This is a genomic window from Mycobacterium sp. 852002-51152_SCH6134967 (assembly GCF_001667105.1).
GTDB lineage: Bacteria > Actinomycetota > Actinomycetes > Mycobacteriales > Mycobacteriaceae > Mycobacterium > Mycobacterium neumannii_A.
The window spans coordinates 1-115,343 of record NZ_LZIK01000042.1 but is presented as its reverse complement, the minus strand read 5'-3'; the positions used below and the strand labels follow the sequence as shown (position 1 = coordinate 115,343).

The window sequence follows — 115,343 nt, the reverse complement described above, 5'->3', positions numbered from 1 at the left end:
ACGCAGGAAATTGGTGAGCTGGAACGCCTTTCCCAGTGCCGCCGCATACGGCGCGGCCTCCTCGCGTGGGCCGACGGTGCCGAGTACGGGAAGAAGCTGTAAACCGATCACCTCGGCCGAGCCGTACATGTAGCGATCGAGGGCGGCCCGGTCGGGATAGTCGGTGACGCTCAGATCCATGCGCATGGAGCCGAGGAAGTCGTCGAACAGCTCCCACGGGATGCCGTACCGCCGGGCGCAGTGCACCACCGCGGCCAGCGACGGATCCCCGTCGTCGCAGCTGCCCTGCGCGAGCCGGTTGAACAGCTGGGTGGCCAGGCGCTGCAGCTGATCGGCGCGCTCATTCATGCTGATGACGGGATCGAAGTCGTCGAGGATGTCGTCGGCGCGGCGGGCGAAGCCGTACAGCGCGTGCACGGCGGGACGCTGTTCGGGCGCCAGCAGCCGGGTGGCCAGAAAGAAGGTGCGGCCGTGTTCGGCGTTGATCGTGCGGCAACGGCGATAGGCGTCGCGCAGTGCCGGGTCGTGTACGCCCGCAGCGTCGAGTTCGGAACCGATCATGCTTGCACCACCTGGCTACGGGCCCGCCGGACTGGCAGGCCGGTGATTCGGTCGGCCGCCAGCCGCCCGGACAGCAGCGCGGTCGGCACGCCGACTCCCGGGACGGTCGACGACCCCGCCAACACCACGTTGGTGACGCCGCGAACGGTGTTGGCGGGACGGAAGGGGCCGGTCTGGCCAAACGTGTGGGCCAACGCGAACGGAGTTCCCGCGGCCATTCCCTGACGCGCCCAGTCCGCGGGATCCACGACGTGCAGCACCTCGGGGTCGACCCCCACCTGCGGGAGCCGTGAGCTCACCACGTCCATCATCTGGCGCACGTAATCGTCGCGCGTCGATGCCCAATCGATGTGTCCCACTGCCAGATTGGGCGCGGGGGCGAGGACGTACAGCAGGTCCCGGCCTGCCGGCGCCAGCGACGGGTCCCCGGCGGTGGGGCGGGTCACCAACAGCGACGGATTCGACATCACGCGCCCGTCGTCGATGATGTCGGTGAACGTCTTGCGCCACTCCTCGCCGAAAACGATCGTGTGGTGTCCGACGTCCGGGCCCACGGTGCGGCAGCCGACGTGGGCCACCACCGCCGACGGGGCGGGCCGCAGCGGCAGCGCACGCCGCGGCGTGTGACCGAGCAGCCGGTACGTGTCGGGCAGTTCGGTGGTCAGCACCACCGCGTCGGCGGTGATCCGGTCACCGCCCTCGGTATGCACCGCGACCACCCGGTCGCCCGTGCGCTCCAACGCCGAAACCGCCGAATCGTAACGGAACTCGACGCCGGCATCGGTCGCGGCCGCGGCCAGCGCGTCGGGCAACGCGCGCACACCGCCGCGGGGGAAGTACACGCCGGAGATCGTGTCCATGTAGGCGATCACGGCGTACACCGCCAGCGCCCGGTGCGGCGGCACACCGGCGTACAACGCCTGAAAGGTGAACACCCGCTGCAGTCGCTCATCGCTGATGAAGCGGCGCACCATCCTGTCCCAGCGCCGGAAGCCGCCGATGGCGGTCAGCCGGGCGAGCTGCGGTGTCAGCAGCGACAGCGGTGAGTCGAAGTTCGCGGCGATGAACCCGTCGAACTCGACGCGGTACAGCTTGGCCAGCCAATCGCGAAGGCGCAGATAGCCGTCCGCCTGGTCGCGGCCTGCGAAGCCCTCGATCTCGGCGGCCATCGCGTCGGCTTCGGCGCGCACGTGCAGCGAGCTGCCGTCGGCGAACGACGCGCGGTAGGCGGGATCGACGTTGATCAGGTCCAGTCGGTCCGCGGTGTTCTCGCCGACGGCGGCGAACGCGTCGTCGATGATGTCGGGCATCGTCAGCACGGTCGGCCCGGTGTCGAGGCGGTAGCCGCCGATGTCGGCGCGACCGACGCGCCCACCCGGATGGCGTCCGCGTTCGAGGACCGTGACGGTGCGGCCGCGCCCGGCGAGCTGTAGCGCCGCCGACAGTCCCGACAGTCCTGCGCCGACCACGACGACGTGGTCGGTGCGGCCCGCGACGGTGCGCATCACGCGGCCCGTTCGGTGCAGGCGGCGGCCATGTCGGCCAGCGCGGTGCGGATCAACGGGTCCAGTTGCCTCGTGTCGATCAGCTCGAGCGCTCGGTTGAGCCGCGAATCGATCAGCTGTTCAACCCATTCCAGTGCGCCGGTCGCGACGATCAGCTCGCGCCACCGGCGGATGTCTTCGTGATCCAGATCGGAGGCACTCATCAGGTGGGTGAGCTCGCGGCGATGGTTCGCGTCGGCGAGGCCGTAGGCGGCCACCACGACGCTGGTCGCCTTGTGCTCGAAGAGGTCACTGCCTGCCGGCTTACCGGTGATCTCGGGAGACCCGAAGATGCCGAGGACGTCGTCGCGCAACTGGAAGGCCTCACCGACCGCTTCGCCGTACTGGCCGAGCAACATCAGCACACCGGGCGCGCATCCGGCCATGTCGGCGCCGATCTCGAGCGGTCTGCGCACGGTGTAGTTGCCGGACTTGCGCCGCATCACGTCGAGAACCCGTTCCCACTCGGGGAATTCGGCGGCGTCGTTGACCAGGTCGGCGAATTGGCCGACGGCGAGTTCGGTGCGCATCGCGTCGTATCTGTGCCAGCCACGCGCCAGCGCAGCCTCCCCGACGCCGCTTTCCCGCAGCATCTGTGCAGCCCACACCAGACACAGATCACCGAGAAGGACGGCCGCGGCCTCGCCGAAACGTTCGGGTGAACCCGACATCGCCCGCTCGCGGTGCCACTGCGCGAACCTGACATGAGCAGAGGGTCGCCCGCGGCGCAGCGCGGAGCCGTCCATCACGTCGTCCTGGAGCAGGGCGAACGCATGCAGCAACTCGAAGCTCGCCGCCGCCCGCAGCGCACCGGGATCGTCGTCGGCGTTGGACAACCAGCCCAGGTAGACGAAAGTCGAGCGGACGCACTTTCCGCCGTCGACGAAATCCTGCAGGACGTCGGCGGCGATATCGACTCCGGCCGACTTGAGGTCGTCGGCGCAGCGCGTCTCGACGAAATCGGCCAGTGACCGAAGCACCTCACTGCGTACGGCGTCGCGCCATACCGGAAATGCCGTGGTCATCAGCCCTCTGGGGGGAGCAGTGAGGGCTGACACCGACAGGAGCGGGGTCTGCGTGTTTCCGTTGATCCCGCTCAAGCAGCGTCCCCTTCACTCGATGCGATGACAGGTACCCGAATCGGTCGAACTCAACCGGGGTACCCCTTCTCACCGCACCTACGCATCGAATTTGCATCGATACGTTCCGGGTTCCGGGCTCAGGGAGACAGCGCAGGCATCGTCTTGATGCCGAACTCGCGCCGCAGCACCGTGCGCGCGGCGAAATAACCGGCCATGCCGTGCACCCCGCCCCCGGGCGGCGTGGCCGACGAGCACAGGTACGCCTTGGGGATGGGTGTGGTCCAGGGGTTGAGTCGAGGGGTCGGACCCGCCAGCGCATGAATAAGGGTGTTACCGCCGACGCCGATGTCGCCGCCGACCAGGTTGGCGTTGTGGTCGGCCAGGCGTGCGGCGGGAACGGATCGCACGGCCACCACGATGTCGCGGAAGCCGGGCGCGAAGCGCTCGAAGATGTCGGTGACCCGCTCGGCCTGGTCGACGGTCGATCCGTTCGGGACATGCGCGTAGCTCCACAACGGCCGGCGGCCCTGGGCGTCGATGCGGCCGGGATCCTCCAGGTGTGGCTGCGCGGCGAGCACCATCGGCCACTGGGGGTGCCGCCCTGCGGCGATCTCGCGTTCGGCGTGAGCCATCTGGTCGCGGGTGCCACCCATGTGCAGCGTGGGCGCCTGTCGTAACCGCTCGTCGGTGAACGGCACATCCTCGGAGAGCACGAAGTCGACCTTGGCCACGCCGGGGCCGAATCGATATCGCTGCAAGGCTTTTGCATAGCGGCGGGGCAGCTTGTCGCCGTAGATGCGGGCCAGCGCGGTGGGTGCGGTGTCGAAGAGTGCGACACCCTCGGGTGGTTCGGTGACCTCCTGGCCGGCCGTGATCACACCACCGTGAGCACGGAGGTCCGAGATCAGCGCATCGACGATTGCCTGGCTTCCGCCGAGGGGGATGGGCCAGCCGACGGTGTGTGCGAGCGTGGCCAACATGAGGCCCCCGCCCGCCGACACCAACGACGGCATTTGCGAAATCACATGTGCGGCAACGCCGCTGAACAATGCGCGCGCATCGTCACCCTTGAGTGCGCCCCACGCGGGCGTGCCCTGTTCGAGCAGCCGGCTCGCCACCTGGACCGCGGCGATCGGGTTGCTCGGCAGCGAGCGTTTGTCGCCGAGCAGCAGATCGAGAACGGCGTCGTCGCGTTCGACCATGGGGCCGAAGAACCTGCGCCATGAGTGCCCGTGCTCGAGCTCCGCGACGGTCCGGTCGAGGTCGTGGTAACCGATCGCGGCGCGCGCCCCGGGAAGTGGATTGGCGTAGGAGACCTCGGGTACCCGCAGGCTCACGCCCCGAGCGGGCAGGTCGAATTCGGCCAGGAACGGCGATGCCAGCGCGAGCGGGTGGACGGCCGAACAGATGTCGTGGGAGACGCCGGGAAACTCCGGGTCGGCAAGTGTGCGGGCGCCACCTCCGAGGGTCGGCTGCGCCTCGCACACCTGCACCGACAACCCGGCCCTGGCGCAGACGACGGCTGCCGCCAAACCGTTGGGTCCGCTGCCGACGACGGTGACATCCACGCCTGCGGTTCTCCCACCCACCACGCCTGCGGTTCTCCCACCCACCACCCCAACATTCAAGCCCATTAGGCTGACCGCGTGAGTCTGCCCGTTGTATTGATCGCCGACAAATTGGCCGAATCGACGGTCGCCGCCCTCGGTGACCAGGTGGAAGTCCGCTGGGTCGACGGTCCGGACCGGCCGAAGCTGCTGGCCGCGGTGGCCGATGCCGACGCACTGTTGGTGCGCTCCGCGACGACCGTCGACGCCGAGGTGCTTGCCGCCGCGCCCAAGCTCAAGATCGTCGCCCGTGCCGGAGTCGGCCTAGACAACGTCGACGTGGACGCCGCCACCGCCCGAGGCGTGCTGGTCGTCAACGCACCGACCTCGAATATCCACAGCGCGGCCGAGCACGCCATGGCCCTGCTGCTGTCCGCGGCACGCGAGATCCCGGCCGCCGATGCGTCGCTGCGCGCGCGCACGTGGAAACGCTCGTCGTTCTCGGGCACCGAGATCTACGGCAAGACCGTCGGCGTCGTCGGCCTTGGCCGCATCGGTCAGCTGGTGGCCCAGCGCCTGGCCGCGTTTGGCACCCACGTCGTCGCCTACGACCCGTATGTCTCGGCGGCCCGCGCCGCACAGCTCGGCATCGAGCTGCTGAGCCTCGACGACCTGTTGGAGCGCGCGGACTTCATCTCGGTGCACCTGCCGAAGACACCGGAGACCGCGGGACTGATCGGCAAGGAGGCGCTGGCCAAGACGAAGCCCGGCGTGATCATCGTCAACGCCGCCCGCGGCGGCCTGATCGACGAAGACGCGCTGGCCGAAGCGGTGCGCTCAGGGCATGTGCGCGCGGCGGGCATCGACGTGTTCGCCAGCGAGCCCACGACCGAAAGCCCGCTGTTCGACCTGCCGCAGGTGGTGGTGACCCCGCATCTGGGCGCGTCCACCGCTGAGGCGCAGGACCGGGCGGGCACCGACGTCGCGGCCAGCGTGAAGCTTGCCCTGGCCGGGGAGTTCGTTCCCGACGCGGTCAACGTCGGCGGGGGAGTCGTCGGCGAGGAGGTTGCGCCGTGGCTGGACCTCGTCCGCAAGCTCGGCCTGCTGGTCGGAGTGTTGTGCGACGAGCTTCCGGTGTCGCTGGCGGTGCAGGTCAAGGGTGAGCTCGCCGCCGAAGACGTTGAGGTGCTTCGCCTTTCGGCGTTGCGCGGGCTGTTCTCGGCGATCATCGAAGACCCCGTCACGTTCGTCAACGCCCCCGCGCTCGCCGCCGAGCGGGGGGTGCAGGCCGAGATCAGCACCGCGAGCGAGAGTCCCAACCACCGCAGCGTGGTGGACGTGCGGGCCGTCTACGCCGACGGGACGACCGCCAATGTCGCAGGCACGCTGACCGGTACCCAACTGGTCGAGAAGATCGTCCAGATCAATGGGCGCAACTTCGATCTGCGGGCCGAGGGCGTCTACCTGATCATCAACTACGTCGACCAGCCGGGCACGCTCGGCAAGATCGGCACCATCCTCGGATCAGCGGGCATCAACATCCACGCCGCCCAGTTGAGCGAGGACGCCGAAGGTCCCGGCGCGACCATCCTGCTGCGCATCGACCGTGACGTCCCCTCCGAGGTCCGGTCCACCATCGCCGAAGAAGTCGGCGCGATGATGCTGGAAGTGGTTGATCTGTCGTGACTTCGGCCATGAAGCTGGCGATCATCGCCGGTGACGGGATCGGCCCGGAGGTCGTCGGGGAGGCCGTCAAGGTACTCGACGCGGTGCTTCCCGGCGTGCACAAGACGCCTTACGACCTCGGCGCGCGCCGCTACCACGCCACCGGTGAGGTGCTGCCCGACTCCGTGCTCGACGAACTGCGCGGGCACGACGCGATCCTGCTCGGCGCGATCGGGGACCCGTCAGTACCCAGCGGCGTGCTCGAACGCGGTCTGCTGCTACGGATCCGGTTCGCGCTCGACCACCACATCAACCTTCGGCCCGGCCGGCTGTACCCCGGCGTGAACAGCCCCCTGGCCGGCAACCCCGACATCGACTTCGTCGTCGTGCGGGAAGGCACCGAGGGTCCCTACACCGGAACCGGCGGTGCGATCCGCGTCGGCACACCGCACGAGATCGCCACCGAGGTCAGCGTCAACACCGCCTTCGGTGTGCGTCGCGTCGTGACGGACGCGTTCGTCCGCGCCCAGCAGCGTCGCAAGCACCTGACCTTGGTGCACAAGAACAACGTCCTGACCTTCGCGGGCGCGTTGTGGTGGCGCACCGTTCAGGAGGTCGCCGCCGACTTCAGTGACGTCGAGATCGCCTACCAGCACGTGGACGCGGCGACCATCCACCTCGTCACCGATCCCGGCCGTTTCGATGTGATCGTCACCGACAATTTGTTCGGCGATATCGTCACCGATCTCGCCGCCGCGGTGTGTGGCGGAATCGGCCTCGCGGCCAGCGGCAACATCGATGCCACCCGCACCAACCCGTCGATGTTCGAACCTGTGCACGGCAGCGCCCCCGATATCGCGGGCCAGGGAATCGCGGACCCGACCGCTGCGATCATGTCGGTCGCACTGCTGCTGGCCCATGTCGGCGAGACGGATGCGGCCGCGCGCGTCGACAAGGCCGTCGAGCAGCATCTGGCCACGCGCGGCGACGAGAAGCTTTCGACCACCGCGGTCGGCGACCGGATCGCGGGGTATCTGTAGCTTGACACCGATATCGCCGGTCGCGGCCGCCTGACCCTCGGGCGCTCAGATCCCCACGCTCTCAGATAGCCCCGGGGACTGCCTCCTGTACTGCCCAGCTCTGAGCGAATAATTCGCTGCCAGCGAGTTATTCGCTCGTTGGTGGGCAACGGCAGGAGTGGTTCCGGCAGAGGTTGACGACGCGCTGGTGTGAACAGCCCTGTGCGGAGCTCACGTTGAGCGAATCACAGTCCCGGCGCAGGGTTCGGCGAACCTGAGGGGTCAGGGGGTACGAGTGGAATCGCCGCCAGCGGGAGCAACGCGCTCACCGCGAATGCGGCCGGATAGCCGGCAACCCCGATCAACCCACCGAACAGCGGTGCGGCGGCCGCCGACGCCAGATGTTGGCTGGTGTTCTGGGTGCCCAGGGCGCGGCCGCTCCAGAACGGCCCCGCGATCTCAGCGATGGCGGTGAACGCCAAACCGTTGTCGGACACCGTGATCACCGAGGCGACCACCATCGCCGCCACCGCGACCGGAGAGCTCAGCCAGTCCGACAGCGCGAGGGCCCCCATGGACAGCGCCGCGGCGGCGGCGATCGCACGGATCGGACGAAGCCGTTGACCCAACCGGTCCGACCAGTACCCCGCCGCGATGCGTCCGGCGGCGCCGAGCAATTGGGCCGCCATGACGATGAGGCCCGCCGAGCCTGCCGACCAGCCGTGCTCCGACATCAACCACACCAGCGTGAAAGTCCACACCACCGCCTGCGGCACGACGAGCAACACCGAGACGGCGTGAATTCGCCACAGCACCGACGATCCCCGATAGGGGTTCGTGAGATGTTCGATCGGCGCCTCGGAACGCGGCGGTCGTGGCGGGTCGATCACCGCGACCAGGCACACCAACGCCGACACCGCGCACACCGCCGCGGGAAACAGTAACGCGCCAGTCACACCGTGGCTTTCAGCCAGCCGCGGGATCACCAGCGCGCCCAACCCGACGCCCAACGGGGTGGCCGTCTGCCGGATCCCCATGGCCAGACCGCGTCGTTCGACCGGGAACCAGCCGACCACCAACCGCCCGCTGGCCGAATTGCTGCTCGCGGCCGCCATGCCGCCGAGAAAGAGGAAAGCGCCGACGGCGATTAGGGATTCGGAGAAGGCGGCCGCGAACGCGGCCGCCGATATCAGCACAGACCCGACCGTCAGCACAAGGCGCTCGCCGTAGCGGTCGACGACATAACCCCACGCGATCAGCGTGATCACCAGCCCGAAGCCCGGCATCGCGGAAAGCAGGCCGGCCGCCGCGAGGTCGAGGCCCCGCTCGCTGTGCAGTGTCGGGATGAGAAACGCCACGCCGTTGATGAACACGTTGGCGCTCGTCGTCGCTGCCAGCGCGATACACAGCAACGACCAACGCCGGGCGGTGCTGAGCGACTCGGCGGACATCGGTCCATCGTGGCATAGCGATCTCACTATGCTGAATCTGTATCTCAAATACCGAGACGAAGCTGTCGTGGGAGCGGTCGGCCGCCGCTTCTTGGCCGACTACTAGGCTGAACGCCATGCGCCTTGGCCGAATCGCCAGCCCTGATGGTGTCGCCTTCGTCAGCGTCGAGGGTCCACTCGACGATCCCGCCCAGGCGATCGCGAGGGAGATCGCCGAGCACCCGTTCGGTAATCCACAGTTCACGGGCAGACAGTGGCCGCTGGCCGACGTGCGCCTGCTCGCCCCGATCCTTGCGACCAAGGTGGTGTGCGTGGGTAAGAACTACGCCGCCCACATCGCCGAGATGGCCGCAACCGCCGGGGACGGCTCGGAACCCCCCACGTTCGACGACCCGATCATCTTCATGAAACCCAACACGGCGATCGTCGGACCGAACGTGCCGATTCAGTTACCCGCCGACGCCGATCCCGTGCACTTCGAGGGTGAGTTGGCGGCGGTCATCGGCAGACCGTGCAAGGACGTGTCGGCCGCGCGCGCCGCGGAGAACATCCTGGGATACACGATCGCCAACGATGTCTCGGCCCGCGATCAGCAGCGCAAGGACGGCCAATGGACCCGCGCGAAGGGGCATGACACGTTCTGCCCCGTCGGGCCGTGGATCGTCACCGACGTCGATCCTGCGGACCTGGAGATCCGCACCGAGGTCAACGGCGTCGTCAAGCAGAACAGCAGGACGTCGATGATGATCCACGACGTCGGCGCGATCGTGGAATGGATCTCCCGGGTGATGACCTTGCTGCCGGGCGATCTGATCCTGACCGGGACACCGGAGGGTGTCGGCCCGATCCAACACTCCGACACCGTGAGCATCACCGTCGAAGGTATCGGAACGTTGACGAATCCGGTTGTGCGCAAAGGGAAGTGATGACAAGTGATGTCCGGGTGCGGTTCTGTCCGTCACCCACGGGTACGCCGCACGTCGGCCTGATCCGCACCGCGCTGTTCAACTGGGCGTACGCGCGCCATACCGGCGGCACCTTCGTGTTCCGCATCGAGGACACCGACTCGGCACGCGATTCCGAGGAGAGCTACCGCGCGATACTCGACGCGCTGCGCTGGCTCGGACTCGACTGGGACGAAGGCCCCGAAGTCGGTGGGCCCTACGGGCCGTACCGCCAATCGCAGCGGCTCGATCTCTACCGCGATGTGATCGACCGGCTCCTACAGGCCGGTGACGCCTACGAGTCATTCTCCACGCCTGAAGAAGTCGAAGCGCGTCATCTGGCCGCGGGGCGCAATCCGAAATTGGGCTACGACAACTACGACCGCGACCTGAGCGAGGAACAGAAGGCGGAGTTCCGCGCCCAGGGCCGGCGCGCCGTAGTGCGGTTGAAGATGCCCGACGAGGACATCGGCTGGCGCGATCTCGTGCGCGGTGAAACGACGTTCCCGGCCGGATCGGTACCCGATTTCGCGTTGACACGCGGCAACGGGGAGCCGTTGTACACGTTGGTGAATCCGGTCGACGACGCGCTGATGAAGATCAGCCACGTGCTGCGCGGTGAGGACCTGCTGTCGTCGACCCCGCGCCAGATCGCGCTCTACCAGGCGCTGATGCGGATCGGCGTGGCCGACCGGATTCCCGAGTTCGCGCATCTGCCAAGCGTTCTGGGAGACGGGAACAAGAAGCTGTCCAAGCGCGATCCCCAGTCGAACCTGTTTCTGCATCGCGAGCGCGGTTTCATCCCGGAAGGCCTGCTGAACTATCTGGCCCTGCTGGGGTGGGGAATCGCCGAGGACCGGGACGTTTTCAGCCTCGACGAGATGGTGGCCGCCTTCGACGTCGCCGACGTCAACTCGAATCCGGCGCGGTTCGACCAGAAGAAGGCCGACGCGCTGAACGCAGAACACATCCGGATGCTGAGCGAAGAGGAGTTCAGCGCCCGTCTGAGCGCGTACTTCGCCGAGCACGGTCACGACACCGGCCTCGACGACGACCGGTTCGCCGAAGCCGCCGCGCTCGTGCAGACCCGCATCGTGGTGCTCGGCGACGCGTGGGACCTGTTGCGGTTCCTCAACGACGCGGAGTTCACGCTCGACGAGAAGTCGGCGGCCAAGGAGTTGAAGCCCGAGGCGGTCGCGGTGCTCGGCGCCGCACTGGGCGCACTGGAGAACGTCGGCGACTGGACCACTCCGGCGATCGAGGCGGCCCTCAAGGAGGCGCTGCTCGACGGCCTCGGACTGAAGCCGCGCAAGGCGTTCGGCCCGATCCGCGTCGCCGCCACGGGCGCTTCGGTCAGCCCGCCGCTATTCGAATCGCTTGACCTGCTGGGGCGCGAACGCAGCTTGGACCGGCTACGGGCCGGCCGCGAACGAGCCGCCGCGGAAGCCGAGGCGTGAAAAGCGCGTTGAAAATCTTTGGTAGTCTGCACGTCGGTCCGATACCGCGCGCGATGGGTTCCGCCCGCCGCGCAAGGGGGCCGAAATAAGCCCGTGACCTGCGGTTACGGACTGCCGATGGGGTATGGTGTAATTGGCAACACAGCTGATTCTGGTTCAGCCATTCTAGGTTCGAGTCCTGGTACCCCAGCCAACCACCGTGATTAGGCCGACAAATCTCGCTGAGATATGCTGGCGATCCGGAAACCAGTTCTAGCCCCCGTCGTCTAGCGGCCTAGGACGCCGCCCTCTCACGGCGGTAGCGTGGGTTCGAATCCCATCGGGGGTACAGATTTCGCGGTCTGCGAAACTGCGTCACATCTCACAGGCGCCGGGTCAGGGCGTCGGCAGCGGCCAACAGATCGGCGGCCCACCGCGCACCCGGCCGCCGGCCCATCCGGTCGATCGGTCCGGACACCGATACCGCGGCGATGACCACGCCGCGTCCGTCACGCACCGGAGCCGAGACACTGGCCACACCCGGTTCGCGTTCGGCGGCGCTCTGCGCCCAGCCGCGCTTGCGCACCTCGGCCAGAGTGCGATCGGTGAACTTGGCGTTCGGGAGGACGGCCTGCTGGGTGGCCGCGTCGGCATACGCCAACAGGACCTTGGCGCCCGAGCCCGCCGTCATCGGGAGCGTGCTGCCGACCGGCACGGTATCCCGCAGCCCGGCAGGCGGTTCCAGCGCCGCGACGCAGATCCGCGAGGTGCCTTCGCGGCGGTAGAGCTGCACGCTCTCGCCGGTGATCTCGCGCAACCGGGGCAGCACGACCGCTCCTGCGGCCACGAGCGGATCGTTGACCTGTCCGGCCAACTCGGTCAGACCGGGACCGAGCCGCCAGCGGCCGTCACCGTTGCGTGCCAGCAAGCGGTGGGTTTCCAGGCCCGCGGCAAGACGATGCGCTGTGGCACGCGGTAAACCCGTGCGCTCGCACAGTTCAGCCAGCCCGCAGGGCGAATCGGCGACCGCGTGCAGCACACCCACGGCTTTGTCCAATACGCCGATGCCGCTATCCTGTCTCACAAGGAGATACTAACGTCCCAGATTGTGAGATAGTCAAGATGTCCACCGATGTTTCCAGTGCCGCCCGCGGCCGCGGTGACACACCGCGCACGTTGGCCGAAAAGGTGTGGGCCGACCACGTCGTCGTCGAAGGTGGCGGCGAGGGCGCTGCGCGCGAACCCGATCTGATCTACATCGACCTCCATCTCGTCCACGAGGTGACAAGCCCGCAAGCATTCGACGGGCTGCGGTTGGCGGGGCGCCCGGTACGCAGACCGGATCTGACCATCGCCACCGAGGACCACAACGTGCCGACGGTCGACATCGACAAGCCGATCGCCGACCCCGTCTCGCGCACACAAGTGGAGACCCTTCGGCGCAACTGCGAAGAGTTCGGTATCCGGCTTCATCCGATGGGTGATGCCGAGCAGGGCATCGTGCACATCATCGGACCGCAGCTCGGATTGACGCAGCCCGGGATGACGGTGGTGTGTGGCGATAGCCATACCTCCACGCACGGCGCGTTCGGCGCGCTGGCGATGGGGATCGGTACCTCGGAAGTCGAGCACGTACTCGCGACGCAGACTCTTCCCTTGCGCCCGTTCAGGACCATGGCGGTCAACGTCGACGGTGAACTTCCCGACGGAGTGAGCGCCAAGGACATCATTCTCGCGGTGATCGCCAAGATCGGCACCGGCGGAGGACAGGGTCACGTCATCGAATACCGCGGCAGCGCCATCGAATCGCTGTCGATGGAGGGCCGGATGACAATCTGCAACATGAGCATCGAGGCCGGTGCGCGCGCCGGCATGGTGGCACCGGACGACACGACGTTCGAATTTCTGCGCGGGCGTCCGCACGCCCCACAGGGCCGACAGTGGGACGGAGCAGTCGCCGCATGGCGCAACCTTCGCACCGACGAGGGTGCCGAATTCGACACCGAGGTCTACATCGACGCCTCGACCCTGAGCCCGTTCGTCACGTGGGGCACCAACCCGGGCCAGGGGGTGCCGCTGTCCGGTTCGGTGCCCGACCCGGAATTGATGTTCGACGAGGGGCAGCGCCAAGCGGCCGAAAAGGCGTTGGCCTACATGGACCTTCGACCCGGCACCGCGATGCGTGACATCACGGTCGACACCGTCTTCGTCGGTTCGTGCACCAACGGTCGTATCGAGGATCTGCGGGTGACCGCCGACGTGCTGCGCGGACGCAAGGTCGCTGACGGGGTGCGCATGTTGATCGTGCCCGGGTCCATGCGCGTGCGGATGCAGGCCGAATCCGAAGGGCTCGGAGACATCTTCACCGCTGCGGGAGCGGAGTGGCGTCAGGCGGGCTGCTCGATGTGTCTGGGCATGAATCCCGACCAGCTGTCACCAGGTCAACGTTGTGCGTCGACCTCCAACCGGAATTTCGAGGGCAGGCAAGGCAAGGGCGGCCGCACACATCTGGTGTCTCCCGCGGTCGCGGCGGCCACCGCGGTGCGTGGCACGTTGTCCTCGCCCGCAGACCTGACCGACTGATAGGAGCAGATCCCGTGCAGGCTTTCCATTCCCACACCGGCATCGGCGTCCCCCTGCGTCGGTCGAATGTCGACACCGATCAGATCATCCCGGCGGTCTACCTGAAGCGAGTTACACGAACGGGTTTCGAGGACGGCTTGTTCGCCGCCTGGCGCAACGACCCGTCGTTCGTATTGAACCTCCCCCCGTTCGACAAAGGTTCGGTATTGGTCGCCGGCCCCGATTTCGGCACCGGTTCGTCACGCGAACATGCCGTGTGGGCGCTGATGGATTACGGCTTCCGGGTCGTCATCTCGTCCCGCTTCGCCGACATCTTTCGGGGCAATGCGGGCAAGGCCGGGCTTCTGGCGGCCGAAATTCCGCAAGATGATGTGGAAATTTTATGGAAGCTCATCGAGCAGCAGCCAGGCCTGGAAATCACTGTGAATCTTCAAGATCGAACCATCGCCGCAGGAACGGTCATGGTGCCGTTCAGAATTGACGACTATACGGCTTGGCGATTGCTCTCCGGACTCGACGATATAGGTCTTACGCTGCGCAAATGCGATGATATCGCGGCTTATGAATCGCGCAGGCCGGACTGGAAACCGCGGACTCTGCCGGCCGGATAACGGCGCTCGGTAAGCCGAAATCACCGTCACTGGACCCGGTTCTCCGGGGCCCCTTTGGAGGTCAAGGGGGGCAAGAAAGTTCGCTGGCTTCGCCTGAAACTGCGCGTGGCTCTTGGAAATCAATGGGGAATGGGTTTACCGTGTCCTCTAGTCGGTCCAAAGAGGACCACTGGTTTCCGGAGGTTATGCATGAACAAAGCAGAGCTCATCGACGTACTCACGGAGAAAATGGGCTCGGATCGTCGGTCGGCCACCGACGCGGTGGAGAATGTCGTCGACACCATCGTGCGTGCGGTGCACAAGGGTGACAGCGTCACCATTACCGGCTTCGGCGTTTTCGAACAGCGGCGCCGCGCCGCCCGCGTTGCGCGTAATCCGCGCACCGGCGAGACCGTGAAAGTCAAGCCCACGTCCGTGCCGGCCTTCCGGCCCGGCGCTCAGTTCAAAGCCGTTGTCTCTGGCGCACAGCGCCTCCCCGCGGAAGGACCAGCAGTGAAGAGAGGCGCAACGGCGGGAAGTGCCCGCAAGGCGGCCAAGAAGTCGGCCGCCAAGAAGAGTGCCGCCAAGAAGTCACCGGCCAAGAAGGCCGCGACGAAGCGGACGGCAGCCAAGAAGACCGCCGCTAAGAAGTCACCGGCCAAGAAGGCCGCGACGAAGCGGACGGCAGCCAAGAAGACCGCCGCCAAGAAGTCACCGGCCAAGAAGTCGGCGGCGAAGAAGGCACCGGCCAAGAAGTCGGCGGCCAAGAAGGCACCGGCCAAGAAGACCGCAGCCAAGAAGTCGGCCGCCAAGAAGGCACCGGCCAAGCGCGGGCGCAAGTAGTTTCGACCGGACACGCCGTGGGTCTGCGCGACCCACGGCGTGTTCGCGTTTCATGCCCACCAAAACATCTACGGCTCAATCTTTCCGAGCGGGAGTCCGCCGGAATTTGCATTCAACGTGTGGGCGTCATTTCACGGCCAGCGGGCTGCCCATGTGGTCCGCCGCAATCAACCGACCGTTGTGAAGCGACATCACCCAGGTGCTGCCCTTGCGATTGCGCGACTTGTCGGGCCGCACGCCGTCGCGCTCGCACCACCATTCGATGAGGTCCGGAATGACCTTGCCCTGAGTGCAGATCACCGGGGTGCCAGCGGTGTCGGCGATCTCGAGGAAGCGCTGCCGGGCGGCCTTGCGGTTCTCCGCGTAAGCCTCCTCGGTCAGCAGCCCGTCACTTCGGATCGACGTCCCGAGTTCTTGTGCCAGTGGTTCCAATGTCGATACACAGCGCACTCGGTCCGCCGCGAACAGCCGGTCGGCACCGAAGGCGAGCAGCATCCCGACCAGTGACTCCGCCTGCGCGCGACCGTTCTTGTCCAAGGGCCGTTTGCGGTCGTCGCCCTTGAACCGGGACTTGCTGCCCGCGGTGGCGTGGCGGACGATCAGCACGGTCTTGGTGTCGGCCGGATACTTCGCGAAGCGGCGCAGCACCTTTCGGTCGTGCGGATAATCGAGCTGTTTGATCGCCGCCGGGACGGGTAGCCATTTGAGCTCGTCGACCTCGTCATTCGGGCGGAACTCCCCGCGGACCATGCGCGCCGCCCAGTAACGCACCTTCTTCTTACCGCCCTCGACGGGATAGCTGACCGAACTGAGTCGCCGACCCAGATGTGCGGTGTACCCGGTCTCTTCGCATACCTCGCGGACGGCGGTCACGGGCTCGGTCTCGCCGGGGTCCACCTTGCCCTTCGGCAGCGACCAGTCGTCGTACCGAGGGCGGTGAATCAGCGCGACTTCCGGCGCATCGGGATTTCCGTTGGGCCGCCACAGCACCGCCCCGGCGGCCAGGATCGTCTCCGCATCGGAGCCGGTCTCGGATGTCCGCTTCGGCACCTCAACTCCTGCAGATCATTCTGGGTACCCGCGGCCCACGACGACAGCGCTGAAAGTCCCTGACGTTGAGGAGGTCCGTCATGGTTGCCGGTGGCGTTCCATCAACGAGACCTGGTGGTCGCGGACCGTGTGGCCCTCCTGCGGTGACGCCGTCCACTTACCGTCGACGCCCAACTCCCAACACCGGGTCGAGGGATCCATCGCCGATTCGAAGATGTCGTGCAGTTGCGCCTTGAGCCGCGGATCCTTGACTTCGGCCATCACTTCGACGCGCCGGTCCAGATTGCGGTGCATCATGTCGGCGCTGCCGATCCAGAACTCGTCGATCGCGCGGAAGTGAATGATCCGCGAGTGTTCGAGGAACCGGCCGAGGATCGAGCGGACGGCGATGTTGTCCGAATACCCAGGGGCATGCGGTCGTAGCGCGCAGATACCCCGAACCACCACCTCGACCCGCACACCGGCCTGCGACGCGCGGTACAGCGCATCGATGACCTGCTCGTCCACCAACGCGTTGGCTTTCAGCCTGATCCGCCCCTCGGCACCGTCGCGGGTGGCGACGATCTCCCGTTCGATGCGCTCGATGATGCCCCTTCGGACTCCCTGAGGCGCGACAAGAAGGTTGCGGTAGGAGTCCTTGCGCGAGTAGCCCGTCAGCGAGTTGAACAGATCGGTGAGATCGGCGCCGATGTCGGGCGCGGCGGTCAGCAGCCCGATGTCCTCATACAGCCGCGCGGTTTTGGGGTTGTAGTTACCGGTGCCGATGTGGCAGTAGCGCCGGATCAGCGAGCCCTCCCTGCGCACCACCAGACACGTCTTGCAGTGAGTCTTGAGTCCGATGAGCCCGTACACGACGTGCACGCCCGCACGCTCGAGCGCACGTGCCCACTTGATGTTGGCCTGCTCGTCGAACCGGGCCTTGATCTCGACGAGCGCGACGACCTGCTTACCCGCAGCCGCAGCGTCGATGAGCGCGTTGACGATTGGCGAGTCGCCGGAGGTGCGGTACAGGGTCTGCTTGATTGCCAACACGTTGGGGTCTGCCGCGGCCTGCTCGATGAACCGCTGCACGGTGGTGGAGAAGGAGTCGTACGGGTGGTGCACAAGCACGTCGCCGTCGCGCAGCGTCGAGAAGATGCTCTTGGGAGTCTCGCGCTCGCCGAACGCCGGTGGGGTGGCAGGCACGAACGGCGGGTCTTTGAGTGCAGGGCGATCGAGGCCGTAGATCTGCCACAGCGAGGACAGGTCGAGCAACCCGGGCACCTCGATGACATCGCCCGGCGCGACGTCGAGTTCGCGCAACAGCAACTCGAGCATGCTCTCGGTCATGTCGTCGGAGACTTCCAACCGGACCGGGGAACCGAATCGGCGCCGCGCAAGTTCCCGTTCGAGGGCCTGCAGCAGGTCCTCGTCGCGGTCCTCCTCGACCTCGAAATCGGCGTTGCGCGTGATGCGGAACGCGTGGTGCTCGACGATCTCCAGCCCGGGGAACAGGACATGAAGGAACGCCGCGATCAGTTCCTCCATCGGCAGGAAGCGGACGATGCTGGCATCGCTTTCGCGGGCGGCCAGTTCGACGAACCGTTCTACGTTGTCGGGCACTTTGACTCGGGCGAAGTGCTGCCCACCGTCGTCGGGATGTTTGACGGTGATCGCCAAGTTCAGGCTCAGGCCACTCACGAAAGGGAACGGGTGGGCCGGATCGACGGCGAGCGGCGTCAGCACCGGGAACACCTGCTCGTGGAAGTAGGTGGACAACCGTGCGCGTTCGGCCTCGTCGAGTTCGGCCCACGTGACGATCACGATGCCTTCGTCGGCCAGCGCGGGGCGCACCGAATCGAGGAACACGTGCGCGTGCCGGTCGGCGAGGTGCTGGGTTCGCTCGTTGATGCGACGCAACTGTTCGCGGGGTGAGAGCCCGTCGGCGGAGCGCACCGACAAGCCCATTTCGTCGCGGCGTTTCAGTCCGGCGACCCGGACCATGTAGAACTCATCGAGATTCGAGGCGAAGATCGCAAGGAACTTCGCACGCTCCAGCAGCGGCAGCGACGTATCGGCGGCCAATGCCAGTACCCGGGAGTTGAAGTCGAGCCAACTGAGCTCGCGGTTCAGGTAGCGATCTTCGGGCAGCGCGTTCTCGACGGCGGGGGCGGTCGCCGCGGGAGGGGCTTCGGGCGCCGAGTTACCGGAGTCCGACGGCAACCCTCGGATGCTCGGCGACGGCGGCTCGCCGTCGCTGTCGCGAACCTCGATCCCGGCTTTCGTCATGCCTGCGATGATCCCCTATCCAACGGTCTTCGTGCCAGCGCGCAGTTGAACGGTTCATCTCGAGTCGGTGATGGCCGCCGTCGTCGCCGCGCCGACGCCGAGTCGGCGCGCCACCAGCAGGTCGTCGGGCGTGTCGATGTCGCAGCGCAGTCCCGGCCACGCACCGGTGAGCTCGAGCGCGCCGGAACGCCGGTGGCGTTGAGCGGAGTCGGCACCGAACTGCGGGTTCAGGGCGACCCCGAACGCGAACAGCGCCGACGTGCCGGTGCCGTGCCGGTCGCCGACGAAACTGCGTGGGTGCCTTCGGGACGCCGCGACGGCCGCGGCCAGCTCGTGGGCTTGCAATGCGGGCAGATCACCTTGCAACACAGCGACGTTCGATGTCTCATGACGGACTTCGGCTTCGGCTGCGGCGATCGCGTTGTTCAGCGGGTCGGGGTGGCTGTCGGGGGTCGGGTCGGTGAGCACCCGCGCGCCGAGTCGACCCGCGGCCTCGGCGGCGACTTCGTCCGGTGTGACCACCGTGATCGAGCCGATCGCCGAAACCGCCGATGCGGCGGTGATCGTGTCGATAAGCATCGCCAGAACGACCTTCTCGCGAGTCGGTGCCGAAAAGACGGGGGCTAACCGGGTCTTGGCCGCGGCCAGGCGCTTTACGGCGATCACCAATGCGATCTCGGCATCCGGTGACCCGCTCATGTGCGTCATCCTGCCAGCAGTCCGGCGGGGGTTACGCTGAAGGCGTGGTCGAGGCGGCGGTGATGGGGGCCGGTGCGTGGGGCAGTGCACTGGCGAAGGTCCTTGCCGATGCGGGCAACGAGGTGGCGCTGTGGGCACGTCACCAAGAAGTCGCCGATGAGATCAACGACACCCATCGCAACTCCGGATATCTCGGTGACACCGAACTGCCCAAGACCATCAGGGCGACCAGCGATGCGGCCGAGGCGCTGAACGGCGCATGCACGGTGCTGTTCGCGGTGCCCGCCCAGACGCTTCGGGCCAATCTGGAACGGTGGTCGGGGTTGATCGACGACGAAGTCACGTTGGTGAGCCTGGCCAAGGGCATCGAACTCGACACGCTCATGCGCATGAGCCAGGTGATCATCCAAGTGACAGGTGCCGATCCGGCACGCGTCGCGGTGGTCTCCGGTCCGAACCTCGCCAGCGAGATCGCCGACGAGCAACCGGCGGCCACCGTGGTCGCCTGCAGTGACTCCGGACGGGCGGTCGCATTGCAACGGGCGCTTTCGACGGCCTACTTCCGGCCTTACACCAATGCCGACGTCATCGGCGCCGAAGTCGGTGGTGCATGCAAGAACGTCATCGCGCTCGCATCCGGTATGGCCGCCGGGGTCGGACTGGGGGAGAACACCGCCGCGGCGATCATCACCCGTGGGCTGGCCGAGATCATGCGGTTGGGAATCGCGTTGGGCGCCAAGCCCGCGACCCTCGCGGGCTTGGCCGGGGTGGGTGACCTCGTCGCGACGTGCACGTCCGGGCAGTCGCGTAACCGCACATTCGGGCTGCGCCTGGGCCAGGGCGGCACAATGGAATCGGCGATGCTCGCCACCGGTGGCCACGTCGCCGAAGGCGTCGCGTCGTGCCAATCGGTGCTGGCGCTGGCCGAAAGTTACGACGTCGAGATGCCGCTGACCGATGCCGTATTCCGGGTATGCCACAGGGGTCTGTCGGTCGACGAGGCCGTCGTCCTGTTGCTCGGGCGCAGCACCAAACCGGAGTGACCGGTGGACGGTCAGTACGGCGACTCCACCCGCAGCGTCAAATCCGTTGCCTCGGAAGCTGTCCCAGGTCAGGCCGTGGCGCCGTCACCGGTTCCTGCGTCCACCTTCCACCTGTCGTCCGATCCGTCGGACGTGCCGGATTCCTATGGACGGAGCTCGAATCCGACCTGGCGCCACCTGGAGTCGGCACTCGCGCAACTGGAGGGCGCCCCGTCCGCGCTGGCCTTCGGATCGGGGATGGCCGCGATCACGTCCGTCCTGCGGGTGCTCGCCAAGCCGGGACATAAGCTCGTCGTGCCCGCCGACGGCTACTATCAAGTCCGCCGGTATGCCTCCGAATACCTTGCCGAGCAAGGGGTTACGGTGGTGCAGGCGCCCACCGAGGAAATGTGTGCGGCATCGGCGGACGCGGATGTCGTGCTCGCCGAGAGCCCGGCCAATCCGGGCCTGGATGTGGTGGATCTGCACCGGCTCGCGCTGCAGTGCCGTAGCCGCGGCGCCACGTTCGTCGTCGACAACACCACCGCCACCCCCTTCGGTCAGCAACCGCTTTCGCTGGGCGCCGATGTGGTCGTCGCCAGTGCGACCAAGGCGTTGTCGGGCCACAGCGATCTGCTCGCCGGTTATGTAGCGAGCGCCCACACCGACCTGATGGCCGAGGTGGCGCGCGAACGACTGCACTCCGGTGCGATCCTCGGCGCCTTCGAGGCGTGGCTGCTGGTGCGCAGCCTGGGCACCGCCGGCCTGCGCTTCGAACGGCAGTGCCACAACGCGGCGGCGCTCGCCGTGGCGCTGCACGCCCACCCCGCCGTGCGCGCCGTGCGCTATCCCGGTCTGCCCGACGATCCGTCGCACCGCATCGCGTGCGCGCAAATGAAACGGTTTGGCGGCCTGATCGCCGTCGAGTTGGCCGACGCTGCCGCGGTGCACAGCCTGGTCGAGCGCAGCGCGTTGCTGATCGCATCGACGAGTTTCGGCGGAATCCACACGTCGGTGGACCGGCGCGCCCGCTGGGGCGACGACGTCGGCGACGGGTTCGCGCGCGTCTCGCTCGGGATCGAGGACACCGACGACCTGATCGCCGACATCGAGCAGGCGCTGGGCTGACACCGCGCCGGGCCGTCGCCGGACGACCGGGCGTCGGCGCGGCCGGTAGCCTCTCTAGGTTGTGACTGCCCGCCATGAGCCCGGAGCCGCCCGGCCGGCGGCATCGGACAGGAGCACCGGACGTGTCCGGGTCGCCGTCGTCTACGGCGGACGCAGCTCCGAGCACGCAATCTCCTGCGTATCCGCAGGCAGCATCCTGCGCAACCTCGATCCGCAGCGGTTCGACGTCGTCGCCGTCGGCATCACCCCCGAAGGCGCCTGGATGTTGACCGACGCGCAGCCGGACAACCTCGCGATCACCGACGGTCGACTTCCGGAGGTGACCGCCGCGTCGGGCACCGAACTGGCCCTGGCCGCCGATCCGGGCCGCCGCGGGCAACTGCTGTCGCTGGGCCAGGGGGCGGGGGAGATGCTGGCGACGGTCGACGTGGTCTTCCCGGTGCTGCACGGTCCGTACGGCGAAGACGGCACCATCCAGGGGCTGCTCGAGTTGGCGGGGGTGCCTTACGTCGGGGCGGGTGTCCTGGCCAGCGCGGTGGGCATGGACAAGGAGTTCACCAAGAAACTGCTGGGCGCCGCGGGGCTGCCGATCGGCGATCACGAGGTGCTGCGGCCCCGCCAGGACACCTTGACTTTCGAGTCGCGCGAGCGGCTCGGCCTGCCCGTCTTCGTCAAGCCGGCGCGCGGCGGGTCGTCCATCGGCGTCAGCCGGGTCACGGCGTGGGATCAGCTGCCGTCGGCGATCGAACAGGCCCGCCGCCACGATCCGAAGGTGATCGTCGAAGCCGCGGTGCCGGGTCGCGAACTCGAATGCGGCGTGCTCGAATTCCCCGACGGCCGGATCGAGGCCAGCGCACTCGGCGAGATCCGGGTCGCAGGCGTACGCGGCCGCGAGGACGGCTTCTACGACTTCGCGACGAAATACCTCGAGGACGCCGCCGAACTCGACGTCCCCGCCAAAGTCGACGACGACGTTGTCGAGGCGGTGCGACGGCTCTCGATTCAGGCCTTCAACGCGATCGACTGTCAGGGGCTGGCCCGCGTCGACTTCTTCCTCACCGATGACGGGCCCGTGATCAACGAACTCAACACCATGCCGGGGTTCACCACCATCTCGATGTACCCCCAGATGTGGGCGGCCAGCGGCGTCGACTACCCGACCCTGCTGGCCACCATGGTCGAAACCGCACTCAAACGCGGCACCGGTCTGCGCTGACGGGCGCTACCTGCGGCCCCCAGCGCAGGATCAACGCACCGGCGCGGGCGAGACGGGCTTGGCCGGAAGCGATTCGGCGATGACCGTGGACAGCAGCTGAATGGGTGTCGGGCCGGTGCCCTGCGGCAGGGTCAGGGCGACGTACACGCCGCGGTCGACGGCGTACCACGTGCTGCGCGCCTGCTCGGCGCCCGCGTCATCGACGCCGGCCTCACCCACCCGGAACCACTGCACGTCGTCCACCACCTGCACCGGCGCACCGACGATGAACTCCGTGGGCCGTTCCACCCCGCAGCGCAGCACGATCGGTTCACCCTGACCCTCGGCCCGCCACGCCGCCGCACCGGCGGGTGCGGGATCGGCCAACGGTGCGCGGGTGTGGTCGCCGAGCTTGTCGGGCAGTTGGGCGATCAGGTCGGCGCATTCGGCGCTCGTGGCCTGCGGGGCGGGCACGGACACCAACGGCACCGCCTGCTGCTCGTCGGGATTCTGGCGCAGCGCGGCGATCACCAGAATCGCCACGACCGCCGCGACCGCCACCATCAGCGCGGCGATCAGCAGCGCCCGCGGCGGCCCGTCACCGGTCTGCGAAGCCACGGTCCAACTCTAGAGAGGCGCCCCGTTGGCGATCGGACAGGTCAGCGTGCGGGTGATACCGGTCACCTGTTGAACGTTGGGAACCACGGTGGCGTTCAGGTCGGCCAAGGTGTCGGCGCCCACGCGCACGACCACGTCATACGGTCCCGTCACGTACTCCGCGGACACCACACCGGGAAGCGCGGCGAGTTGTTTGGCGACGACCTCGGCGCGGCCCACCTCGGTCTGAATCAGCATGAAAGCCTCGACCACCCGCTGTTCCTCCACATCGCTGCATAGACTCCACGCCGCAGGCGCTTAACGTACCGCAGGTGCGGCCGGTGTTCAGGCCAGCACGAAACGGATAAGGTGCGGCCGCGACGGGAGGTGACATGGCGTCCGACGCCGAAACCCTGGCGCAAGTGGGCGAGTTCGCGGTGATCCGGCGATTGGTGGCCGGACGCCGCCAGCCGGACGCCGTCGCGCTGGGGCCCGGTGACGACGCCGCGGTGCTGTTCGCGCCCGACGGTAAGACCGTCGTGAGCACCGACATGCTGGTGGCCGAGCGTCACTTTCGGTTGGACTGGTCGACCCCGCATGACGTGGGGCGCAAGGCGATCGCGCAGAACGCCGCCGACATCGAGGCGATGGGCGCACGCGCGACCGCCTTCGTCGTCGCGTTCGGGGCACCCTCGGATACGCCGGCCGACCAGGCCCTGCAGCTCGCCGACGGTATGTGGCACGAGGCCGAGTCGATGGGCGCGGGCATCGTCGGCGGTGACCTCGTCAGCGCGCCGCAATGGGTGATCTCGGTGACGGCGCTAGGTGACCTCGACGGCCGCGAGCCGGTGCGCCGCAGGGGGGCACGGCCCGGCGATGTGGTGGCCATCGCCGGTGACATCGGTTGTTCGGCCGCCGGGTTCGAATTGTGGCGCAACGATATTCGTCGATTCGACGAATTGCGTGGCTGCCATGTCGCGCCGCGGCCGCCTTACGGACAGGGCCGCATCGCCGCCGAAAGCGGAGCGACCTCGATGACCGACGTGTCCGACGGGCTGCTGGCCGACCTGGGCCATATCGCCGAGGCGTCCGGCGTCGGCATCGACCTGTCCACTGCGGCATTGACCGCCGACCGCGACGTGCTCGCCGCTGCGGCAGAAGCGCTCGGCGCCGACGCGTGGGCGTGGATCCTCGGCGGCGGCGAGGACCATGCGCTGGTCGCGACGTTCCCGGGGGCGCTGCCGTCCGGGTGGAGGGAGATCGGTCGCGTGCAGGAGGGTCCGGCGCGGGTGTCGGTCGACGGCGCGGCATGGCAGGGGAATGCCGGGTGGCAGTCGTTCGACTAGTTAGGGTGTCGACTCGTGACCGTGTACGCCATCGCCCAGCTGAGGTTCACGGACCGTGCGGCCTATGACCGCTACCAAGCTCGTTTCCTTGAGGTCTTCAACCGGTATTCGGGGACGCTGCTCGCCGCCGATGAGTCGCCGCAGATTCTGGAGGGCGAGTCGGACCGCGAGAAGGTCGTATTGATGTCGTTTCCCGATGAGCCTTCGTTTCGGGACTGGGCGAACTCGCCCGAGTATCAGGAGATCTCGAAGGATCGCCGGGCCGGCGCTGATTCGGTGGTGTTGCTGATCGAGGGGTTGGCATGACGGGACGGCCGCTGCATGAGCTCGTCGAGCAGGGCTGGGCGACGGCTCTGGAACCGGTAGCGGGTCAGGTCGCGCAGATGGGTGAATTTCTCCGCGCTGAACTGGCCGCCGGAAACGGATATCTGCCCGCGGGTCAGAACGTGCTGCGCGCGTTCACCTTTCCGATGGACAGGGTGCGGGTACTGATCGTCGGACAGGACCCTTACCCGACACCCGGTCACGCCGTCGGGCTCAGTTTCTCGGTGGCGCCCGAGGTGCGGCCGCTGCCGCGCAGCCTGGAGAACATCTTCAAGGAGTATGGAAGCGACCTCGGCCACCCCGCCCCGTCCACCGGCGACCTGACGCCGTGGGCCGAACGCGGGGTGATGCTGCTCAACAGGGTGCTCACCGTTCGACCGGGCACGCCTGCGTCGCACCGCGGTAAGGGCTGGGAAGCGGTGACCGAGTGCGCGATTCGCGCGCTGGTCGCGCGCGGGCAGCCGTTGGTCGCGGTGCTGTGGGGTCGCGACGCCTCGACGCTGAAACCGATGCTGGACGGCGCCGACTGCGTGGCGATCGAGTCTCCGCACCCGTCGCCGCTGTCGGCGTCGCGGGGCTTCTTCGGCTCGCGACCGTTCAGCCGCGCGAACGAACTGCTCGAGAAGATGGGCGCCGAGCCGATCGACTGGCGGCTGCCCTAGGGCTATCCGACTCCCGGAATCGGCGGGGGTGAGGGAATCGGCGGAGGAGACGGAATCGCCGGCGGTGACGGAATGGCGGGCAGTGACGGGACATCGGGCACCGGAACCTCGACGGTGCCGTTCCCTTCGGTGGTGGTGGGCGGCGAATCAGGCGACGCCGGGGTGGTCTCCGGCGCGCTGGTCTCCACCGTCACTTCCACCGACGTAGTGGGCGATGTCGTCGACGTAGTGGTGGTGGTCTCGTCGCCGGCGGAATCACCGCCTCCGCACGCGGTCAACAAGGCCAGCGCACATCCGGACGCCAGCGCGGTAAGGGCGGATCTTGCAGCTGCACGAGAGGTCATGCAGCACGACTACCCGGTCGCCGGTGGCGGCAATCGCGGCGTGTCAGCCGCGCGAGACCTTTCCGGCCTTGATGCACGACGTGCACACGTTCATGCGCTGCTTGTTGCCGCCGGGGCGGGCGGCGCGCACGGTCTGGATGTTGGGATCCCAGCGACGGCTGGTCCGGCGATGGGAGTGCGAGACCGACTTGCCGAAGCCGGGTCCCTTCCCGCAGATATCGCACACGGCAGCCATATGCAGAACTCCTCAGATCAGTACGTGGGGTCCGGGTCGCGGCACCGCGACCGGCGCGGCTCGACCCGACAACCTGACCAGGATACCGGCAGCCGCAGCGAACGCCAAAACACCGCCCCGCGCTGCGCGCGAGCCTGCCCAGCCTACCGACCGGCGAGAACGTCGTGCCGGGGCTGTCAGGTCCAATCGCTAGGCTGACCGGCACGGCGGGGTGCGTGGAGCGTCACATTTCTGCGGAGGTTAAGCATGTCGGCTCGACTGCTCGATGCCTTCACGCTGCAGAAGTGGTCGCACACCGCGGTCGGTGACCTCGTCACCCATGCCGACGAGATCAACCGGCTCAACGTGTTCCCGGTCGCCGACGCCGACACCGGCACGAACATGCTGTTCACCATGCGTTCGGCGTGGGCGCAAGCCGAGGCGCTGGCCGGCGCCGACGACGTCGCCGAAGTCGCTTCGGCGCTCGCACGCGGGGCCATCCACGGGGCACGGGGCAACTCGGGCGTGATCCTGTCCCAGATACTGCGCGCGCTGGCCGAGGTCACCGCGGAAGCGTCGGCCGACCTGCACGGTGGTCTCGACCGGGTGGACGGGCCGCTGTTCGCCGCGGCGCTGCACCACGCCGTGGTGTTGGTGATCCGGGCGATGGGCGAGGCCGTGCCGGGCACCATCGTCACCGTGCTTCAGGGCGCGGCCGAGGCCGCCGAGCAGGCCTCGACCGACGGCGCCGAGTTGCCCGAGGTCGTGTGCAGGGCCGCGGACGCGGCGGCGCAGTCGCTGGAGCAGACCACCGGCCAACTCGACGTGCTGGCCCGCGCGGGCGTGGTGGACGCCGGAGGACGCGGTCTGCTGGTACTGCTGGACGCGATGAGCGCCACGCTGACCGGCAGTGCTCCGCGCAGGACGGAGTACATTCCGGCGCCGCCACCGCACACCGACAACGGTGCCACCCGCGCCGTCGCGGCTCCGCAGTTCGAGGTGATGTACCTGCTCAGCGGATGCGATGCGGCAGGGGTGGAGAAATTGCGCAACGACCTCGACGGGCTGGGCGACTCGGTCGCGATCGCCGCCCCATCGGACGGCAGCGGCCATTACTCGGTGCATGTGCACGCCGACGACGCCGGCGCCGCCGTCGAGGCCGGGCTCGCGGTCGGCGCGACCAGCCGCATCCAGATCACCGCTCTCAGCGGCACCCGCGATGCCCGCCCGGTGAGGGCGTGGTCGCATGGACGGACGGTGCTCGCCGTCGTCGACGGGACGGGCGCCGAGGAGTTGTTCGCGGCCGAGGGCGCCCACGTGCTGCGGCTCGAGGGCGACGCGCCGGTCAGCGCCAAACAGCTGCTGCACGCACTGGTCAACGCCGACGCGGGCCAGGCGATGATCCTGCCGAACGGATACGTCGCGGCCGAGGAACTGGTCGCCGGGTGCACGGCCGCGATGGGCTGGGGCCTCGACGTGGTGCCGGTACCCACCGCGTCCATGGTTCAAGGGCTGGCGGCGCTGGCGGTCCACGACGACGCGCGCCAGGCCGTCGACGACGGATACACCATGGCCAGGGCCGCCGCGGGCGCCAGGCACGGATCGGTGCGGATCGCCACCGAGGAAGCGCACACCTGGGCGGGGATGTGCAAGCCGGGTGACGGTCTCGGCATCTCCGGCGACGAGGTGCTGATCGTCGGCGACGACCTGGCCGCGGCGGGAGCGGGACTGATCGACCTGCTGCTGGCCGCCGGCGGTGAACTCGTCACGGTCCTCACCGGCGCCGGGGTCGACGAGGATGTCGCCGGCGCGCTCTCCGAGCACGTGCACGACCGGCACCCGGGCGTCGAACTGGTGACCTACCACACCGGCCACCGCGGCGACGCCTTGCTGATCGGGGTGGAGTAGCCGTGGCGACGCTGTCCGACCGTCTCGACTTCGTGCTCGGCAAGAAGGCCGCGGACCCGCTCGCCGAGCACTTCGGCATCCACACGGTCAACGACCTGCTGCGCCACTATCCCCGCAAGTACAGCGACGAGATGACAACGGCCGGCGACGGCGAGGAGCTCGAGGAGGGCGTCCACGTCACGTTCGTCGACGTCATCACCAAAGCCGAGCTGAGGCGGACGAACCGGCAACCCCAGCGCGAATATCTCGTCGTCACCCTCGGGCACCGGAAGCCGAAGGTGACCGCGACGTTCTTCAACGCCAAGTACCTCAAGAAGCAGTTGGTCGAGGGTGCGAAGGTGATGCTGTCGGGTGAGGTCGGCTACTTCAAGGGCGTCATGCAGCTGACCCATCCGGCATTCCTGGTGTTACACGAGACCGGCCGCGTGCGAGGATCCAAGTCTCTCAAGGCGATCGCCGAGGCCTCGGGGGCCACCGGTGAGGACCTGCTGGCCGCCTTCGAACGCGACTTCTTCCCGATCTACCCCGCCAATAAGAAGGTGCAGACCTGGGAGATCTACGCCTGTGTGCGTCAGGTACTCGACGTGCTGGACCCGATCACCGAACCGCTGCCGAAAGCCTTTCTGCGACAACACGGTCTGATCACCGAAGACCAGGCGCTGCGCGCGATCCATACCGCAGAGAGATCGGCCGAACGCGACGCCGCGGTCGCGCGACTGACGTATGACGAGGCCATCGGCCTCCAATGGGCATTGGTCAACCGACGCCACGGTGAGCTGAGTGAGTCGGGTCCGGTCGCGCTGCGTCGCGACGACGGGCTCGTCGCCGCCATGTGTGAACAGTTGCCGTTCGAATTGACCGACGGACAGAAGGAAGTGCTCGACGTCGTCTCGGCCGAGCTGGAGAGCACCCGACCGATGAACCGCATGCTGCAGGGTGAGGTCGGTTCGGGCAAGACGATCGTCTCGGTGCTGGCGATGTTGCAGATGGTCGACGCCGGCTATCAGTGCGCATTGCTCGCACCGACGGAAGTCCTTGCCGCACAACATGCCCGCTCGATCCGCGCCGTCCTCGGCCCGCTGGCCATGGCGGGAGAACTCGGTGGTGTGGACGGTGCCACCCGCATCGCGCTGTTGACCGGATCGATGACGGCGCAACAGAAACGCGCGGTACGCGACGAGGTCGCCGGCGGTGAAGCGGGCATCGTCATCGGCACCCACGCCCTATTGCAGGACGCCGTCGAGTTCCACCGCCTCGGCATGGTGGTCGTCGACGAGCAGCACCGGTTCGGCGTGGAGCAACGGGATCGGTTGCGCGGCAAGGCCCCTGCGGGTATCACGCCGCATCTGCTGGTGATGACGGCCACGCCGATACCGCGCACTGTCGCGCTGACTCATTACGGTGATCTGGAGACCTCGACATTGCGCGAGCTGCCGCGGGGCAGACAACCGATCACGACCAACGCCGTCTTTCTCACCGAGCACCCACGCTGGCTGGACCGCGTGTGGCAGCGCATCACCGAAGAGGTGAGCCAGGGCAGGCAGGCGTACGTGGTGGCCTCGCGGATCGACGAGAACGACAAGTCGGCCAAGGACAAGGAGGGCGGTCCGCCGCCGATCACGGTGGTCGAGTTGTTCGCGCGGCTGAGCCGAGGCCCGCTCGCCGGACTGCGGCTCGGGCTCATGCACGGCAGGCTGCCCTCCGACGAGAAGGACGCCGTGATGGCCGCGTTCCGCGCCGGCGAGATCGACGTGCTGGTGTGCACGACGGTCATCGAAGTCGGCGTCGACGTGCCGAATGCGACGGTGATGGTGGTGATGGACGCCGACCGGTTCGGCATCAGCCAGCTGCACCAGTTGCGCGGGCGCATCGGGCGCGGACAGCATCCGAGCCTGTGCCTGCTCGTCACCAAGCTCCCGCAGGGGTCCAAGGCCGGCGCCCGGCTGACCGCCGTCGCATCGACATTGGACGGGTTCAAGCTCGCCGACCTCGACCTCTACGAGCGGCAGGAGGGAGATGTGTTGGGGTTCAACCAATCCGGCCGCGCGATCACGCTCCGGTTCCTGTCGCTGCAGGAGCACCTCGACATCATCGTGACGGCCCGTGACTTCTGCGCGCGGCTGTACGAGAACGATCCGGACAACCCGAGTATGGCGGTGTTGGCGGCCCCGTTCGTCGACACCGACCGCGTCGAGTTCCTGGACAAGGCATGAAGCGCAGACATCTGCTCTGGCTGACCGCGATCGTCGCACTCGCGGTCATCGTCGCCGTACAGGCGGTCAACTCGGCGGGCGACCGGGCACAGTTCATCGCGCGCGCCGACATCCCGACCGTCGCGCCGGGCGCCGACGTTCTCGCGGGTGTTCCCGTCATACCGTTGCGGATCCGCGGATACGACTACCGCAGAGCGGCTTTCGGGGACAGCTGGACCGACGACAACTCGGCTCCGGGCGGACACAACGGGTGCGACACCCGCAACGACATCCTCAACCGCGACCTCGACAACAAGACGTTCGTGTCGATCAAGCGCTGCCCCGACGCCGTCGCCACGGGCACACTGCACGATCCGTACACCAACGCCGTCGTTGCCTTCACCCGCGGCGAGAAGACCGGCGCTGCGGTGCAAATCGACCACATCGTCCCGTTGGCGCTTGCCTGGGACCTCGGGGCGCGCAACTGGCCTGAAGACCTGCGCGTCCGGTTTGCCAACGATCCGGCGAATCTCATCGCGGTGGCCGGAAACGCCAACCAGGAAAAGGGTGACCAGGAGCCCGCGACGTGGATGCCGCCCAATGCGGCGTTTCACTGCCAGTACTCGATGCAGTTCATCGCGGTGCTGCGCGGATACCGGCTGCCGATCGACGCGCCGTCGGCCACCGCGCTGCGCGACGCCGCCGCCACCTGCCCGACGGGTTGAGTCCTCTAAAGGCCTACGTGCCGGTGTAGGTTTCCGGGTCCGGGCGGAACCGCTTGCCCTCGTCGAGCCCGTTGAGCGAGCCCATTTCGTCGTCGGTGAGCTCGAAGTCGAACACCTCGAGGTTCGAGGTGATCCGCTCCGCCTTCGACGACCGGGCGATGACCGCGTTGCCCAGCTGAATGCTCCACCGGATCAACACCTGCGCGGGCGTCTTGCCGTGCGCCTGCGCCACCGACGTGACCGCCTCGTTCTTGAGCAGCTGCCCGACGCCCAGCGGTCCGTACGCCTGGGTGGCGATGCCGTAACCGGCATTGACCTCACGCAGCTCCGCCTGGTTCAGCAACGGGTGCAGCTCGATCTGGTTGACCGCCGGGGTGAAGAACGACAGGTCGATGACGTCCGACAGGTGCTCGGCGTGGAAGTTGGCGACGCCGATCGACTTGGTGTCGCCCACCTCCTTGCGCTTCATCAACCCGCCCCAGCTGTCGACATACTTACCGTGCTCACCGGCGGGCCAGTGGATCAGGTACAGGTCGACGTAGTCGAGGCCGAGCCTGTCGAGGCTGGCCTTGAGCGCGTCCTGCGACGACTGGAAGCCCAGATCGGGAGTGGCGAGCTTGGTGGTGACGAAGATCTCGTCGCGCGGAACCCCGGACGACTTGATGGCCCGTCCGACCGCTTCTTCGTTGCCGTAGGCCGCGGCGGTGTCGATCAGCCGGTACCCGGCGGACAACGCCGCCAGCACCGCCTGCTCGGTCTCGGACTCCGACAGCTCGCCGACCCCGAGACCGAATACCGGCATCGTGTGGTCGTCGTTGAGCGTGACGGTCGGAACCGCAGCCGCATTGCCCGGCGATTCGGTCATTTCACCTACCCCGTGAATTCGAATGTTCGCGGATCGGGGCCCAACCGAGTGCCGTCGCCGAGCGTCGAGACGGACGCCATGTCCTGTTCGCTCAACTCGAAATCGAACACGTCGAAGTTGCTCACGATTCTCTCGGGGGTCACCGACTTCGGGATGACTATATTGCCGAGCTGCATATGCCACCTAATCAACACCTGGGCCGGTGTCTTGCCGTGCGCATCGGCGACCGAGACCACGGTGTCGTTGGACAGCAGTGAACCCTGACCGAGCGGACTCCAGGCCTCGGTGGCGATGCCCATCTGGGCATGCACCTCGCGCAGCTCCTCCTGCTGCAGCAGCGGATGCAGTTCGATCTGGTTGACCGCGGGCACGATGCCGGTGGCGTCGACGAGTTCCCGCAGGTGTTCGGGCTCGAAGTTGCTCACCCCGATCGACCGGATGCGGCCCTGCTCACGCAGGTGGGCGAAGGCCTTGAAGGTGTCGACGAACGTGCCCTTGGCCGGCAAGGGCCAGTGGATGAGGTAGAGATCGAGGTAGTCGAGCCCCAGCCGGTGCATGCTCTTGTCGAAGGCACTCAGCGTGCTGTCGTAACCCTGCTCGGAGTTCCACAGCTTGGTGGTGACATACACCTGATCGCGCGGCAGGCCCGACTTCTCGAGCGCCTGGCCGACCTCGCGTTCGTTCTGGTACGCGGCGGCGGTGTCGATGTGGCGATAGCCCGCCTCGAGCGCGGTCGCGACCGCGCGTTCGGTGTCCTCCGGAGGGGTCTGCCAGACTCCGAGTCCAACCTGCGGTATCGAATTACCGTCGTTCAACGTGATCGAGGGAGATGCCATGACCCAGAGTCTGCCAGCTGATGACCAGTGGCGGCCGAACCGTAAGGAGACGCTGATCAACGCCGCGGCGGGCGTCACCCTTCGCGCGTTGCCGCGCATCCCGGAGGCCGTCAAGCGCCTCATGCTCGGACGTCGCACCGTGAGCATCGACGGCAACACGCTGGACACGACGCTGCAGTTGATGCTCGCCGGACAAAAGCTCACGGGCATCGACGGTCTGGTCAACGCTGACGGCGTCGCCGCAGCCCGCGGGCAACTCGAAACGCTGGCCGCGGGTTTCAAGCAGAACATCCCCGTCGCGTCGGTGACCGATCTCTCGATCCCGGGACCCGCAGGAGACATCCGCACGCGCCTTTACCGGCCCGTCGATGATGAGGGCGCCCTACTGGTCTTCTTCCACGGCGGTGGACAGGTCATCGGCAGCATCGACTCCCACGACGACCTGTGCCGCGAGATCTGCCACCGGGGACAGATGCACGTGCTGTCGGTCGACTACCGCCTGGCCCCCGAACATCCCGCGCCTGCGGGCACCGACGACGCCCACGCCGCGTTCCGATGGGCGTGCGAGCACGCTGCCGAACTGGGCGCCGACCCCGAGCGCGTCGCCGTCGGGGGTGACAGCGCCGGCGGCAACCAGGCCACGCTCGTCGCGCACCGCGCCCGCGGCGAGGGGCCGCAGCCGGCCCTGCAGTTCCTGCTGTACCCGGTCGTCAACTACCGCGACACGACCAGGTCGCAGGCGCTGTTCTCCGAGGGCTACTTCCTCACCCGCGACGACATCGACTGGTTCCGCGACAAATACCTGCGCGGTGGAGTCGATTCCGGTGACCCACGGGTCTCACCGCTGCTGGCCGACGATCTGTCCGGGCTGGCGCCGACGCTGATCGTCACCGCCGGTTTCGACCCGCTGCGCGACGAAGGCAGGCAGTACGCCGAGGCCCTGCGGGCCGCCGGTGTCCGCGTCGACCACCGGGAGTTCGGATCGCTGATCCACGGCTTTGCGAACTTCTTCCCGTTCGGCGGTGACAGCGCCACCGCGATCGCGGAGGTGATCTCGGCGCTGCGGGCGCATCTGGCCCGCAGCTGATCGGGCGGCGAAATCGCGCCGGTACTCTTACCTGCGTGGCCACGAAACGCAAGAAGACCCCGACCTACGACCTGAAGGCGGCTGACCGTAAGCGGAACCGGGCTGTGCAGATCGGCCTGACCGCCATCGTCGTGATCTTCGCCGTCGCGTTGGTGCTCTACATCGTGATGACCAAAGAGGACAAACCCGGTGAGGGCGAGACCAGGGCGGTCCGCGTGGCGTCGAGCGACGTGATCACCCAGGAGGGCACGTCCGAGCCCAAAGCGGTGGTGTCGCTCTACGAGGACTTCCTCTGCCCGGCGTGCGGCAACTTCGAGAAGCAGTTCGGCCCGACCATCAACCGGCTGATCGACAGCGGTGCTGCGGCCGTGGACTACAACATGGTGTCCATCCTCGACCGGGCGGGCCAGGGTTACTCCACCCGCGCGGCCAACGCCGGCTACTGCGTGGCCGACGCCGACACCGAAGCCTTCCGGCGTTTCCACGCCGCGCTGTTCGCGCAACAGCCGCCCGAGGGGGTGGGCCCCTTCCCCGACAACGCCCGGCTGATCGAGATCGCTCGGCAGGCTGGGGTGACCGGTGAGGTGCCGGCCTGCATCAACGGTGGACGCTACAACGACATGGTCAAGGGTTTGGCCAAGGCGAGCGGGGTCAACTCGACGCCGACCATCCGGATCAACGGTGAGGACTATTCGCCGTCGACGCCCGACGCGCTGATCGCCGAGATCGAGAAGATCGTCGGCGAGGTGCCCGCACTGGACGCCGGTGCGCCGCCGCCCAACGCCGATCCGACCCAGCCGGCGAGGCCGTGACGCTCGCCGCGCCCGGAGCCGTCCAGCCGTCCGAACCCACGGCCCATGAGCTGACGGGTCCGCCGGTGGGTCGCCCGAGCGCGGTGTGGATCCTCATCGCGGGTGTGCTGGGGCTGGCCGCCGCGGTCGCGCTGACCGTCGAGAAGGTCGAGCTGCTGATCGATCCGGAGTACATCCCGTCGTGCAGCTTCAATCCGGTGCTGTCCTGCGGTTCGGTGATGATCACACCGCAGGCGTCCGCGTTCGGATTTCCGAACTCGTTGATCGGCATCATCTCGTTCACGATCGTGGTGGTGACCGGTGTGCTCGCGCTCGCGAGGGTCGCGTTGCCGCGTTGGTACTGGGCCGGTCTGGCCACGGGAACGCTGCTGGGCGCTGCGTTCGTGCACTGGCTCATCTACCAGAGCCTCTACCGCATCGGCGCGCTGTGCCCGTACTGCATGGTGGTGTGGGCGGTCACGATCCCGCTGTTGTTGGTCGTTGCGGCCGTCGCTCTGCAGCCCCAACACGGGAACACCGTCGCGCGGGTGCTGCACACCTGGCGGTGGTCTCTGGTCACGCTGTGGTTCACCGGCCTGTTCCTGCTGATCCTCGTACGCTTCTGGAGCTACTGGTCCACGTTGGTCTGATCGGCCCGGAGGATAAAGTACGTGCGTGATCGCCCATGATCTCTAAAGTGCTGGTCGCCAATCGTGGCGAAATCGCGATCCGTGCTTTCCGGGCCGCCTACGAGATGGGGATCGACACCGTCGCGGTGTATCCCCATGAGGATCGCAACAGCATTCACCGGCTGAAGGCCGACGAGTCCTACCAGATCGGCGAGACCGGCCATCCCGTGCGCGCGTACCTGTCGGTCGAGGAGATCATCCGGGTCGCCAAGCATGCCGGAGCCGACGCGGTTTATCCGGGATACGGCTTCCTGTCGGAGAATCCGGCGCTGGCGGCGGCCTGCGCGGAGGCCGGTATCACGTTCGTCGGGCCCAGCGCCGAGGTGCTCGAGCTGACGGGCAACAAGTCGCGGGCGATCGAGGCGGCCCGCTCGGCGGGCCTGCCGGTGCTCAACTCGTCGGCCCCGTCGGCGTCGGCCGAGGAGTTGATGGCCGCCGCGGAGCGCCTGGAGTTCCCGTTGTTCGTCAAAGCCGTGTCCGGCGGCGGCGGCCGGGGCATGCGGCGGGTCACCGAAACCGACGCGCTGGCCGACGCGATCGATGCCGCGTCGCGCGAGGCAGAGTCGGCGTTCGGCGACCCGACGCTGTATCTCGAACAGGCCGTCCTCAATCCCCGCCACATCGAGGTGCAGATCCTGGCCGACACCCACGGCAACGTGATGCACCTGTTCGAACGGGACTGCAGCGTGCAGCGCAGGCACCAGAAGGTCGTCGAGCTCGCACCCGCGCCGAATCTGTCCGACGAACTGCGGCAACGGATTTGCGACGACGCGGTCGCGTTCGCCCGGCAGATCGGCTACACGTTCGCCGGCACCGTCGAGTTCCTGCTCGACGAGCGCGGCCATTACGTGTTCATCGAGTGCAATCCGCGCATCCAGGTCGAGCACACGGTCACCGAGGAGATCACCGATGTCGACCTGGTGTCCAGCCAGTTGCGCATTGCCGACGGCGAGACCCTCGACAGCCTCGGCTTGAGCCAGGAGGCGCTGCCGGCCCCGCGCGGTTTCGCGCTGCAGTGCCGGATCACCACCGAGGACCCCGCCAACGGATTCCGTCCCGACACCGGCCGCATCACCGGATACCGCACCCCGGGCGGCGCGGGCATCCGGTTGGACGGCGGCACCCATCTCGGTGCGGAGATCAGCGCGCATTTCGACTCGATGCTGGTGAAGCTGACGTGCCGGGGGCGCGACTTCGCCGCCGCGGTGGCGCGGGCGCGCCGCGCGCTGGCCGAGTTCCGCATCCGCGGAGTGTCGACGAATATCCCGTTCCTGCAAGCGGTCGTCAACGATCCGGATTTCCGGGCCGGCCGCATCAGCACGTCGTTCATCGACGAGCGTCCGTATCTGCTGACCGCCAGAACACCTGCCGACCGCGGCACCAAGATCCTCAACTACTTGGCCGACGTGACGGTCAACCAGCCACACGGCCCGCGAACCGCATCGGTGTACCCGCAGGACAAGCTGCCCGACATCGACCTGGAAGCGCCGCCGCCCGACGGCAGCAAGCAACGGCTGACCGAACTCGGCCCCGAGGGGTTCGCGCGCTGGCTGCGCGACTCCAAACCCTTGGCCGTCACCGATACGACGTTCCGTGATGCCCATCAGTCGCTGCTGGCCACCCGGGTGCGCACCACGGGGCTGTCGATGGTGGCGCCCTACGTCGCGCGCATGACGCCGCAGTTGCTCTCGCTCGAATGCTGGGGTGGGGCGACTTACGATGTGGCGCTTCGGTTCTTGAAGGAAGACCCGTGGGAGCGGCTGGCCGCGCTGCGCGAAGCGGTCCCCAACATCTGCCTGCAGATGCTGCTGCGCGGCCGTAACACCGTCGGTTACACCCCGTACCCGGAGACCGTCACCCACGCGTTCGTCGCCGAGGCCACGGCCACGGGCATCGACATCTACCGCATCTTCGACGCGCTCAACAACGTCGATTCCATGCGTCCGGCCATCGACGCGGTCCGCGAAACCGGCACGGCGGTGGCCGAAGTCGCGATGAGCTACACCGGCGACCTGTCCGACCCCGGGGAGAACCTCTTCACGCTGGACTACTACCTGAAGCTCGCCGAGCAGATCGTCGACGCGGGTGCCCATGTGCTGGCGATCAAGGACATGGCCGGGCTCCTGCGGCCTCCCGCCGCGCACACGTTGATCAGCGCGCTGCGCACCCGGTTCGATCTGCCCGTGCACGTGCACACCCACGACACCCCGGGCGGCCAGTTGGCGACGTACCTGGCGGCGTGGCAAGCTGGAGCCAGCGCCGTCGACGGTGCGGCGGCACCCCTGGCAGGCACCACCAGTCAACCGGCGTTGAGCTCGATCGTGGCCGCGGCCGCACACACCGAGTACGACACCGGGCTGTCGTTGGAGGCGGTGTGCGACCTCGAACCGTACTGGGAAGCGCTGCGAAAGGTGTACGCGCCGTTCGAAAGTGGTTTACCGGCGCCGACGGGGCGGGTGTATCACCATGAGATCCCCGGCGGTCAGCTGTCGAACCTGCGTCAGCAGGCCATCGCGCTCGGGTTCGGCGACCGCTTCGAGGAGATCGAGGCCAACTACGCCGCAGCCGACAGGGTGCTGGGCCGGCTGGTGAAGGTGACGCCGTCGTCGAAGGTGGTGGGCGACCTTGCGCTCGCGCTGCTGGGGGCGGGCATCAGCGCCGACGAATTCGCCTCGGACCCATCGCGATTCGACATTCCCGATTCGGTGATCGGATTCTTTCGCGGCGAACTCGGCGACCCGCCAGGCGGATGGCCCGAACCGCTGCGCACCAAGGCGCTTGCCGGCCGGGCGCCGGCCAAGGCGCAGGAGGAACTGAGCGAGGAGGACGAAGCGGTGCTCGCCCAGGCGGGCCCGAAGCGCCAGGCCGCGCTGAACCGGCTGCTGTTTCCCGGGCCGACAAAGGAACTCGAGGCCCACCGCGAGCAGTACGGGGACACGTCGAGCCTGTCAGCGAACCAGTTCTTTTACGGGTTGCGCAGCGACGAGGAGCATCGCGTCCGGTTGGAGCGGGGCGTCGAACTGCTGATCGGGCTCGAGGCGATCTCCGATCCCGACGAACGCGGCATGCGCACCGTGATGTGCATCCTCAACGGCCAACTGCGGCCGGTCCTGGTGCGTGACCGCAACGTCGCCAGCGACATCCCCACCGCGGAGAAGGCCGACAAGTCCAATCCCGACCACATCGCCGCGCCCTTCGCCGGGGTGGTCAGCGTCGGCGTCGCCGTCGACGACGAGGTGCAGGCCGGTCAGACGATCGCCACGATCGAGGCCATGAAGATGGAGGCGGCCATCACCGCACCCAAGGCGGGCAAGGTGAACCGGGTCGCGGTCTCGGAGACGGCACAGGTCGAAGGCGGCGATCTGCTGGTGGTGGTCAGCTGACCCGCATCATCGCCGGCGCGCTGGGCGGTAGACGAATCACCGTGCCCCAGATCAGGTCTGGGGGAGGGACCCGTCCCACCACCGACCGGGTACGGGAAGCGTTGTTCAACGTGCTGGCCGCGCGCGTCGACTTCGGCGGGATCGCGGTGCTCGATCTGTACGCCGGCTCGGGCGCGCTCGGGCTCGAGGCGCTCTCGCGCGGCGCCGCGGAGGCGACGTTCGTCGAGGCCGACCGGCGAGCCGCAGGAGTCATCGCCGACAACATCGCCGCACTCGGCGTCACCGGGGCGAGCGTGCGGCGCGGCGCCGTCGCCGAGGTACTGGCCGCGGGCAGCCCGCGACGTTTCGACCTCGTCCTCGCCGACCCGCCGTACGACATCACCGCCGGGGAAGTGGAATCGATGCTGGCGCTGCTCACCGAACGGGGTTGGGCCGGACCGGGAACCGTCGTCGTGGTGGAACGCGCGGCGAGCGGACCGCCGATCACGTGGCCGCCGGGCTGGCAGGTATGGCCGTCGCGCACCTACGGCGACACCCGCCTGGAGCTTGCCGAGGCACCAGAGCGGCCCTGCTAGCGTCATCGCTCATGAGCGGCGCGGTATGCCCCGGATCCTTCGACCCGGTCCATCTCGGGCACGTCGACGTCTTCGAGCGCGCGGCCGCGCAGTTCGACGAGGTGATCGTCGCCGTTCTGGTCAACCCGAACAAGAAGGGCATGTTCACGCTCGACGAGCGCATCGCGATGATCGAGGAGTCCACCGAGCACCTGCCAAACCTGCGCGTCGAATCGGGTCAGGGCCTGGTGGTCGACTTCGCCCGGCAGCGCGGCGTGACGGCGATCGTCAAGGGCCTGCGCGGCGGTGCCGACTTCGAATACGAACTGCAGATGGCGCAGATGAACAAGCACATCGCCGGCGTCGACACGTTCTTCCTGGCCTCGATACCGCGGTACTCGTTCGTGTCGTCGTCGTTGGCCAAGGAGGTCGCGTCGATGGGTGGCGACGTCTCCGAACTGCTCCCCGCCGCGGTCAACACGCGCGTGCAGGCCAAGCTGAGCCAGGGTTAGCCCGCTCCTGCAGGGGTAAACAGGTGCAGGCGCACAGCCCCTTCGCGCCCACACCACTACCGAAATGCAGGAGGTTTCTGCCATGGCTGAAACGTTTGTCCAGAACACCGACGACGTCGTGAAGTTTCTGACCGACCAACACAACCTGATCAAGGACCTGTTCGAAGAAGTGCTGGGCGCGTCGGAAACCGAGGCGCGCGAGAAGGCGTTCGCCGATCTGCGTCAGCTGCTGGCCGTGCACGAGACCGCCGAGGAGATGGTGGTCCACCCGCGCGCCCGCAAGGAGGTCGCCGACGGTGAGGCCATCGTCGACGCACGCCTCAAGGAAGAGCACGAGGCCAAGGAGTTCCTGTCGCGGCTCGAGAAGATGGACATCGGGTCGCAGGAGTTCATCGACGAACTGAAGAAGTTCCGCGAGGACGTCGTCGAGCACGCCGAACTCGAGGAGCGCGAGGAGTTCAGCCACCTGCAGAAGAACCTCGACGGTGATGATCTCAAGCGGATGGCGGGCGCCGTGCAGGCCGCCGAGGCGATCGCCCCGACCCATCCGCATGCGGGTGTCGAGTCGGCCAAGGCCAATTTCGCGCTCGGACCGTTCGCTTCGATGCTCGATCGCGCCCGCGACCTTATCGGCGCGGCGGTGAAGTAAGCACCCCCGGCCGTCGTGGTCGCCGAATCTGAACTTGTGTTCGAGAAATCGCCGATTTCGCGCGAAGAAGTTCAGACTCGAGGAAGACTCACGCCCGCCCCCGGGCGCCATCGAAGGATGCCGCCCGGGGGCGGGCTTTCGTCTCGGTCCCGGGCGGTTGACATAATGCGAGCAGCAATTCAGCCGGGAGTTGCGGCCTGGGGAGTGGAGAGACTCAGCAATCCATGAATTTCCGACGTCCGGGGCGACACACCGGGCGGGAAGCTGAGTCACAGGGGTAACACCAGGCACACTAGTAACTGTCAACTACGCCTGGAGGGTGTTGCCGTGTACCGAGTTTTTGAGGCGCTCGACGAACTGAGCGCGATTGTGGAAGAAGCCCGCGGCGTGCCGATGACGGCAGGCTGCGTCGTGCCGCGCGGCGATGTCCTCGAGCTGCTCGACGACATCAAGGACGCGATTCCCGGTGAGCTCGACGATGCCCAGGACGTCCTCGATGCCCGCGACGGGATGCTGCGCGAGGCCAAGGACCACTCCGACTCGATGGTGTCCACGGCCACCGCCGAGGCGGACTCCGTCCTGAACCACGCCCGCGCGGAAGCGGACCGGCTGCTGGCCGACGCGAAGGCCCAGGCCGATCGCATGGTGGCCGAGGCTCGACAGCACAGCGAGCGGATGGTCGGCGAGGCCCGCGAGGAGGCCACCCGCGTCGCCGCCACCGCCAAGCGCGAGTACGAGGCGAGCACCGGACGGGCCAAGACCGAAGCCGACCGGCTCATCGAGAGCGGCAACCTGGCCTACGAGAAGGCCGTGCAAGAGGGCATCAAGGAGCAGCAGCGGCTGGTGTCGCAGACCGAGATCGTCGCGACCGCGACCGCCGAGGCGACGCGGTTGATCGACTCGGCGCACGCCGAGGCCGACCGGTTGCGCGGCGAGTGCGATATCTACGTCGACAGCAAGCTCGCGGAGTTCGAGGACTTCCTCAACGGCACGCTGCGCTCCGTCGGTCGAGGTCGTCACCAACTTCGCACCGCCGCGGGCACGCACGACTACGCGGCCCGCTGAGCGCCGGGCGCCGCCAAGAATCCTCGCCGTAAACTCGGTACTTATGGCGACGCATGCCAAAGCGGCGGCGCATCGCGCGTCACAATCGCCGCTCGTGATCAACATCTCCCGGCTCGGTAGGCGACCCGGGTCGATGATGACTGTCTCCGAAACGGTGCCCAGCCCGTCGCGCATCGGGCTCGACCTGATCGCCATCGACAAAGGGGCACCGCTGGGGCTCGACCTGCGTGTCGAGTCGGTGTCGGAGGGAGTCCTGGTCTCCGGGACGGTGTCCGCTCCCACGACGGGCGACTGCGCGCGATGCCTGACGCCGGTCACCGGCGACGTCGAGATCTACCTCACCGAACTGTTCGCCTATCCCGACAGCGCCACCGACGAGACGACCGAAGCCGACGAGGTCGGTCGCGTGGTGGACGACACCGTCGACCTGGAGCAGCCGATCATCGACGCCGTCGGGCTGGTGCTGCCGTTCGCGCCGCTGTGCGGTCCGGACTGCGCGGGCCTGTGCCCGGACTGCGGTGTGGCCTTGGCCACCGCCGAACCCGGTCACCACCACGAGCGGATCGACCCGCGCTGGGCGAAGCTGGCCGGCATGGTCGACACTGTCGGCGGAGCCGACGATCCCACTGAGGACACGCGTGAGTGAGCGCGCCGCGCTGCTGGCGGCGCTGGGTGTGGATCTGCCCGACGAACTGCTCACCATGGCGCTCACCCATCGCAGCTACTCCTACGAGAACGGCGGTCTGCCGACCAACGAGCGATTGGAGTTCCTCGGCGACGCCGTGCTCGGGCTGACCATCACCGAGGAGCTCTACCACCGGCACCCCGACCGGTCCGAGGGCGATCTGGCCAAGCTGCGCGCCAGCATCGTCAACACCCAGGCACTCGCCGACGTCGGTCGTCAGCTGTCCGATGGCGGGCTCGGCGCCTATTTGCTACTCGGCAAGGGCGAGCTGAGCTCCGGCGGCGCCGACAAGGCCAGCATCTTGGCCGACGGCGTCGAATCCTTGTTGGGTGCAATCTATTTGGAGCACGGCAACGCGGTCGTGCGTGAGGTGATCCTGCGGCTGTTCGGCGACCTGCTCGACACCGCGCCCACGTTGGGCGCCGGGCTGGACTGGAAGAGCAGTCTGCAGGAGCTGACCGCCTCGCGCGGCCTTGGTGCGCCCACCTATCTCGTCACCTCGACGGGTCCGGACCACGACAAGGAATTCACCGCGACGGTCATGGTGACCGACACCGAATACGGCAGGGGTGTCGGGCGCACCAAGAAGGAGGCCGAACTCAAGGCGGCCGCGGCGGCGTGGAACGCGCTGACGGCCGAGGTAGATGCCTGAGCTTCCCGAGGTCGAGGTTGTCCGTCGCGGACTGGACGCACACGTCGTCGGCAAGACCATCACCGCTGTGCGCGTACATCATCCGCGCGCGGTGCGGCGCCACGAGGCGGGACCCGCGGATCTGACCGCGCGCCTGCTCGACAGCACGATCACCGGGACCGGGCGGCGAGGTAAGTACCTGTGGCTGACGCTGGACGACGGCTCCGCGCTGGTCGTGCACCTCGGCATGAGCGGGCAGATGCTGCTGGGCGCGCCCCCGAGCGAGAATCACCTGCGCATCGCGGCGCTGCTGGATGACGGCACCGCGTTGAGCTTCGTCGACCAGCGCACGTTCGGCGGATGGCTGCTCACCGACATGGTCACCGTCGACGGGACCGACGTCCCGTTTCCGGTCGCGCACCTCGCGCGTGACCCGCTCGACCCGCAATTCAACCGCTACGGCGTAGTGAAAGTGTTGCGCGGCAAGCACTCCGAGATCAAACGTCAGCTGCTCGACCAGACCGTCGTCTCGGGCATCGGCAACATCTATGCCGACGAGGCGCTGTGGCGCGCCAAGGTCAACGGCGCCCGGTTGGCGTCGTCTCTGAGCAGGCCGAAGCTGGCCGAGCTGCTCGACGCGGCCGCCGAGGTGATGCGCGAGGCGCTCGCCCAAGGCGGGACGTCATTCGACTCGCTGTATGTCAACGTCAACGGCGAGTCGGGTTACTTCGACCGCTCGCTGGACGCCTATGGGCGCGAAGGCGAGCCCTGCCGACGCTGTGGGGCAATCATGCGGCGCGAGAAGTTCATGAACCGCTCGTCGTTCTACTGTCCGAAATGTCAGCCGCGCCCGCGGGTACGGCGAACCGCGCCCAGACCGACGTAATGGTCGATTGAGCGCGCGGTTTTCCGCCAATACGTCGGTCTGGGCGAAGATGGGGCCATGACCGAACTTTGGGTTGAGCGGACGGGAGTGCGGCGCTATGTCGGACACAGCTCCCGCGGCGCGGAGGTGCTCGTCGGCAACGAGGACGTCGACGGCGTCTTCACGCCCGGTGAGCTGATGAAGATCGCGCTCGCCGCCTGCAGCGGGATGGCCAGCGACGTGCCCCTGCAGCGGCGCCTCGGCGAGCAGTACCGCACCACGATCCGCGTCTCCGGGGCGGCCGACCGCGAGCAGGAGCGCTATCCGCTGCTCGAAGAGCGAATGGAACTCGACCTGTCCGGGCTGTCCGAGCAGGAGCGGGCGCGGGTGCTCACGGTCGTCGAGCGCGCCATCGACCAGGTCTGCACCGTCGGCCGCACCCTCAAGGCTGGGGCCAAAGTGACGTTTGAGGTAGATGATGCAGGAGTTAGCTGAGGTACGCCTGACGGCTTGGGTGCACGGGCACGTTCAGGGTGTCGGCTTCCGGTGGTGGACGCGCGCCCGAGCACTGGAACTAGGGCTGACCGGATTCGCGGCCAACAAGCCAGACGGCCGCGTTCAGGTGGTCGCCCAGGGGCCACGCGAGTCCTGTCAGCGGCTGCTTGACCTGCTGCAAAGAGGAGAAACGCCGGGGCGGGTCGACAACGTCGTCGCCGACTTCACAGAACCTCGCGACTCGCTACAAGGGTTCACCGAGCGATAGCCGCTGCGGCGGTAGTGTGGCACGTCGTGCACCTCAAGAGTCTGACCCTGAAGGGCTTCAAGTCGTTTGCTTCGCCGACGACTCTGCGCTTCGAGCCAGGCATCACGTGCGTGGTCGGGCCCAACGGTTCGGGTAAGTCCAATGTCGTCGACGCGCTCACCTGGGTGATGGGTGAGCAGGGCGCCAAGACGTTGCGCGGCGGCAAGATGGAGGACGTCATCTTCGCGGGCACGTCGTCGCGCCCGCCGCTGGGTCGCGCCGAGGTGACGGTGACCATCGACAACTCCGACAACTCGCTGCCGATCGAGTACTCCGAGGTGTCGATCACCCGGCGGATGTTCCGCGACGGCGGCAGCGAGTACGAGATCAACGGCAACAGTTGCCGGTTGATGGACGTGCAGGAACTGCTGTCGGACTCCGGTATCGGGCGCGAGATGCACGTCATCGTCGGACAGGGCAAGCTCTCCGAGATCCTCGAGTCGCGCCCCGAGGACCGGCGCGCGTTCATCGAGGAGGCCGCCGGCGTCCTCAAGCACCGCAAGCGCAAGGAAAAAGCGGTCCGCAAACTCGACGCGATGTCGGCCAACCTGAACCGGCTGACCGACCTGACCACCGAACTGCGCCGTCAGCTCAAACCGCTCGGGCGTCAAGCCGAGATGGCCCGGCGCGCACAAACCATCCAGGCCGATCTGCGCGACGCGCGGCTGCGGCTGGCCGCCGACGACCTCGTCACCCGCCGCGCCGAGTTCGACAACACCAACCAGGCCGAGACCACGCTGCGGCGCGAACACGACGAGATCGCCACACGGCTCGAGGCCAAGACCGCCGAGCTGGCCGCGCACGAGGCGGCGGTCGGCAGCCTCAGCGAACGCGCGGACGCGGCGCAGCAGAGGTGGTTCGCGCTGTCCGCGCTCGCCGAACGCGTCAGCGCGACGGTGCGCATCGCCAGCGAGCGCGCACAGCATCTCGACACCGAGCCCGAGGCGTCGACGGGTCCGGATCCCGACGCCCTGGAAACCCAGGCCGACGAGGTCGCCGAACAGGAGCGCCGGCTGCTCGGCGAGCTGACCGAGTCGCGCGGCAAGCTCGAGGCGGCCCGCGCCGAACTCACCGAACGCGAGCGCATCGCCGCCGAGGCCGAGCGCGCACACATGGCCGCCGCCCGCGCCGAGGCCGACCGTCGCGAGGGGCTGGCGCGGCTGGCCGGTCAGGTCGACACCATGCGCACGCGCGTGGAATCGATCGACGAGACCGTCGCCCGCCTCACCGGCACCATCGACGAGGCCGCCACCCGCGCGCAACAGACCCAGGCCGAGTTCGAGACCGTGCAGAGTCGCGTCGGCGAACTCGACGCCGGTGAGGTCGGTCTCGACGATCACCACGACCGCACGGTCGCCGCGCTGCGGCTCGCCGACGAACGCGTCGCCGAACTACAGGCCGCCGAACGTGGCGCCGAACGTCAGGTGGCCTCGCTGCGCGCGCGCATCGAGGCTCTCTCGGTGGGTCTCGATCGCAAGGACGGGGCGGCCTGGCTACAGAAGAACCGTGGTGGGGCAGGGCTTCTCGGCTCGGTCGCCAACCTGTTGAAGGTGCGCAACGGCTACGAGGTGGCCGTCGCGACCGTGCTGGGTGCCGCGGCCGACGCGGTGGCCGCCGAGAGCCCGGGAGCCGCTCGTGCAGCGGTCGCGGCGCTCAAGGAGTCCGACGGCGGCCGGGCGGCGATCGTGCTGAGCGACTGGCCGAACCGTGAAGTGCCGCAGGCACAGTCGTTGCCCGACGGCGCGGTGCACGCGGTTGATCTGGTCGAGGCGCCGCAGCGGCTGCAGGGCGCGGTCCGGGCCATGCTCGCCGACGTCGTGGTGGTCTCGGACCTGGCCGCTGCCCTGGACGCGGTCGCGGCGCATCCGACGCTGCGGGCGGTCACCACCGACGGCGATCTCGTGGGTCCGGGCTGGGTCAGCGGCGGATCCGATCGCAAACCCAGCACGCTCGAGATCGCATCGGAGGTCGACAAGGCCCGCGCCGAGCTGGCAGAGGCCGAAAAACAGGTCGACGAGCTGTCGGCGGCGCTGTCCGGTGCGCTCGCCGAACAGGCCAGCCGTCAGGATGCCGCCGAGCAGGCGTTGGCCGCGCTCAACGAATCCGACGCGGCGATCTCGGCGATCTACGAGCAGTTGGGTCGGCTCGGTCAGGACGCGCGTTCGGCCGACGACGAATGGCAGCGGCTGATCCAGCAGCGAAATGAACTGGAAGCCAATCGGTCCCGCACCGTCGACGAACTCACCGAGCTCGAGCAGAGGCTGCACAACGCACAGCAGGAGCCGACGTTCGAAGCCGAGCCCGTCAACCGGCAGGAGACGACGGCAGCGGCAGAGGCGGCCCGCACCGCCGAGGTGGAGGCCCGGCTGACGGTGCGCACCGCCGAAGAGCGCGCCAATGCCGTTCGCGGAAAGGCTGATTCGCTGCGCCGGGCCGCCGCAGCCGAACGCGAGTCACGGCTACGCGCGATGCGTGCCCGCGAAGCCCGTCGACATGCGGCGGCCGTGGCGGCCGCGGTCGCGGAATCGGGTCGCGTTGTCGCACAACGGCTCAGCGCCGTCGTGGCGGTGGCTTCACGCGCTCGCGACGAGGTCGCCGCCGAACGCCAGCACCGCGCCGCCGCGCTGGCCGCGACGCGCGACGAGGTCAACGAGCTCACCGCCAAAGTCAACGGCCTCACCGAGGCGCTGCACAAGGACGAGGTCGCCAAGGCGCAGGCCGCGCTGCGGATCGAGCAGCTCGAGGAGCAGGTGCTCGAACAGTTCGGCATGGCAACCGCCGACCTGATCGCCGAATACGGGCCGGACGTGCCGTTGCCGCCAACGGAATTGGAGATGGCCGAGTTCGAGCAGGCGCGCGAGCGTGGCGAGCAGGTCACCGCGCCCGCACCGATGCCGTTCGACCGCGCGACGCAGGAACGGCGCGCCAAGAAGGCCGAGCGAGAGCTCAACGAACTGGGCCGGGTCAACCCGCTGGCGCTCGAGGAGTTCGCCGCGCTCGAGGAGCGGTACAACTTCCTGTCCACCCAACTGGAGGACGTCAAGGGTGCCCGCAAGGACCTCCTCGACGTGATCGAGGACGTGGACGCACGCATCCTTCAGGTGTTCACCGAGGCATACGCCGACGTGGAACGCGAGTTCACCCAGGTGTTTTCGACGCTGTTCCCCGGCGGCGAAGGCAGGCTGCTGTTGACGAACCCCAACGACATGCTGACCACCGGCATCGAGGTCGAGGCGCGGCCGCCCGGCAAGAAGATCAAGCGCTTGTCGCTGCTGTCCGGCGGTGAGAAATCGCTGACCGCGGTCGCGATGCTCGTGGCGATCTTCCGCGCGAGGCCGTCGCCGTTCTATGTGATGGACGAGGTCGAGGCGGCGCTCGACGACGTGAACCTGCGCCGGCTGATCAGTTTGTTCGAGCAGCTGCGCGAGCGCTCCCAGCTGATAGTTATCACCCACCAGAAGCCCACGATGGAGGTCGCCGACGCCCTGTACGGCGTCACCATGCGCGACGACGGCATCACCGCGGTCATCAGCCAGCGCATGCGCGGGCAGGAACTGGTCGGCGCGGCCAACTGAGCCGCGGTTTGTGCACCGTCTGGCGCGCTGAGCGCAACAAGCGGTGCACAGATCGAGGCATGAGGGGGCGCGGGGGGCGTCGGCGCGGCTCACCTTGAGACAATGGCGCCGTGACTGATGTTGGCTCGATGTGGTTGTGGATCGCGATAGCGGTCATCGCCGTTTTATTGGTCGCCGCGCTCGTCGTCGGGCTGGTGCGGTATCGACGCCGGCGCATCCGGCTGTCGTCGACGGAGACGGCCACGCCGATCGACCGTTCCGGGGGCTATACCGCCTCTGCAGGGATCACGTTCTCGCAATCCGCGCCGACCGCGCCCCCCGAGCGCATCGACACCACCGGCCTGCCCGCCGTCGGTGACGACGCCACCATTCCGCGCGACGCACCGAAGCGCCCGATCGCCGACGTGCAGCTACCCGAGCCGCCGGTTCAGGAGCGCCCCGCACCCGCCGAACCCGCGCCCGCGCCTGACGAACCGACGCCCGCACCCGCGCCTGCCGAGCTGGCGCCCGCGCCTGAACCGGCGCCCGCGCCTGCCGAGCCGGCACCCGTCGTCGAGCAGGACGCACCGGTCCTCGACGAGATCGCACCGACAGAAGGGCGGCTCGAGCGGCTGCGGGGCAGGCTCGCCAAGTCTCAGAACACTCTCGGACGCAGCATGTTGGGGCTGCTCGGCGGAGGCGACCTGGACGACGAGTCGTGGGAGGAAGTGGAAGACACGCTGCTGATCGCCGACCTCGGGCCCGTCGTGACGGAGTCGGTGGTCGCCGCGCTGCGCGCCCGGATGGCCAGCAGCCGGGTGCGGAACGAGGCCGACGCCCGCGCCGTGCTGCGCGAGGTCCTCATCGAGGCGCTGCAGCCCGACCTCGACCGCTCGATCAGGGCTCTGCCGCACGCGGACAAACCCTCGGTGCTGCTGGTCGTCGGGGTGAACGGAACCGGTAAGACGACCACCGTCGGCAAGCTGGCCCGCGTCCTGGTCGCCGACGGTCGCCGCGTCGTCCTCGGGGCGGCCGACACCTTCCGCGCCGCCGCGGCCGATCAGTTGCAGTCGTGGGCGTCGCGGGTGGGGGCGCAGGTGGTACGCGGCCCGGAGGGCGCCGACCCCGCCTCGGTGGCCTTCGACGCCGTCGACGAGGGCATCAAGGAGGGCGCCGACGTCATCGTTATCGACACCGCCGGGCGCCTGCACACCAAGACCGGGTTGATGGATGAACTCGGCAAGGTCAAGCGGGTGGTCAGCAAGCGCGCCGAGGTCGACGAAGTCCTGCTGGTGCTCGATGCCACGATCGGCCAGAACGGTCTGCCGCAAGCCAGGGTGTTCGCCGAGGTCGTCGACATCACCGGGGTGGTGCTGACGAAGCTCGACGGCACGGCCAAGGGCGGAATCGTCTTTCGCGTGCAGCAGGAATTGGGCGTTCCGGTCAAGCTCGTCGGACTCGGGGAGGGCGCCGACGATCTCGCTCCGTTCGAGCCCGGCGCATTCGTCGACGCGCTTCTCGGATAGTCCGATGCGCCCGGCAGCGGCCGTGCGTCGCGGCGGAATCCGCGTGGAAACACGAGCGTAACGCTTCTGGCGTGTCCGTTCACTTCGTGGAAACGGAACAGAATCACCGGTGAAACGCGGACAAAAGAGTCTCTTCGGGAGGCCGATCCGATCGGCGCACTTCCCAAGGAGGTTCACACAAAGTGGTTTCAGCCTTACCCCTTGCCCTACCCGATGATGCGTTCGCGCCATTCGGCCCCGACGGGTTGAGCTCCGGCGACACCGCATGGGTGCTCACCGCCGCGGCGCTGGTTCTGTTCATGACGCCCGGTCTCGCGTTCTTCTACGGTGGGCTGTCACGCCAGAAGTCGGTCTTGAACATGATGATGATGTCGTTCGGGACCATGGGCGTCGTGAGCGTCATCTACGTGCTGTGGGGCTACTCGATGTCGTTCGCGTCGGCGCACACCGGCAACAGCGACATCGCGGGCATCTTCGACAACCCGTTCTCGCTGTTCGGGCTGAGCCCGCTGCTGGAGACCAAGGAAGTGGACGGAATATCGCTGTACGTTCTCGGCGGATTCGGTTCGGTGCCCGCGATCGTCTGGGCGGGCTTCCAGCTGACCTTCGCGGTCATCACCGTCGCCCTGATCAGCGGTGCGGTGGCCGAGCGCATGAAGTTCGGCACGTGGCTGGTGTTCGGCGGGATCTGGGTGACGTTGGTGTATTTCCCGCTGGCCCACATGGTTTGGGGTGGCGGCTTGCTGTCCGGGGCCGAGAACGGTATTGCGGCCAAGCTTTTCGGCGTCAGTGAGGAGGGCACCGCGAATGTATCCCCGATCGACTTCGCCGGCGGCACGGTGGTGCACATCAACGCCGGCATGGCCGCACTGGTGCTTGCGCTGCTGCTCGGTAAGCGGACCGGCTTCGGCAAGGTCGCCTATCGGCCGCACAACATTCCGTTCGTGATGCTGGGCGCGGCCATCCTGTGGTTCGGCTGGTTCGGCTTCAACGTTGGGTCCGAGGGCGCGGCCGACATGCTCGCCGGCCAGGTCTGGGTCAACACCACTGCTGCGACCGCCGCCGCGATGCTGGGCTGGCTGCTGGTGGAGCGGCTCCGCGACGGCCACGCAACCAGCGTCGGTGCCGCCTCGGGCGTCGTGGCCGGCCTCGTGGCCATCACACCGGCCTGCGGTTCGTTGTCGCCGATCGGGTCGTTGATCCTGGGCGTCATCGCGGGCGCGCTGTCGGCGCTGGCGGTCGGACTGAAGTACAAGTTCGGCTACGACGATTCGCTCGACGTGGTCGGCGTGCACCTGGTAGCGGGCCTGTGGGGAACGGTGGGCATCGGCTTCCTGGCGCTGGAGACGGGCCTGTTCTACGGCGGTGGATTCCAGCAGCTCGTCGTGCAGGTCGTCATCGCCTTGGTGGCGGTTATCTTCACCGGCATCATGACCGCGATCATTGCCTTTATCGTTAAGCCGTTGGGTTGGCGCGTTACCGCGGAGGACGAGGACACCGGCATTGATGCGACCGAACATGCTGAAACCGCTTACGAGCTCGTCTGATCGGCAACAATTTCCTCGGAAGGGATCCACTAAATGAAGCTGATTACAGCGATCGTCAAGCCATTCACACTCGAGGATGTCAAAACCGGGCTGGAGCAGACGGGTATCCTCGGGATGACCGTCAGCGAGGTTCAGGGCTACGGGCGCCAGAAGGGGCACACCGAGGTTTACCGCGGTGCTGAGTACTCCGTGGATTTCGTGCCGAAGGTTCGTGTCGAGGTTGTCGTCGAGGACTCCGCCGTCGACAAGGTGGTCGATGTCATCGTCCAGGCGGCACGGACCGGGAAGATCGGCGACGGCAAGGTGTGGGTGAGCCCCGTCGACACCGTGGTCCGGGTACGCACCGGGGAACGGGGAGCCGACGCCCTTTGAGCCGCTTGTAGAACTGAGAGTTCGTCTTCGTCCGATCACACACCGTGAGTTACAGGGGGAGAGGACGAGATGAGTGAGATGAACCCCGAATCAGCTGCCGAGGAGCGCATGGAGCAGCGAACCGCCGCCGGTGCCCCTCAATGGGTGGCGCCGGCGGCGGGCTCGTCTCGTCCCGCGACGGACCTGTGCGCCGCGATCAAGCAGCTGTTGACAGACGGTGCGCGCCAACTGGATTCGGCCGCCCTGCGACATGCATTGCAAGACCTGCACGAGTTCTGGCTGACCACCAAGGCCACCGAGATCGGCATCACGCCCACCAGCGGCTTCGCCATCGTCGCGACCGGTGGCCTGGGCCGGGGTGAGTTCGTGCCGCACTCCGACCTGGATCTGATGCTGTTGCACGACAACATGCCGGACGACGTGGTCGTTCAGGTGGCCGAACTGCTGTGGTATCCGTTGTGGGACGCCAACATTCGCCTCGACCACAGTGTGCGGACCGTGCCCGAGGCGTTGAAGGTGGCCGGTGAGGACATCTCGGCGGGGCTGGCGATGCTGGAAGCGAGTCATATCGCCGGTGACGCCGACCTGTCCGCGCTGCTGATCGGGGGAGCCCGTCGGCAGTGGCGTACCGGAATCGCTTCGCGCTTCGACGAACTCGTCGAGCACACCCGGGCGCGCTGGCAGCGCAGCGGAGAGATCGCGCACCGCGCCGAGCCCGACCTCAAATGCGGTCGTGGTGGGCTGCGTGACGTCCAGCTGCTCAACGCGCTGGCGATCGCGCAACTGGCCGACGGGTATCCCAACCACACGTTGGCGTCCCCGCTCGGGTCGTTAGGGCAGGCTCATCTGGCGTTGCTCAACGTACGGACCGAACTGCACAGGGTGGCCGGCCGCGGCCGCGACCTGCTGTTGGCCCAACACGCCGACGAGATCGGCGCGGCTCTGCACATCGGTGACCGCTTCGATCTGGCCCGGATGCTGTCCGATGCCGCGCGCACCATCAGCTTCTACGTCGACGCCGGTATCCGCACTGCAGGTAACGCGCTTCCCCGCCGTGGATTCGCGGCATTGCGCCGTCCCCCTCGTCGCCCTCTCGACGAGGGGGTCATCGAGTTCGCAGGTGAGGTCATCCTCGCGCGCGACGCGCGTCCCGAACGCGATCCCGGCCTGATCCTGCGGGTGGCCGCAGCGTCGGCGACGACGGGGCTGCCGATGGCGGCCTCGACGCTGTCCCGGCTGGCCGCAGCGGCCCCCGAACTCCGCACACCCTGGCCGCATCAGGCGCTCAAGGATCTGCTCGTCATGCTGGCCGCGGGGCCGTCGGCGGTCGACACGATCGAGGCGCTGGACCGCACCGGCCTGTGGGGGCGCCTGTTTCCCGAGTGGGGTGCGGTGCGTGACCTTCCTCCGCGCGATGTGGTGCACATCTGGACAGTCGACCGACATCTCGTCGAAACCGTCGCGCGAGCAAGCGCTTTCACCACACGAGTGGCCCGTCCGGACCTTCTGATGCTCGGTGCGCTGTGCCATGACATCGGCAAGGGACGCGGCGGCGACCACAGCGTCATCGGTGCGGAGTTGGCCACCCAGATCGGCACCCGGCTGGGGATGTGGCCCTCGGATGTCGAGATCCTGTCGAAGCTCGTCCGCCACCACCTGCTGCTGCCGCATACCGCGACACGGCGCGACCTCCAGGATCCCGACACGATCGCGTCGGTGGTCGACGCTCTCGACGGCGATCCCGTCCTGCTGGAGTTGCTTCACGTCCTCGCCGAGGCCGATTCGCTGGCGACCGGACCCGGCGTCTGGGGCGACTGGAAGGCCTCGCTCCTCGGCGATCTCGTGCACCGCTGCCGGACGGTGATGGCCGGAGAACCACTACCGCAACCGGATCCCATTGATCCGCGGTATCTTTCGCTCGCTGGACAGGTGGGCGTTCATCTGGAGCTGACACCGGGGGACGGCCCGCAGATCTTCAACGTGACGGTCATCGCGCCCGACCGGCGCGGCCTGCTGTCGAAGGCGGCGGGCGTGCTCGCGCTGAACTCGTTGCGCGTACATTCGGCCTCGGTGAACGGTCACGAGGGCTCGGCGATCAACACGTTCGTCGTCTCCCCGCATTTCGGCTCGCCCCCGGCGGCCGAGGTGCTGCGCCAGCAGTTCATCCTCGCGCTCGACGGTGAACTCGACGTGCAGGAGGCACTGGATCGCCGCGAACGTGAGGCCGCGCAGCACGGCACGTCGCGCGCCGGCGAGGTCCCTGCCGCCGTCCCCATCAATCACGTCACCGCCCCGCCACGCATCCTGTGGTCCGAGGGCGCCCGGTCGGGCGAACTGGTCGTGCAGATCCGCAGCACCGACCGCGCGGGCCTGCTGGCCCGGCTGACCGCCGTGTTCGAGCGCGACGGCATCGACATCGCGTGGGCGAAGGTGACGACGATGGGCTCCTCGGTGGTCGACCTTTTCGGCATCACCGCAGACAAGGGCGTCTGCGACGACATCGAACGCGACCTGTACGCGGTGCTGCCTGCCCCGCCGGCCCGCAAACCGGTGTCCGAAGCGAGCTGATCACGGCCGTTTACGCCGCGCACGCCCTGCTCGGGCGCGCCGCTGGCGGCTCCCATTAGGCTGGACGTCGTGTTTGAATCCCTGTCCGACCGGTTGACCGGGGCCCTGCAGGGCCTGCGCGGCAAAGGGCGGCTGACCGACGCCGATATCGACGCGACCACCCGCGAGATCCGGCTGGCGTTGCTGGAAGCCGACGTGTCGCTGCCCGTCGTGCGCGCCTTCGTCAACCGCATCAAGGAGCGCGCCCGGGGCGCCGAGGTGTCCGGCGCGCTCAACCCGGCCCAGCAGGTCGTCAAGATCGTCAACGAGGAACTGATCGGCATCCTCGGCGGTGAGACCCGCCCGCTGGCGTTCGCCAAGACGCCGCCGACGGTGATCATGCTGGCCGGCCTACAGGGTTCGGGTAAGACCACCCTGGCCGGCAAGCTCGCGAGATGGCTTCGCGTTCAGGGCCATACACCGCTGCTGGTGGCATGCGACCTCCAGCGCCCCGGTGCGGTGAACCAGCTGCAGATCGTCGGCCAGCGCGCCGACGTCGCGGTGTTCGCACCCCATCCCGGTGTGTCGGCGGACGGTGCGGCCGATGCGGCGCCGGGTGATCCGGTCGCGGTCGCGGCCGCGGGCCTGGCCGAGGCCAAGGCCAAGCACTTCGACGTGGTGATCGTCGACACCGCCGGCCGCCTCGGCATCGACGACGAGCTGATGAGCCAGGCCGCCGCGATCAGGCAGGCCGTCGATCCGGACGAAGTGATCTTCGTGCTGGACGCGATGATCGGCCAGGACGCGGTGACCACCGCCGAGGCGTTCCGCGAGGGCGTCGGCTTCACCGGCGTGGTGTTGACGAAGCTCGACGGTGACGCACGCGGCGGTGCTGCGCTCTCGGTCCGCGAGATCACCGGCGTGCCGATCCTGTTCGCCTCCAGCGGTGAGAAGCTCGAGGACTTCGACGTCTTCCACCCCGACCGGATGGCCAGCCGCATCCTCGGTATGGGCGATGTGCTGTCGCTGATCGAGCAGGCCGAGCAGGTCTTCGACGCCCAGAAGGCCGAAGAGGCCGCGGCCAAGATCGGCAGTGGCGAACTGACGCTGGAGGACTTCCTCGAGCAGATGCTGGCGATCCGCAAGATGGGCCCGATCGGCAACCTGCTCGGCATGCTGCCCGGCGCGGGTCAGATGAAGGACGCGCTGGCCTCCGTCGACGACAAACAGCTCGACCGGCTGCAAGCGATCATCCGCGGTATGACGCCCAAGGAGCGTGCCGATCCGAAGATCATCAACGGGTCGCGCCGGCTGCGCATCGCCAACGGGTCGGGTGTGACGGTCGGCGAGGTCAACCAGCTCGTCGAGCGGTTCTTCGAGGCCCGCAAGATGATGTCGCAGATGGCAGGCCAGATGGGAATGCCGTTCGGCCGCAAGAACTCTCGTAAGAACACGAAGAACAAGAAGAAGAGCGGAAAGAACAAGAAGTCAGGCAGGGGCCCGACTCCGCCCAAGGTGCGCAACCCCCTCGGCGCCGCGATGCCGGGCATGCCCGCCGGCTTCCCGGACCTGTCCGATATGCCCAAGGGTCTCGACGAGCTCCCGCCCGGACTGGCCGACATCGATCTGTCCAAGCTGAAGTTCCCGGGCCAGAAGTAGCGTGAAGCGCCCCGCTCTTCATGTCCGCGGCGTCGGACTGCCCGATGAGCAACCGGTGGAGTGGTGGATCGACGGGGGTGTGCTCAGCGCCGAACCGGTCAGCGGCGCGGAGACGGTGTTCGACGGCGGGTGGATACTGCCGGGGCTCGTCGACGCCCACTGTCACGTGGGTCTCGGCGATCACGGCCCCCTGGACAATCTCGACGACTGCATCGCACAGGCCGAGGTCGAACGCGAGGTCGGTGCGCTGCTGCTGCGTGACGCGGGTTCGCCGATCGACACCCGCAGCCTCGCCGACCACGACGATCTGCCGGAGATCATCCGCGCGGGCCGCCACCTGGCCAGGCCCAAACGCTATCAGCGCGGGTTCGCCATCGAATTGGACGACGAATCCGCGCTGCCCGACGCGGTGGCCGAACAGGCGCGCTTCGGCGACGGGTGGGTCAAGCTCGTCGGCGACTGGATCGACCGCGAGGTCGGCGACCTGGCGCCGTTGTGGTCCGACGATGTGCTCAAGGCCGCGATCGACGCCGCGCACGCCAACGGCGCGCGCGTCACCGCGCACGTGTTCAGTGAGGACGCGCTGCCAGGCTTGATCAAGGCGGGGATCGACTGCATCGAGCACGGGACGGGCCTGACCGACGACACCATCGACCTGATGGTCGAGTACGGCACCGCGCTGGTACCGACGCTGATCAACGTCGCCAACTTCCCGGGTATCGCCGACGGCGCCGCGAAATACCCGACGTACGCCAAGCACATGCGGGACCTGTACGAGAAGTGCTATCCGCGCATCGCTGCCGCCAGGGAGGCAGGGGTCCCGATCTATGCGGGCACCGACGCGGGCAGCATGGTCGCCCACGGCCGCATCGCTGACGAGATCGACGCGCTCACCGATATCGGGATGACGCCGACCGAAGCCCTGGGTGCGGCGTGCTGGGCCGCCCGTGAGTGGCTCGGCCGGCCGGGCATGGAGCACGGCGCGCCCGCCGACCTGGTGTGTTACGCCGACGATCCGCGCAAGGGCGCGGCCGTCGTCAACCGCCCGGATCTGGTGATCCTCCGCGGCCGCACCTTCCCCTGAGCTCGCGAGCGGCACCTTCCCCTGAGCTCGCGAGCGGCACCGTCCCCGCGAGTGACCGTGTCTGTACACGACACACCGGGGTAATCGGTACATTCGCGGACGCTCGTGGCTCACGAAAGTCCGTGTAGCGCTCAAGAATTGCGGCGTGTCGTGCGCAAACACGGTCGCTCGCGGGGGTTCAGGGCTGGCTGAAGCCCCAGTCGAACAGTTTGATCGCCTGACCGTAGAGGTCGCCGGTGCCGTACAACTGCGCGACCACCAACCGGCGGTTGCCGCGTTGGGCGGCGGCGGCGAAGGTGTTACGAGCCAGGTTGGTGTAGCCGGTCTTGCCGACGAGCGTGCCCGGATATCGCTTGAGCAGCTGGTTCTGGTTGGTGATCGTCTTAGGACCGTTGTCGGTCGGGAACAACGACGACGGCTGGCGCACGATCGCGGCGAACACCGGATACAGCAGCGCATGGCGATAGATCTGCGCGAGGTCGCTGGCGGTGGTGAACGACTCCATGCCCGGACCGTCCAGCCCTGACGGCGACGACGCACGCGTGCTGCGCGCGCCCAGCGACTGCGCCTTGGCGTTCATCTTCGCCACCGCGACGCGGTAACCGCCGAGGCCGTCGGCGAGAACGTTGGCGGCCTCGTTACCCGAGACCAACATCAGCCCGTCGAGCAGTTGGCGCACGGTGTAGGCGCGCCCGGCTTTTACTCCGGCACAGGAGCATTCGACGTCAGCGGCCGCCGGCCTGGCCGCGATCGCCGCGTTGAGCGGAAGGTGGTCGAGTACCACCATCGCGAGCAGCGCCTTGATGGTGCTTGCGGGCGCATGCGGCTCATAGGGATTGCGCGAGGCCAGGATTCGGCCGGAATCGACGTCAGCGAGCACCCAGGCCTGCGCCGGCCCGTCGGGCAGCGCGACGGCGCCCGACGGTTCGCCTCGCGGTTGAGATGATGCGGGCGCGGCGACGCCGATGGCCAGTGTCATTGCGCAAGTCAGCGCAATGGCCAACGCAGCCAACATGCTTCGCATGGTCGCCGAGCGTATCGGCGGGGTTCCCCGTCCCGGTCTCGGATGTGTTGCGATTCAGCAACTCATCCGGTGATCACAGCGCGCCGATCGTGGCGCCCGGACTGAGCGCGAAACCCCAGTCGAACAAGCTGGAGGCCTGATCCCAGTAGGTCGGCTGACCCGGCTTGTCCATGCCGTACATCAACGCGACGACCAACCGGCGACCGTCGCGTTGCGCAGCGCCGACGAAGGTCTTCTGGGCGCGGTCGGTGAACCCCGTCTTCCCCCCGAGCATGCCCGGATAGCGCTCGAGCAGTACGTCCTGGTTGACCAGGACTTTGTCACCGTCCTTGGTGGGGAAGACCGCCGTGGGCGCAGCGGTGATCGACGCGAACACCGGGTTCGCCATCGCGGCGCGGAAGATGACCGCCAGATCGTGCGGCGACGACCACATGTCGATGCCGGGGCCGTCGAGGCCCGACGGCGACGCCGCGTTGGTGCCGTGGGCACCGAGCAGGGCGGCCTTGGCGTTCATCTTCGTCACGGCGACGTCGTAACCACCGAGCATGGTGGCCAATGTGTTGGCCGCGTCGTTGCCTGAGACCAGCAGAATCGCGTCCAGCAGTTGCCGTGTCGTGTAGACCATGCCCGGCGTCACGCCCGCACAGTTGCACTCCACGCGGGTGTCGGCCTCGTTGGCGACCACGGTGGCATCAAGCGGCAGTTCGTCGAGCACCGTCAACGCCAGCAGTACCTTGATCGTGCTGGCCGGCGCGTACTGGCCGTACTCGTCGCGCCCGGCGAGCACCGCACCGGTGTCCATATCGGCGAGCACCCATGCCCGGGCCGGGCCCTCGGGTATCGGTACCGAACCCGACGGTTGGCTCACGCTGACGGGCGCGGCGGTCGCGACGGAGGTCCCGAAGGCCACCAGGCACAACACAGTGGTCAAGCAGATCAAGAGCTTCCGCATGGGCAGGCAGCCTAGTCGTGTTCAATCGACGCATGCTGAGCCTCGAGGAGATTTCCGACCGCTTCGAAATACAGCAGCTGTTGATCGACTACTCGACGGCCATCGACCAGAAGCGATTCGACGACCTCGACCGGGTTTTCACCCAGGACGCCTACATCGACTACCGCGTCACCGGCGGCATCGACGGCCGCTTTCCTGAGGTCAAGACGTGGCTCAAGGACGTGCTGCCGAACTTCCCGGCGTACTACCACATGCTGGGCAACGTCGATATCCGCGTCACCGGCGACACCGGCTCATCGCGTGCGATCTGCTTCAACCCGATGGTGATGGGCAGCGAAAGTCAGATCTACTTCGTGGGGATCTGGTACGTCGACGAGTTCGTGCGCACCGCCGACGGCTGGCGCATGAGCAAGCGGGTCGAGGAGAAGTGCTTCGACAAACTCGTCTGAGCGCGTAAGTGCCCTTAGCGGGCTGATCGCCCTCACCTGGTGCGTGGGATCAACCCGTCAACGCGCTCGCGGCGCGGATTTTTGCCGGTCGCGGCTGTTCTGGCACAATGGGCGGCTGTCTGCCGCGGGACCCGTTTCGAGCGATTTCGCCGGGCGCTTCTGCGGCGGTCACACATGCAAGGCAAAACCGGGCCGAGGCAACCCGCCTCGATCGCTGAATTGCCAGCGTGGCAATCACAGGAGAAGACGTACCACCATGGCTGTAAAGATCAAGCTCGCGCGGCTCGGCAAGATCCGCAACCCCCAGTACCGCATCACCGTCGCCGACGCGCGCACCCGCCGTCAGGGCCGCTCCATCGAGGTGATCGGTCGCTACCACCCGAAGGAAGACCCCAGCCTCATCGAGATCAACTCGGAGCGGGCCCAGTACTGGCTCAGCGTCGGCGCGCAGCCGACCGAACCGGTGCTCGCTTTGCTGAAGATCACCGGTGACTGGCAGAAGTACAAGGGTCTGCCCGGTGCGGAAGGCACGCTGAAGGTCAAGGAGCCCAAGCCCAGCAAGCTGGATCTGTTCAACGCGGCGCTCGCGGAGGCCGAGGGCGGTCCGAGTACCGAGGCCACGCAGCCCAAGAAGAAGAAGGCGCCCGCCGCCAAAAAGGCAGCCGACAAGGCCTCAGACGAGTCGGATAAGAAGGCGGTCGAGGCCGAGCCCCAGGCCGATCCGGCGCCAGCCAAGGACGAGTCCGAGCCCTCGGCTGAGGGCGAGGACGCCACCGTCGCCGGCGCCACCGAAAGCTGAGTCAGGCCGTGAGTTCTGTCGTCGTCGACGCGGTCGAACACCTCGTGCGCGGAATCGTCGACAACCCCGACGACGTCCGCGTCGACATGGTGACCAGCCGGCGTGGTCGCACCGTCGAGGTGCACGTTCACCCCGATGACCTGGGCAAGGTGATTGGCCGCGGTGGGCGCACCGCGACCGCGCTGCGCACACTGGTCGCCGGTATCGGCGGTCGCGGTATCCGCGTCGACGTGGTGGACACCGACCAGTAGTCGGTCATCATGGACCTCGTTGTCGGGCGCGTGGCCAAAGCGCACGGCATCGCCGGTGAAGTGGTGGTGGACGTCCGCACCGACGATCCCGATGCGCGGTTTGCAGCCGGGACGTCGTTGCGCGGGCGACCCGCGAAGGGCGGTCCCGAGCGCGAGTACAGGATCGAGTCGGTCCGTGAACACGGTGGCCGTCTGCTGGTCCGGTTCGACGGCATCGGCAACCGCAACGCCGCCGACGCGCTGCGCGGAATCCTGTTCCTCGTCGACTCGCAGGAACTGCCACCGATCGATGACCCCGACGAGTACTACGACCATCAACTCGAGGGCCTGCGGGTGCGGACAACAAACGGCGACGACATCGGCACCGTCACCGAGGTGCTGCATACGGCCGCCGGTGAGCTGCTCGCGGTCCGCGCTGACGAACGCGAAGTTCTGGTGCCGTTCGTCAGCGCGATCGTGACGTCGGTGTCGTTGGCCGACGAGGTCATCGAAATCGACCCACCGGACGGCCTGCTGGAGATCTGAGCGATGCGAATAGACGTTGTGACGATCTTCCCGGCCTACCTCGAACCTCTGCGGCAGTCATTGCCGGGCAAAGCTATTGAATCCGGCATCGTGCAACTGGAGGTACACGATCTGCGCCGCTGGACGCATGACGTGCACCGCTCGGTCGACGACGCGCCCTACGGCGGCGGACCGGGGATGGTGATGAAGGCGCCGGTGTGGGGCGCGGCACTCGACGAGATCTGTTCGGAACAAACGCTTCTGGTGGTGCCGACGCCTGCGGGACGACTGTTCCGGCAGGCCGACGCCAGCGCATGGGCAACCGAGAAACACCTGGTGTTCGCATGTGGACGCTACGAGGGAATCGACCAGCGCGTCGTCGAGGACGCGGCGCGCCGCATGCGCGTCGAGGAGGTGTCGATCGGTGACTACGTGTTGCCCGGGGGCGAGTCGGCGGCACTGGTGATGATCGAGGCCGTCGTGCGGTTGCTGCCCGACGTGCTCGGCAATCCGCAGTCACATCAACAGGATTCACATTCCGAAGGCATCCTCGAGGGTCCGAGCTACACCCGGCCGCCCAGCTGGCGGGGCCTCGACGTACCCGATGTCCTGCTCTCCGGCGACCACGCCAAGGTCGCCGCATGGCGTCGCGAACAAGGATTGGAGCGCACCCGCGAGCGTCGACCCGACCTGCTCGACTGAGCGCCTCAGGTGACGACTTCGACAACTCCGTTCAGATCCGTGATGCCGAGTTCGACGACGAGGGCAGGCTGACGCCGGCCGGCCTCCTCCCGGAATGCCCGCAACGCCCCCGACAGCATCTCGGTCTCGTACACCTTGTCGGTCAGCACCCTGTCGCCGTAGGCCACTGCCGCTGCGCCGCAGTCGCGGTGTGCCATACCGATCAACCGCGTCAGCCAGTGCAGGTCCACCGAGATCGCGAGGTTCTCCCAGAACGTCTCGTGCCAGCCGGCGAACGCCGGGGCCACCGCGCCGACCGGCCCGCCGGCGAAGGCGAACTGGCTGTAGTTGTTCTGCCACCCGCGGCCGGACATGTACTTCCACGTTTCGGTGGTGAACCGAGGGTCGATGCATTTCATCAGCATCGCCTCATAGCCCTGATCGAGCTGACCCGCCGCTTGCGGCGCGGTGGCCATGGCGGCGGCGCCCAGCCCGAACGCACCGAGTGCGGCCCGGCGCGAGATCGTCGGCAGATGCCCAGCTGGAGTCATCAACGCAGCGTGCCGGATTCTCGCGGCGCGAAGTGCCCTTTTCGCGGTTCTCGGCCGACTTTCGTCGAACTTGCTACGCGGAGACTAGATTCGGCCGCCGGGGAACATGGTCTTGACCGCCTGCGTCACCGTGTCGCGTGCGGTGGCGTCGTCGGCGGGCTGCATCGATGCGATCGCCATGACGAATCGACGATCGGTGCCGATCGCCCCGGTGGACCAGTGCACCCAGTTCCCGCCGTTCCAGCAACAGAACCAGCCCTGCTTGACCGCCACCCGCTCCTCGAAGAGCCCTTCGGGGATGCCGAACCGCTGCGGGTAGACACCGCCGGGCATGGTGCCGTCGGGCGCCGTCGGAGTCGACCTGGCCAGGTTCGACACGATGACGTCGGTCTTGTCGGGGGGTAGGCCGCCGCCGCCCGAGAGCAACTCTGAGTAGTACCGCACCAAATCTCCCGTGGTGCTCAAGGTGTTGAACCAGCGGCCGTTGTACGGCGTGCTGGTCGCGCGCAGGCCGTACCGCGCGGTGACGCGCGAAACGATCTCGCTGCCGCCGCCGCGATTCCAGAAGATCTCGGCCGCGCTGTCATCGGATGACCGCAGCATCGCATCCAACGCCTTGCGGTCCTCGGGCGTGATTTCGGTCTTCCCCTGCGCTTCCTGCAGCAGCAGGTCGTCGGCGATGAACAGCTTGACCACCGACGCGATCGGCATCGCCTCGTTGTTGCCGTTGGACACGAAGGTTCCGGTATTGCGGTCGAGCACGGCGACGGAGAGGTCGGCACCGGTCTCGGCGGCCTGCTCGGTGGCCTGGCGCGTGCGGGCGACGAGCCCGCCGAAGGAGGCGGCGGGCTCGTCGGGCCGGGATTCGGGCAGCGGTCCGGAGCCGCCCTGCGGCGCGATGACGGTCGATGGCGCGTCGTGTGCTTGCGTCTCGTACCCAGCGACGACCACGATGGCGGCGGCGGCGATTGCGATCGTCTTGACCAGCAAAGACGGCCGCCGTTGCATGACCCTCCTCAAATGGCCCGGATGAGAAAATCGGGGCCCGCCGCGTCGCTTCGGCCCTGGTGTCAACCCTAATCACTGGCTACCCGGGGCGCCTGTCCAGGTAACGTCGGGAGGCGCGGACCGACGGACCCGGTGCGATTTCGCTGGATCAGGTCTCATCTGGCACAATTGAGCAGTTGTCTGTGCAGGACCCGGGAACGGCTCGTTCCGCCCGCTGCGAGATACACCCCGATTCGCCCGATCAGATCGGCTCGGCAGGCCATGTCACGGTGCCCACGTGACTGCAGCGCCCGCAGCCGCCAACCGCAAGGAAGTGTCACCGATGAACACGCTGGACTTCGTCGATCAGACATCACTGCGCGACGACATCCCGGACTTCGGTCCCGGCGACACCGTCAACGTGCACGTCAAGGTCATCGAGGGCTCCAAGGAGCGCATCCAGGTCTTCAAGGGTGTGGTCCTGCGTCGCCAGGGTGGCGGTGTCCGGGAGACCTTCACCGTGCGCAAGGAGAGCTACGGCGTCGGCGTCGAGCGGACCTTTCCGGTGCATTCGCCCAACGTCGACCACATCGACGTCGTGACCCGTGGTGACGTACGTCGCGCCAAGCTGTACTACCTGCGTGAGCTGCGCGGCAAGAAAGCCAAGATCAAGGAAAAGCGCTGACGTCCCGGTCGGCTGTCGGCGCCGGGGCTTGATCCTTGGAGCGCGAGCAGCGCGGGGCTGAGCACGGCGCTGGCTACCCTGATGCGGTGACCGGTTCCTCAGAGCCCGACGAATCATCAGCCGAGCACCGGCCCGAGACCGCCGAGCCGGACAGCGAGACGGAAAAGCCCAAGAAAAAGGGCGGTGCGCTCCGAGAATTCGCGATCCTCATCTCGATCGCGCTCGTCATCTATTACGTCATGCTCACGTTCGTCGCCCGGCCGTATCTGATTCCGTCGGAGTCGATGGAACCGACCCTGCACGGCTGCCCTGGCTGCACCGGCGACCGGATCATGGTCGACAAGGTGACCTACCGGTTCTCGTCACCCGAGCCCGGCGACGTCGTCGTGTTCAAGGGCCCGCCGAACTGGAACATCAACTACCGGTCGATCCGCTCGGACAACACCGCGATCCGATGGGTGCAGAACGCGCTCTCGGTCGTCGGATTCGTCCCGCCCGACGAGAACGACCTCGTCAAGCGGATCATCGCGGTGGGCGGCCAGACGGTGGAATGCCGAGCGGCGACCGGGTTGGCCGTCGACGGCAAGCGGCTCGACGAGCCGTACCTGGACCCCGAGACCATGCAGGCGGACCCCGCGATCTATCCATGCCTGGGAAATGAGTTCGGGCCGGTCGAAGTGCCTGAAGGCCGGTTGTGGGTGATGGGGGACAACCGCACCCACTCGGCTGATTCCCGCGCGCACTGCACCAACACCCCGGCCGACGCCCAGAAGGGTCTGCTGTGCACGGGCGACCCGACGGCGGGCACCGTCCCGGTGGACAATGTCATCGGAAAGGCGCGATTCATCGCATGGCCCCCCTCCCGTTGGGGTGGCGTGGGCAGCGAGAACCCGCAGACGTAAACGCCACACGCACTAGGAGAGCTGTTCTTGCCGGCGACATGGCCTCCGCGCACTGTGATCCGGAAATCCTCGGGGCTGCGCACCCTGGAATCTGCGCTGTATCGCAGCGGCCTCGGGCCGGTCGCCGGCGTCGACGAGGTCGGCCGCGGCGCGTGTGCGGGCCCCCTCGTCGTCGCCGCCTGTGTTCTCGGCCCGAATCGGTTGGAGAGCCTCTCGGCGCTCGACGATTCGAAGAAGCTCAACGAAAAGGAGCGCGAGCGCCTTTTCCCCCTGATTCGGCGTTACGCCCTGGCTTACCACGTGGTGTTCATCCCCTCCCATGAGGTCGATCGCCGCGGCGTGCATGTGGCCAACATCGAGGGCATGCGCCGCGCGGTCGCGGGCCTGTCCGTGCGACCGGGCTATGTGCTGTCCGACGGTTTCCGCGTCCCCGGGCTGTCGGCGCCGTCGCTTCCGGTGGTCGGCGGCGATGCGGCCGCGGCGTGCATCGCGGCGGCCAGCGTGCTGGCCAAGGTCAGCCGCGACCGTCTGATGGTGAAGATGGAGGCCGAACACCCTGGGTACGGCTTCGCGCTTCACAAGGGCTACAGCACGCCGGCGCACAGCGCGGCGCTGGCCGAGCTGGGGCCCTGTAGCCAACACCGGCACTCGTTCATCAATGTGCGCCGGGTGGCCACGGCCGGAGGAATCAGAGTGGTGACCGAACTGGTTGACTCCCGTCACGTGGGTCCACCGGAGCAATGTGACGAAGCGGGGTAGGGGACAATGGGAGCCAACAAGGGGGCAGCGACCAAGATGAAGGACAGCTGAGCGATGAGTGCCGAGGATCTCGAGAAATACGAAACCGAGATGGAGCTCTCGCTCTACCGCGAATACAAGGACATCGTCGGCCAGTTCAGTTACGTGGTGGAGACCGAGCGCAGGTTCTACCTCGCCAACAGCGTCGAACTGGTGCCGCGCAACTCCGACGGAGAGGTCTATTTCGAGCTGCGGTTGGCCGACGCCTGGGTGTGGGACATGTACCGGCCCGCCCGCTTCGTCAAACAGGTCCGCGTGATCACCTTCAAGGACGTCAATATCGAAGAGGTCGAAAAGCCCGAATTGCGGCTCCCGGAATAGGCGGGGCGCCTCGATCGCGCCGCGTCGATCAACTGACGTTTGCGACAGTAAGTAGTCGCCCGAAATACCAACACGTTTCGCGCCGAATCACAGGGGCCGGCCTTTCCAAGACTGCCCGTCTCTATTCTCGTAATAATTGCCATTTGGCTTCGCGCGGCGTCGGTCGCACGGCACGATTGAGTCGCATCGTCGACGACGCGTTGTATCCGTCGACTTGTCATTGCGCTGAATAATGCCCGCGGTGGGCCTAATCATTGTTCCATGCAAGCCCGACGGTCGGCCTAACTGACAATCTGGTCACGTACGTCACGAGCGCGAGACAGATAACACCGAATTGTCCCATTTCTGCCTGTTGAAGTGCAGTGAACTGTGTGTCATTCTTGTGCAGCAAACAAATATTGGCCTTGCCGCTACCGGGGAGAGGATCTGCGACTAATAAAATCCGCTTGATAACGGGAGCGATTGACCCAAAGATATGTTCCGGCGTAAAGTCCTGCACCGTCCTCGATCGCACACTGGGGGGAAAGCGGGCTTGTCATACCGATCGGCGGGGTGCGGTGCGGAGCGCCTCGGGCATGAGCGCGGGAGCGATCGGTGAAGCGCTATCTGCTGCGCCCGCTCGTCGGATTGGCGTCGATCGCCGCACTCGTGGCGGTGTTCGCTTTGGCGGCGAGCCTATTTCGCGGCGACTTCGCCGATACCGTTCCGGTGACCGTGATCTCGCAGCGCGCCGGCCTGGTGATGAATCCCGATGCCAAGGTCGAAATCCGTGGCGTCCAGGTGGGACGGGTAGAGGCGATCGAAGAACTGCCCAGCGGTGAGGCGGCACTGCATCTGGCGATGGATCCTTCGCGGCTCGATGCGATTCCGGCCAACGCGCTCGTCGACGTCGCGTCGCCAACGGTGTTCGGCGCCAAACAAGTCCAATTCGTCTTTCCCGAAGAGCCGTCACCCCAATCGCTGCGCGCCGGTCAGGTGATCGAGGCCCAGCATGTGATGGTCGAGGTGAACACCGTCTTCGAGCAGCTGACCTCGGTGCTGTCCACGATCGAACCGGCGAAACTGAATGCCACGCTCGGTGCGATCGCCCAAGCCGTATCCGGTCGTGGACAGAAGTTCGGCAAGATGCTTTCCGACCTCGACTCCTACCTCGCGACGCTCGAGCCCAGCCTGCCGGCGCTCAACCGCGATCTGGAACTGGCTCCCGGAGTGCTTCGCGCATACGCAGACGCGTCAGGGGATCTCGTGTCGATCGCCGACAACGCGGCGACCATCAGCGAGTCCATCGTCGACAAACAAGACGATCTCGATGCGGCGCTCGTCAGCGTGATCGGGCTCGCCGAGGTCGGCAACGAGGTGATCGCGCAGAACCGTCAGGCGCTGACCGACGTCGTGCGGCTGTTGGTCCCGACCACATCATTGACCAACGAATACAACCAGGCGTTGTGGTGTGCGCTGGCCGGCATAGTCGAGTCAGCGCATTTCCCACCGTTGAAAGCGCCGGGCGTCGAGGTGCTGGCCGGCTTCCTGTGGGCGCAGGAGCGGTATCGCTATCCTCTGGATCTGCCCAAGGCAGGCGCCGAGGGCGGTCCGCAGTGCACCGGGCTGCCGAAGCTGCCGTTCGAGACCGCCGCACCGTATGTGGTGGCAGACACCGGTACCAATCCGTGGCGACGCACCTATCCAGGCATCGTCCTCAATGCCGACATCATCAAGCAGATCATGTTCCCCGACACAGAAACCGCTGGACCGCCCCGTAATACAGCACAGATCGGAATGCCGGGATGAGGCGTTCGCTGCGGCCGACCGTGGTCAAGTTCGGGCTTTTCGCGCTCGTGATGACGTTGCTTACCGCATCGCTGTTCTTCATCTTCGGTCAATACCAAACCGGGAGCACCAAGGATTACACGGCGGTGTTCGCCGACGCCTCCCGGCTGAAAACCGGACAGTCCGTGCGGGTGGCCGGGATGCGGGTCGGCACGGTCAACAGCGTCAAGTTACGCCCCGACAAAACCGTGCTGGTCAGCTTCGACGCCGATCCGAATGTACGCATGACCACGGGCACGCGAGCCGCGGTCCGGTACCTGAACCTGGTAGGCGACCGATACCTGGAGCTGATCGAGGGGCCCGACGGAACACCGATGCCACCCGACTCACAGATTCCGGTGGAACGGACCCAGGGCGCCCTTGATCTCGATCTCCTTCTCGGCGGCCTCAAACCCGTTATCCGGGGACTCAATCCGGAGGATGTGAACGCCTTGTCGGCGTCGCTGATCCAGATCTTCCAGGGGCAGGGCGGCACCCTGCAGTCGCTGCTGAACAACACCTCCGGATTCACCACAGCCCTTGCCGAGCACAACCAGACGATCCAGGCGCTGATCGACAATCTGCGCACCCTGCTTACGACCCTGAATCGCGAGGGGGACAAGTTCTCGGGCACGATCGACCGCCTGGAGAAGCTCGTCACGGAGCTTGCGGCTGAACGCGACCCGATCGGCACAGCGATCGAGTCGCTGAACAACGGCTCGGCGTCCGTGGCTGACCTCCTCAGCGATGCGCGCGCGCCGCTGGCGGGCACCATCGATGAGCTTGCCCGATTGGCGCCCAACCTCGACTTCCAGAAGGACCGGATCGACACGAGCCTGCAGAAGGCGCCCGAGAACTACCGGAAACTGGTCCGTACCGGGTCGTACGGAAGCTTCTTCAACTACTACATCTGCGAACTCAAGTGGCGGGTGACCGACCTGCAGGGCCGCACCGCCGTCTTCCCCTGGCTCAAACAGGAAAACGGGAGGTGTGCCGAGCCCTGATGCTGAAATACCGTGGCAGACAACTCATCCGCGCCGGAATCCTCGGCGTGGTGCTGATCGTCCTCGTCATCGCCGTCGGGCTCGCTCCGGAACGACTGGTGTCATGGGCGACCGCGGTGCGGTATCAGGCGCAGTTCACCGACGCCGGCGGGCTGGCGGCGGGCAACGACGTCACGATCTCGGGGATCAAGGTGGGGACCGTCTCCGGCGTTGCGCTCCAGGGGCGCAACGCGCTGGTGACGATGGTGGTCGACGGCTCGGTGTCGCTGGGGTCGGACACCACCGCACACATCCGGACCGGAACGCTGCTGGGCGAGCGGGTCGTGACCCTGGAATCGAAGGGCGAGGGGTCACTGCACCCGATGGACGTGATCCCTGTGTCGCGCACCGCATCCCCGTATTCTTTAACCGAAGCGGTCAGCGAGCTGACGAGCAACACCGCGGGCACCGACACCGCGTCGTTGAACCAGTCCTTGGATACGTTGGCCGCGACCCTGGACCAGGTGGCGCCGCAGCTGGGCCCGGCGTTCGACGGGCTGACCCGGTTGTCAAGGGCGATTAACGACCGTGACGAAACGCTGGGGGATTTGCTCGCAAACGGCGCCGATGTCACCGAGATCCTGTCGGACCGCAGCCAGCAGGTGAGCACGCTGATTCTGAACGCCAACGACCTGGTGTCGGTGTTGTCGGCGCGGCGCTACGCCATCGTCGAACTGCTCGCGCACACATCGGCGTTATCCAAGCAGCTGTCCGGCCTCATCGCCGACAACGAGAAACAGCTCGCCCCCACATTGGAGAAGCTCAACGGCGTCACCGAGATCCTGGAGCGCAACCGCGACAACATCGCCAAAGCGCTTCCCGGGCTGGCGAAGTTCCAGATCACGTTGGGCGAGACGATCGGTAACGGTCCCTACTACCAGGCCTACATACCCAACATCTTCTTCGGTCAGATTTTCCAGCCGTTCTTCGATTATGCGTTCGGGTTCCGGCGCGGGGTCAACGCCGGCCAGCCGCCCGACAATGCCGGGCCGCGCGCCGAGCTTCCGTTCCCGTACAACGGAATTCCGATGCCCCATGAGCAGTGGGGTCCGGGGCGATGAACAACATCTGGGTGAAGCGTTCGCTTGCTGTGGCGCTGGCGGTGGCGCTCGTCGGGGGAGCCGTGGTCCTGTTCCGGCAGACCGTGTTGCGGCCCACGACCATCACCGCCCACTTCACCACCGCGACCGCCATCTACCCCGGTGACGAGGTCCGTATCGCCGGCGTCAAGGTGGGCTCCATCGAATCGATCAAACCGGTCGGCACGCAGGCCGAGATGAGGTTGGTCGTCGACCACGGCATCAGGGTGCCCGCCGGCGCCAAGGCGGTTATCGTCGCGCAGAACCTGGTCTCGGCGCGGTACGTCCAACTGACACCCGCCTACGAGTCGGGGCCGGTGATGGCCGACGGTGCCGTTATCCCGTTGGACCGCACGGCAGTTCCGGTCGAGTGGAACGAGGTCAAAGAGCAGCTGATGCGCCTGGCAACGGACCTTGGCCCCGCCGAGGGTATGTCGACTGGTTCGGTCGGCAGGTTCATCGACAGCGCGGCCGGCGCGCTCGGCGGCAACGGCGACAAACTGCGTCAAACGCTTGCGCAGCTGTCGGGTGTCGGTCGCATACTCGCCGACGGCAGCGGCAACATCGTCGACACCATCAACCACTTGCAGACGTTCGTCACCGCGCTGCGCGACAGCAACGAGCAGATCGTGCAGTTCCAGGACAGGTTCGCGACGTTGACCAGCGTCGTCGACGACAGCCGATCCGATCTCGACGCCGCGCTGAAGAACTTGTCCGACGTCGTGGGCGAGACGACCCGGTTCATCAGGGGCAGCCGAGACCAGACCGCCGAACAGATTCAGCGACTGGCCAACGTCACCCAGAACCTCGTCGACAATCGCATGGCACTGGAGAACGTACTGCACATCGCGCCGCACTCGATCGCCAACGCGGTCAACATGTTTGACCCGCGTACCGGCGCCGCCAGCGGTGTGTTCGTGCTCAACAACCTGTCGAATCCGGTGTGGGCCATCTGCGGCATGATCGGGGCGCTGCAAAACGTCACCTCGCCCACCACAGGCAAGCTGTGCGCGCAGTACCTCGGGCCCGGCCTGCGCACGGCGAGCATCAACAACGTGCCGTTCCCGTTCAGCCTGTTCCTGACAGCGAACCCGCCGCCGTACATGCTGCGGTATTCCGAACCGGAACTGATGCCCGGGGCGGGCGGGCCGCCCGACGATCAGCCCGAGCCCCCGCCCGCGGTGTCGGCCTACACCGGAATCGGCGACGTGCCGCCGCCTCCCGGATGGGGCGCGCCGCCCGCCCCGCCCGGTCTGCCGCCCGCGGCCGTCGCGCCGGCGTCACCCGGCCCGCCGACCGTGCAGGACATGCTGCTGCCCGCCGAGCGGCCGAGTGCGCAGGCGCCACCGGCGACGGTGGCCCCGGTCCCACACGGTGGAGCCCCCTCATGACGGCTCGTCGGATGGTGGCGGTCGGCCTGAGCATCCTGCTGACGGTCACCGGTTGCTCATTCCAAGGGGTCAACTCGCTACCCCTGCCGGGCGCGGTGGGCCGAGGGCCGGATAGCAACGTCTACCACGTCGAACTTGCGAATATCGGGACCCTCGAGTCGAATTCGCCGGTGATGATCGACGATGTCGTGGTCGGCAGCGTCGGGAAGATGACGCTGCACGGCTGGCACATCGACCTGGAGGTCTCGGTGAAGCCCGAGGTCGTGGTGCCCGGCAACGCTGTGGCCACGGTGGGGCAGACCAGCCTCCTGGGATCGATGCACGTCGCGCTCGACCCGCCGCCCGGCGACGAACCGCGCGGCAGGCTCAGTCCCGGCGCCACCATCGCTCTCGACAGGACGTCGACCTATCCGTCGACGGAACAGACGCTGTCGTCCCTGGCGGCGGTGGTCAACGGCGGGGGACTGGGCCAGATCGGCGACATCATCGCCAATTTCAACACCGCGCTATCGGGACGTCAGGGAACGGTGCGCGACTTGATCACCCGGCTGGACACCTTCGTCGGGACCCTGTACCAACAGCGCGACAACATCATCGCGACCATCGACGAGCTGAACAGGTTCTCGCAGCGGTTGGGTGATGAACAACGGCTGCTTACCCGCGCGCTCGACAAGATTCCGCCCGCGCTCGACGTCCTGATCCGGGAACGACCCAACTTCACCACCGCACTGAAGCGGTTGGGCCAGTTCAGCGATACGGTTTCCGGCTTGATCAACGACACCCAGGCCGACCTCGTGAGGAATCTGCAGAACTTGGAGCCGACCCTGCGCGCGCTCGCCGACGTGGGCGCAGAGATCGACACGGCGCTGGCTGCCTTGCCGACGTTCCCGTTGAGCCAGAACTTGATCGACCGCGGGGTGCGCGGTGATTACGTGAATCTCTTCGTCACGGTGGACTGGACGAACGCGCGGCTCAAGCGTGGATTGCTGCTCGGCACCGCGCTCGGGCAGAACCGTGCATCGTTGATTCCCGCGCCGGGTGACCCCGGATACGACGCGTACTACACCAAATTCCCACTGGGCGTTGGCACCTCGCCGCCCTTCGGCCCGATTCCCAATGCTGCGCCCGCACCGTGGGAACCGGGGGGTGGTGGCTGATGCTGCCGCGGGTGGTGCGCATCCAGCTCGTGATCTTCTCGATCGCATCGATCATCGGCGTGGTCGCAATGGTGTTCGCCTACATGCAGGTGCCCACCCTGCTGGGCATTGGGAAGATCACCGTCACACTGGAGTTGCCGTCCTCCGGTGGGCTCTACCGGTTCGCCAACGTCACCTATCGCGGGGTGCAGGTCGGCAAGGTGACCGAGATGGACGTGTCCCGCACCCAGGCCACCGCGACGCTGCGGCTCGACACCTCGCCGAGAATCCCGTCCGATCTGCAGGCCGAAGTGCGCAGCGTGTCAGCCGTCGGCGAGCAGTACGTCGAGCTGCTTCCGCGCACCGAGTCGCCGCCGTATCTGGAAGACGGATCGGTGATCGCCATGTCCGACACCACGATTCCGCAGCCGGTGAGCCCGATGCTCGAGCAGGTGAACACCCTGATCGCGAGCATCCCCAAGGGTCGCCTGAGCGAATTGATCGACGAATCGTACAAGGCGTTCAGCGGAGCCGGCTTCGACATGGGTTCGCTGGTGGACTCGTCGGCCACGCTCTCCGAAGCCCTGAACGAGGACCCGTCGCGCTCGGCGAGGTTGGCCGAAGACTCGGTGCCTCTGCTGGATTCGCAGGTCCGCTCGACCGACTCGTTGCGGGTGTGGGCGCGAAGCCTCGCCGGGATCACCGGTCAGGTCGTGGCCAACGACCTGCAGCTCCGCACTCTTCTGGACGAGGGTCCCGCCGCAGTTGATGAGGTCGCCGGCCTGCTCGAGCAGATCAAGCCGACACTGCCGGTGCTGCTGGCCAACATGACCACCATCGGTCAGGTTGCAGTCACCTACCGCCCCTCGCTGGAGCAGGTGCTCGTGCTGTTACCGCCGTTCGTAGCCAACGTGCAGTCGTCGGCTCCCCATAACAATCCCACCGGTATCGCCCTGGGTGACTTCCGCATTCAGATGGCCGACCCCAACCCGTGCACCGTCGGCTTCCTGCCGCCCTCGCAATGGCGGAGCCCCGACGATCAGACCACGATCGACACGCCGGACGGGTTGTATTGCAAGCTGCCGCAGGACTCGCCGATCGTCGTGCGTGGTGCGCGCAACGCGCCTTGTATGGGTGTGCCGGGCAAGCGAGCGCCCACCGTCGAGCTGTGCTACAGCGATATACCCTATCAACCGCTCGCGATGCGCCAGCACTCGCTCGGGCCCTACCCGATCGATCCCAACCTGATCGCGCAGGGAGTGCCGCCCGACGACCGGGTCAGGGCCGACGAGAACCTCTTCGCCCCGCTGGAGGGCACGCCACTGCCGCAGGGCATGGTGCCGCCGATCCCGCCTCCGCCGCTCGCACCCGGAGCGAAGATGCCGTCGCTGCCTCCGAACGCGATCCCGCCCCTTGTTTCGCAACCGGTGGACCAGCGGGGCGCCGCCGATGCACCCGCACCTCAGGCGGGGACCCCACACGGGCCACCGCCGCAGTCAGACGGTTCGCCGCCTCCGGCCGGGGCGGTACCCGCAACGCCGAGTTCGGTCACCACCGGGCGCTCCGCGGAGGGACCATCCGTCGCCATCGCGCACTACGACCCGCAGACCGGCCAGTATGCAACGCCGGACGGAAACGTCGGCCGCCAAACCGATCTCGCGCAGCGCCCGAAGTCGTGGCAGCAGTTGATCTACGAGGGAGGCGAGCAGTGATACGGGCGTTGACGATCGCGGTGACGATCACCGCGGCGGTGCACTCCGCGCCGCTCGCACAGGCGCAGAACGAGGTCGCGATCAACGGCGTGTTCACCGCGTTTTCCGACGGCCGGTGGGCGACAACCAACGACTCGCGCCACGACGAGGCGAGCGTCACCCAGACCTGGACCATCACCTCGACATGCACGACGTATCAGGATTGCACTGGTCGGGTCGAGAGCGATCAGGGTTGGAGCGCGGATCTGGTGTATATGAGCGGCCGGTGGAAGGTGACCAGGACCGTGCCGGACTGGGAACCGTGCATCGACGGTACGGCCTACCCGGGCAAGCAGTCGTGGGTGTTCTGGCTGGGTTATCCGCAGGACCCCAACAAGTACGAGGGGTGGGACAAGACCGAGGGTCCCAGTGGCGCCTGCGGTTTCAACAAGGTGCTCGACATCGAGATGCCGTTCAGGCTGACCCGCGTGGGTTGAATGCGTGCCGCGGGATCGTCAAGGGTAGCTCGACCGAGCTGAGCAGACCGGGTTGTGCGGCAATGACATAGGGCACCGCATTGACGACACGCATGGCCGTGGCGACCATTGCGCCAGCGCCGGAGGTCATGCTTTCGATAGCCGCGTCCTTGCGGTCGCGGACGGTGGCTGCCATCGTGCACTCGATGTCGGGCTGACCGGTGATCACGATCCGATAGCCGAGGGCATTCGGCAGCGTCGGCCACTGCGGAGCCACATCCGCCGCCAATCGGGTGACGTGTTCGATCACGATCGCCTCGCGGCCGTCGACGATGCCGATGGCCTGCATCCGCAGGGCGCCGCACGTCCCCGCCTCGACGGTGCCCATCGCCACCTCGAGCGGCCGCTCGGTCACCGCGCGGTCGAACGTCTCGCGCACCTCCTGCACCTCGACGCCGAGGGCTTCGGCGACCATGCGGATCTGGCCCTGCCATTCGCCGGCGATCGCGCCGGGGAACGAGATCCACGGCTGGTAGTCGAGCGGGCGGCCGAATCCCAAAGCGTCGCTCATGATGTCGGGCACGCCGTAGTCGTCGTAGAGGCCGATCTCGTAGGCGTGGATCTTCTCGATCTGTGAGGACTGGGTGCAAAGCACAAGCGGTAGGTAGTCGGCGACGAAGCCCGGTTCGATGCCCGAGGCGTATAGCGAGACCTGGCCCTCCTTGGCCGCCGCGGCCAGTTGGTCACGCCACTCGGCTGGCTCGTAGGCGTGCGGATTGACCAGGTGGGTGGTGCTCGTCGTCACCACGTTGATGCCGGCGTTGAGCAGCTTGACATAGTCCGGGATGGCGAGCGCGTCACGTTCGGGCCCGCTTGCCGCATAGACGACGCAGTCGGGCCGCAGCCCGATCAACGCATCGGCGTCCGTGGTGGTGGCCACCCCGATCGGCTGTCCGTTGGCGAGTTCGCCCGCGTCCATGCCGTCCTTGTCGGGGGAGTGCACCCACACCCCGACGAGATCCAGGTCGGGTCGCTGCGAAATCGCGCGGATCGCAATCGACCCGATTCCACCGGTCGACCAGACCACCACGCGGTGTTTGCCTCCGGTCATCGATCCTCCTCGGGGAGCGCGACGGGGCGAGATCCATGTCTCGGGCCAGGTCTGAGAATAGCATTTACTATTAATGGAAACCAGAACAAAAATTAGGTTAGAGTCGGTCGTCGTGAATCCCTCGGCCTTGTTGCGGCGCTGATGTTCACGCTCCGTTTCGACATGCGCGCGCCCGCTACCGGTGCGCCGGCCACCGACCTGTATGCGTGCGCCGTGCAGATGTGTGAGTGGGCCGAGAGCCGCGGCGCGGTCGTCGCCGTGCTGTCCGAGCATCACGGCACCGAGGACGGTCATCTGCCGTCACCGCACCTCCTGGCGTCGGCGATCTCCGCACGGACCACCCGCCTGGGGATCATGCTGGCCGCCGTGCCGATCCCCTTCTGGGACCCCGTCCGACTGGCCGAGAACATCGCCGTGCTCGACATCATCAGTCGCGGCCGCGTCTCTTATGCGTTCGGCATCGGGCACCGCGCCGAGGAGTACGAGCACTTCGGTGTGGGCACGAGCCGACGGGGCGCGGTCGCCGACGAGTCGCTGGCGCAGCTGTTGCGACTGTTGACCGGGGAACCGATCGACATCGACGGCCGCCGCGTCCAGGTCACGCCGCCTCCGGCGACTCCCGGCGGGCCGTACCTGCTGATCGCCGGCGGCAGCAGGGCCGCCGCCCGGCGCGCCGCGCGGCACGGGCTCGGTTTCATCTCCCAGGTGGATTCTGAGGGGTTGAAACGGTTCTACGAGAACGAATGTCGTGACAAGGGATTCGAGCCAGGCCTCATGCAGTTCCCCGGCGAGGGGGCGGCGACGGCCGTCTTTGTCGCCGACGATGTGGACGCGGCATGGCAGGAGTTGGGACCGTACCTGCTGCATGACGCGGTGATGGCCGCCTCCTACCGGCACGGCGACGATTCGGTGGCGAGCATCTCAAGGGCGCAGAGCGTGTCCGAACTGCGGCAACCGGGCGGCCCGTATCGCATCTTCACACCCGAGGAGGCCGCCGCGTACGTCCAAGACGGCAGGCCGCTTCCGCTGCTTCCACTGTGCGGCGGTTTACCGCCTGAGCTGGCTTGGCCGTATCTCGAACGCGCCGCGACGGCGGCCGCATCTACTTGACCGACAGGAGAATCCGTGACAACACCGCTGAGGACCGTCGTCTGGTCGACAGGAGGCGTTGGATCGATTGCCATCGACGCGATCCGGGGCAGGCCCGACCTCGAGCTGGTCGGGGTGTGGGTGCACTCCGAGGAGAAGATCGGCAAGGACGCTGGGGCCTTGGCCGGTGGTGATCCGATCGGGGTGGCAGCCACCAATGACGCAGACGAGTTGGTCGCGCTGCAACCGGACTGCGTGGTGTACGCCGCGAGCGGACCGGAACGTGATGCGGGAGCGGTGCCCGATTACCTGAAACTCCTCGACGCCGGGATCAATGTCGTGTCGACGACGTCGACCACCCTGATCTATCCGCCTGCCTACTACTCACCGGAGTGGCGCGACCAGATGGAAGAGGCTGCGAAGAGAGGCGGCGCGTCCTTCTACGCCTCGGGGATCTTTCCCGGCTTCGGCTCCGATCAACTCGCGCTGGTGCTGGCCACGCAGTCGAAGCGGATCCGCTGCGTGACCGTCACCGAGGTCGCGCTCAACGACCACTACCCGGTGGCCGATGTGATGATGAACGGCATGGGCTTCGGACGGCCGCTCGATTTCGAACCGCTGCTGAAGACTCCGGGATTCATCGAAATGGCCTGGCGGGCACCGATCCACCTGATCGCGGCGGGTCTCGGCGTCGAGGTCGAGGAGGTCCGCGGCAGCCTCGACCGCCGCGTCACCGACAGGGACATCGAGGTGGCGTTCGGCACGATCGAGGCCGGGACGTGTGGCGCGGTGAGCACCAGGGCCGCGGGTGTGGTCAACGGCCGGGAAGCCATCGTCGTCCAGCACATCATCCGGATGGCACGCGACGTGGCGCCGGACTGGCCGTCCTCGGAGTTCGACGCCACGTATCGCGTCGACATCGACGGTGATCCCGACATCCACTGCGCGATGAACCTCGGCGCCGCCGAGGGCCACGGCGCGGGGCATGCTGCGATGGCCGCCACCGCGATGCGCGTGGTCAACGCGATTCCTTACGTGGTGGCGGCTCCCGCCGGTCTGCTGAGTTCGCTGGACCTGCCGAACACGTTGCCCCGGAACGCGTTCGGGTGAGCAGCGGGAGTCAGCGATGTTCTCGATCCGATTCGACATGCGGGCACCGCGTTTCGGTGCGGCGACGACCGACCTGTATGCGGCGGCAATCGACATGTCGGCGTGGGCCGAGCAGCACGGATGCGTGGCGGCGGTGCTGTGCGAGCACCACGGATCAGAGGACGGCTATCTGCCGGCACCCCTGATGTTGGCATCGGCGATCGCGGCCCGTACCGAGCGATTGGCGCTCAGCGTGGTCGTGATACTGCCGTTCTACGATCCCGTTCGGCTGGCCGAAGACGTTGCGGTGCTCGACATTCTCAGCAACGGCCGGGCTTCGTATGTATTCGGGTTGGGCTACCGGCCCGAGGAGTTCGAGCACTTCGGTATCGACCGGTCGCGCCGGGGCGCGCTGGCCGACGAGAATCTCGACTTGTTGCGGACGCTGCTGACCGGCCGGCCCACCGTGCACGACAACCGCCGCATCATGGTGTCACCGCCACCGTGCACTCGCGGCGGGCCGACTTTGATGTGGGGCGGTGCAAGCCTTGCGGCGGCGCGCCGCGCCGGACGTTACGGTCTGGGTCTTCTCGCCAACGGCAGCGTGACCGGTATGCGGGACGCGTACGAAACCGCGTCGCGCGCGCACGGGCACGAACCCGGCGGTGTGCTGTTACCCCCGCCCGACACGCCGACGGTCACGTTCGTCGCCGATGACGTCGACGAGGGGTGGGACGAGATCGGCGAACACCTGTTTCACGACGCCCGCATGTATGCGCAGTGGAATCCGGACAACCACGCTTCGGCCGGCATCTCGGCGGCTCGCGATGTGGAGGAACTGCGCCACCACTACACTTCGCACCGGATCATCAGCTCTGAACAGGCGCGCGAAATCATCCGCGGGGGAGGGTTTCTCAATCTGTCACCGCTGTGCGGCGGTATTCCACCCGAGATCGCGTGGCCATATCTGAGGCGCGCCGCTGACGCGGCAGCGACCCCGACGATGACAAGAGAGAGCAGCAGATGACCGATACCAACACCGTCGATCTGTACTACGACCCATTCGATTTCGACATCGACGACGACCCGTACCCCATCTGGAAGCGGATGCGCGACGAGGCGCCGCTCTATTACAACGACAAGTACAACTTCTACGCGTTGAGCCGCTACGACGACGTCGCCAAGGGGCTACACGACTGGGACATCTACCGTTCGGGCAAGGGCACCACGATGGACGTCATCATGAGCTGTGTGGACGTACCGCCGGGCGTGATCCTGTTCGAGGATCCTCCCCTCCACGACATTCACCGACGGGTGCTGTCGAAGGTCTTCACCCCGCGCCGGATGGAAGCCATCGAACACCTGGTGCGCCAGTTCTGCGTGCGTGCGCTCGACTCCCTTACGGGTGCTTCCCGTTTCGACGTGATCGGCGACTTCGGGGCGCTGATCCCGATGCGGACCATCGGTTACCTGCTGGGTATTCCGGAGCAGGGACAGCAGCAGATTCGCGACAACACCGATGCGTCGATTGGGTTGAAGGAGGGGAGCTTTCAGTCAGTGTCGGCGGCGACGTTCGAGAACGCCTACCAGCTGTTCGCCGACTACATCGAGTGGCGGGCCGAACATCCGTCGGACGATCTGATGACCCAATTGCTCAACGCCGAGGTCGAAGACGACGGTCAGGTGCGGCCGTTGTCTCGGATCGAGGTGATGACCTACACGAGCATGATCGCCGGTGCCGGTAACGAGACGACCACCAGGCTGATCGGTTTCATCGCTCAGATGCTCGCCGAGCACCCCGATCAGCGACGCGAACTTCTCGACGACTTCTCGCTGATTCCCCGGGCGATCGAGGAGGTGTTGCGCTACCAGGCGCCGTCGCCGGTGCAGGCCCGATATGTCGCCCGCGATACCGAGGCTCACGGCCAGACGATCGCCGAGGGCTCGGTGATGTTGCTGCTCAACGGTTCTGCCAACCGCGACGAACGGCGCTACCCCGACGGGGAGAGATTCGACATCCATCGCGGCGGATCGCACCTGTCGTTCGGGCAGGGGCTGCACTTCTGCCTCGGCTCGTCGCTGGCCAGAATGCAGGCCAGGGTCGCACTCGAGGAGATGCTGCGCCGGTGGCCCGAGTGGGAGGTCGACTACGAGGACGCCGCGATGGCCCACACATCCAGTGTGCGGGGCTGGGGCAGGCTGCCGATCATCGTCGGCTAGCGTCGTCGGCTGTCGAGCGCGTGGTGACGCCGCGCAGCAGGGTGTCGCGGACGTGGATCTGCGAAGCGCGCGGGCTGAGGTCGTGGAGCAGGTTCTCCGGGATCCACGACACCCCGATGACGACGCGGGCCAGCGTCTCGTTCGATGGTGCGTCGATTGCGATCTCGCCGGCGCGGATTCCAGCGGTGAGCAGGGATTTCATCTGACGGACGCGTTTGGTGAACAGCCATGCGATGTTGGGGGTGTCCGGAGGAGACTGCCGCATCCACGCCAACTGGATCCGGAACTCGTCGCCGAAGTGGGCGAGCGCGTTGGTGTGGATCCAGCTCAACGCATCGAGTTTCTCGACCGCCGTTGCCTCGGACCGCAGCACGCTCGTCCACCCCACCTCGGCGACCTTCTCGCCGAACGACTGCATGATCGAGGCCAGCAGTTCCTCTTTCGACCCGATCAGGCGGTACACCGTTCCGGTGCCGAGGCCGGCGGCCGATGCGATGTCGCGGATCGTGGTGACCTCGTAGCCTTTTCGGCCGAATTCGGCTCGCGCGACTGCGCGCACGTGTGAGGCCTTGTCGTTGGGCGCGTTCTCTTCCTCCTCGATCCACGACTTCACCGCGTCGTCGGCGGCGATGAACGCGGGGGAGCGGTCAAGTTCGGCGTCGCTGGGAGGGACCGTGGCCAATCCTTCCAGCAGGATCCGGCACAGCGTGGCCGCGACCTTGTCGGCGCCTGCGCTGTGCCGGATGACATCCAGCCCGACTTGGCGCATCGATTGGACGATCCGGTCGGCAAGAATGGGCAGGTCGACGTCCGGGCGCAGATAACCGCTCCACCGCGCGGCACGCAGCGTCTGCACCATCGCTTCGAGGATCTTCGCGGGGCGCTGTTGGGCCAGCGCGGCCAGTTCCGGATTCGAGGTCGGTGTCTCGTAGAACGTCATCTGCAGTGCGGCGCTGTGGGTCACCGCGCACTGGGCGATCGCGGCACCCAACTCCACGATCCGATCGAACGCCGACAGCGGGGCGGGGTCATCGAGCCGATTGAGGGCCTGATCGGCGATGCGATCGAGGTCCTCGTGGTAGCGCCGAAGCAACTCGACGAGGATTGCTTCCTTGGACTCGAAATGGTGATACAGGCTGCCGGGCAGGATGCCTGCGGCGTCGGCGATCTCCTGAAGTGACGTGCGCAGCCCGGACGTGGCGATCAACGACGCCGCCGTCTGCAAGATTTCGGTCCGCCGGGTGCCGTCGTCGTAGGAATGGCCCGCGTGCTTCGCGAGGTCGGCCTTCGGCGTCACACGACGCCCCACGACACCTCCAACGCCAGGCTCCCGTCCACCTGTTTGGTCGAACCGACCCAAAGTTTGGTTAACGCTACCAGAACTGGGCCACCGGGCAGTGTCGCTCGAGGTGAAGGCGCCGGTAGCGGGGCCGGTGGTCACGAGCTGGATGGAAAGCGAACGGGGTTCAGCGGGCGCTCGTAGGAGATGTCGCTGCGGTCGTGCGCGACGGTGAGGATATCGGCGAGAAAGCCCATGGTCTCGCCGGTGATCAGCGTCGTTCCCTCGGTGTGCCATTCCACGACGCAGACCCGCGCGGCGATGGCCCAACGGCCGTCCCGGCGCTCGAGCCGGTCGATGTAGCGGCCGCCGTTGACGGTCAGGTGGTTTGCCGGGGCGCGGTCGGTGCCGACGAACAGATAGTAGGTTTCGGCGTGCGCCTGGTCGCCCGCGATGTCCGCGGTGTGGTTCACCAGGTAGTGCTGGTAGCGGGATTGCGTCTCGTGATAAGCGAATGCCCAGTCGATGAATTCGTCGACGGGGCCCACGAAACCGATGTGCTCGTCGACCGCGCCGTCGTGGTAGGCAGAACGCACCAGTTCGCGGTCGCGTCGATCCATCCCGCGGGCGTACCGCTGCATGCAGTCGAAGATGTCGGCGCGGTCGCACATCTCCTGCAGCCTCTCGTTCACAGCGATGTCCCCTCCCAGGTGTCCACGGCGACCACCTCGGCGATCGGTCGACGTTCCGCCGGACGGAATCTGACGCCGGGCCGCAGCCGGCCGACCGGCAGAAGGCAGCCCTGGACGTAACCTTCGGGGATGCCGAGCAGATCGCGCACCGTTGCCTCATGGGTCAGATGCAACGTCGTCACGCAGGTTCCGTAGCCACGCGTGTGAAGCGCGAGCGCGAAGTTCCAGACGGCGGGGAAGATCGAACCGTACAGCGTCGCCTGGTAGAAGGACTCGTCGCCGTCGACGCGCGGCAGATACGGTTCGTAGCACGGGATTACGAGAAGCGGGACCTTCGCCATGTTCTCGACCAGCCACTCGGTCGAGGACATGATCTTCTTGCCCGGTGTTTCGGGTGGCAACAGGTCGGCGATCAGTTGCCCACCGACCCTCTGCAGGTAGGCGTCGCGGTAGAGGTCGGCGAGCCGCGCGCGGAGTTTCTCGTCGGATACGGCCACCCAACGCCAGCTCTGTTGGTTCGAGCCGTTGGCGGCGTGCATCCCGATCCGTAGGCAGTCCGCGATATCTCCACGATCGACGGGTGCGTCGAGGTCCAGTGACTTGCGCGCCGACCGGGTCGTCGTGAGGAGCTGGTCGACATCCATGGCGCTCCTTGTTCTCGGTCTCCGCGCCGACGATAATGCGGAACAGATCTTTGGTCAACGATGCCGAGGGCCGGTCGGGCAGTGACGTTCAGCCCGTGATTCCGAGGCGCCTCGTCACCGCGAACACCTCGTCGTAGATCGATCCCGGAACGGTGAACGGCTCGGTGGCCGCGACCGCCTCGAGGTGGCCGGCGATGTCCTCGACAGTTGGATCACCGTTCCGTGGTGCCAGCCAACCCTCGCTCAGCCCGATGAAAACCCTGGCGAACCGGCCCGCACACGCGGAGAAGTTCTGATGGCTGACATCGCAGGCCCGGCTAGCCAGGTACACCACGAGGGGAGCGACGAGCTCGGGACGGATGGCGGCGAAGAAGCCGTTGTCCTCAAGGGCTTTCGGGTCGGCCAGCGTTTCGGTGACCATCCGGGAGAGCCCGAACGGCAGCACGGTGTTGGCGCGGATCCCGTGCGGGTCACCCTCGAGCGCGATGACGTTGGTCAGGCCGACGATGCCGGCTTTTGCTGCGGCGTAATGCGCCTCCAGGTGCTGACCGAACATGCCGGCCGACGACGCGATGAACACGAAGCGCCCGTAGCCCTGCGCCTTCATCACTCGGTAGGCGGGCTGGGACAGGTAGAACGCGCCGTCGAGATGGACGGAAAGCATCTGCCGCCAGTCGTCGCGCGTCAGTTCGTCGAACGGGATGGAGTTGAAGATGCCCGCGTTGCTGATCACCGCGTCGAGGCGGCCGAACGCGTCGACGGCGGTTCCCACGATGGCCTCGCCGCCCGCCGGGCTGTCCACCGAGTCATAGGACGCGACGGCCGTGCCGCCCGAGGCGGTGATCTCGTCGACCACCTGATCGGCGACAGCGGTGTCCCGGCCGTCACCGTGCATGGTCCCGCCGAGATCGTTGACGACGACCGATGCTCCGCGCCTTGCCAACTCGAGCGCATAGACACGGCCGAGCCCGCGGCCCGCCCCGGTGACCACGGCGACCTGGTCGGCGAAATCGATCATCGTTCCTCCGGCGATTGACTGCGGTGCGGCCGGACTCTACGTTGGAACAGATATTTGGTCAACAAGAAAGGGCGCGCTCGATGACGAGCGAGGACGCCGACGATCCCAAGCGCTTGGCGCTGCTGGCCTCGGCCCTGGCCGGCCGCACGGTAGCGGTCGCGCCTGCCGCTCCCGGCGAACCGGCGTGGACCGACGGCGTCACGGTGTTCGTCGACCCATCCGCCGGCGCGCACCGCCAACTCGAGGCGGTCACGGTGCAGGCGTCGCTGCTGGCCAGCGGAGGCCTGGAAGCCGGCGTGGTGCGCAAACTCGTCAGGCGGCCGGCCCTGGCGCGCCGATACCTCGCGGTCGAGGGTCAGCGGGCGTTGTCGGTGAACGACGACCTGCTGCCGTCGGGTGTCCGTCGCCTTCTCGACTGTGACCTCGCCGCTCGCGCGGATTCGGCGGCCGGTTCGTTGAAGGTCGCAGGGGAGAGCCGCGACATCGCCGATCCGCCTGCGGGCTTCGGCGTCATCAGGGCACAGAAAGTGTTGGCCACGCGTGCCTCTGCCGCGCAGGTAGAAGCGGCCGACGGGCACGCCCCTCGGCGCGAGGCGAACAGGGAACTGGCCGACCTCGATGACGGTGATGACGACGTCGACGACGGCGACGACGTGATGGATCCCTTCTCGAGCCCCGTTGGAGGGGGCGGTGCGCTCGGCAAGCTTCTGAAACGGATGACAAAGAGCGTCCGCAAGCTTTCCGGTGCGGGCCCACCGGGTGCGGACACGCCGACCCACCGCTCCCGCAGGGGATTTCGCGGTGCTGGCGCAGTGACCTCGAGCGCGGCCGGAGCGGTGGACTCCGATGGCTGGGCGGGCTCCGCAACCGGGGGTCGCACCTACCACGAGTGGGACTTCCAGCGGCGCGCCTACCGGCCGGACTGGTGCACCGTGGTCGAGATCGACGCGCCGATCGACAAGGGGGAAGCGCTGGTTCGCCCCGATGTCCACGCCTTGCGTCGCCCCCTCACCCGTCTGGGCATCGGGCTGGACCTGTGTCACCGACAGGTCCAGGGTGACGACATCGACGTCGATGCCGCGGTCGAGGCGCGCGTGGAAACGCTGGCGGGTTCGACGCCCGACGAGGCCGTTTACCTCGACAATCTGCGAAGGCGCCGCGACTTGGCCGTACTCGTCCTGCTCGACGTCTCCGGCTCGGCTGGGGAATCGGGCACTTCTGGCCAGACCGTGCACGAGCAACAGCGGACGGCCGCGGCGGCGCTGACCGTCGCCCTCCACGAACTCGGAGACCGCGTCGCGTTGTACGCGTTTCAGTCACAGGGCCGCTCGGCCGTTCATCTCGTGCCGGTCAAGCGCTTCGACGATCACCTCGACGCGATGGTCATGCGGCGCCTTGGCAGCCTCATTCCGGGCGCCTACTCGCGACTGGGGGCGGCCGTTCGGCACGGTACGGCGGTGATGACGGAGAAGGCGGGCACGTCACGTCGCCTGCTGGTGGTGCTGTCCGACGGTTTGGCCTATGACCATGGCTACGAACGGCGCTATGGTGCGGCCGACGTGCGCCGGGCGTTGGGGGAGGCCCGGCGAGAGGGTATCGGCTGCTTGTGCCTGACGATCGGCGCGGCCACCGACTCCGGAGAGCTGGCCATGGTGTTCGGCAGCGCTGCACACGCGTCGATACCCAAGCCGACGCAGTTGGCCGACGTGATCGGTCCGTTGTTCCGCTCGGCGCTGCGCACCGCGGACCTGCGCAGGCGGGTGTCGACGGCGACTACGTCTTGAACCAAACATCTGTTCCGCGCTAGGGTCCCTAAGCGAGCTCGAACCGAAGGGAAGCCATGCAGGTGAAGCCACCTCGGCCCTATTACGTGCCCGTCGCGAACGAGGAGCAGGTCTTCAAGGCCGCATACACCCAGGGGCTCTCGATCGCGCTCAAAGGTCCGACGGGCTGCGGTAAGACGCGGTTCGTCGAGGCGATGGCGCACGACCTGGACCGTCCGCTGATCACCGTCGCCTGCCACGACGACCTGACCACTGCCGATCTCGTCGGCCGGTTCCTGCTGCGCGGCGGTGAGACCGAGTGGGTCGACGGTCCCCTGACCCGTGCGGTCCGCGACGGCGCGATCTGCTACCTCGACGAGGTCGTGGAAGCCCGACAGGACACCACGGTCGTGCTGCATCCGCTGGCCGACCACCGCCGACAACTGCCGATCGAACGGCTGGGGGTCACGCTGGAGGCGGCGCCGGGGTTCTGTCTGGTCGTCTCGTATAACCCGGGCTACCAGAGCGTGCTGAAGGACCTCAAGGACTCCACCAGGCAGCGGATGGTTGCGATCGAATTCGGTTTTCCGACAGCCGACGTCGAGGAGAAGATCGTCGCCAGCGAAGCGGGCATCGCGCACGACCGTGCCGCGGAACTGGTCCGGCTGGGTCATGCGATCCGGCGGTTGGAGACGGGGGGACTCCGCGAAGTCGCTTCCACGCGGGTATTGATCGCCGCGGGTCGGCTGATCGCCGAAGGTTTGGCCCCACGGGACGCCGCGCGCGCCGCGATCGCCGGCCCGCTCACCGATGACGCCACCGTGACCCGCGGTTTGGTCGAGATGATCGACGCGTACTTGGTCGACCAGGCTCCGGGTGATTGACCCTGATCATGACCCTCGCTACTGTCTGAACAAATATTAGGTTTCCAACGACGGAGGTCGCATGTCCTACGAGAGCACCGCGGAACCGATCAAGTTCGGGTACCTCATGGACTTCAAGCTGCCCGACCTCTACCCGCAGGAGATGAAGGAAGATCTGTCCAATCCCTTCGAGCTGATATTCGCCGAGGCGGTTGAGAACGGCGTGATCGATCGGCCCATCGAGATCATCTACAAGGAGGTCGAGGGGCTGCCGAAAGGTTCGGTCAAAGCGGTGATCGACGCCTACGGCGAACTCGTCGACGAGGGGTGCCTCGCGGTGTTCGGCCCGCACATCACCGACAACTGCGTGCCGACCCGCGAGGCCATCGAGGAGCGGTTCCGGGTGCCCGCGCTGAGCGTCACCGGCAGCGACGCATGGCTGGGGGAGTGGACGTTCTCGTTTCCGCAGGGGTCTTTGACCGACGAGCCGATCTTCTGGGCAGACCTTCTGGCCAAAGGTGGGCACCACGAGGTCGGTGTCCTCATGGAGCAGTCACTGGTCGGCGAGACATACGTGAAGAACTTCCGGAGCGCGTGCCGGCGCAAGGGGATCCGGATCGTCGCCGAAGCCGCGATCGCGCAGACGGCCCAAGACGTCTCGGAAGCGGTGCGCACACTGCACGAGGCCAAGGCGCAGGCCGTGGTGCACGCCGGATTCGGGTTCGGCATCGTGTTCGTCAACCCGGCTCTGGAAGAACTCGGTTGGGACCCACCACGATTCACCAGCACGGCATTCCAGAACGCGTGGATCAACCCGATCATGTGGAACGCGTTCATGGGGTGGACCGGCGTCGACCAGTACGACGAGGGCAACCCCGTCGGGCAGCGCTTCCTCGACAAGTACCAGGAGAAGTTCGGCCGCAGGCCCGAATACTGTGTGCCCGTGGTGAACTGCGACGTCGCCACAGCGTTGCTCCGCGCGTGCAGCGATGCGCATCCGCTGAGTCCGCGCGGTGTCAAGGAGGCCTTGGAACGCGTCAAGATGATGCCCGCGGCCGCGGGGGCGCCGGGGACCCGCGTCTCGTTCGGCAACTGGACGCGCCGGGCGTGGATGGGCGCCGGGTATCTGGTCGCCCGAAGGCTGGACGCCGACGGCGTCAACTCTCATCTCGTCGACCGCTTTGGTGAGGAGTGAACCGTGACCACTGAAACGCCGAAGGCCGAAGGCACCTCGCCGGCCTCTCCGGGGCCGACGAAACGGTCCTGGCTCGGGCCGTCGATCTCGGTGGCGGCACTCCTTGCCGTTGCCGTGTTCTTCGCCGTCAACACCCGTAAGGGTCCGGGGTCCCCACGCATCGCCAATCCCGATGTCGAGGGAACACCGCGGCCCGTCGAGGTGCTGTTCGGGTGGAGCACGTCCACCTGGGTGGTGATCCTCGAGACCTTCACCGTCATCACGATGGCCGTAATCATCACCTTGTGGGTGGTGCACTGGCGACGAAACCCGCACAACCCGACGTTGCTGATGGCACTCGTCACGTCGTTGATCGTGTGGCAAGACCCGATCATGAACTGGTCGCCGTTCGCGGTCTACAACCCCGAGCTGGCGCACCTGCCCGAGGACTGGCCGTTGGTGTCGCTGTCACCGACGGTGGAACCGTTCGTGGTCCTCGGCTACGTGATGTTCTATCTCGGGCCCTATTTCCCGGCGATCTGGATCTTGCGGAAACTGCAGGCGCGCAGGCCTGTCGAGTCATTCGTGTGGCGCCATCCGCTGATCAGCCTGGCGGCCATCATCTTCCCGATCGGGGTGGTGGTGGACGCGGCGCTCGAGATCACCCTGGTGCGCACCGGCATGTACATCTATTCACAGGTGCCGCCGTGGGCGTCGGTGTTCACCGGAGACACCTATCAGTTCCCGTTGATCTGGGAAGTGGTGGCGGTGACGTTCGTGATGATCCCCGCCGGTGTGCTGCTCTACCGCGACGACACCGGTAAGTCCGTCGCGGAGAAGCTCGCTCAGCGAGCGCGGATCTTCGCCTCGAGGCCTAGGCTGGGCACCTTCGTGGTGATGTTCGTGATCATCAACGTCGCCTATTTCTGTTACGGCGGGCTTTTCGCGATCGTGAAGGCGACGAAGATCTCCACGTCGGTGGCCTGCCCGTGGCCGTATCCGGAAGTGAAGGTCTATGACCCGCAGGGCTTCTACGAAGCGAACGGCCAACCGGGTCCGTACTCCGTCGGGATCATGTCGACCTGGATGAGCGGGCAGCCCGACGGGCGCCCGGACGTGGAACTGGGTGAGAAGAGCAACCGGTGCGCACCGGACGCCCAGGATGGGTGATGAGCGCTTGCGCGAAGAACAGACAATGGGGGCTGAGCGCTTGCGCGAAGAACAGACAATGAGGGCTGAGCGCAGCGTCGTCATCACCGGCGCCTCGCGGGGGCTGGGGTTGGCATCGGCGTCTCATCTGTACCGGTGCGGCTGGCGGGTCGTCGCGGCCATGCGGTCCGTCGATGCCGGCATGCAACGGCTGCGTGAGGCGACCGGCGCGGTGCCGGACGATCCGAACCTGATCGGTGTCACGCTCGACCTCACCGACACCGCCTCGATCGAGGCGGCGGCCAAGTCGATCGAGGAGGCGGTCGGCGCCCCGTATGCGCTGGTGCACAACGCCGGCATCTCGGCGGCCGGAATGGTCGAGGAGACACCGGTGAATCTGTGGGAGCAGATGTTCGCGACCAACATCTTCGGTCCCGTCGGATTGACAAGGGCGTTATTGCCGTCCATGCGCGAAGCCGGGCGCGGCCGCATCGTGCTGGTGTCGAGCCAGGGTGGTGTGCGCGGAATGCCGGCCACCGCACCGTATTCGGCCGTCAAGGGCGCGTTGGAACGCTGGGGCGAGTCGATGGCCGCCGAGATCGCGCCGTTCGGCATCGGCGTCACGATCCTGGTGACCGGTACCTACGACACCGAAATCATCACCGATGCGGGAACCACCGACTGTCGCGATCTGACCGGCCCCTATGCGCCGCATCACCGCACCATGGACAAGCGTGGGCGGGCCGCTATGCGGATGGCCGCACGGTCGCCGGACAAGTTCGCGGAGGGTTTGGCCGAAGCACTGGACAGTTCGAAACCGTTCGTCAAGCGGTCGGTCGGCCCCGACGCGCGAATGTTGTTGATCGCCAATCGGGTGTTCCCGTCGGCCGGGCTGCACCAGATGATCCGGCTGATGATGGGCATCCCGCGATTCGGCGCGCTACGAGGGAGCAGAGACCATGGCTGACGTTCGCTTCGAATCGAAGATGATGATCGACGGCAAGCTCGTCGACGGTGAGGCAGGCACCTTCACCAACATCAACCCGGCCACCGAGGAGGTGCTCGGCGAGGTCGCCGATGCCTCGAACGCCGATATGCACCGCGCGATCGACGCGGCGCGGCGAGCGTTCGACGAGACGAATTGGTCCACGGATCATGCGTTTCGGCAACGGTGCCTGCTGCAGCTTCAGGAGGCACTCGAGTCCGAGCAGGAAGAGCTGCGCGAGGAACTCATCCTCGAGGTGGGCTGTCCGCGTGCCATCACCCACGGCCCCCAACTCGATGCGCCGTTATCCGACGCCCTGAAATACCCGGCCCGGCTGATCGACGAATATCCTTGGGAGACATCACTGGGCGATGCGCTCGTGTCGGTCACCGGGGTCAACACCACCCGCAAGGTCTGGCGCGAGCCCGTCGGCGTGGTCGGGGCGATCGTGCCGTGGAACTTCCCCTTCGAGGTCACCATCCAGAAGATCGGGCAAGCCCTCGGCACCGGTAACACCGTCGTACTCAAGCCGGCGCCCAACACCCCGTACAACGCCACTCGGTTGGGCCGGCTGATTGCCGAGAACACCGACATCCCACCGGGTGTCGTCAACGTCGTCACCGCCTCGGATCACTTCGTCGGTGAAGAACTCACCCTGTCACCGAAGGTGGACCTGATCTCGTTCACCGGATCCACCGTCGTCGGCAGGCGGATCATGGAGAAGGGCGCCGCGACGATGAAACGGTTGTTCCTCGAACTGGGCGGCAAGTCGGCGACCATCGTGCTCGAGGACGCGGACTTCGCGCTGGGCTGCATGATGGGCATCGCGCCGTGTATGCACGCGGGTCAGGGCTGCGCCAACCCGACCCGGCTGCTTCTGCCGCGTTCGCGCTACGACGAAGGCGTCGAAATCCTCAAGGGCATCTACGAAGGTGTCGCGCCCGGGGATCCGCAGGATCCGGGCACGCTGTGCGGACCGGTCATCTCCGACAAGCAGCGCGGGCGCATCCGCGGATACATCGACAAGGGCGTCGAGGAGGGCGCGACCCTGCTCGTCGGAGGTGCCGAGGCTCCCGACGGCATGGATAGGGGATTCTTCGTCAAGCCAACACTTTTCGTCAACGTCGACAACGCGATGACCATCGCTCAGGAGGAGATCTTCGGCCCGGTGCTCTCGGTGATCCCGTTCGACGACGAGGACGACGCGGTGCGCATCGCCAACGACAGTCCGTACGGCCTGGCGGGCAACGTAATGGCCGGGACGCTGGACAGGGCCCTGTCAGTGGCCAGGCGACTGCGCGCCGGATTCATCGGACTCAACGGCACCGCCGGGTACGGCGCTGACACGCCGTTCGGTGGCTATAAGGCCAGCGGTATCGGACGCCAGAACGGTGTCGCCGGGTTCGACCAGTACACCGAGATCAAGTCCGTCGCCTATCCGGCCGGTTCGTAGGAGGGACGCCATGCAACTGTTGTTCGAGGACCTCGAGGACTTCGGCGAGTTCGACGACTTCGTGTCGGGCGATGTGCGCGACCCCTACACGGAACTGGCGAGGCTGCGTCGCGAAGAGCCGGTCCAGAAGATCGAGATCCCGGGTATCCCTGGGCAAGAAGGTAAGCCGATCGTCATGGTCTACCGCTATGAAGAAGCCCAGCAGATGCTGCGGGACAACGAGACGTTCTCGTCGTCGATCATCATCCAAGCATTCGGGGATGTGTTCGGTAAGCATGTGATGCTCGGAATGGACGAACCCGAGCACGGCAGGCACCGGGCCCTGGTGGCGAAGGCGTTCTCGCAAAAGGCCCTCGCCCGTTGGGAAGACACGCTGGTGACCCCGATCGGCAATGCGCTGATCGACCGCTTCGCCGGCCGGGGACGTGTCGACCTCGTCAAGGAGTTCAACTTCCCGTATCCCACGTTGATCATTGCCGGGTTGCTGGGCCTGCCGCAGGACGACTACGCGCAGTTCCAGAAGTGGTCGATCTCGCTGCTGTCGTTCACCATCAACCCCGAGCGCGGGCGGGAGGCGTCTTTGGCGCTGGCCGACTACTTCCGGCCCATCCTGGCGGCGCGACGCGAGGAACCGCGCGACGACCTGATCAGCCGGCTCGGCGCGGCCGAGATCGACGGGGAAAAGCTCTCCGACGAAGAGATCTTCTCGTTCCTGCGATTGCTGCTGCCCGCGGGTGTGGAGACGACGTACCGGTCGCTGGGAAACCTGTTGTTCGGGTTGTTGTCCAACCCCGAACAGCTCGACGCGATCCTGGCCGACCGGTCGCTGATACCGCAGGCGATCGAGGAAGCGGTGCGTTGGGAGCCGCCGCTGAGCATGATCACCCGGATCGCGAGCCGCGACACCGAACTCGGCGGGGTCCACATCCCCGAGGGTTCGTCGGTGATGCCGGTGCTGGGCGCGGCCAACCGGCAGGACGAGCGCTTCCCACAGCCCGATCAGTTCGACATCTTCCGCGAAGCCAAGGCGAACATCGGCTGGGGCCACGGCGTGCACGTCTGCCTGGGCATGCATCTGGCGCGCCTCGAGATGCGCGTCGCGCTCAACCTCCTGCTGGATCGGCTGCCCAACCTGCGGCTGGACCCCGAAGCCGACGAAGCCTACATCCGCGGGCAGGTGTTCCGGTCTCCGACCGCGCTGCCGATCGTGTTCGACCCCGCGGTCAGCCCGTGACCGATCTGCGCTTTGACGACAGGGTGGTGGTCGTCACCGGCGGCGGCCGTGGGATCGGCCGCGGTCACGCGCTGCTGCTCGCGGCCAAGGGTGCCTGCGTCGTCGTCGCCGACAACGGGGCGCAGATCGACGGTCGCGCATGCGGCTCGCGGCCGGCCGACTCTGTGGTCGATGAGATCGCGAAAGCCGGTGGCCGGGCGGTGGCGTGCAGTGCCTCCGTCGCCGAGGAGTCGGGGGCGCAGGCGGTGGTCGACACCGCAGCCGAAACGTTCGGGCGCATCGACGCGGTGATCAACAACGCCGGCGTCCACGACCCGGGACTTTTCGAGACGCTGTCACAGGACCGGGTCCGCAAGATGCTCGACGTGCACTATTGCGGAACACTTTTCGTCACGCGGGCGGCATGGCCCCATCTAGCCAAGGCGGGCCGCGGGCGGATCGTCAACACCGTATCCGAGGCCATGCTCGGCGGCATCCCCGAACTCACGAGCTACGGCGCTGCCAAAGGGGCGGTCTGGGGGCTGACCCGTACCCTCGCCACCGAGGGCGTGGCCCACGGCATCGGAGTCAATGCGATCGCGCCGCGGGCCTACACCCGCATGTCGGCCTCCCAGGGCCGCCAACTGGCCGAGCTGTACGGCATGTCAGAGGACATGATGGCCGAGATCAACGCGAGCATGCCTCCCGAACTGTGCGCGCCCGCAGCGGCTTTCCTTGCGCACGAGTCGTGTCCGCTCACCGGTGAGGTCCTGTTGACGGGGATGGGTGGTGTCTCACGCCTTGCGGTCGTGCGCACCCAGGGCGTCTGGAAGCAGCCGCTGACCGCCGAAGACATCGCCGAGAACCTCGACCAGATCATGAGTGTCGACGACGCCTACGTGACCGAAGCAACCAGGAGTGTCTTGTGACCGACTTCGAAACCGTCGACTTCTTCACCGATGCGGCTCTTGTTCCCGACCCGTATCCGTATTTCGATCATCTACGGTCCAAATGCCCGGTGGCACAGGCGACCCCGTTCAATGTGCTCGCCGTGACCGGTTACGACGAGGCGCTCGCCGTCTACAAGGACCCCGCGTTCTCCTCCTGCGTATCGGTCGCCGGCCCGTTCTCGGGTATGCCCTTCGGGCCGGGGGAATCCGACGACGTCAGCGAGCTGATCGAACAGCACCGCGCCGCTGTGCCGATGGCCGAACACATCACGTCGCAGGACCCGCCGCTGCACACCCGCACCCGTGGCCTGCTGAACAAGCTCATCACGCCCAAACGCCTCAAGGAGAACGAGGACTTCATGTGGCGGTTGGCAGATCGGCAACTCGACACCTTCCTCGACAGGGGAAGCTGTGAATTCCTGTCCGCCTACGCCAAACCGTTCTCGCTGCTGGTGATCGCGGACCTTCTCGGTGTGCCGGTCGAGGACCATGAGGAATTCAAAGCGGTCTTCGCCATGGAGACGGTCGGCGAACTCGGCAAGGACGCGCCGACGTCGCACAACCCCCTGGAATGGCTCAACGAGAAGTTCTACTCCTACATCGAGGATCGCCGACGCTCCCCCCGGGAGGACGTGCTGACCGAGCTGGCGCAGGCCAAGCACGAAGACGGCTCGACTCCCGATATCGAGGACGTCATGAATCTGTCGACCTTCCTGTTCGCGGCCGGCACCGAAACGACCACGAAACTGGTCAGCTCCGCGGTCCGGTTCATCGCCGACAACGCCGACTTCGAGAAGAAGCTCCGCGACGACCGCAGCATGATCCCCGCCTTCCTCGAGGAGACGTTGCGGATGGAAAGCCCCGTCAAATCCCACTTCCGGATGGCGCGCACCACCACCAAGATCGGCGACGTCGAGGTGCCCGCGGGTACGACGGTGATGCTGCTGCCCGGCGCCTGCAACCGTGATGAACGGAAGTTCGCCGATCCCAACATCTTCCGGCCTGACCGCCCGAACGTTCGCGAGCAGATCGCGTTCATCCGCGGCGCTCATTCCTGCCCCGGCGCGCCGTTGGCCCGGGCGGAAGGACGGATCTCGTTGAACCGGATTCTCGACCGGATGACCGACATCGCGATCTCCACCGAACACCACGGCCCCCCCGACGACCGTCGCTTCACCTATGAGCCGACCTTCATCATGCGTGGGCTCAGCGAACTGCACATCGCGTTCACTCCGCTCGGATGAGGAAGACGCCCGGCGAGCACCTCACCGCGTGTCACGACCGGCAAGAATCGAAGGAGCATTGACATGACCGGAAAGCTCGACGGCAAGGTCGCTTTCATCACGGGGGCCGCCCGGGGCCAGGGTCGCGCGCACGCGATCGCGATGGCCAAAGAAGGCGCCGACATCATCGCCGTCGACATCTGCCGTGACATCCCGTCCAATCCCTATCCCCTCGCCAGCCCCGAGGATCTCGCCGAAACCGAGCGTGCGGTCAAGGAGATCGGACGGCGCGTCGTCGCTCGGGTCGCCGATGTCCGTGAGCGGCACGAACTTCGGGAAGCGGCGGAGGCGGGGGTCGCCGACCTCGGAAGGATCGACATCGTGGTCGCCAATGCCGGCATTTTGCCGATGGCGATGGGCAATCCCGACCCGATGGGCTTCGTCGACGCGTCAGACGTCGACCTGGTCGGCGTGATGAACACCGTCGCGGTGGCTCTTCCGCACCTGCCCGACGGTGCGTCGGTCATCGTGACCGGCTCCACCGCAGGCATGATCCGCGGTACCACCACGAGCCCGGACATGGGTCCCGGCGGCGCGGGTTACGGCTGGAGCAAGCGCATCGTGATGGAGTACGTCGACGAGATGTGCCTGCACCTCGCGCCGAGGATGATCCGCATCAACGCCATCCACCCCACCAACTGCAACACCCACTTGTTGCAGAACGAGGGGATGTACGGCGTCTTCCGGCCCGACCTGAAGGCCGAAGGCAAGACACCGACCCGCGAAGACGCCGAACCGCTCTTCACGCTCTTCCAGGCCATGCCGATTCCGTATATCGAGCCCGAAGACATGGCCAACCTCGGAGTGTTTCTGGCCAGTGACGACAGCCGCTACATCACCGGCCAGCACATCCGCGTGGACGCCGGATCGCTGCTCAAGTGGCCCAACGGGCCTGGCGGCTAAGGCCGGTGCAGGAATCCGTGCAGGATCGCCTGCACGAGTTCGTCAACGATCGCCTCGCGCGACGGCGGTCTGTTGCCGAAGAAGGTCGAACGCAGCGCCACCATCCCGACGATCATCGCGACCGTCGAGTGCGCGGGAAGATCGGGCTGATCCGAACGCAGCCCGCGCAGGCGGATACCTTCGGCGCTGATCTGGCCGAGCAGCGTGAGCGCCCGACGGATATCGGCGATACCGGCGCTGTCGATCTCGTCGTCGGTGAGGCCGGCCGAGGAGACAAGGGTCAACAGAAGGCCGCGATGCTCGATGAGCACGTCATAGAGGCGGCCGACGAACTGCCGGGTCAGTTCCTCCTCGGTGACCTTGTCGGGTATGACGGCCTGCCAGGTCTTCCCGAAGTCGTCGACGAAGTCAGTGAACGGGAGAACGAGGGCTTCCCGAAACAGCCCCGCTTTGGAGCCGAAATGCCGGAACAGCAGATATTCGGTGACGCCTGCCGCCTCGGCGATCTCCCGCGTGGTGGTGCTGCGATAGTCCTGGCGCGCGAACAGTTCACGGGCGGCGTCGAGCAGGAGCCGCCGGGCCTCGCCGGGGGCCCTGCGCCCGGCAGGCGCCTCCGGGGCGGATCCCTTCTTCGACGAACGTCGCTGGGGCACGGGACATGACGATAGTCGTCCCTTGACCGGAGCACCGGTAATAGTGTGCACTATTACTGCTGACGCGGGCGCGGAAGGGAAGTGGTCATGGGCCAACTCATCATGCTCGGCACCTTGTTCGGGTTGCTCGTGTTGATCGTCGGCTTGGTGCTGTACTTCGATCCCGAAGCACGCGGCGAGAGGGCGGTCGCGGAGGACGACCGATGAGCACCGAGCTGACGCCGGCGCTCATCGTCGGCTTGTCCTTCGCCTACGTCGGCGGAGTGTTGTTCCTGGCCTACGGCGTGTATCTGAGCATCCGGCGCGGCCGCCTCCATCCGCTGCTGCTGCTGTCGATTTCGGCGATCTCGTTCTCGTGGATCGAGGCACCGTACGACTGGGCGGTGTATGCCCAGTTCCCGCCGGCACTTCCGCGCATGCCCTCGTGGTGGCCGATGAACATGACGTGGGGCGGCGGACTTCCGTCATCGGTGCCGATCGGCTACATCCCCTACTTCGTGTTGCCGGCGGTGATCGGCGCGGGGCTGGGGCGGCGGCTGATTAGGCGATTCGGTTGGCGCAGACCACAAACCCTGCTGATCGTGGGTCTGGTCGTCGGGTTCTGCTGGGCGCTGCTGTTCAACGGCTTCTTCGGTCCCCGCCTCGGGGTCTTCTACTACGGGTACGTGATCCCGGGTCTGGCGATCTTTGAGGGCAGCAGGTTTCAGTACCCGCTCTACGACGCGTTCGCAATGGGCCTGCAGATGATGGTGTTCACCTATCTCCTCGGACGAGTCGACTCCCGGGGGCGCAACGTGATCGAGGTGTGGGCGGACAAGCGATCGACGAGCCGTGTCGGATCGTCGCTGCTCTCGATCGCCGCCGTCGTCGTGGTCGGTCATCTCATGTACGGCGCGGTGTTCGCACCACACCTGGCGACGAAACTCGGTGGCTACGTGACATCGGGTCCGACCGAGCAACTGTTCCCGGGCGTGCCGAACCAGCCGCGCTGAGCTCTTCGGCGAATTCGAAAAACCCGACACCGTTTGCGAAGTAGGCTGCGATGATTCGCGGTAGCCGACGCACCCGGGCGCGACGGCACTGCACCCGCCTACGAGAGAGGGAGGCGGCCATGAGATCTGCCCATCGCTGCCTACTGGTTGCAGTGTCGATCTCGATGGCGCCGGTCGCTGTCGCTCCCGTCGCGTCGGCGGACTGCACGAACGCGGGCGCGGCCACCGTGTGCGCCCAGGGGACCGTACGCGGGGGGGGACCCGATGCCCCGCAGGCCGGTCCGGCTTATCCCGGCTATTGCGCCGACCCCTGGTATTGCAGCGACGACTGGGGCGTCGACATCATCCTCGATCCGGGTCCCCCCGGGATAGACATCGGTCGACCGGGCCGCCCCGGCGGCGGCGGTCCGCGCTAGTAAGCCCATCCGAGTAAGGGAGTTGTCAATGTTGTTGCGACGCAGTGCTGTCGGCGCCGGAGTGCTCGTCGGCGCGATCCTCTTCGGTGCCGCACCCGCCGCCGCCGATCCGCCGAACTGCACGGCCGCCGACCTGGCCGGCGTCATGTCCGGAGTCTCGGCGGGCACATCGTCATACCTGTTCACGCATCCGGAGGTGAACGCGTTCTTCACCGGCCTCAAAGGCAAGCCCAGGGACCAGATGACGCAGGAGATCAAGGCGTACCTAGACGCGAATCCGCGGGTCCGCGACGAGCTGCGGGCGGTCCGGCAGGCCGCGTTCGACTTCCGGGCGCGCTGCGACGTTGCGATGCCCGACTTGCCGATGGGCTAACGAGCGCGAGCGGACCTGACACACTGGGACAGTGCGCGACACACCGAAGTGCTGGCTGTCCGACATGGACGGGGTCTTAGTCCGCGAGGAACACGCGCTGCCCGGCGCCGCCGAGTTCCTGCAGCGGCTCGTCGACCTGCACCGGCCCTTTCTGGTCCTGACCAACAACTCCATCTTCACGCCGCGCGACCTGTCCGCCCGGCTGAAGCGGTCCGGCCTGGTCGTACCCGAGGAGTCCATCTGGACTTCCGCACTGGCGACCGCATCGTTTCTGACCGACCAGCTGCCGGGCGGATCGGCGTACGTCATCGGCGAGGCGGGGCTGACCACGGCGCTGCACGAGGCGGGCTACACGTTGACCGACGTCGAACCGGATTTCGTGGTCCTCGGCGAGACGCGGACCTACTCGTTCGAGGCCATCACGAAAGCGATCCGGTTGATCCTCGGCGGGGCTCGGTTCATCGCGACCAACCCCGACGTCACCGGGCCGTCCGCGGAGGGTCCGCTACCGGCCACCGGGTCGGTCGCCGCGATGATCACCAAGGCCACCGGCCGCGAACCGTACTTCGTCGGCAAGCCCAACCCGATGATGTTCCGCAGCGCGCTCAACCGGATCGAGGCCCATTCGGAGAGCACGGTCATGGTGGGCGACCGGATGGACACCGATGTCGTCGCGGGCATCGAAGCGGGCCTGGAGACGATCCTGGTGCTGACCGGGTCGACGACGGTCGACGAGGTCGAGCGGTACCCGTTCCGGCCCAGCCGCGTGCTGCCGTCCATCGCCGAAGCGATCGAACTGGTGTGAGCCGCGACGGGGCCGCTGCCTACACTGACCCCGATGACCAGCACATCCGAGGCGACGCGGCCACTGGCCGGCGTGCGCATTGTGGAGATCTCCAGCTTCGTCGCCGTCCCGCTGGCCGGGATGACGCTGGCCCAGCTCGGGGCGGAGGTGACGCGGGTCGATCCGATCGGCGGCGCCGCCGACTACCGCCGATGGCCCGTCACCGGCGAGGGCGAGAGCATCTACTGGGCGGGCCTGAACAAGGGTAAGCGATCGGTCGCCGCTGACGTGCGTTCCGACGAAGGCCGCGACGTCATCAAGCGGCTCATCGCCAGTAGCGGGATCCTGATCACCAATGTGGCCGGGCGCGAATGGCATTCATACGAAACACTAAAAGCGCTTCGCCCCGACCTGATCCATGTCGAGGTCTCCGGTCGCGCCGACGGCGGCACCGGTGTCGACTACACGGTCAACGCGGGTATCGGTTTCCCTCTGGTCACCGGGCCAGCCGAACTCGCCACACCGGTGAACCACGTGCTGCCGGCGTGGGACGTCGCATGCGGCCTTTACACGGCGCTGGCCGTCGTGACAGCGCTGCGGCACCGCGACGCCACCGGAGAAGGCCAGCGAATCGGCATCCCCCTGGAGAACGTCGCCCTGGCCACGGCGGGCAACCTCGGCTTCTTCACCGAGGTCATGGTCAACGGCACCGCACGCGAACGCATCGGCAACTCGGTGTACGGCCAGTACGGCCAGGACTTCGTCAGCAGCGACGGGGTGTCGTTCATGGTCGTCGCGTTGACCGGTCGACATTTCCGCGACCTCACGGAGCTCACCGGTACGACGAAAGCGGTTGCCGCGCTGGCAGAGACGCTCGGTGCCGATTTCTCCGACGAGGGGCAGAGGTTCGTGCATCGCGACGCGTTGAGCGGATTGTTCGCCGAATGGTTCACCGCACACACCGGCGACGAGATCAGTGCCGCGCTGTCGGCCACGTCGGTGCTGTGGGAGCGCTACCGCACGTTCGCCGAGGCGGCCACCGAGGACAAGGTCACCGACAACCCGCTGTTCACGTCGCTCGACCAGCCGCGGATCGGCACTTATCTGGCGCCGGGGCTCCCGATTTCGATCGACGGACAGTATTCGCCCGCGGTCGCATCGCCGGCGCTGGGGGACGACACCGTCGCCGTGTTGGGCGAGTGGCTGGGGCTGACCGCCGATCAGGTCGACGGCCTGGTCGCGTCGGGCGCGGTGGCGACGGGGCACGCCGGATGAGCAGGCTGCTCGACCTGCTCGAGTTGCGCTCGGGGGCCGAAGCGGACAGCTGGGTCGGGCCGGCGAGCGGCCCGGCGGGCAAACGCGCCTACGGCGGTCAGTTCGTCGCCCAGAGCCTGGCCGCCGCCTGCCGCACCGTGGATACGGATCGGCTGCCCACCAACCTGCACCTGCAGTTCCTGCGCGGCGGAGAGGCAGGCGACGACGTCGACTACACCGTCGCGCGCGTCTTCGACGGCCGCACCTCCTCGGCGCGCCGTGTCGAATCCCGGCAACAGTCACGGCTTTTGACGACGGCCACGGTGTCCTTCGCCGTGCCCACCCGCGGCCCGGAGCACGGGCGCCGACTCCCCGCGCTGTACGATCCGGAGTCCTTACCGCGCACCGGTCCCGCCGGGCCCGCACCTTCCATGCCGCTCGAGGAACTCGACATCAGGATCGTCGACGACAGCTCCTCAGGCGAGTTCGTCCGCCGTCTCTGGTGGCGCGCCACAATGCCGATTCCCGACGCTCCGATCCTGCACACCCTGATCGCGGTCTACGTGTGCGATGTGTACATGATCGATCCGGCGCTACAGGTTCACGGCCATTCGATGCGGGCGCGCACGCACCGCAGCGGCACCACGGATTCGTCGATCTGGTTCCACCAACCGGTGTTCGCCGACCAGTGGAACCTGCTCGAGACGATTTCGCCCGCCGCCGCACGGGGAAGGGGTGTCGTGACGGGAAACCTGATCCGCGCCGACGGCGTCATCGCCGCCACACTCGCGCAGGAAGGCCTTATCGCGGAGCGGGACTGAGCTTCGTCGAGGCGCCCTGCCTGCGACGCACCCGCAACCGTCGACGCGCCATCGTCACCAGATAGGTGAGCAGGATGCCGACGGCGAGCGAGGCGATCACGCCGACGGCGGGGTGGCCGGGGAACATCGCATACACCTGGTAGTGGACGAGGTAGGTGTACAGCGAAGCCTCGGCGAGAACGCCTGCCGCCACGGTCAGCGCCGCGGGGCAGCGGATGGTGGGCAGCCAGATCACCAGGGCCAGACCGCCGAACACGAGAAGCTCTCGCAGCGTGCTGTCGAAGTAGCCGTACAGCGCCACCGCCAGAACCGCCGTCAGCAGCACCCGCTGCAAGGTTGTGCCGGCCTTCGATGCCGCCCAGCCGATGGCGAAGAACCAGAACGCGAGCATGGTGAACGAGGCATCCCGGCCCATGTCCAGCCCGAGCACGTCGTAGCGCAACGCCAACCCGGCGACCAGGAACACCACGGCAACCGCGAACGGATGCCGACGCTCGACCCGGTCCATCGCCGGAATGCAGAACAGCAACGCCAGAGCGACCAGCGTCCAGACCAGAATCTCGACGAACCACAGGCGGCCTGCGGTCATGCTGTCGTGCGGACCGAGAATCTTGTTGGCCAGCAACAGGTTCGTCCAGGTGTAATCCGACGTCCACAGCAGGACGATGCCCACCCACACCACCGAAGGCACCGCGATCCAGCCGATGGTGTTCCGCAGGTGGCGCACCCGTTTGGTGCGCGACACCGGGGTCAGACAGAACCGGCCGAAGTTGTATCCGGCGATGCCGAGCAACAGATGAGCGCCGCCCCACAGCTCGAACAACTCGGCATGCGAACCGACGATCAAGATGATCGCCACAGCCCGCAACGCCACGCTGGTTTCCAGCGTCGCGTCCCACAGTCGCCACCGCGTCCGCGGCCGCTTGACCAGCCTCTCGAGTTCGCGAAGCGGCCGCTGCTGCCATCCGGCGGGCAGCTGGCCCAGCGCTCGCTCGAGTCGCACCGACATCGCCACATACGACAGCGAGTTCCCGCCGAGGTCGACGAAGCTCGCATCCGGGTCGACCGCCGCCGGGTCGAGCTGCAGCACGTCGGCGAACACCCCGCGCAGGTCGGTGGTCGACGTCGCTTCGGCGGCCCGTGCGAGTTCGCGGACGGTTTGGTAGTCGGGTTTGCCGGATTCCAGCAGCGGCAGTTCGTCCACTGCGACTGCGCGTACGGCCGATGCCGGTACGCCGGCGGCCTCGGCCGCGATGCGCTGGAGATCGCGTTCACTGTGCGCGCCGGCCGCCGCCACGACGAGGCGGTCGTCGTCGTTAGTGCAGAAGGCGGTGATGGCGCGGGCGCTCAATGCGGACTCGATGCGTTGCAGATCCACGCGCAAGCCGTACATTTTGACGAACCGGCTGGTGCGACCGATGATTTCGTAGAGCCCGTCGGGAGCGCGGCGGGCGAGATCGCCGGTGTGCAGCGATTCGACGGTCTTGTCGAGGGCCAGGTCGTCGGGGCCGCGGGCGTAGCCCATCATCACGTTGGGTCCGCGGTAGACGAGTTCGCCCACGGCGTCGTCCGCCCCTTCGGAGGTCGATTCGATCGTGAACGACCCGCCCGGTATCGGCCGGCCGATGGCCTCGGGCCGCGAACGCGCTAATTCAGGTGGCAGATAAGCCATTCGGGCGGTCGCCTCGGTCGCCCCGTACATGACGAACAGCTGCCAGCCGTCGTTTCGGGCCTGTTCTGCGAACCGCCGGACGCGCTCAGGCGGCATGCGCCCACCGGCCTGCGTCACGTACCTCAGGTCCGGCAGGTCCATCGTGTCGAACTTGATCCGCTCGAGCAGTTCGAACGTGTAGGGCACACCCGCGAACGAGGTGCCGCGGTGGTCACCAAACAGGTCCCAGAACCGATCGTCGGTCACCGAGAGATCGGTGAGGATCAGACCGGCGCCGCGGAGCAGGTGACTGTTGACGACCGAGAGCCCATAGCAGTAGGACATCGGCAAAGTGGTCGCCGCACGGTCGGTTTCGCTGATGTCGAGGTAGCGCGCGATCGCGCAGGCATTGGACAGCAGGTTGTCGCGGGAGAGCCGCACGAGCTTCGGTGATCCGGTGGTGCCGGACGTCGACATCAACATCGCCAGGTCCTCGTGCAGGCGACGCCCTCCGCCTCTGCGGCGATGGTGGATCACCCCGTCGCCGACGACGGTGTCGGGTTCGTAGGTGCGCAGGATCGTCGAGTGCTCCCGTCCGCCTGGAACGGGAAGCACCACATGGTCAGCCGCCAGCGCGGCGAGATAGTGCACGAGCGTGTCGATGTCGTTGCGCGTTTCGAGCAGCACGAGGCGTCTGCTCTCACCGAGGTCGGGCATCGCGGCAGCAACCCGGTCGGCCAGCGCGGCATAGGTCATGTGCTGCGTATCGGTGTGCACCGCGAAGTTGTCGCCGTAGCCGCGGAGGTGCTCGATCAGGGGGTTGGTCACAGCGCGACTCCGCTTCCGACCACCTGGATGTGGACCTTCGTGTCGACCTGCGGTGGATCGAGGCTGTGCTGGCGCACGATGATCGGGTCCGCGTCGCCGGCGGGGTCGACAGTCAACAGCACGTCGTGGCCGAGGAACTCTACGGCCAGTACGGTCCCAACGCCCTCGAGCCGCTCGGTGTCGGAAACCACCTTGGCGACAAGCTGTTCGGGCCGGAGAAGCAGCGTCGCGGGGCCCGTGGGTGCAGTTCCCGTACCGTGCAGGGGGATTCGTCCCAGCGCGCATTCGGCGATACCGTCGGTGACCGTGCAGGGGAGGGATACGCAGTCGCCGAGGAATGCGGCGGTGAAATGGTCGGTCGGATGCCGGTACACCTGCTGCGGCGGTCCCACTTGCGTGAACCGCCCGTCGCGCATGACAGCGACCTGATCGGCCACCGACAGCGCCTCCTCCTGGTCGTGAGTGACCAGCAGCGTAGTGACACCGGCATCGATCAGCAGGCGGGCTACGGCTTTTCGCGTTGACGCGCGCAGGCCGGTGTCGAGGGCGCTGAACGGTTCGTCGAGCAGCATCACGACCGGTTTGCGGGCGAGCGCCCGTGCGAGGGCCACCCGCTGCTGCTGGCCGCCCGACAGTTCGTGCGGTCGGCGTGATGCGAAAGCGGCATCCAACGAGACCGTCTCGAGCAATTCGCCGACGCGGCCGCGAATCTCTGCTCGGCGGAGCGATCCGTTCAGGCCGTATGCGATGTTCTGCCCCACGGTCAGATGCGGAAACAGTGCGCCGTCCTGGGCGACGTAACCGATCGCGCGCCGGTGCGGTGCGAGGGCACCGCCCGGACCCGCGACCTGGCGTCCGCTGATGACGATCGTCCCGTCGTCCGGTGTCTCGAATCCCGCGATCAAACGAAGCAGCGTGGTCTTGCCGCACCCCGACGCTCCGACGACCGCGGTGATGGTACCCGCCTGCATTTCCAGATCGATTTGATCGAGCACCGTGTGACCGTCGAAAGCCTTGGCCAGCCCGTGTATTTCGGCAACGCTCACAGTGCCGCCGCCTTCGTCGACTGCCGGTACAGCAGCAAGGTCACCGGTATGGCGAGGACCACGAGCACCAGTGCATAGGGTGCCGCCGCCGCGTAGTCGAGCTCGCTGGAGAACGACCAGAACATCATCGCCAGCGTCCGCGTTCCGGTGGGCGCGAGCAGCAGGGTAGCGGTCAGTTCGGTTGCCACCGCCACGAACACCAGCGAGGCCCCTGCCGCCGCGGCTGGAGCGGTGAGCCGCAACGTCACCCGGAGAAACGTCACCGTCGGCGAACTGCCCAGCGACCGGGCCGCCTCCTCCAGGCTCGGCGGAACCTGAGCGAGGCCGGCTCGCACGTTGACCAGCGCGCGGGGCATGAACAACAGGACGTAGGCGAACACGATCAATGTCAGGCTCTGATAGAGGGGGCGCACGAAGTGAATCGTGAAGGTCACCAGCGCCAGCGCCGTGACGATGCCGGGCAGCGAACTGGTCACATAGTTGGCACCTTCGACGACGCGAGCAAGAAAGCCGGACGAGCGCACGGCCACCCAAGCGACCGGGAACGCGAGCACAGTCGTCACAACCGCTGCGGCCGAAGCCAATCCGACGGTCTGACCCAGCGCCGAGAGGATGTCATCGACGATCCAAACCTCGCCACCTCCCAACCACAGCCACCGCAGGATCGTGCCGACCGGCACTCCGATGGCCAGAACAGCCAGTGCCGTCAGCGCAATCGTCGCCGGAACCACGCTGTGGCGCAAATGAATCGGTGCGCTCGCGCGCGGGGCGCCAGAACCGATCCTGGCGAACCGGGCGTTACCCCGCGCGGAGGCCTCGACGACCAACAACGCCAGACACAGGAGCACGAGCACACCCGCCAGCATGCTGCCTGCGGCTCCATCGAAGGTGGCCTGGAACTGCTGGAAGATCGCGACTGTGAAGGTGTCGAACCGCAACATCGCGAACGCGCCGAACTCCGCGAGAAGATGCAACCCGACCAGCAGCGAACCTCCCAGGATGGCGAGTCGCAACTGGGGAAGCGTGACGCGCAGAAACACCCCCGCCGAGCCGGATCCCAGCGCCCGTGCCGATTCCTCGACGGCAGGATCGAGCCGCCGCAGCGTCGCGGCGACCGGTAAGTACATGAACGGGAAATAGGACAGGGTGGTGACCAGAACCCCCGCCGATAGGCCGTGCAGCGACGGGATCACCCCGATCCAGGCATAACTGTTGACGAACGCCGGAACAGCCAGCGGCGCAACGAAAAGCGGCCGCCACAGCGCCCGGCCCGGAAGGTCCGTCCGCTCCACCAGCCACGCCGCGCCCACACCGATCGCCACACACAGCGGAACCGTGACGAGAACCAGGGCGACCGTGTTGACGAGCAGTTCACCGACACGGGGGCGCACCACGAGTTCGTACGCACGCGTCCACCCCACCGAGACCGTCGCCCAGGCCACGTATCCCAGCGGGATGCAGGTGGCCGCCACCAGGATCGCGACGGTGACCGAGATGAGCGGGCCGGGCCGGGCCGTCTTGTCCGACCGCGACACCGGTGCCGCGGGCGGGGGGACAGGGGGAGCGGCGGCGACCACTTACAGCAAGCCGGCTTTCGTCATCAGATCGGTGACCTTCTGAGCGTCGAGGTGCGACGGGTCGACGTTCGGCGCCTGCAGAGTGTCCAACGGAGGCAGGGCGGGGTTCGCGGGCACACCACTGGCGACCGGGTATTCGAACGACGTGCCCTTCTCGAGCACCTCCTGGCCGGCCTTGCCGGTGATGAACCGGACGAACTGCTGGGCTTGGTCCATTCGGTCGGTCGAGGCGAGCACCCCACCACCGGATAGGCTGACGAAGGCCCCGGGATCCTCGTTCTTGAAATAGTGAAGCGCGGTATTGCCGCTCATCTCTTTGGTTTTCGCTTGATCGCGGAACCAGTAGTAGTGGTAGATCACTCCGCCGTCGACCTCGCCGGCGTTGACGGCCTTGAGCGTGGCGATGTTGTCGCTGTAGAGCTTGGCATTGGCCTTCATCGCGGCCAGCCACTGTGCGGTCGCGGGCTCGCCCTTCAGTTGGAGCAGCGCCGAGACGATCGCCTGGAAGTCGGCCTTGGTCGGCGGGGCTCCCCAGCGGCCCTTCCATTCCGGCTGCTGCAGGTCGAGCAGTGACTTCGGCAGCTGGTCGGGCTGCAGTCTCGAGGTGTTGTAGACGAAGACGGTGCTGCGCGCGGCGACCCCCGTCCACTTGCCGCTCGGCGGTCGGTACTGCGGCGGCACCTGCTCGAGGGTCTCGGGTTCGAGGTCGGCGAACAGGCCGGCGCGCTCGACTGCGGCCATCGCCGGGGAGTTCTCCGTCAGGAAGACATCGGCAGGCGATGCTTTCCCTTCGGCCACAAGCTGATTGCCGAGTTCGGTGTCACCACCCTGGCGGTAGGTCACCTTGATCCCGGTCTCCTCGGTGAAGGCGTCGATCCATTCCTTGGTCAGCGACTCGTGCTGGGCGTTGTAGATCAGCAGTTCGTCGCTTTCGCCGGAATCCGAGCAGGCCGTGGCGCCGGATGTCAGCGCGAGGGTTGCCAGGACGGCGGCGATCCGCCTCCACCGTGATCGCATACAGGGGGTCCTTTCGCGGTACGTGCAGGTCAGGCCGCAATCTTTAGCTGAGGTTTACCTAACGAACATACCCTGTCGACCTCGCCGCCCGCAGTTTGCAGAGCAATTCGGCGGGGTAGTTTGCTTGCAACCAGGGGGCCGGTCGGCCTCGCGATACAGACACCGGAGGACGGGCGATGAAGAGGTCAAAGCGATCGGCAATGGTATGCGGAGCGGCACTGGCGGCCGCCGGCGTCTTTGGCGCCGTCCCCGTAGCGAGTGCGGCGCCGTGCACGGCCAGCGGGTTGGCGACGACGGCGAGCGGCGTGCTCAGCCAAGCGGGCGGGTACCTCGAGTCGCACCCGGGTGCCAACGAGGTGCTGACCGCTGCGGCGACGCAGCCGCCGGATGCTGCCCGCGCCAACGTGCGGGCGTACTTCACCGCCCACCCCAACGAGTACCTCGACCTGCGTGGGATCGCCGCACCGCTGACCGATATGCGCGCGCAGTGCGGGATCGCCGTCAGCCCCGGCCAGTTGGCGATGCTGTTCGAGGCGATGGGCGAATAGTCACATCCGCCCGGACCGGGCGCGGACGAAGTTGTAGACCCCGAAGGCGGCGATGCCGACCGCGGCGAGGATGAGAAGGAACTTGCCGAACGGCGCCTGCCCGAGTGTCTTGACCGCCGCGTCGAGCCCGGTCGCCTTCGCGGGATCGGCCTGCAGCGTGGCCACGATCACGAGCACACCCGCGCCCGCGAGGACCAGTCCCTTGGCGGTGTAGCCCGCGACGCCCACAGCGGTGACGCCGGTACCGCCCGAAGCCCGCAGATCTTTGAAGAACTTTTTTGCCACGCCCTTGTAGACGTGGTACCCGCCGACCACGATCAAGCCCAGCGCGATCGCGACCAACACGGCCTTGCCCCAACCGGATTGCATCATCTGCGCGGACAGGCCGGCGTTCTGTTGTGAACTCTGCTGTCCGCTGCCCATGGCGAAGCGGGCCGCCGAGAAGGCGATCGCGAAGTTGACGGCGGCCAGGCCGAGCGATTTCACGCGCTTCCACGCCGGTGTGTCGTCGCGGAAGCGGCCCGAGCCCTCACCCGGTCTCGGGCCGACGATCGCCTCGGCGACGCGCCACAGCCCGAGCGCCAGCAGTCCGGCGGCGACAACCCACAGGAGCACTGCGCCCCCCGTCTGTTGCGCCAAGGTCGCCAGCGCCCCCGACTGGTCGGCGTTGCCGCCGGATCCCAACGCGATGCGCAGGATCAGATAGCCGACGAGCAGATGCAGCACGCCGCTGATCGCGAAACCGGCACGCGCGGTGTATTCGAACGCATCGCTGTCGGTCGCGCGGTCGGCGACTCCGTGTAACGAGTTGTCGGTCATGCCGGCGTGTACCCGCTTTTTGACGTCGGCGAAACGGTGCCGGCTCGATCTGTGGATGAAGCCTGCGTTGGGGATGACGGGGACCATCGGCACGGCGGCGCCGCCGATGTGTCGGTGGCCTGCTCGACGGTGAAGCCATGACTTCATGGACCCGTGCCGAGATCGGCGCGCTGGGCGAGCAACTTGCGGTCGATCACCTGCAGTCGTTGGGGCTGCGGGTGCTCGAGCGCAACTGGCGGTGCCGGTACGGCGAGCTGGACGTGATCGCGGTCGACGATTCGGTCCGCACCGTGGTCTTCGTGGAAGTGAAAACCCGCACGAGCGATCGGTTCGGCGGGGTCGAGGAGGCCGTGACCCCGCAGAAGGTGCGTCGGCTGCGGCGGCTCGCCGGCTTGTGGCTGGCCGCCCAGGAGACCGGGTGGCCGCAGGTGCGCATCGACGTCGTCCGGGTGCGGCTCGGCCGAAGCCGCACACCGGAGATCACGCATCTTCAGGGGGTGGGGTAGATGGCGATGGGGCGGGCGTTCTCGGTGGCGGTGACCGCGCTCGAGGGCCAGATCGTCGAGGTCGAGGCCTTCATCGGTTCCGGTCTACCGAGCGTTGACCTGGTCGGCCTGCCGGATGCGGCGCTGCAGGAGTCGCGCGCCCGGGTCCGGGCTGCGATCACAAACTCCAAGTGCGACTGGCCGATGACCAGGTTGACGATGGCACTGTCACCGGCGACTCTGCCCAAGGTCGGGTCGGTTTATGACCTCGCGTTGGCGTTGTCGGTATTGTCGGCCAGCGCGAATGAACGGTGGCCGCGGCTCCAAAAGACCGTGCTACTCGGCGAATTGGCCCTCGATGGACGGGTTCGTTCGGTCAGGGGCATCCTCCCGGCTGTGCTGGCCGCCAAGCGGGAGGGCTGGCCGGCGGCCGTCGTTCCCGCCGGAAACCTCGCCGAAGCGAGCCTGGTCGAGGGTATCGAGGTGTGGGGTGTGCGCACGCTGAGTCAGTTGAAGTCGTGGTTGCAGGGCAAGGAACGACTCGAAGGGCGCATCGCGTCGCCGTCGTCGAGACCCGAACCGATGGCCGACCTCGCCGACGTGGTCGGTCAAACCGAGGCGCGGTATGCCGTCGAGGTGGCCGCGGCGGGTGGTCACCACCTGATGGTGACCGGCCCGCCGGGCGTCGGGAAAACAATGCTGGCCCAACGCCTTCCGGGTTTGCTGCCGGCGCTGTCGGAGAGCGAGGCGCTGGAGGTCACCGCGATCTACTCGGTGGCGGGTCTCCTCTCGGAACAGGCCCCGCTGATCACCCGCCCGCCATTCGTCGCGCCGCATCACACGTCGAGCGTGGCGGCGATGGTCGGCGGCGGGTCGGGGATCGCGCGGCCTGGCGCGGTCAGCCGCGCGCACCGCGGCGTGCTCTTCCTCGACGAGTGCGCCGAGATCGGCAGCAGCGTGCTCGAATCGTTGCGTACTCCGTTGGAGGACGGTGAAATTCGCCTCGCCCGCCGTGACGGCATCGCCCGGTATCCGGCACGGTTCCAGTTGGTCCTGGCAGCGAACCCGTGTCCGTGCGCCCGCCCCGACCCACGGGACTGTGTATGCACCGGCCACGAGAAGCGACGCTATCTCGGCAAGCTTTCCGGTCCGCTGCTCGACCGAGTCGATCTTCACGTGCGAATGCACTCGCTGCGGGCCGGCGCGATCGTCGCCAAGGACGGCGAATCCACCGAGGTCGTGCGTGAACGTGTGGCCGCGGCACGTGCCGCTGCTGCCGAGCGGTGGCGGCCACATGGGATCTGCACCAACGTCGAGGTCAGTGGTTCGTTGCTCCGACGCAGGTTCCGGTTGCCCCCGGCGGTGATGAAACCGTTCGAGGCGGCGCTCAATCGCGGCACACTCAGCGTCCGTGGTATGGATCGCACGTTGCGGGTCGCATGGACGTTGAGCGACCTGGCGGGCCGGACATCGCCTACCCTCGAGGACGTCACCACCGCGTTGAGTTTCCGGCCGGCCGGAGGTCTGCCGTGATCGACGAAACCACCGAAGCCTGGGCGTATCTGTCGCGGGTCGTCGAGCCTCCCTGTCCCGCACTTGCAGCGCTGGTGGCGCGGGTGGGTGCGGTGGAAGCCGCGGAGCGGGTGCGGCGCGGCTCGGCAGGCGAAGAAGTCAACCGGCACGCCGAGGCGCGTCGTGACATCGACTGTGCTGCTGATGATTTGGCGGTGTTGGCGGGCCGTGGCGGTCGGCTGATAACCAGCGACGACGACGAGTGGCCGCTACTGTCGTTCGCAGGGTTCGGAGGCGCTCCGGACCGGTTGCGGCCGCAGGCGCATGCCCCGATGGTGCTGTGGGCGCTCGGGCCCGCGGCCCTCGACGAGGTCGCCTTCCGATCCGCCGCAGTCGTCGGGACCAGGGCCGCGACGACGTACGGCGAATTCGTCGCTGGCGACATCGCGACCGGGCTGGCGGAGCGCGACGTCGCGGTGGTGTCCGGTGGCGCGTTCGGTATCGACGGTGCAGCCCACCGCGCGACGCTCGCTGTGGAAGGGGTTACCGTCGCGGTGCTCGCCGGTGGCGTCGACGTCCCGTATCCGGCCGGGCATTCCGCGCTGCTGCAGCGCATCGCCGAACACGGGTTGCTTCTCAGCGAATATCCGCCCGGCGTGCGCCCCGCGCGCCACCGGTTCTTGACCCGTAATCGGTTGGTGGCGGCGCTGTCCGGGGCGACCGTCGTGGTCGAGGCGGGCGCGCGAAGCGGTGCGGCCAACACCGCGGCTTGGGCGCGGATGCTCGGTCGCTCCGTGTGTGCGGTACCGGGGCCCGTGACGTCGTCGGCGTCGGTCGGGTGCCATGCGCTGCTACGGAGCGGAGGAGCGCAGATCGTCACGCGCGCGGCGGACGTCGTCGAACTCGTCGGCAGGATGGGTGAACTGGCTCCCGAGGAGCAACATCCGGCCTCACCGCTCGACGAGCTCGGCGACATCGAGAAGCGCGTTTACGACGCGCTTCCGCGCCGGGGTGGCCGCACCGCCGAGGAGGTCGCGGTGGCCTCCGGTCTGCCGGCGCGTCAGGTGCTGGGTCCACTGGTGAACCTGGAGTTGTCCGGCCTGGTGGTCGGCCGGGACGGGAGGTGGAAGCTGGCGGCGGGGTGACCCGGTTGTCCGCAAGGCCGCTGGTCGTACGAGGTAGAACCCTGACCGACGGCCTCCGCTCGTATAGTCGGTGAGGCCGGCTCGGAACCAGTGTGGTCGACCAGGTCGGCCGAGTTTTGGAGGGATTCTTCGTGGCAGCGCGACCGATACACACCTTCGAAGTGGTGCGTACCGAGCAATTGACACCGCACATGATCCGGCTGGTTCTCGGCGGATCGGGATTCGACACGTTCACCCCGAACGAGTTCACCGATGCCTACGTCAAGATCGTGATCGTCGATCCCGGCATCGATGTCGCGCAGTTGCCGCAGCCGCTGACACTCGACTCGTTCTCGTCGCTGCCGCCGGAGCGGCGGCCCACCGTGCGCACCTACACCGTGCGCAGCGTCGATCCCGAGCGCCGCGAGATCTGCATCGACTTCGTGGTGCACGGTGACCACGGCGTCGCCGGGCCCTGGGCGGCCGCCGCGACCCCCGGCCAGCCGGCCTACCTGATGGGTCCCAGCGGCGCCTATGCGCCCGATCCCGCGGCCGACTGGCATTTGTTGGCGGGTGACGAAGCGGCGGTGCCCGCCATCAGCGCCGCGCTGGAAGCGATGCCGGACAACGCGATCGGGCGAGTCTTCATCGAGGTTGCCGGACCCGATGACGAGGTTCCGTTGAAGAAGCCCGACGGTGTGGAGGTGCGGTGGATCTATCGGGGCGGGCGTGCCGACCTGGTGCCCGAGGATCAGGCCGGTGACCACGCTCCGCTGATCGCCGCGGTCAAGGAGACCTCGTGGCTGCCGGGACAGGTGCAGGTGTTCATCCACGGCGAGGCCCAGGCCGTCATGCACAACCTGCGCCCCTACATCCGCAAGGAGCGCGGCGTCGAGGCCAAATGGGCGTCGTCGATCTCCGGATACTGGCGTCGCGGCCGCACCGAGGAGACCTTCCGCCAATGGAAGGCCGAGCTCGCCAAGGCCGAATCCGCTACCTGACCGGCGGCCTGGCACGCTTGCCACATGACGTTCGGTAACTACCAGTTCGAGATCTACCTGCAAGGCCTCTCCGGCATTGTGCCGAAGCTGCCGATGACGTTCGCGCAGTGGGAGGCCAAGGCGGAAGCGGCCATGCCGCCGTCGGTGTACTCCTACGTCGCCGGCGGCGCGGGGGATGAGCGGACCCAGCGGCTCAACCGCACCGCGTTCGACAACTGGGGTCTGATGCCGCGGATGTTCCGCGCCACGCGCGAACGCGACCTCTCGGTCGACCTGTTGGGCATGACATTGCCCTCGCCGGTGTTCATGGCGCCGATCGGCGTGATCGGCATCTGCGCGCAGGACGGGCACGGTGACCTCGTCACGGCCCGCGCCGCAGCGCGCACCGGTGTGCCGATGGTCGTGTCGACCCTCACCGAAGACCCGCTCGAGGACATCGCCGCTGAATTCGGCGAAACGCCAGGCTTTTTCCAGCTGTACACGCCGACCGACCGGGAGTTGGCCGCCAGCCTCGTCCACCGCGCCGAGGCCGCCGGATACAAGGGGATCATCGTCACCCTGGACACCTGGGTGCCGGGATGGCGGCCACGGGACCTGTCGACGTCGAACTTCCCGCAGCTGCGCGGCAGCTGCCTGGCCAACTACACCAGCGACCCGGTGTTCCGCGCCGCACTGCCGCAGCCGCCCGAGGAAAACCCGCAGGCCACCGTCATGCACTGGGTGGGTCTCTTCGGCAACCCGCTGACGTGGGACGACCTGCCGTGGCTGCGTTCGCTGACCGACCTACCGCTCATCGTCAAGGGCATCTGTCATCCCGACGACGCGCGGCGCGCCAGGGACGGCGGCGTCGACGCGATCTACTGCTCCAACCACGGCGGACGCCAGGCCAACGGCGGGCTGGCGGCCATCGACTGCCTACCCGGGGTCGTGGAGGCGGCCGACGGGCTGCCGGTGCTGTTCGACTCGGGCATCCGCAGCGGCGCCGACATCGTCAAAGCGCTCGCGCTGGGCGCCACTGCGGTCGGGATCGGACGGCCCTATGCGTACGGACTGGCGCTCGGCGGCGAGGACGGCGTCGTGCACGTGCTGCGATCGCTGCTTGCCGAGGCCGATCTGACGATGGCCGTCGACGGTTATCCCACCCTCGCCGATCTCACTCCGGACACGCTGCGGCGCGTCACCTGAGCGTTGCCGAGGGACTCTGCGACGGTTGGTGTCGTGGAAGGCGTCCTCGAGGAGTTCGACGAGTACCTCGCGCTGGAGCGAGGCCGCTCCGAACACACCCGTCGCGCGTATCTCGGTGACCTTCGGTCGCTGTTCGGGTTCATGGCCGAGCGCGGACACGCCGTCAGCCTGAACGCGCTGAGTCTGCCGGTGCTGCGATCGTGGCTGGCCGCGCAAGCCGCCGCCGGCGCCGCCCGCACGACGCTGGCCCGGCGCACGTCGGCCGTCAAGATGTTCGCCGCATGGGCGGCGCGGCGCGGCCTGATCGACGCCGATCCCGCGGCCCGGCTGCAGGTACCGAAGGCCCGGCGTGAACTGCCCGCGGTGTTGCGTGAGGACCAGGCGCTCGACGCCATGGCGGCCGCGAAATCGGGCGCCGAACAGGGCGATCCGATGGCGCTGCGCGACCGACTGATCGTGGAGTTGTTGTACGCCACCGGAATTCGCGTCAGCGAGCTGTGCGGGCTCGACGTTGACGACGTCGACATGCCGCGGCGGCTGCTCCGGGTCCTCGGCAAGGGCAACAAACAACGGACGGTGCCGTTCGGTGCGCCCGCGCAGGAGGCGTTGACGGCGTGGCTCGATGGCGGCAGGCCGGCGTTGGCGACCGCGGACTCGGGCCCGGCGCTGCTGCTGGGGGCGCGTGGTCGTCGGCTCGACCCGCGCCAGGCGCGCACCGTCGTGCACCAGACCGTCGCGGCGGTAGACGGCGCACCCGACATCGGACCGCACGGGTTACGGCACAGCGCCGCAACGCATCTGCTGGAAGGCGGCGCCGACTTGCGCATCGTGCAGGAGCTGCTCGGCCATACCAGCCTGGCCACCACGCAGCTCTACACCCATGTCACGGTCGCACGGCTGCGCGCTGTCCACGACCAGGCCCACCCTCGCGCTTGACTACGGTGATTTCGGTGTAGCCGGTTGCGCTGTGCGCACCCGCGAGCACCGAAATCGCAAAGGAGGAACGTGGTCAGGTCGACGGTCGAGCTGTCGTGGGGGCCGGTCAGCTACCTCGAGTGGGCACCCGAGCGCGTCGACGCCGCGCCGACCGTGGTGCTGTTGCACGGCGGCGGAGTGGACAGCGCGTCGCTGTCCTGGAGTAATGTCGCGCCGAGGCTCGCGGCCGGCGGTTACCGCGTGCTCGCGCCCGATCATCCGGGCTACGGCGACAGTCCGCCGGCGCCGTGGCCCTCGACCCAGGATCGGTTGGTCGGCTACGTCGGCGAGTTCGTCGACGCGCTTGCCCTGGACGGCTACGCGGTCGGCGGTTTGTCGCTCGGTGGTGGGATGACGATCGGCCACGTGTTGGAGCGGCCCGAAAAGGTCACGGGGGCAATGCTGTTGGCCAGCTACGGGTTCATGCCCCGGCTGTCTGGAGGGCCGCTGTCCGGTCTCCGGCAGGCGCTGACCTGGGCCATGGTGCGCACCGGCCTGCTGAAAACGGTGAGCCGGTGGTCGGGGCGAAGCAGGCGTGCCATGGCGTGGGTCCTGCCGGCGCTGATCGGCGACCCCGCTGCGCGAACTCCGGAACTGGTCGACGAGATCCTGTCGGCGGCCCGAGCGGATCACGCATTCGAGGCGTTCGGTCAGTGGCAACGCGATCAGGTCCGGTGGAATCGTCTCGCCACCGACTACCGCGACCGGCTCGCGACGTTCCCGCGCCCGGCGCTGATCGTTCACGGAGACAAGGACAGCAGTGTGCCGGTGGCGGCGGCGCGGGCAGCGGCCGAACTGATCCCAGCGGCGCGCCTCGAAGTGGTTGCGGGCGCGGCACATTGGGTGCAGCGGGACCGGCCCGACGTCGTGGTATCCGCGATGCTGGAGTTCCTCGACACGCTCAGCGCAGCAGCTTGATCACCTCGGCGATATCCGGCATCGCCGATGGCCGCCCGGGCAGGTCGTCGAAGACGAACCCTCGACGGCGCGGGCGAACGCCCACATCTGCTCGCCGGTGCGCGGCAGGCCGGCGGTCAACCCGAAACGCATGGGCCGTTGCGATGTTCATCGGTGCTCACGGTTCGACGTGAGGCGCACGCTCGTGCGGGGCCGAGCGTGCGCAGACCGACGAAAAGTGGCGGCGTGTCGTGTGCCGACACGCACTCAGTGTGATGGTTGTGGGGCCGCGTTTGCGGTGGTTGGGTTCTTCTCATCTGGTGCCTGGTTCAGACGCGC

General features: G+C 67.2%; 111 protein-coding genes and 2 tRNA genes (1 of these 113 running past the window's edge). 82 read left to right on the top strand and 31 right to left on the bottom strand.

Going from position 1 to position 115,343, the window contains the following annotated elements; genetic code table 11:
* The 4 genes from A5790_RS13800 to A5790_RS13785 all read right to left on the bottom strand — a co-directional run.
* Positions 1–561 carry the 5' portion of a phytoene/squalene synthase family protein gene (locus A5790_RS13800; RefSeq protein ID WP_066844959.1) on the bottom strand. Its footprint begins 387 nt before the window's first position, so the window shows 561 of its 948 coding nt (coding positions 1–561); its start codon is at positions 559–561; the stop codon falls past the left edge of the window.
* Positions 558–2,066, bottom strand: a complete 1,509-nt coding sequence (gene crtI / locus A5790_RS13795; RefSeq protein WP_066844955.1) for a phytoene desaturase family protein — start codon at positions 2,064–2,066, stop codon at positions 558–560. The genes A5790_RS13800 and crtI overlap by 4 nt, the downstream gene beginning before the upstream one ends.
* Positions 2,066–3,130, bottom strand: coding sequence for a polyprenyl synthetase family protein (locus A5790_RS13790; RefSeq protein WP_066844951.1), 1,065 nt, complete (start codon positions 3,128–3,130; stop codon positions 2,066–2,068). Before A5790_RS13790 ends, crtI begins: the two co-directional genes overlap by 1 nt.
* A 194-nt stretch (positions 3,131–3,324) precedes the next feature.
* The gene (locus A5790_RS13785) at positions 3,325–4,755 is read right to left on the bottom strand and encodes an NAD(P)/FAD-dependent oxidoreductase (RefSeq protein ID WP_066844948.1); all 1,431 of its coding nucleotides are present in this window, start codon (positions 4,753–4,755) and stop codon (positions 3,325–3,327) included.
* A gap of 78 nt (positions 4,756–4,833) precedes the next feature.
* Between A5790_RS13785 and serA the strand changes: the two genes are divergently transcribed.
* Positions 4,834–6,420, top strand: a complete 1,587-nt coding sequence (gene serA / locus A5790_RS13780; RefSeq protein WP_066844944.1) for a phosphoglycerate dehydrogenase — start codon at positions 4,834–4,836, stop codon at positions 6,418–6,420.
* A gap of 8 nt (positions 6,421–6,428) precedes the next feature.
* Positions 6,429–7,439 carry a 3-isopropylmalate dehydrogenase gene (locus A5790_RS13775; protein ID WP_066844940.1) on the top strand — a complete coding sequence of 337 codons (1,011 nt, stop codon included), beginning with the start codon at positions 6,429–6,431 and terminating at the stop codon, positions 7,437–7,439.
* Positions 7,440–7,663: 224 nt separating this feature from the next.
* On the opposite strand, the gene A5790_RS13770 is transcribed toward A5790_RS13775, so the two are convergent.
* Positions 7,664–8,869 (bottom strand): MFS transporter, encoded by a 1,206-nt coding sequence (locus A5790_RS13770; protein WP_066844937.1) that lies wholly within the window; start codon positions 8,867–8,869, stop codon positions 7,664–7,666.
* 116 nt (positions 8,870–8,985) lie between these two features.
* On the opposite strand from A5790_RS13770, the gene A5790_RS13765 reads away from it, so the two are divergent.
* The 4 genes from A5790_RS13765 (at position 8,986) to A5790_RS13750 (ending at position 11,598) form a co-directional block, all read left to right on the top strand.
* A complete protein-coding gene (locus tag A5790_RS13765; RefSeq protein WP_066844935.1) occupies positions 8,986–9,795 on the top strand; it encodes a fumarylacetoacetate hydrolase family protein in 810 nt (269 codons plus the stop codon).
* Positions 9,795–11,270: a glutamate--tRNA ligase gene (gene gltX / locus A5790_RS13760; RefSeq protein WP_066844932.1), complete on the top strand. Its 1,476-nt coding sequence runs from the start codon at positions 9,795–9,797 to the stop codon at positions 11,268–11,270. The genes A5790_RS13765 and gltX overlap by 1 nt, the downstream gene beginning before the upstream one ends.
* A gap of 118 nt (positions 11,271–11,388) precedes the next feature.
* A tRNA-Gln gene (locus A5790_RS13755) sits at positions 11,389–11,463 on the top strand.
* A 62-nt stretch (positions 11,464–11,525) separates the two neighbouring features.
* Positions 11,526–11,598: transfer RNA gene (locus A5790_RS13750), tRNA-Glu, on the top strand.
* Positions 11,599–11,631: 33 nt separating this feature from the next.
* On the opposite strand, the gene A5790_RS13745 is transcribed toward A5790_RS13750, so the two are convergent.
* On the bottom strand, positions 11,632–12,333 hold the full coding sequence (locus A5790_RS13745; RefSeq protein WP_066844930.1) for an IclR family transcriptional regulator: 702 nt from the start codon (positions 12,331–12,333) through the stop codon (positions 11,632–11,634).
* A 38-nt stretch (positions 12,334–12,371) separates the two neighbouring features.
* On the opposite strand from A5790_RS13745, the gene leuC reads away from it, so the two are divergent.
* From leuC to A5790_RS13730, 3 genes are all read left to right on the top strand, one after another.
* On the top strand, positions 12,372–13,832 hold the full coding sequence (gene leuC / locus A5790_RS13740; protein WP_066844928.1) for a 3-isopropylmalate dehydratase large subunit: 1,461 nt from the start codon (positions 12,372–12,374) through the stop codon (positions 13,830–13,832).
* Positions 13,833–13,846: 14 nt separating this feature from the next.
* Complete coding sequence (leuD, locus tag A5790_RS13735; RefSeq protein ID WP_066844926.1) at positions 13,847–14,443, top strand: 3-isopropylmalate dehydratase small subunit; 597 nt, start codon at positions 13,847–13,849, stop codon at positions 14,441–14,443.
* A 189-nt stretch (positions 14,444–14,632) separates the two neighbouring features.
* Positions 14,633–15,265: an HU family DNA-binding protein gene (locus A5790_RS13730; protein ID WP_066844924.1), complete on the top strand. Its 633-nt coding sequence runs from the start codon at positions 14,633–14,635 to the stop codon at positions 15,263–15,265.
* A 126-nt stretch (positions 15,266–15,391) separates the two neighbouring features.
* On the opposite strand, the gene A5790_RS13725 is transcribed toward A5790_RS13730, so the two are convergent.
* The 3 genes from A5790_RS13725 to cofC all read right to left on the bottom strand — a co-directional run bounded on the left by A5790_RS13725 (position 15,392) and on the right by cofC (position 19,282).
* Complete coding sequence (locus A5790_RS13725; RefSeq protein WP_066844921.1) at positions 15,392–16,315, bottom strand: NUDIX hydrolase; 924 nt, start codon at positions 16,313–16,315, stop codon at positions 15,392–15,394.
* Between the two features lie 78 nt (positions 16,316–16,393).
* Complete coding sequence (locus tag A5790_RS13720; protein WP_066844919.1) at positions 16,394–18,583, bottom strand: RNA degradosome polyphosphate kinase; 2,190 nt, start codon at positions 18,581–18,583, stop codon at positions 16,394–16,396.
* Between the two features lie 54 nt (positions 18,584–18,637).
* Positions 18,638–19,282 carry a 2-phospho-L-lactate guanylyltransferase gene (gene cofC, locus A5790_RS13715; RefSeq protein ID WP_066844917.1) on the bottom strand — a complete coding sequence of 215 codons (645 nt, stop codon included), beginning with the start codon at positions 19,280–19,282 and terminating at the stop codon, positions 18,638–18,640.
* A 62-nt stretch (positions 19,283–19,344) separates the two neighbouring features.
* Between cofC and A5790_RS13710 the strand changes: the two genes are divergently transcribed.
* From A5790_RS13710 to A5790_RS13700, 3 genes are all read left to right on the top strand, one after another.
* Positions 19,345–20,325, top strand: coding sequence for an NAD(P)H-dependent glycerol-3-phosphate dehydrogenase (locus tag A5790_RS13710; RefSeq protein ID WP_156656399.1), 981 nt, complete (start codon positions 19,345–19,347; stop codon positions 20,323–20,325).
* Positions 20,326–20,328: 3 nt separating this feature from the next.
* Complete coding sequence (locus A5790_RS13705) at positions 20,329–21,432, top strand: cystathionine gamma-lyase (protein ID WP_066844912.1); 1,104 nt, start codon at positions 20,329–20,331, stop codon at positions 21,430–21,432.
* A 61-nt stretch (positions 21,433–21,493) separates the two neighbouring features.
* Positions 21,494–22,648: a D-alanine--D-alanine ligase family protein gene (locus tag A5790_RS13700; RefSeq protein WP_066844909.1), complete on the top strand. Its 1,155-nt coding sequence runs from the start codon at positions 21,494–21,496 to the stop codon at positions 22,646–22,648.
* Positions 22,649–22,678: 30 nt separating this feature from the next.
* Here A5790_RS13700 and A5790_RS13695 read toward each other — a convergent pair whose 3' ends face one another.
* Positions 22,679–23,191 carry a DUF3515 domain-containing protein gene (locus A5790_RS13695; protein ID WP_066845161.1) on the bottom strand — a complete coding sequence of 171 codons (513 nt, stop codon included), beginning with the start codon at positions 23,189–23,191 and terminating at the stop codon, positions 22,679–22,681.
* 63 nt (positions 23,192–23,254) lie between these two features.
* A complete protein-coding gene (locus A5790_RS13690) occupies positions 23,255–23,497 on the bottom strand; it encodes an Lrp/AsnC family transcriptional regulator (protein WP_066845158.1) in 243 nt (80 codons plus the stop codon).
* 119 nt (positions 23,498–23,616) lie between these two features.
* Here A5790_RS13690 and A5790_RS13685 point away from each other — a divergent pair, with 119 nt between their 5' ends.
* From A5790_RS13685 to A5790_RS13675, 3 genes are read left to right on the top strand one after another with little or no spacing between them, the layout of a single operon-like run.
* A complete protein-coding gene (locus tag A5790_RS13685; RefSeq protein ID WP_066844906.1) occupies positions 23,617–24,570 on the top strand; it encodes a thiamine-phosphate kinase in 954 nt (317 codons plus the stop codon).
* Between the two features lie 15 nt (positions 24,571–24,585).
* Entirely contained in the window at positions 24,586–24,876 is a 291-nt protein-coding gene (locus tag A5790_RS13680; RefSeq protein WP_066844903.1) for a DUF1330 domain-containing protein, read from the top strand.
* Complete coding sequence (locus A5790_RS13675; protein ID WP_066844900.1) at positions 24,873–25,556, top strand: uracil-DNA glycosylase; 684 nt, start codon at positions 24,873–24,875, stop codon at positions 25,554–25,556. The genes A5790_RS13680 and A5790_RS13675 overlap by 4 nt, the downstream gene beginning before the upstream one ends.
* 2 nt (positions 25,557–25,558) lie before the next feature.
* On the opposite strand, the gene A5790_RS25790 is transcribed toward A5790_RS13675, so the two are convergent.
* Entirely contained in the window at positions 25,559–25,900 is a 342-nt protein-coding gene (locus A5790_RS25790; RefSeq protein WP_156656387.1) for a hypothetical protein, read from the bottom strand.
* Positions 25,901–25,943: 43 nt separating this feature from the next.
* The gene (gene rpmB, locus A5790_RS13665) at positions 25,944–26,135 is read right to left on the bottom strand and encodes a 50S ribosomal protein L28 (RefSeq protein WP_064398602.1); all 192 of its coding nucleotides are present in this window, start codon (positions 26,133–26,135) and stop codon (positions 25,944–25,946) included.
* A gap of 246 nt (positions 26,136–26,381) precedes the next feature.
* On the opposite strand from rpmB, the gene A5790_RS13660 reads away from it, so the two are divergent.
* Genes A5790_RS13660 through A5790_RS13650 form a run of 3 tightly spaced genes read left to right on the top strand, consistent with a single transcriptional unit; the run spans position 26,382 to position 30,939 of the window.
* Positions 26,382–28,022 (top strand): DAK2 domain-containing protein, encoded by a 1,641-nt coding sequence (locus A5790_RS13660; protein ID WP_066844894.1) that lies wholly within the window; start codon positions 26,382–26,384, stop codon positions 28,020–28,022.
* A 2-nt stretch (positions 28,023–28,024) separates the two neighbouring features.
* Positions 28,025–30,235, top strand: a complete 2,211-nt coding sequence (recG, locus tag A5790_RS13655) for an ATP-dependent DNA helicase RecG (RefSeq protein WP_066844890.1) — start codon at positions 28,025–28,027, stop codon at positions 30,233–30,235.
* Positions 30,232–30,939, top strand: a complete 708-nt coding sequence (locus A5790_RS13650) for an HNH endonuclease family protein (RefSeq protein ID WP_066844887.1) — start codon at positions 30,232–30,234, stop codon at positions 30,937–30,939. The genes recG and A5790_RS13650 overlap by 4 nt, the downstream gene beginning before the upstream one ends.
* A 13-nt stretch (positions 30,940–30,952) precedes the next feature.
* On the opposite strand, the gene A5790_RS13645 is transcribed toward A5790_RS13650, so the two are convergent.
* Both A5790_RS13645 and A5790_RS13640 read right to left on the bottom strand, forming a co-directional pair.
* Positions 30,953–31,804, bottom strand: a complete 852-nt coding sequence (locus A5790_RS13645; RefSeq protein WP_066844884.1) for an aldo/keto reductase — start codon at positions 31,802–31,804, stop codon at positions 30,953–30,955.
* Positions 31,805–31,809: 5 nt separating this feature from the next.
* Positions 31,810–32,640 (bottom strand): aldo/keto reductase, encoded by an 831-nt coding sequence (locus tag A5790_RS13640; protein WP_066844882.1) that lies wholly within the window; start codon positions 32,638–32,640, stop codon positions 31,810–31,812.
* On the opposite strand from A5790_RS13640, the gene A5790_RS13635 reads away from it, so the two are divergent.
* The 20 genes from A5790_RS13635 (at position 32,639) to A5790_RS13540 (ending at position 56,642) form a co-directional block, all read left to right on the top strand.
* The gene (locus A5790_RS13635) at positions 32,639–33,727 is read left to right on the top strand and encodes an alpha/beta hydrolase (RefSeq protein ID WP_066844880.1); all 1,089 of its coding nucleotides are present in this window, start codon (positions 32,639–32,641) and stop codon (positions 33,725–33,727) included. The two genes, A5790_RS13640 and A5790_RS13635, sit on opposite strands and share 2 nt — an antisense overlap.
* A 35-nt stretch (positions 33,728–33,762) precedes the next feature.
* Positions 33,763–34,539: a DsbA family protein gene (locus A5790_RS13630; protein ID WP_066844877.1), complete on the top strand. Its 777-nt coding sequence runs from the start codon at positions 33,763–33,765 to the stop codon at positions 34,537–34,539.
* Positions 34,536–35,168, top strand: coding sequence for a vitamin K epoxide reductase family protein (locus A5790_RS13625; RefSeq protein WP_066844874.1), 633 nt, complete (start codon positions 34,536–34,538; stop codon positions 35,166–35,168). The genes A5790_RS13630 and A5790_RS13625 overlap by 4 nt, the downstream gene beginning before the upstream one ends.
* A gap of 35 nt (positions 35,169–35,203) precedes the next feature.
* Positions 35,204–38,590, top strand: a complete 3,387-nt coding sequence (locus A5790_RS13620; RefSeq protein WP_066844871.1) for a pyruvate carboxylase — start codon at positions 35,204–35,206, stop codon at positions 38,588–38,590.
* Complete coding sequence (gene rsmD / locus A5790_RS13615; protein ID WP_082961709.1) at positions 38,587–39,165, top strand: 16S rRNA (guanine(966)-N(2))-methyltransferase RsmD; 579 nt, start codon at positions 38,587–38,589, stop codon at positions 39,163–39,165. Before A5790_RS13620 ends, rsmD begins: the two co-directional genes overlap by 4 nt.
* An 11-nt stretch (positions 39,166–39,176) precedes the next feature.
* Positions 39,177–39,656, top strand: a complete 480-nt coding sequence (gene coaD, locus A5790_RS13610; RefSeq protein ID WP_066844865.1) for a pantetheine-phosphate adenylyltransferase — start codon at positions 39,177–39,179, stop codon at positions 39,654–39,656.
* An 82-nt stretch (positions 39,657–39,738) separates the two neighbouring features.
* Complete coding sequence (locus tag A5790_RS13605) at positions 39,739–40,305, top strand: hemerythrin domain-containing protein (RefSeq protein WP_066844863.1); 567 nt, start codon at positions 39,739–39,741, stop codon at positions 40,303–40,305.
* Positions 40,306–40,632: 327 nt separating this feature from the next.
* Positions 40,633–41,370, top strand: coding sequence for a cell division protein SepIVA (gene sepIVA / locus A5790_RS13600; protein WP_066844861.1), 738 nt, complete (start codon positions 40,633–40,635; stop codon positions 41,368–41,370).
* Between the two features lie 43 nt (positions 41,371–41,413).
* A complete protein-coding gene (locus A5790_RS13595) occupies positions 41,414–42,016 on the top strand; it encodes a DUF177 domain-containing protein (RefSeq protein ID WP_066844859.1) in 603 nt (200 codons plus the stop codon).
* Positions 42,009–42,707, top strand: a complete 699-nt coding sequence (rnc, locus tag A5790_RS13590) for a ribonuclease III (protein ID WP_066844857.1) — start codon at positions 42,009–42,011, stop codon at positions 42,705–42,707. Before A5790_RS13595 ends, rnc begins: the two co-directional genes overlap by 8 nt.
* Positions 42,700–43,572: a bifunctional DNA-formamidopyrimidine glycosylase/DNA-(apurinic or apyrimidinic site) lyase gene (mutM, locus tag A5790_RS13585; protein ID WP_066844855.1), complete on the top strand. Its 873-nt coding sequence runs from the start codon at positions 42,700–42,702 to the stop codon at positions 43,570–43,572. The genes rnc and mutM overlap by 8 nt, the downstream gene beginning before the upstream one ends.
* 57 nt (positions 43,573–43,629) lie before the next feature.
* The gene (locus tag A5790_RS13580; protein WP_066844854.1) at positions 43,630–44,046 is read left to right on the top strand and encodes an OsmC family protein; all 417 of its coding nucleotides are present in this window, start codon (positions 43,630–43,632) and stop codon (positions 44,044–44,046) included.
* Positions 44,030–44,314: an acylphosphatase gene (locus A5790_RS13575; protein ID WP_066845156.1), complete on the top strand. Its 285-nt coding sequence runs from the start codon at positions 44,030–44,032 to the stop codon at positions 44,312–44,314. The genes A5790_RS13580 and A5790_RS13575 overlap by 17 nt, the downstream gene beginning before the upstream one ends.
* Positions 44,315–44,340: 26 nt before the next feature.
* Positions 44,341–47,928 (top strand): chromosome segregation protein SMC, encoded by a 3,588-nt coding sequence (smc, locus tag A5790_RS13570; RefSeq protein WP_197696782.1) that lies wholly within the window; start codon positions 44,341–44,343, stop codon positions 47,926–47,928.
* Positions 47,929–48,056: 128 nt separating this feature from the next.
* The gene (ftsY, locus tag A5790_RS13565) at positions 48,057–49,433 is read left to right on the top strand and encodes a signal recognition particle-docking protein FtsY (RefSeq protein ID WP_197696787.1); all 1,377 of its coding nucleotides are present in this window, start codon (positions 48,057–48,059) and stop codon (positions 49,431–49,433) included.
* 182 nt (positions 49,434–49,615) lie between these two features.
* Positions 49,616–50,980 (top strand): ammonium transporter, encoded by a 1,365-nt coding sequence (locus A5790_RS13560; RefSeq protein WP_066844846.1) that lies wholly within the window; start codon positions 49,616–49,618, stop codon positions 50,978–50,980.
* A gap of 33 nt (positions 50,981–51,013) precedes the next feature.
* A complete protein-coding gene (locus tag A5790_RS13555) occupies positions 51,014–51,352 on the top strand; it encodes a P-II family nitrogen regulator (protein ID WP_018600748.1) in 339 nt (112 codons plus the stop codon).
* 69 nt (positions 51,353–51,421) lie between these two features.
* Complete coding sequence (locus A5790_RS13550; protein WP_066844844.1) at positions 51,422–53,920, top strand: [protein-PII] uridylyltransferase; 2,499 nt, start codon at positions 51,422–51,424, stop codon at positions 53,918–53,920.
* A gap of 69 nt (positions 53,921–53,989) precedes the next feature.
* On the top strand, positions 53,990–55,558 hold the full coding sequence (ffh, locus tag A5790_RS13545) for a signal recognition particle protein (protein WP_066844841.1): 1,569 nt from the start codon (positions 53,990–53,992) through the stop codon (positions 55,556–55,558).
* A gap of 1 nt (position 55,559) precedes the next feature.
* Positions 55,560–56,642, top strand: a complete 1,083-nt coding sequence (locus A5790_RS13540; protein WP_066844839.1) for an amidohydrolase family protein — start codon at positions 55,560–55,562, stop codon at positions 56,640–56,642.
* Between the two features lie 178 nt (positions 56,643–56,820).
* Here the strand turns inward: A5790_RS13540 and A5790_RS13535 are convergent, their stop codons facing one another.
* A complete protein-coding gene (locus A5790_RS13535; protein ID WP_066844837.1) occupies positions 56,821–57,666 on the bottom strand; it encodes a D-alanyl-D-alanine carboxypeptidase family protein in 846 nt (281 codons plus the stop codon).
* 73 nt (positions 57,667–57,739) lie between these two features.
* Complete coding sequence (locus A5790_RS13530) at positions 57,740–58,618, bottom strand: D-alanyl-D-alanine carboxypeptidase family protein (RefSeq protein ID WP_066844832.1); 879 nt, start codon at positions 58,616–58,618, stop codon at positions 57,740–57,742.
* Positions 58,619–58,650: 32 nt separating this feature from the next.
* On the opposite strand from A5790_RS13530, the gene A5790_RS13525 reads away from it, so the two are divergent.
* From A5790_RS13525 to trmD, 5 genes are all read left to right on the top strand, one after another.
* Positions 58,651–59,067, top strand: coding sequence for a nuclear transport factor 2 family protein (locus tag A5790_RS13525; RefSeq protein ID WP_066844829.1), 417 nt, complete (start codon positions 58,651–58,653; stop codon positions 59,065–59,067).
* A 256-nt stretch (positions 59,068–59,323) separates the two neighbouring features.
* Complete coding sequence (rpsP, locus tag A5790_RS13520; RefSeq protein WP_066844826.1) at positions 59,324–59,866, top strand: 30S ribosomal protein S16; 543 nt, start codon at positions 59,324–59,326, stop codon at positions 59,864–59,866.
* 8 nt (positions 59,867–59,874) lie between these two features.
* Positions 59,875–60,117: an RNA-binding protein gene (locus A5790_RS13515; RefSeq protein ID WP_003881089.1), complete on the top strand. Its 243-nt coding sequence runs from the start codon at positions 59,875–59,877 to the stop codon at positions 60,115–60,117.
* 9 nt (positions 60,118–60,126) lie between these two features.
* On the top strand, positions 60,127–60,642 hold the full coding sequence (gene rimM / locus A5790_RS13510) for a ribosome maturation factor RimM (protein ID WP_066844823.1): 516 nt from the start codon (positions 60,127–60,129) through the stop codon (positions 60,640–60,642).
* Positions 60,643–60,645: 3 nt separating this feature from the next.
* The gene (trmD, locus tag A5790_RS13505) at positions 60,646–61,323 is read left to right on the top strand and encodes a tRNA (guanosine(37)-N1)-methyltransferase TrmD (RefSeq protein ID WP_064428351.1); all 678 of its coding nucleotides are present in this window, start codon (positions 60,646–60,648) and stop codon (positions 61,321–61,323) included.
* Positions 61,324–61,328: 5 nt separating this feature from the next.
* On the opposite strand, the gene A5790_RS13500 is transcribed toward trmD, so the two are convergent.
* Entirely contained in the window at positions 61,329–61,853 is a 525-nt protein-coding gene (locus tag A5790_RS13500; protein ID WP_066844820.1) for a hypothetical protein, read from the bottom strand.
* A gap of 84 nt (positions 61,854–61,937) precedes the next feature.
* Entirely contained in the window at positions 61,938–62,861 is a 924-nt protein-coding gene (locus A5790_RS13495) for a hypothetical protein (protein ID WP_066844817.1), read from the bottom strand.
* A gap of 322 nt (positions 62,862–63,183) precedes the next feature.
* On the opposite strand from A5790_RS13495, the gene rplS reads away from it, so the two are divergent.
* The 11 genes from rplS to A5790_RS13440 all read left to right on the top strand — a co-directional run bounded on the left by rplS (position 63,184) and on the right by A5790_RS13440 (position 74,189).
* Positions 63,184–63,525 carry a 50S ribosomal protein L19 gene (rplS, locus tag A5790_RS13490; RefSeq protein ID WP_064428397.1) on the top strand — a complete coding sequence of 114 codons (342 nt, stop codon included), beginning with the start codon at positions 63,184–63,186 and terminating at the stop codon, positions 63,523–63,525.
* An 86-nt stretch (positions 63,526–63,611) separates the two neighbouring features.
* Positions 63,612–64,427, top strand: a complete 816-nt coding sequence (gene lepB / locus A5790_RS13485; protein WP_066844814.1) for a signal peptidase I — start codon at positions 63,612–63,614, stop codon at positions 64,425–64,427.
* 27 nt (positions 64,428–64,454) lie between these two features.
* Positions 64,455–65,186: a ribonuclease HII gene (locus A5790_RS13480; protein ID WP_066844808.1), complete on the top strand. Its 732-nt coding sequence runs from the start codon at positions 64,455–64,457 to the stop codon at positions 65,184–65,186.
* A gap of 54 nt (positions 65,187–65,240) precedes the next feature.
* The gene (locus A5790_RS13475) at positions 65,241–65,546 is read left to right on the top strand and encodes a DUF2469 domain-containing protein (protein ID WP_064398671.1); all 306 of its coding nucleotides are present in this window, start codon (positions 65,241–65,243) and stop codon (positions 65,544–65,546) included.
* A gap of 594 nt (positions 65,547–66,140) precedes the next feature.
* A complete protein-coding gene (locus A5790_RS13470) occupies positions 66,141–67,334 on the top strand; it encodes an MCE family protein (RefSeq protein ID WP_369829786.1) in 1,194 nt (397 codons plus the stop codon).
* Positions 67,331–68,356, top strand: a complete 1,026-nt coding sequence (locus A5790_RS13465; RefSeq protein WP_066844806.1) for an MCE family protein — start codon at positions 67,331–67,333, stop codon at positions 68,354–68,356. The genes A5790_RS13470 and A5790_RS13465 overlap by 4 nt, the downstream gene beginning before the upstream one ends.
* Positions 68,356–69,456, top strand: coding sequence for an MCE family protein (locus A5790_RS13460; RefSeq protein ID WP_066845150.1), 1,101 nt, complete (start codon positions 68,356–68,358; stop codon positions 69,454–69,456). Before A5790_RS13465 ends, A5790_RS13460 begins: the two co-directional genes overlap by 1 nt.
* A complete protein-coding gene (locus A5790_RS13455) occupies positions 69,453–70,865 on the top strand; it encodes an MCE family protein (protein ID WP_066845152.1) in 1,413 nt (470 codons plus the stop codon). Before A5790_RS13460 ends, A5790_RS13455 begins: the two co-directional genes overlap by 4 nt.
* Positions 70,862–72,022 carry an MCE family protein gene (locus tag A5790_RS13450; RefSeq protein WP_066844805.1) on the top strand — a complete coding sequence of 387 codons (1,161 nt, stop codon included), beginning with the start codon at positions 70,862–70,864 and terminating at the stop codon, positions 72,020–72,022. Before A5790_RS13455 ends, A5790_RS13450 begins: the two co-directional genes overlap by 4 nt.
* Positions 72,022–73,713, top strand: a complete 1,692-nt coding sequence (locus A5790_RS13445; protein WP_066845144.1) for an MCE family protein — start codon at positions 72,022–72,024, stop codon at positions 73,711–73,713. The genes A5790_RS13450 and A5790_RS13445 overlap by 1 nt, the downstream gene beginning before the upstream one ends.
* Positions 73,710–74,189, top strand: coding sequence for a hypothetical protein (locus tag A5790_RS13440; protein ID WP_231987783.1), 480 nt, complete (start codon positions 73,710–73,712; stop codon positions 74,187–74,189). The genes A5790_RS13445 and A5790_RS13440 overlap by 4 nt, the downstream gene beginning before the upstream one ends.
* On the opposite strand, the gene A5790_RS13435 is transcribed toward A5790_RS13440, so the two are convergent.
* Entirely contained in the window at positions 74,167–75,279 is a 1,113-nt protein-coding gene (locus tag A5790_RS13435) for a dihydrodipicolinate reductase (RefSeq protein ID WP_066844802.1), read from the bottom strand. The genes A5790_RS13440 and A5790_RS13435 overlap by 23 nt on opposite strands.
* 141 nt (positions 75,280–75,420) lie before the next feature.
* On the opposite strand from A5790_RS13435, the gene A5790_RS13430 reads away from it, so the two are divergent.
* From A5790_RS13430 to A5790_RS13415, 4 genes are read left to right on the top strand one after another with little or no spacing between them, the layout of a single operon-like run.
* Complete coding sequence (locus A5790_RS13430) at positions 75,421–76,389, top strand: LLM class flavin-dependent oxidoreductase (protein WP_066844798.1); 969 nt, start codon at positions 75,421–75,423, stop codon at positions 76,387–76,389.
* 15 nt (positions 76,390–76,404) lie between these two features.
* Positions 76,405–77,478: a dihydrodipicolinate reductase gene (locus A5790_RS13425; protein WP_066844795.1), complete on the top strand. Its 1,074-nt coding sequence runs from the start codon at positions 76,405–76,407 to the stop codon at positions 77,476–77,478.
* Positions 77,479–77,494: 16 nt separating this feature from the next.
* Complete coding sequence (locus A5790_RS13420) at positions 77,495–78,484, top strand: LLM class flavin-dependent oxidoreductase (protein WP_066844792.1); 990 nt, start codon at positions 77,495–77,497, stop codon at positions 78,482–78,484.
* Entirely contained in the window at positions 78,481–79,677 is a 1,197-nt protein-coding gene (locus A5790_RS13415; RefSeq protein WP_066844789.1) for a cytochrome P450, read from the top strand. Before A5790_RS13420 ends, A5790_RS13415 begins: the two co-directional genes overlap by 4 nt.
* Here A5790_RS13415 and A5790_RS13410 read toward each other — a convergent pair.
* The 4 genes from A5790_RS13410 to A5790_RS13395 all read right to left on the bottom strand — a co-directional run bounded on the left by A5790_RS13410 (position 79,664) and on the right by A5790_RS13395 (position 83,310).
* Positions 79,664–80,986: a TetR/AcrR family transcriptional regulator gene (locus A5790_RS13410; protein WP_066844788.1), complete on the bottom strand. Its 1,323-nt coding sequence runs from the start codon at positions 80,984–80,986 to the stop codon at positions 79,664–79,666. The two genes, A5790_RS13415 and A5790_RS13410, sit on opposite strands and share 14 nt — an antisense overlap.
* 128 nt (positions 80,987–81,114) lie before the next feature.
* On the bottom strand, positions 81,115–81,648 hold the full coding sequence (locus tag A5790_RS13405) for a nuclear transport factor 2 family protein (protein WP_066844785.1): 534 nt from the start codon (positions 81,646–81,648) through the stop codon (positions 81,115–81,117).
* Entirely contained in the window at positions 81,645–82,292 is a 648-nt protein-coding gene (locus tag A5790_RS13400) for a nitroreductase family protein (RefSeq protein WP_066844782.1), read from the bottom strand. Before A5790_RS13400 ends, A5790_RS13405 begins: the two co-directional genes overlap by 4 nt.
* 88 nt (positions 82,293–82,380) lie before the next feature.
* On the bottom strand, positions 82,381–83,310 hold the full coding sequence (locus A5790_RS13395; protein ID WP_066844779.1) for an SDR family NAD(P)-dependent oxidoreductase: 930 nt from the start codon (positions 83,308–83,310) through the stop codon (positions 82,381–82,383).
* A gap of 80 nt (positions 83,311–83,390) precedes the next feature.
* On the opposite strand from A5790_RS13395, the gene A5790_RS13390 reads away from it, so the two are divergent.
* The 10 genes from A5790_RS13390 (at position 83,391) to A5790_RS13345 (ending at position 95,046) form a co-directional block, all read left to right on the top strand.
* The gene (locus A5790_RS13390; RefSeq protein WP_066844778.1) at positions 83,391–85,094 is read left to right on the top strand and encodes a nitric oxide reductase activation protein NorD; all 1,704 of its coding nucleotides are present in this window, start codon (positions 83,391–83,393) and stop codon (positions 85,092–85,094) included.
* Positions 85,095–85,150: 56 nt separating this feature from the next.
* Positions 85,151–85,957: a CbbQ/NirQ/NorQ/GpvN family protein gene (locus A5790_RS13385; protein ID WP_066844775.1), complete on the top strand. Its 807-nt coding sequence runs from the start codon at positions 85,151–85,153 to the stop codon at positions 85,955–85,957.
* Between the two features lie 61 nt (positions 85,958–86,018).
* Positions 86,019–87,131 (top strand): ABC transporter substrate-binding protein, encoded by a 1,113-nt coding sequence (locus A5790_RS13380; RefSeq protein ID WP_066844767.1) that lies wholly within the window; start codon positions 86,019–86,021, stop codon positions 87,129–87,131.
* Positions 87,132–87,134: 3 nt separating this feature from the next.
* On the top strand, positions 87,135–88,280 hold the full coding sequence (locus A5790_RS13375; protein WP_066844764.1) for a spirocyclase AveC family protein: 1,146 nt from the start codon (positions 87,135–87,137) through the stop codon (positions 88,278–88,280).
* A 58-nt stretch (positions 88,281–88,338) separates the two neighbouring features.
* A complete protein-coding gene (locus A5790_RS13370; protein WP_066845139.1) occupies positions 88,339–89,226 on the top strand; it encodes an SDR family oxidoreductase in 888 nt (295 codons plus the stop codon).
* A 19-nt stretch (positions 89,227–89,245) separates the two neighbouring features.
* On the top strand, positions 89,246–90,697 hold the full coding sequence (locus A5790_RS13365; protein WP_066845141.1) for an aldehyde dehydrogenase family protein: 1,452 nt from the start codon (positions 89,246–89,248) through the stop codon (positions 90,695–90,697).
* Between the two features lie 10 nt (positions 90,698–90,707).
* On the top strand, positions 90,708–91,931 hold the full coding sequence (locus A5790_RS13360) for a cytochrome P450 (RefSeq protein WP_066844761.1): 1,224 nt from the start codon (positions 90,708–90,710) through the stop codon (positions 91,929–91,931).
* Positions 91,928–92,839, top strand: coding sequence for an SDR family NAD(P)-dependent oxidoreductase (locus A5790_RS13355; RefSeq protein ID WP_066844758.1), 912 nt, complete (start codon positions 91,928–91,930; stop codon positions 92,837–92,839). The genes A5790_RS13360 and A5790_RS13355 overlap by 4 nt, the downstream gene beginning before the upstream one ends.
* On the top strand, positions 92,836–94,104 hold the full coding sequence (locus A5790_RS13350) for a cytochrome P450 (RefSeq protein ID WP_066844755.1): 1,269 nt from the start codon (positions 92,836–92,838) through the stop codon (positions 94,102–94,104). The genes A5790_RS13355 and A5790_RS13350 overlap by 4 nt, the downstream gene beginning before the upstream one ends.
* A 63-nt stretch (positions 94,105–94,167) precedes the next feature.
* Positions 94,168–95,046 carry a mycofactocin-coupled SDR family oxidoreductase gene (locus A5790_RS13345; RefSeq protein ID WP_066844753.1) on the top strand — a complete coding sequence of 293 codons (879 nt, stop codon included), beginning with the start codon at positions 94,168–94,170 and terminating at the stop codon, positions 95,044–95,046.
* Here the strand turns inward: A5790_RS13345 and A5790_RS13340 are convergent.
* Positions 95,043–95,699 carry a TetR/AcrR family transcriptional regulator gene (locus A5790_RS13340; protein WP_066844749.1) on the bottom strand — a complete coding sequence of 219 codons (657 nt, stop codon included), beginning with the start codon at positions 95,697–95,699 and terminating at the stop codon, positions 95,043–95,045. The two genes, A5790_RS13345 and A5790_RS13340, sit on opposite strands and share 4 nt — an antisense overlap.
* A 203-nt stretch (positions 95,700–95,902) precedes the next feature.
* On the opposite strand from A5790_RS13340, the gene A5790_RS13335 reads away from it, so the two are divergent.
* The 6 genes from A5790_RS13335 to A5790_RS13310 all read left to right on the top strand — a co-directional run bounded on the left by A5790_RS13335 (position 95,903) and on the right by A5790_RS13310 (position 100,339).
* Positions 95,903–96,691, top strand: a complete 789-nt coding sequence (locus A5790_RS13335; RefSeq protein ID WP_066844746.1) for a spirocyclase AveC family protein — start codon at positions 95,903–95,905, stop codon at positions 96,689–96,691.
* A 119-nt stretch (positions 96,692–96,810) separates the two neighbouring features.
* Positions 96,811–97,107 (top strand): hypothetical protein, encoded by a 297-nt coding sequence (locus A5790_RS13330; protein WP_066844740.1) that lies wholly within the window; start codon positions 96,811–96,813, stop codon positions 97,105–97,107.
* A 28-nt stretch (positions 97,108–97,135) separates the two neighbouring features.
* Entirely contained in the window at positions 97,136–97,480 is a 345-nt protein-coding gene (locus tag A5790_RS13325; RefSeq protein WP_064416897.1) for a heme-binding protein, read from the top strand.
* A 64-nt stretch (positions 97,481–97,544) separates the two neighbouring features.
* Positions 97,545–98,285 carry an HAD-IIA family hydrolase gene (locus A5790_RS13320; RefSeq protein ID WP_369816195.1) on the top strand — a complete coding sequence of 247 codons (741 nt, stop codon included), beginning with the start codon at positions 97,545–97,547 and terminating at the stop codon, positions 98,283–98,285.
* Positions 98,286–98,318: 33 nt separating this feature from the next.
* The gene (locus A5790_RS13315) at positions 98,319–99,539 is read left to right on the top strand and encodes a CoA transferase (RefSeq protein ID WP_066844735.1); all 1,221 of its coding nucleotides are present in this window, start codon (positions 98,319–98,321) and stop codon (positions 99,537–99,539) included.
* On the top strand, positions 99,536–100,339 hold the full coding sequence (locus A5790_RS13310) for an acyl-CoA thioesterase II (RefSeq protein WP_066844720.1): 804 nt from the start codon (positions 99,536–99,538) through the stop codon (positions 100,337–100,339). Before A5790_RS13315 ends, A5790_RS13310 begins: the two co-directional genes overlap by 4 nt.
* Here A5790_RS13310 and A5790_RS13305 read toward each other — a convergent pair.
* The 4 genes from A5790_RS13305 to A5790_RS13290 are packed head-to-tail and all read right to left on the bottom strand — an operon-like array spanning position 100,320 to position 106,458.
* Positions 100,320–102,818, bottom strand: coding sequence for an AMP-binding protein (locus A5790_RS13305; protein ID WP_066844717.1), 2,499 nt, complete (start codon positions 102,816–102,818; stop codon positions 100,320–100,322). The two genes, A5790_RS13310 and A5790_RS13305, sit on opposite strands and share 20 nt — an antisense overlap.
* Positions 102,815–103,864, bottom strand: coding sequence for an ABC transporter ATP-binding protein (locus A5790_RS13300; protein WP_066844714.1), 1,050 nt, complete (start codon positions 103,862–103,864; stop codon positions 102,815–102,817). The genes A5790_RS13305 and A5790_RS13300 overlap by 4 nt, the downstream gene beginning before the upstream one ends.
* Positions 103,861–105,441 carry an iron ABC transporter permease gene (locus tag A5790_RS13295; RefSeq protein WP_066844711.1) on the bottom strand — a complete coding sequence of 527 codons (1,581 nt, stop codon included), beginning with the start codon at positions 105,439–105,441 and terminating at the stop codon, positions 103,861–103,863. Before A5790_RS13295 ends, A5790_RS13300 begins: the two co-directional genes overlap by 4 nt.
* Positions 105,442–106,458: an iron ABC transporter substrate-binding protein gene (locus A5790_RS13290; protein WP_066844708.1), complete on the bottom strand. Its 1,017-nt coding sequence runs from the start codon at positions 106,456–106,458 to the stop codon at positions 105,442–105,444. It lies immediately after the preceding gene.
* A gap of 176 nt (positions 106,459–106,634) precedes the next feature.
* Between A5790_RS13290 and A5790_RS13285 the strand changes: the two genes are divergently transcribed.
* Positions 106,635–107,006 carry a heme-binding protein gene (locus A5790_RS13285; protein WP_066844706.1) on the top strand — a complete coding sequence of 124 codons (372 nt, stop codon included), beginning with the start codon at positions 106,635–106,637 and terminating at the stop codon, positions 107,004–107,006.
* Here A5790_RS13285 and A5790_RS13280 read toward each other — a convergent pair whose 3' ends face one another.
* Positions 107,007–107,825 (bottom strand): DUF1206 domain-containing protein, encoded by an 819-nt coding sequence (locus tag A5790_RS13280; RefSeq protein WP_066810064.1) that lies wholly within the window; start codon positions 107,823–107,825, stop codon positions 107,007–107,009.
* 137 nt (positions 107,826–107,962) lie between these two features.
* Here A5790_RS13280 and A5790_RS13275 point away from each other — a divergent pair, with 137 nt between their 5' ends.
* From A5790_RS13275 to A5790_RS13245, 7 genes are all read left to right on the top strand, one after another.
* A complete protein-coding gene (locus A5790_RS13275; protein ID WP_066844704.1) occupies positions 107,963–108,331 on the top strand; it encodes a YraN family protein in 369 nt (122 codons plus the stop codon).
* Complete coding sequence (locus A5790_RS13270; protein ID WP_066844702.1) at positions 108,332–109,843, top strand: YifB family Mg chelatase-like AAA ATPase; 1,512 nt, start codon at positions 108,332–108,334, stop codon at positions 109,841–109,843.
* Positions 109,840–110,967, top strand: a complete 1,128-nt coding sequence (gene dprA, locus A5790_RS13265) for a DNA-processing protein DprA (RefSeq protein WP_066844699.1) — start codon at positions 109,840–109,842, stop codon at positions 110,965–110,967. The genes A5790_RS13270 and dprA overlap by 4 nt, the downstream gene beginning before the upstream one ends.
* 131 nt (positions 110,968–111,098) lie before the next feature.
* On the top strand, positions 111,099–111,947 hold the full coding sequence (locus tag A5790_RS13260) for a siderophore-interacting protein (RefSeq protein WP_066845137.1): 849 nt from the start codon (positions 111,099–111,101) through the stop codon (positions 111,945–111,947).
* A 24-nt stretch (positions 111,948–111,971) separates the two neighbouring features.
* Positions 111,972–113,132, top strand: a complete 1,161-nt coding sequence (locus A5790_RS13255; protein ID WP_066844696.1) for a lactate 2-monooxygenase — start codon at positions 111,972–111,974, stop codon at positions 113,130–113,132.
* A gap of 33 nt (positions 113,133–113,165) precedes the next feature.
* On the top strand, positions 113,166–114,068 hold the full coding sequence (locus A5790_RS13250) for a tyrosine recombinase XerC (RefSeq protein ID WP_066844693.1): 903 nt from the start codon (positions 113,166–113,168) through the stop codon (positions 114,066–114,068).
* 69 nt (positions 114,069–114,137) lie between these two features.
* On the top strand, positions 114,138–115,025 hold the full coding sequence (locus A5790_RS13245; RefSeq protein WP_066844690.1) for an alpha/beta fold hydrolase: 888 nt from the start codon (positions 114,138–114,140) through the stop codon (positions 115,023–115,025).
* Here the strand turns inward: A5790_RS13245 and A5790_RS25785 are convergent.
* Complete coding sequence (locus A5790_RS25785; protein ID WP_156656386.1) at positions 115,009–115,176, bottom strand: hypothetical protein; 168 nt, start codon at positions 115,174–115,176, stop codon at positions 115,009–115,011. The genes A5790_RS13245 and A5790_RS25785 overlap by 17 nt on opposite strands.
* Positions 115,177–115,343: the final 167 nt, after the last annotated feature.

Coding starts and splice junctions, on each gene's coding strand:
- crtI (WP_066844955.1), bottom strand. CDS start 2,066: ATGCGCACCGTCGCGGGCCGCACCGACCACGTCGTCGTGGTCGGCGCA.
- A5790_RS13790 (WP_066844951.1), bottom strand. CDS start 3,130: ATGACCACGGCATTTCCGGTATGGCGCGACGCCGTACGCAGTGAGGTG.
- A5790_RS13775 (WP_066844940.1), top strand. CDS start 6,429: ATGAAGCTGGCGATCATCGCCGGTGACGGGATCGGCCCGGAGGTCGTC.
- A5790_RS13770 (WP_066844937.1), bottom strand. CDS start 8,869: ATGTCCGCCGAGTCGCTCAGCACCGCCCGGCGTTGGTCGTTGCTGTGT.
- A5790_RS13765 (WP_066844935.1), top strand. CDS start 8,986: ATGCGCCTTGGCCGAATCGCCAGCCCTGATGGTGTCGCCTTCGTCAGC.
- gltX (WP_066844932.1), top strand. CDS start 9,795: ATGACAAGTGATGTCCGGGTGCGGTTCTGTCCGTCACCCACGGGTACG.
- leuC (WP_066844928.1), top strand. CDS start 12,372: ATGTCCACCGATGTTTCCAGTGCCGCCCGCGGCCGCGGTGACACACCG.
- A5790_RS13730 (WP_066844924.1), top strand. CDS start 14,633: ATGAACAAAGCAGAGCTCATCGACGTACTCACGGAGAAAATGGGCTCG.
- A5790_RS13720 (WP_066844919.1), bottom strand. CDS start 18,583: ATGACGAAAGCCGGGATCGAGGTTCGCGACAGCGACGGCGAGCCGCCG.
- cofC (WP_066844917.1), bottom strand. CDS start 19,282: ATGAGCGGGTCACCGGATGCCGAGATCGCATTGGTGATCGCCGTAAAG.
- A5790_RS13710 (WP_156656399.1), top strand. CDS start 19,345: ATGGGGGCCGGTGCGTGGGGCAGTGCACTGGCGAAGGTCCTTGCCGAT.
- A5790_RS13695 (WP_066845161.1), bottom strand. CDS start 23,191: ATGGTGGCGGTCGCGGCGGTCGTGGCGATTCTGGTGATCGCCGCGCTG.
- A5790_RS13685 (WP_066844906.1), top strand. CDS start 23,617: ATGGCGTCCGACGCCGAAACCCTGGCGCAAGTGGGCGAGTTCGCGGTG.
- A5790_RS13675 (WP_066844900.1), top strand. CDS start 24,873: ATGACGGGACGGCCGCTGCATGAGCTCGTCGAGCAGGGCTGGGCGACG.
- A5790_RS25790 (WP_156656387.1), bottom strand. CDS start 25,900: ATGACCTCTCGTGCAGCTGCAAGATCCGCCCTTACCGCGCTGGCGTCC.
- rpmB (WP_064398602.1), bottom strand. CDS start 26,135: ATGGCTGCCGTGTGCGATATCTGCGGGAAGGGACCCGGCTTCGGCAAG.
- A5790_RS13660 (WP_066844894.1), top strand. CDS start 26,382: ATGTCGGCTCGACTGCTCGATGCCTTCACGCTGCAGAAGTGGTCGCAC.
- A5790_RS13650 (WP_066844887.1), top strand. CDS start 30,232: ATGAAGCGCAGACATCTGCTCTGGCTGACCGCGATCGTCGCACTCGCG.
- A5790_RS13645 (WP_066844884.1), bottom strand. CDS start 31,804: ATGACCGAATCGCCGGGCAATGCGGCTGCGGTTCCGACCGTCACGCTC.
- A5790_RS13635 (WP_066844880.1), top strand. CDS start 32,639: ATGACCCAGAGTCTGCCAGCTGATGACCAGTGGCGGCCGAACCGTAAG.
- A5790_RS13640 (WP_066844882.1), bottom strand. CDS start 32,640: ATGGCATCTCCCTCGATCACGTTGAACGACGGTAATTCGATACCGCAG.
- A5790_RS13620 (WP_066844871.1), top strand. CDS start 35,204: ATGATCTCTAAAGTGCTGGTCGCCAATCGTGGCGAAATCGCGATCCGT.
- coaD (WP_066844865.1), top strand. CDS start 39,177: ATGAGCGGCGCGGTATGCCCCGGATCCTTCGACCCGGTCCATCTCGGG.
- A5790_RS13605 (WP_066844863.1), top strand. CDS start 39,739: ATGGCTGAAACGTTTGTCCAGAACACCGACGACGTCGTGAAGTTTCTG.
- A5790_RS13595 (WP_066844859.1), top strand. CDS start 41,414: ATGGCGACGCATGCCAAAGCGGCGGCGCATCGCGCGTCACAATCGCCG.
- mutM (WP_066844855.1), top strand. CDS start 42,700: ATGCCTGAGCTTCCCGAGGTCGAGGTTGTCCGTCGCGGACTGGACGCA.
- A5790_RS13580 (WP_066844854.1), top strand. CDS start 43,630: ATGACCGAACTTTGGGTTGAGCGGACGGGAGTGCGGCGCTATGTCGGA.
- A5790_RS13575 (WP_066845156.1), top strand. CDS start 44,030: ATGCAGGAGTTAGCTGAGGTACGCCTGACGGCTTGGGTGCACGGGCAC.
- ftsY (WP_197696787.1), top strand. CDS start 48,057: ATGTGGTTGTGGATCGCGATAGCGGTCATCGCCGTTTTATTGGTCGCC.
- A5790_RS13555 (WP_018600748.1), top strand. CDS start 51,014: ATGAAGCTGATTACAGCGATCGTCAAGCCATTCACACTCGAGGATGTC.
- A5790_RS13550 (WP_066844844.1), top strand. CDS start 51,422: ATGAGTGAGATGAACCCCGAATCAGCTGCCGAGGAGCGCATGGAGCAG.
- A5790_RS13535 (WP_066844837.1), bottom strand. CDS start 57,666: ATGCGAAGCATGTTGGCTGCGTTGGCCATTGCGCTGACTTGCGCAATG.
- A5790_RS13530 (WP_066844832.1), bottom strand. CDS start 58,618: ATGCGGAAGCTCTTGATCTGCTTGACCACTGTGTTGTGCCTGGTGGCC.
- A5790_RS13525 (WP_066844829.1), top strand. CDS start 58,651: ATGCTGAGCCTCGAGGAGATTTCCGACCGCTTCGAAATACAGCAGCTG.
- rpsP (WP_066844826.1), top strand. CDS start 59,324: ATGGCTGTAAAGATCAAGCTCGCGCGGCTCGGCAAGATCCGCAACCCC.
- rimM (WP_066844823.1), top strand. CDS start 60,127: ATGGACCTCGTTGTCGGGCGCGTGGCCAAAGCGCACGGCATCGCCGGT.
- trmD (WP_064428351.1), top strand. CDS start 60,646: ATGCGAATAGACGTTGTGACGATCTTCCCGGCCTACCTCGAACCTCTG.
- A5790_RS13500 (WP_066844820.1), bottom strand. CDS start 61,853: ATGACTCCAGCTGGGCATCTGCCGACGATCTCGCGCCGGGCCGCACTC.
- A5790_RS13495 (WP_066844817.1), bottom strand. CDS start 62,861: ATGCAACGGCGGCCGTCTTTGCTGGTCAAGACGATCGCAATCGCCGCC.
- rplS (WP_064428397.1), top strand. CDS start 63,184: ATGAACACGCTGGACTTCGTCGATCAGACATCACTGCGCGACGACATC.
- A5790_RS13475 (WP_064398671.1), top strand. CDS start 65,241: ATGAGTGCCGAGGATCTCGAGAAATACGAAACCGAGATGGAGCTCTCG.
- A5790_RS13465 (WP_066844806.1), top strand. CDS start 67,331: ATGAGGCGTTCGCTGCGGCCGACCGTGGTCAAGTTCGGGCTTTTCGCG.
- A5790_RS13460 (WP_066845150.1), top strand. CDS start 68,356: ATGCTGAAATACCGTGGCAGACAACTCATCCGCGCCGGAATCCTCGGC.
- A5790_RS13455 (WP_066845152.1), top strand. CDS start 69,453: ATGAACAACATCTGGGTGAAGCGTTCGCTTGCTGTGGCGCTGGCGGTG.
- A5790_RS13450 (WP_066844805.1), top strand. CDS start 70,862: ATGACGGCTCGTCGGATGGTGGCGGTCGGCCTGAGCATCCTGCTGACG.
- A5790_RS13445 (WP_066845144.1), top strand. CDS start 72,022: ATGCTGCCGCGGGTGGTGCGCATCCAGCTCGTGATCTTCTCGATCGCA.
- A5790_RS13435 (WP_066844802.1), bottom strand. CDS start 75,279: ATGACCGGAGGCAAACACCGCGTGGTGGTCTGGTCGACCGGTGGAATC.
- A5790_RS13430 (WP_066844798.1), top strand. CDS start 75,421: ATGTTCACGCTCCGTTTCGACATGCGCGCGCCCGCTACCGGTGCGCCG.
- A5790_RS13420 (WP_066844792.1), top strand. CDS start 77,495: ATGTTCTCGATCCGATTCGACATGCGGGCACCGCGTTTCGGTGCGGCG.
- A5790_RS13415 (WP_066844789.1), top strand. CDS start 78,481: ATGACCGATACCAACACCGTCGATCTGTACTACGACCCATTCGATTTC.
- A5790_RS13400 (WP_066844782.1), bottom strand. CDS start 82,292: ATGGATGTCGACCAGCTCCTCACGACGACCCGGTCGGCGCGCAAGTCA.
- A5790_RS13395 (WP_066844779.1), bottom strand. CDS start 83,310: ATGATCGATTTCGCCGACCAGGTCGCCGTGGTCACCGGGGCGGGCCGC.
- A5790_RS13390 (WP_066844778.1), top strand. CDS start 83,391: ATGACGAGCGAGGACGCCGACGATCCCAAGCGCTTGGCGCTGCTGGCC.
- A5790_RS13385 (WP_066844775.1), top strand. CDS start 85,151: ATGCAGGTGAAGCCACCTCGGCCCTATTACGTGCCCGTCGCGAACGAG.
- A5790_RS13380 (WP_066844767.1), top strand. CDS start 86,019: ATGTCCTACGAGAGCACCGCGGAACCGATCAAGTTCGGGTACCTCATG.
- A5790_RS13370 (WP_066845139.1), top strand. CDS start 88,339: ATGAGGGCTGAGCGCAGCGTCGTCATCACCGGCGCCTCGCGGGGGCTG.
- A5790_RS13365 (WP_066845141.1), top strand. CDS start 89,246: ATGATGATCGACGGCAAGCTCGTCGACGGTGAGGCAGGCACCTTCACC.
- A5790_RS13360 (WP_066844761.1), top strand. CDS start 90,708: ATGCAACTGTTGTTCGAGGACCTCGAGGACTTCGGCGAGTTCGACGAC.
- A5790_RS13345 (WP_066844753.1), top strand. CDS start 94,168: ATGACCGGAAAGCTCGACGGCAAGGTCGCTTTCATCACGGGGGCCGCC.
- A5790_RS13335 (WP_066844746.1), top strand. CDS start 95,903: ATGAGCACCGAGCTGACGCCGGCGCTCATCGTCGGCTTGTCCTTCGCC.
- A5790_RS13330 (WP_066844740.1), top strand. CDS start 96,811: ATGAGATCTGCCCATCGCTGCCTACTGGTTGCAGTGTCGATCTCGATG.
- A5790_RS13325 (WP_064416897.1), top strand. CDS start 97,136: ATGTTGTTGCGACGCAGTGCTGTCGGCGCCGGAGTGCTCGTCGGCGCG.
- A5790_RS13320 (WP_369816195.1), top strand. CDS start 97,545: ATGGACGGGGTCTTAGTCCGCGAGGAACACGCGCTGCCCGGCGCCGCC.
- A5790_RS13315 (WP_066844735.1), top strand. CDS start 98,319: ATGACCAGCACATCCGAGGCGACGCGGCCACTGGCCGGCGTGCGCATT.
- A5790_RS13310 (WP_066844720.1), top strand. CDS start 99,536: ATGAGCAGGCTGCTCGACCTGCTCGAGTTGCGCTCGGGGGCCGAAGCG.
- A5790_RS13290 (WP_066844708.1), bottom strand. CDS start 106,458: ATGCGATCACGGTGGAGGCGGATCGCCGCCGTCCTGGCAACCCTCGCG.
- A5790_RS13285 (WP_066844706.1), top strand. CDS start 106,635: ATGAAGAGGTCAAAGCGATCGGCAATGGTATGCGGAGCGGCACTGGCG.
- A5790_RS13280 (WP_066810064.1), bottom strand. CDS start 107,825: ATGACCGACAACTCGTTACACGGAGTCGCCGACCGCGCGACCGACAGC.
- A5790_RS13275 (WP_066844704.1), top strand. CDS start 107,963: ATGACTTCATGGACCCGTGCCGAGATCGGCGCGCTGGGCGAGCAACTT.
- A5790_RS13270 (WP_066844702.1), top strand. CDS start 108,332: ATGGCGATGGGGCGGGCGTTCTCGGTGGCGGTGACCGCGCTCGAGGGC.
- A5790_RS13255 (WP_066844696.1), top strand. CDS start 111,972: ATGACGTTCGGTAACTACCAGTTCGAGATCTACCTGCAAGGCCTCTCC.
- A5790_RS25785 (WP_156656386.1), bottom strand. CDS start 115,176: ATGAACATCGCAACGGCCCATGCGTTTCGGGTTGACCGCCGGCCTGCC.